Annotated in this window: 120 protein-coding genes and 2 tRNA genes (2 of these 122 running past the window's edge); 65 read left to right on the top strand and 57 right to left on the bottom strand. The window is 42.4% G+C overall.

All coding sequences use genetic code 11. The features are described from left to right. Positions 1-457, top strand: the 3' portion of a protein-coding gene (locus SKC35_RS11265) for a hypothetical protein (RefSeq protein ID WP_377979454.1). Its footprint begins 26 nt before the window's first position; the window shows 457 of its 483 coding nt (coding positions 27-483); its start codon lies off the left edge, out of view; the stop codon is at positions 455-457. 68 nt (positions 458-525) lie between these two features. Further along, positions 526-1212, top strand: coding sequence for a phosphoribosylformylglycinamidine synthase I (gene purQ, locus SKC35_RS11260; protein ID WP_377979453.1), 687 nt, complete (start codon positions 526-528; stop codon positions 1210-1212). 72 nt (positions 1213-1284) lie between these two features. On the opposite strand, the gene lolA1 is transcribed toward purQ, so the two are convergent. The 3 genes from lolA1 to SKC35_RS11245 all read right to left on the bottom strand — a co-directional run bounded on the left by lolA1 (position 1285) and on the right by SKC35_RS11245 (position 5432). Next, positions 1285-1887 carry an outer membrane lipoprotein periplasmic chaperone LolA1 gene (gene lolA1, locus SKC35_RS11255; protein ID WP_377979452.1) on the bottom strand — a complete coding sequence of 201 codons (603 nt, stop codon included), beginning with the start codon at positions 1885-1887 and terminating at the stop codon, positions 1285-1287. Position 1888: 1 nt separating this feature from the next. Next, positions 1889-4342, bottom strand: coding sequence for an FtsK/SpoIIIE family DNA translocase (locus SKC35_RS11250; protein ID WP_377979451.1), 2454 nt, complete (start codon positions 4340-4342; stop codon positions 1889-1891). A 61-nt stretch (positions 4343-4403) separates the two neighbouring features. Further along, positions 4404-5432, bottom strand: coding sequence for a quinone-dependent dihydroorotate dehydrogenase (locus SKC35_RS11245; RefSeq protein ID WP_377979450.1), 1029 nt, complete (start codon positions 5430-5432; stop codon positions 4404-4406). Positions 5433-5548: 116 nt separating this feature from the next. Between SKC35_RS11245 and SKC35_RS11240 the strand changes: the two genes are divergently transcribed. From SKC35_RS11240 to SKC35_RS11230, 3 genes are read left to right on the top strand one after another with little or no spacing between them, the layout of a single operon-like run. Then, on the top strand, positions 5549-6511 hold the full coding sequence (locus SKC35_RS11240) for an alpha-E domain-containing protein (RefSeq protein WP_377979449.1): 963 nt from the start codon (positions 5549-5551) through the stop codon (positions 6509-6511). Positions 6512-6568: 57 nt separating this feature from the next. Continuing rightward, complete coding sequence (locus SKC35_RS11235) at positions 6569-7294, top strand: proteasome-type protease (RefSeq protein WP_377979448.1); 726 nt, start codon at positions 6569-6571, stop codon at positions 7292-7294. Beyond that, positions 7291-8145: a transglutaminase family protein gene (locus tag SKC35_RS11230; protein WP_377979447.1), complete on the top strand. Its 855-nt coding sequence runs from the start codon at positions 7291-7293 to the stop codon at positions 8143-8145. The genes SKC35_RS11235 and SKC35_RS11230 overlap by 4 nt, the downstream gene beginning before the upstream one ends. On the opposite strand, the gene SKC35_RS11225 is transcribed toward SKC35_RS11230, so the two are convergent. After that, complete coding sequence (locus SKC35_RS11225) at positions 8142-8873, bottom strand: MlaE family ABC transporter permease (RefSeq protein ID WP_130895279.1); 732 nt, start codon at positions 8871-8873, stop codon at positions 8142-8144. The genes SKC35_RS11230 and SKC35_RS11225 overlap by 4 nt on opposite strands. 38 nt (positions 8874-8911) lie before the next feature. Here SKC35_RS11225 and SKC35_RS11220 point away from each other — a divergent pair, with 38 nt between their 5' ends. Genes SKC35_RS11220 through SKC35_RS11205 form a run of 4 tightly spaced genes read left to right on the top strand, consistent with a single transcriptional unit; the run spans position 8912 to position 11669 of the window. Beyond that, positions 8912-9613 (top strand): SDR family oxidoreductase, encoded by a 702-nt coding sequence (locus SKC35_RS11220; RefSeq protein WP_377979446.1) that lies wholly within the window; start codon positions 8912-8914, stop codon positions 9611-9613. After that, positions 9610-10041 carry a tRNA (adenosine(37)-N6)-threonylcarbamoyltransferase complex ATPase subunit type 1 TsaE gene (gene tsaE, locus SKC35_RS11215; RefSeq protein ID WP_377979445.1) on the top strand — a complete coding sequence of 144 codons (432 nt, stop codon included), beginning with the start codon at positions 9610-9612 and terminating at the stop codon, positions 10039-10041. The genes SKC35_RS11220 and tsaE overlap by 4 nt, the downstream gene beginning before the upstream one ends. Further along, the gene (locus SKC35_RS11210; RefSeq protein ID WP_377979444.1) at positions 10026-11246 is read left to right on the top strand and encodes an alanine dehydrogenase; all 1221 of its coding nucleotides are present in this window, start codon (positions 10026-10028) and stop codon (positions 11244-11246) included. Before tsaE ends, SKC35_RS11210 begins: the two co-directional genes overlap by 16 nt. A gap of 3 nt (positions 11247-11249) precedes the next feature. Next, the gene (locus SKC35_RS11205; RefSeq protein ID WP_130923050.1) at positions 11250-11669 is read left to right on the top strand and encodes a hypothetical protein; all 420 of its coding nucleotides are present in this window, start codon (positions 11250-11252) and stop codon (positions 11667-11669) included. A 58-nt stretch (positions 11670-11727) separates the two neighbouring features. On the opposite strand, the gene xerD is transcribed toward SKC35_RS11205, so the two are convergent. Further along, positions 11728-12636 carry a site-specific tyrosine recombinase XerD gene (gene xerD / locus SKC35_RS11200; protein WP_377979443.1) on the bottom strand — a complete coding sequence of 303 codons (909 nt, stop codon included), beginning with the start codon at positions 12634-12636 and terminating at the stop codon, positions 11728-11730. Between the two features lie 73 nt (positions 12637-12709). Here xerD and aroQ point away from each other — a divergent pair, with 73 nt between their 5' ends. From aroQ to mog, 8 genes are read left to right on the top strand one after another with little or no spacing between them, the layout of a single operon-like run. Further along, entirely contained in the window at positions 12710-13135 is a 426-nt protein-coding gene (aroQ, locus tag SKC35_RS11195; RefSeq protein ID WP_223131468.1) for a type II 3-dehydroquinate dehydratase, read from the top strand. A gap of 3 nt (positions 13136-13138) precedes the next feature. Next, positions 13139-14185, top strand: a complete 1047-nt coding sequence (locus SKC35_RS11190) for an aminotransferase class V-fold PLP-dependent enzyme (RefSeq protein ID WP_377979442.1) — start codon at positions 13139-13141, stop codon at positions 14183-14185. After that, the gene (locus SKC35_RS11185; RefSeq protein ID WP_223131466.1) at positions 14175-14744 is read left to right on the top strand and encodes a MarC family protein; all 570 of its coding nucleotides are present in this window, start codon (positions 14175-14177) and stop codon (positions 14742-14744) included. Before SKC35_RS11190 ends, SKC35_RS11185 begins: the two co-directional genes overlap by 11 nt. Then, positions 14745-15368, top strand: coding sequence for a ribonuclease H1 domain-containing protein (locus tag SKC35_RS11180; protein WP_130895269.1), 624 nt, complete (start codon positions 14745-14747; stop codon positions 15366-15368). Continuing rightward, on the top strand, positions 15355-16077 hold the full coding sequence (locus tag SKC35_RS11175) for a tRNA1(Val) (adenine(37)-N6)-methyltransferase (RefSeq protein WP_377979441.1): 723 nt from the start codon (positions 15355-15357) through the stop codon (positions 16075-16077). Before SKC35_RS11180 ends, SKC35_RS11175 begins: the two co-directional genes overlap by 14 nt. 18 nt (positions 16078-16095) lie before the next feature. Beyond that, the gene (locus tag SKC35_RS11170; RefSeq protein WP_377979440.1) at positions 16096-17049 is read left to right on the top strand and encodes a glycosyltransferase family 2 protein; all 954 of its coding nucleotides are present in this window, start codon (positions 16096-16098) and stop codon (positions 17047-17049) included. A 2-nt stretch (positions 17050-17051) separates the two neighbouring features. Further along, positions 17052-17843: a tRNA threonylcarbamoyladenosine dehydratase gene (locus tag SKC35_RS11165; RefSeq protein ID WP_377979439.1), complete on the top strand. Its 792-nt coding sequence runs from the start codon at positions 17052-17054 to the stop codon at positions 17841-17843. After that, the gene (gene mog / locus SKC35_RS11160) at positions 17821-18336 is read left to right on the top strand and encodes a molybdopterin adenylyltransferase (RefSeq protein ID WP_223131461.1); all 516 of its coding nucleotides are present in this window, start codon (positions 17821-17823) and stop codon (positions 18334-18336) included. The genes SKC35_RS11165 and mog overlap by 23 nt, the downstream gene beginning before the upstream one ends. A 65-nt stretch (positions 18337-18401) precedes the next feature. Here the strand turns inward: mog and SKC35_RS11155 are convergent, their stop codons facing one another. Both SKC35_RS11155 and folP read right to left on the bottom strand, forming a co-directional pair. Then, a complete protein-coding gene (locus tag SKC35_RS11155; RefSeq protein ID WP_377979438.1) occupies positions 18402-19217 on the bottom strand; it encodes an aminotransferase class IV in 816 nt (271 codons plus the stop codon). Then, the gene (folP, locus tag SKC35_RS11150; RefSeq protein ID WP_377979437.1) at positions 19195-19989 is read right to left on the bottom strand and encodes a dihydropteroate synthase; all 795 of its coding nucleotides are present in this window, start codon (positions 19987-19989) and stop codon (positions 19195-19197) included. The genes SKC35_RS11155 and folP overlap by 23 nt, the downstream gene beginning before the upstream one ends. 150 nt (positions 19990-20139) lie before the next feature. Here folP and SKC35_RS11145 point away from each other — a divergent pair, with 150 nt between their 5' ends. From SKC35_RS11145 to SKC35_RS11135, 3 genes are read left to right on the top strand one after another with little or no spacing between them, the layout of a single operon-like run. Then, positions 20140-20724 (top strand): DUF1599 domain-containing protein, encoded by a 585-nt coding sequence (locus SKC35_RS11145; RefSeq protein WP_377979436.1) that lies wholly within the window; start codon positions 20140-20142, stop codon positions 20722-20724. Continuing rightward, a complete protein-coding gene (locus SKC35_RS11140; protein WP_377979435.1) occupies positions 20724-21806 on the top strand; it encodes a BT_3928 family protein in 1083 nt (360 codons plus the stop codon). The genes SKC35_RS11145 and SKC35_RS11140 overlap by 1 nt, the downstream gene beginning before the upstream one ends. A 7-nt stretch (positions 21807-21813) precedes the next feature. Further along, positions 21814-22332 carry a shikimate kinase gene (locus SKC35_RS11135; protein ID WP_377979434.1) on the top strand — a complete coding sequence of 173 codons (519 nt, stop codon included), beginning with the start codon at positions 21814-21816 and terminating at the stop codon, positions 22330-22332. Here SKC35_RS11135 and SKC35_RS11130 read toward each other — a convergent pair. Next, positions 22329-23882 carry a hypothetical protein gene (locus tag SKC35_RS11130; RefSeq protein WP_377979433.1) on the bottom strand — a complete coding sequence of 518 codons (1554 nt, stop codon included), beginning with the start codon at positions 23880-23882 and terminating at the stop codon, positions 22329-22331. The two genes, SKC35_RS11135 and SKC35_RS11130, sit on opposite strands and share 4 nt — an antisense overlap. 9 nt (positions 23883-23891) lie before the next feature. After that, entirely contained in the window at positions 23892-24806 is a 915-nt protein-coding gene (locus tag SKC35_RS11125; protein ID WP_377979432.1) for a hypothetical protein, read from the bottom strand. A gap of 118 nt (positions 24807-24924) precedes the next feature. On the opposite strand from SKC35_RS11125, the gene proS reads away from it, so the two are divergent. Then, the gene (proS, locus tag SKC35_RS11120; RefSeq protein WP_377979431.1) at positions 24925-26397 is read left to right on the top strand and encodes a proline--tRNA ligase; all 1473 of its coding nucleotides are present in this window, start codon (positions 24925-24927) and stop codon (positions 26395-26397) included. On the opposite strand, the gene SKC35_RS11115 is transcribed toward proS, so the two are convergent. Continuing rightward, complete coding sequence (locus tag SKC35_RS11115; protein WP_377979430.1) at positions 26394-27536, bottom strand: cysteine desulfurase family protein; 1143 nt, start codon at positions 27534-27536, stop codon at positions 26394-26396. The genes proS and SKC35_RS11115 overlap by 4 nt on opposite strands. Beyond that, the gene (gene glmM, locus SKC35_RS11110) at positions 27537-28925 is read right to left on the bottom strand and encodes a phosphoglucosamine mutase (protein WP_377979429.1); all 1389 of its coding nucleotides are present in this window, start codon (positions 28923-28925) and stop codon (positions 27537-27539) included. 87 nt (positions 28926-29012) lie between these two features. On the opposite strand from glmM, the gene SKC35_RS11105 reads away from it, so the two are divergent. From SKC35_RS11105 to SKC35_RS11095, 3 genes are read left to right on the top strand one after another with little or no spacing between them, the layout of a single operon-like run. Further along, complete coding sequence (locus SKC35_RS11105; protein WP_377979428.1) at positions 29013-29963, top strand: bifunctional heptose 7-phosphate kinase/heptose 1-phosphate adenyltransferase; 951 nt, start codon at positions 29013-29015, stop codon at positions 29961-29963. After that, complete coding sequence (locus SKC35_RS11100; protein ID WP_377979427.1) at positions 29944-31206, top strand: AGE family epimerase/isomerase; 1263 nt, start codon at positions 29944-29946, stop codon at positions 31204-31206. The genes SKC35_RS11105 and SKC35_RS11100 overlap by 20 nt, the downstream gene beginning before the upstream one ends. Further along, positions 31203-32126 (top strand): sugar phosphate isomerase/epimerase family protein, encoded by a 924-nt coding sequence (locus SKC35_RS11095; protein WP_377979426.1) that lies wholly within the window; start codon positions 31203-31205, stop codon positions 32124-32126. The genes SKC35_RS11100 and SKC35_RS11095 overlap by 4 nt, the downstream gene beginning before the upstream one ends. A 46-nt stretch (positions 32127-32172) precedes the next feature. On the opposite strand, the gene SKC35_RS11090 is transcribed toward SKC35_RS11095, so the two are convergent. The 4 genes from SKC35_RS11090 to SKC35_RS11075 form a co-directional block, all read right to left on the bottom strand. Continuing rightward, positions 32173-32243 (bottom strand) — tRNA-Gln (locus SKC35_RS11090). Between the two features lie 128 nt (positions 32244-32371). Beyond that, positions 32372-33253: an ACP S-malonyltransferase gene (gene fabD / locus SKC35_RS11085; RefSeq protein ID WP_377979425.1), complete on the bottom strand. Its 882-nt coding sequence runs from the start codon at positions 33251-33253 to the stop codon at positions 32372-32374. A gap of 46 nt (positions 33254-33299) precedes the next feature. Then, positions 33300-33635, bottom strand: a complete 336-nt coding sequence (locus SKC35_RS11080) for a DCC1-like thiol-disulfide oxidoreductase family protein (RefSeq protein ID WP_377979424.1) — start codon at positions 33633-33635, stop codon at positions 33300-33302. 1 nt (position 33636) lies between these two features. Next, a complete protein-coding gene (locus tag SKC35_RS11075) occupies positions 33637-36450 on the bottom strand; it encodes a T9SS type B sorting domain-containing protein (protein ID WP_377979423.1) in 2814 nt (937 codons plus the stop codon). A gap of 171 nt (positions 36451-36621) precedes the next feature. Here SKC35_RS11075 and SKC35_RS11070 point away from each other — a divergent pair, with 171 nt between their 5' ends. From SKC35_RS11070 to SKC35_RS11020, 11 genes are all read left to right on the top strand, one after another. Next, positions 36622-37287: a succinate dehydrogenase cytochrome b subunit gene (locus tag SKC35_RS11070; protein WP_377979422.1), complete on the top strand. Its 666-nt coding sequence runs from the start codon at positions 36622-36624 to the stop codon at positions 37285-37287. Between the two features lie 21 nt (positions 37288-37308). After that, the gene (locus tag SKC35_RS11065; protein ID WP_377979421.1) at positions 37309-39288 is read left to right on the top strand and encodes a fumarate reductase/succinate dehydrogenase flavoprotein subunit; all 1980 of its coding nucleotides are present in this window, start codon (positions 37309-37311) and stop codon (positions 39286-39288) included. A 9-nt stretch (positions 39289-39297) separates the two neighbouring features. Beyond that, positions 39298-40056, top strand: a complete 759-nt coding sequence (locus tag SKC35_RS11060) for a succinate dehydrogenase/fumarate reductase iron-sulfur subunit (protein WP_377979420.1) — start codon at positions 39298-39300, stop codon at positions 40054-40056. Between the two features lie 48 nt (positions 40057-40104). Then, complete coding sequence (locus SKC35_RS11055) at positions 40105-40689, top strand: thymidine kinase (RefSeq protein ID WP_236633161.1); 585 nt, start codon at positions 40105-40107, stop codon at positions 40687-40689. Next, positions 40676-41140 carry a YkgJ family cysteine cluster protein gene (locus SKC35_RS11050; protein WP_130923029.1) on the top strand — a complete coding sequence of 155 codons (465 nt, stop codon included), beginning with the start codon at positions 40676-40678 and terminating at the stop codon, positions 41138-41140. The genes SKC35_RS11055 and SKC35_RS11050 overlap by 14 nt, the downstream gene beginning before the upstream one ends. A 63-nt stretch (positions 41141-41203) precedes the next feature. Then, entirely contained in the window at positions 41204-42121 is a 918-nt protein-coding gene (locus SKC35_RS11045; protein WP_377979419.1) for an ROK family protein, read from the top strand. A 102-nt stretch (positions 42122-42223) separates the two neighbouring features. Continuing rightward, positions 42224-42460, top strand: a complete 237-nt coding sequence (locus SKC35_RS11040; RefSeq protein ID WP_130895240.1) for an acyl carrier protein — start codon at positions 42224-42226, stop codon at positions 42458-42460. A 118-nt stretch (positions 42461-42578) separates the two neighbouring features. Further along, a complete protein-coding gene (gene fabF, locus SKC35_RS11035; protein ID WP_377979418.1) occupies positions 42579-43826 on the top strand; it encodes a beta-ketoacyl-ACP synthase II in 1248 nt (415 codons plus the stop codon). 7 nt (positions 43827-43833) lie between these two features. Next, positions 43834-44577 carry a ribonuclease III gene (gene rnc, locus SKC35_RS11030; protein ID WP_377979417.1) on the top strand — a complete coding sequence of 248 codons (744 nt, stop codon included), beginning with the start codon at positions 43834-43836 and terminating at the stop codon, positions 44575-44577. Positions 44578-44584: 7 nt separating this feature from the next. Beyond that, positions 44585-45388: a hypothetical protein gene (locus tag SKC35_RS11025; RefSeq protein WP_377979416.1), complete on the top strand. Its 804-nt coding sequence runs from the start codon at positions 44585-44587 to the stop codon at positions 45386-45388. Between the two features lie 71 nt (positions 45389-45459). After that, on the top strand, positions 45460-47358 hold the full coding sequence (locus SKC35_RS11020; RefSeq protein WP_377979415.1) for a ComEA family DNA-binding protein: 1899 nt from the start codon (positions 45460-45462) through the stop codon (positions 47356-47358). Here SKC35_RS11020 and kdsA read toward each other — a convergent pair. Genes kdsA through SKC35_RS11005 form a run of 3 tightly spaced genes read right to left on the bottom strand, consistent with a single transcriptional unit; the run spans position 47355 to position 49900 of the window. Further along, entirely contained in the window at positions 47355-48164 is an 810-nt protein-coding gene (kdsA, locus tag SKC35_RS11015) for a 3-deoxy-8-phosphooctulonate synthase (RefSeq protein WP_223131434.1), read from the bottom strand. The genes SKC35_RS11020 and kdsA overlap by 4 nt on opposite strands. 1 nt (position 48165) lies before the next feature. Further along, positions 48166-49170: a UDP-N-acetylmuramate dehydrogenase gene (gene murB / locus SKC35_RS11010; protein ID WP_377979414.1), complete on the bottom strand. Its 1005-nt coding sequence runs from the start codon at positions 49168-49170 to the stop codon at positions 48166-48168. Between the two features lies 1 nt (position 49171). Continuing rightward, complete coding sequence (locus tag SKC35_RS11005) at positions 49172-49900, bottom strand: ABC transporter ATP-binding protein (protein WP_377979413.1); 729 nt, start codon at positions 49898-49900, stop codon at positions 49172-49174. A gap of 63 nt (positions 49901-49963) precedes the next feature. Here SKC35_RS11005 and SKC35_RS11000 point away from each other — a divergent pair, with 63 nt between their 5' ends. Beyond that, positions 49964-50866, top strand: coding sequence for a prohibitin family protein (locus SKC35_RS11000; RefSeq protein WP_377979412.1), 903 nt, complete (start codon positions 49964-49966; stop codon positions 50864-50866). Positions 50867-50884: 18 nt separating this feature from the next. On the opposite strand, the gene SKC35_RS10995 is transcribed toward SKC35_RS11000, so the two are convergent. Beyond that, positions 50885-52096 (bottom strand): bifunctional 3,4-dihydroxy-2-butanone-4-phosphate synthase/GTP cyclohydrolase II, encoded by a 1212-nt coding sequence (locus SKC35_RS10995; protein ID WP_377979411.1) that lies wholly within the window; start codon positions 52094-52096, stop codon positions 50885-50887. Positions 52097-52147: 51 nt separating this feature from the next. On the opposite strand from SKC35_RS10995, the gene SKC35_RS10990 reads away from it, so the two are divergent. After that, positions 52148-52855 (top strand): ABC transporter ATP-binding protein, encoded by a 708-nt coding sequence (locus SKC35_RS10990; protein WP_377979410.1) that lies wholly within the window; start codon positions 52148-52150, stop codon positions 52853-52855. On the opposite strand, the gene SKC35_RS10985 is transcribed toward SKC35_RS10990, so the two are convergent. The 3 genes from SKC35_RS10985 to SKC35_RS10975 are packed head-to-tail and all read right to left on the bottom strand — an operon-like array spanning position 52836 to position 55758. Then, positions 52836-53615 carry an amidohydrolase gene (locus tag SKC35_RS10985; RefSeq protein ID WP_377979409.1) on the bottom strand — a complete coding sequence of 260 codons (780 nt, stop codon included), beginning with the start codon at positions 53613-53615 and terminating at the stop codon, positions 52836-52838. The two genes, SKC35_RS10990 and SKC35_RS10985, sit on opposite strands and share 20 nt — an antisense overlap. Before the next feature lie 12 nt (positions 53616-53627). Further along, positions 53628-54998 carry a DUF4270 family protein gene (locus SKC35_RS10980; protein ID WP_377979408.1) on the bottom strand — a complete coding sequence of 457 codons (1371 nt, stop codon included), beginning with the start codon at positions 54996-54998 and terminating at the stop codon, positions 53628-53630. Further along, positions 54949-55758, bottom strand: a complete 810-nt coding sequence (locus SKC35_RS10975) for a glycogen/starch synthase (RefSeq protein WP_377979407.1) — start codon at positions 55756-55758, stop codon at positions 54949-54951. Before SKC35_RS10975 ends, SKC35_RS10980 begins: the two co-directional genes overlap by 50 nt. Positions 55759-55882: 124 nt before the next feature. Between SKC35_RS10975 and SKC35_RS10970 the strand changes: the two genes are divergently transcribed. The 3 genes from SKC35_RS10970 to SKC35_RS10960 are packed head-to-tail and all read left to right on the top strand — an operon-like array spanning position 55883 to position 58020. Beyond that, positions 55883-56866, top strand: a complete 984-nt coding sequence (locus SKC35_RS10970) for a lysylphosphatidylglycerol synthase transmembrane domain-containing protein (RefSeq protein ID WP_377979406.1) — start codon at positions 55883-55885, stop codon at positions 56864-56866. Further along, entirely contained in the window at positions 56850-57335 is a 486-nt protein-coding gene (locus SKC35_RS10965) for an adenylyltransferase/cytidyltransferase family protein (protein ID WP_377979405.1), read from the top strand. Before SKC35_RS10970 ends, SKC35_RS10965 begins: the two co-directional genes overlap by 17 nt. A 4-nt stretch (positions 57336-57339) precedes the next feature. After that, positions 57340-58020 (top strand): zinc metallopeptidase, encoded by a 681-nt coding sequence (locus SKC35_RS10960; RefSeq protein WP_377979404.1) that lies wholly within the window; start codon positions 57340-57342, stop codon positions 58018-58020. 128 nt (positions 58021-58148) lie between these two features. On the opposite strand, the gene SKC35_RS10955 is transcribed toward SKC35_RS10960, so the two are convergent. After that, positions 58149-59870: an amino acid permease gene (locus tag SKC35_RS10955; RefSeq protein ID WP_377979403.1), complete on the bottom strand. Its 1722-nt coding sequence runs from the start codon at positions 59868-59870 to the stop codon at positions 58149-58151. 85 nt (positions 59871-59955) lie between these two features. On the opposite strand from SKC35_RS10955, the gene SKC35_RS10950 reads away from it, so the two are divergent. Next, a complete protein-coding gene (locus tag SKC35_RS10950; protein ID WP_377979402.1) occupies positions 59956-60948 on the top strand; it encodes a glycosyltransferase family 2 protein in 993 nt (330 codons plus the stop codon). Here SKC35_RS10950 and SKC35_RS10945 read toward each other — a convergent pair. Continuing rightward, positions 60945-61166: a PspC domain-containing protein gene (locus tag SKC35_RS10945; protein ID WP_223131421.1), complete on the bottom strand. Its 222-nt coding sequence runs from the start codon at positions 61164-61166 to the stop codon at positions 60945-60947. The two genes, SKC35_RS10950 and SKC35_RS10945, sit on opposite strands and share 4 nt — an antisense overlap. 211 nt (positions 61167-61377) lie before the next feature. Here SKC35_RS10945 and SKC35_RS10940 point away from each other — a divergent pair, with 211 nt between their 5' ends. After that, on the top strand, positions 61378-61572 hold the full coding sequence (locus tag SKC35_RS10940) for a cold-shock protein (protein WP_130895221.1): 195 nt from the start codon (positions 61378-61380) through the stop codon (positions 61570-61572). A gap of 152 nt (positions 61573-61724) precedes the next feature. Here the strand turns inward: SKC35_RS10940 and lysS are convergent, their stop codons facing one another. After that, positions 61725-63440 (bottom strand): lysine--tRNA ligase, encoded by a 1716-nt coding sequence (lysS, locus tag SKC35_RS10935; protein WP_377979401.1) that lies wholly within the window; start codon positions 63438-63440, stop codon positions 61725-61727. A gap of 145 nt (positions 63441-63585) precedes the next feature. Between lysS and SKC35_RS10930 the strand changes: the two genes are divergently transcribed. Further along, the gene (locus tag SKC35_RS10930; protein WP_377979400.1) at positions 63586-65064 is read left to right on the top strand and encodes a Do family serine endopeptidase; all 1479 of its coding nucleotides are present in this window, start codon (positions 63586-63588) and stop codon (positions 65062-65064) included. A 218-nt stretch (positions 65065-65282) separates the two neighbouring features. Here the strand turns inward: SKC35_RS10930 and SKC35_RS10925 are convergent, their stop codons facing one another. Continuing rightward, complete coding sequence (locus tag SKC35_RS10925; protein ID WP_130923015.1) at positions 65283-66266, bottom strand: pyruvate dehydrogenase complex E1 component subunit beta; 984 nt, start codon at positions 66264-66266, stop codon at positions 65283-65285. A gap of 111 nt (positions 66267-66377) precedes the next feature. Between SKC35_RS10925 and aroB the strand changes: the two genes are divergently transcribed. Beyond that, positions 66378-67406, top strand: a complete 1029-nt coding sequence (gene aroB, locus SKC35_RS10920) for a 3-dehydroquinate synthase (protein ID WP_377979399.1) — start codon at positions 66378-66380, stop codon at positions 67404-67406. Positions 67407-67417: 11 nt separating this feature from the next. Here the strand turns inward: aroB and gatC are convergent, their stop codons facing one another. The 4 genes from gatC to SKC35_RS10900 are packed head-to-tail and all read right to left on the bottom strand — an operon-like array spanning position 67418 to position 69763. Next, on the bottom strand, positions 67418-67705 hold the full coding sequence (gene gatC, locus SKC35_RS10915; protein WP_377979398.1) for an Asp-tRNA(Asn)/Glu-tRNA(Gln) amidotransferase subunit GatC: 288 nt from the start codon (positions 67703-67705) through the stop codon (positions 67418-67420). Then, positions 67695-67877, bottom strand: a complete 183-nt coding sequence (locus SKC35_RS10910) for a hypothetical protein (protein ID WP_223131415.1) — start codon at positions 67875-67877, stop codon at positions 67695-67697. Before SKC35_RS10910 ends, gatC begins: the two co-directional genes overlap by 11 nt. A 6-nt stretch (positions 67878-67883) precedes the next feature. Then, positions 67884-69386, bottom strand: a complete 1503-nt coding sequence (gltX, locus tag SKC35_RS10905; protein ID WP_377979397.1) for a glutamate--tRNA ligase — start codon at positions 69384-69386, stop codon at positions 67884-67886. Between the two features lie 5 nt (positions 69387-69391). Continuing rightward, the gene (locus SKC35_RS10900) at positions 69392-69763 is read right to left on the bottom strand and encodes a Rid family detoxifying hydrolase (protein ID WP_377979396.1); all 372 of its coding nucleotides are present in this window, start codon (positions 69761-69763) and stop codon (positions 69392-69394) included. 60 nt (positions 69764-69823) lie between these two features. On the opposite strand from SKC35_RS10900, the gene SKC35_RS10895 reads away from it, so the two are divergent. Next, positions 69824-70705 (top strand): DMT family transporter, encoded by an 882-nt coding sequence (locus SKC35_RS10895; RefSeq protein WP_377979395.1) that lies wholly within the window; start codon positions 69824-69826, stop codon positions 70703-70705. 207 nt (positions 70706-70912) lie between these two features. Here SKC35_RS10895 and SKC35_RS10890 read toward each other — a convergent pair whose 3' ends face one another. Continuing rightward, the gene (locus SKC35_RS10890) at positions 70913-72007 is read right to left on the bottom strand and encodes a chorismate mutase (protein ID WP_377979394.1); all 1095 of its coding nucleotides are present in this window, start codon (positions 72005-72007) and stop codon (positions 70913-70915) included. Positions 72008-72200: 193 nt separating this feature from the next. Between SKC35_RS10890 and SKC35_RS10885 the strand changes: the two genes are divergently transcribed. The 3 genes from SKC35_RS10885 to SKC35_RS10875 are packed head-to-tail and all read left to right on the top strand — an operon-like array spanning position 72201 to position 74622. Beyond that, positions 72201-73313, top strand: a complete 1113-nt coding sequence (locus SKC35_RS10885; protein ID WP_377979393.1) for a proline dehydrogenase family protein — start codon at positions 72201-72203, stop codon at positions 73311-73313. Further along, the gene (locus SKC35_RS10880; protein WP_377979392.1) at positions 73310-73888 is read left to right on the top strand and encodes a lipoprotein signal peptidase; all 579 of its coding nucleotides are present in this window, start codon (positions 73310-73312) and stop codon (positions 73886-73888) included. The genes SKC35_RS10885 and SKC35_RS10880 overlap by 4 nt, the downstream gene beginning before the upstream one ends. A gap of 2 nt (positions 73889-73890) precedes the next feature. Continuing rightward, positions 73891-74622 carry a sulfite exporter TauE/SafE family protein gene (locus tag SKC35_RS10875; RefSeq protein WP_377979391.1) on the top strand — a complete coding sequence of 244 codons (732 nt, stop codon included), beginning with the start codon at positions 73891-73893 and terminating at the stop codon, positions 74620-74622. A gap of 49 nt (positions 74623-74671) precedes the next feature. Here SKC35_RS10875 and SKC35_RS10870 read toward each other — a convergent pair whose 3' ends face one another. The 8 genes from SKC35_RS10870 to SKC35_RS10835 form a co-directional block, all read right to left on the bottom strand. Continuing rightward, positions 74672-75280, bottom strand: coding sequence for an OmpH/Skp family outer membrane protein (locus SKC35_RS10870; RefSeq protein ID WP_377979390.1), 609 nt, complete (start codon positions 75278-75280; stop codon positions 74672-74674). Positions 75281-75326: 46 nt separating this feature from the next. Then, positions 75327-75908: an OmpH/Skp family outer membrane protein gene (locus SKC35_RS10865; RefSeq protein WP_377979389.1), complete on the bottom strand. Its 582-nt coding sequence runs from the start codon at positions 75906-75908 to the stop codon at positions 75327-75329. Between the two features lie 5 nt (positions 75909-75913). Then, positions 75914-78556 carry an outer membrane protein assembly factor BamA gene (gene bamA / locus SKC35_RS10860; protein WP_377979388.1) on the bottom strand — a complete coding sequence of 881 codons (2643 nt, stop codon included), beginning with the start codon at positions 78554-78556 and terminating at the stop codon, positions 75914-75916. Positions 78557-78572: 16 nt separating this feature from the next. Continuing rightward, the gene (locus tag SKC35_RS10855; RefSeq protein ID WP_377979387.1) at positions 78573-79313 is read right to left on the bottom strand and encodes an isoprenyl transferase; all 741 of its coding nucleotides are present in this window, start codon (positions 79311-79313) and stop codon (positions 78573-78575) included. A 70-nt stretch (positions 79314-79383) separates the two neighbouring features. Further along, the gene (locus tag SKC35_RS10850) at positions 79384-80076 is read right to left on the bottom strand and encodes a DUF6089 family protein (protein WP_377979386.1); all 693 of its coding nucleotides are present in this window, start codon (positions 80074-80076) and stop codon (positions 79384-79386) included. Positions 80077-80102: 26 nt separating this feature from the next. After that, on the bottom strand, positions 80103-81641 hold the full coding sequence (locus tag SKC35_RS10845; protein ID WP_377979385.1) for a DUF1501 domain-containing protein: 1539 nt from the start codon (positions 81639-81641) through the stop codon (positions 80103-80105). A 2-nt stretch (positions 81642-81643) separates the two neighbouring features. Beyond that, complete coding sequence (locus SKC35_RS10840; RefSeq protein ID WP_377979384.1) at positions 81644-83014, bottom strand: DUF1800 domain-containing protein; 1371 nt, start codon at positions 83012-83014, stop codon at positions 81644-81646. A 2-nt stretch (positions 83015-83016) separates the two neighbouring features. Continuing rightward, positions 83017-83490, bottom strand: a complete 474-nt coding sequence (locus tag SKC35_RS10835; protein WP_377979383.1) for a hypothetical protein — start codon at positions 83488-83490, stop codon at positions 83017-83019. Between the two features lie 152 nt (positions 83491-83642). Between SKC35_RS10835 and secA the strand changes: the two genes are divergently transcribed. Next, a complete protein-coding gene (gene secA / locus SKC35_RS10830; protein ID WP_377979382.1) occupies positions 83643-86996 on the top strand; it encodes a preprotein translocase subunit SecA in 3354 nt (1117 codons plus the stop codon). A gap of 167 nt (positions 86997-87163) precedes the next feature. Here the strand turns inward: secA and proB are convergent, their stop codons facing one another. Continuing rightward, a complete protein-coding gene (proB, locus tag SKC35_RS10825) occupies positions 87164-88192 on the bottom strand; it encodes a glutamate 5-kinase (RefSeq protein WP_377979381.1) in 1029 nt (342 codons plus the stop codon). A gap of 13 nt (positions 88193-88205) precedes the next feature. Next, positions 88206-88814: a leucyl/phenylalanyl-tRNA--protein transferase gene (gene aat, locus SKC35_RS10820; RefSeq protein WP_377979380.1), complete on the bottom strand. Its 609-nt coding sequence runs from the start codon at positions 88812-88814 to the stop codon at positions 88206-88208. Between the two features lie 223 nt (positions 88815-89037). On the opposite strand from aat, the gene SKC35_RS10815 reads away from it, so the two are divergent. From SKC35_RS10815 to SKC35_RS10775, 9 genes are all read left to right on the top strand, one after another. Then, entirely contained in the window at positions 89038-89700 is a 663-nt protein-coding gene (locus SKC35_RS10815; protein ID WP_377979379.1) for a GNAT family N-acetyltransferase, read from the top strand. A 7-nt stretch (positions 89701-89707) separates the two neighbouring features. Continuing rightward, on the top strand, positions 89708-90901 hold the full coding sequence (gene argG, locus SKC35_RS10810) for an argininosuccinate synthase (protein WP_377979378.1): 1194 nt from the start codon (positions 89708-89710) through the stop codon (positions 90899-90901). A gap of 1 nt (position 90902) precedes the next feature. Beyond that, entirely contained in the window at positions 90903-91844 is a 942-nt protein-coding gene (gene argC, locus SKC35_RS10805) for an N-acetyl-gamma-glutamyl-phosphate reductase (RefSeq protein WP_377979377.1), read from the top strand. Between the two features lie 110 nt (positions 91845-91954). After that, complete coding sequence (locus tag SKC35_RS10800) at positions 91955-93079, top strand: aspartate aminotransferase family protein (RefSeq protein WP_377979376.1); 1125 nt, start codon at positions 91955-91957, stop codon at positions 93077-93079. Positions 93080-93175: 96 nt separating this feature from the next. After that, positions 93176-95293 carry a peptidylprolyl isomerase gene (locus SKC35_RS10795; protein WP_377979375.1) on the top strand — a complete coding sequence of 706 codons (2118 nt, stop codon included), beginning with the start codon at positions 93176-93178 and terminating at the stop codon, positions 95291-95293. Positions 95294-95355: 62 nt separating this feature from the next. Further along, positions 95356-97014 carry a gliding motility-associated ABC transporter substrate-binding protein GldG gene (gene gldG / locus SKC35_RS10790; RefSeq protein ID WP_377979374.1) on the top strand — a complete coding sequence of 553 codons (1659 nt, stop codon included), beginning with the start codon at positions 95356-95358 and terminating at the stop codon, positions 97012-97014. A 107-nt stretch (positions 97015-97121) separates the two neighbouring features. Next, positions 97122-98246 (top strand): DNA polymerase III subunit beta, encoded by a 1125-nt coding sequence (dnaN, locus tag SKC35_RS10785; protein ID WP_269007132.1) that lies wholly within the window; start codon positions 97122-97124, stop codon positions 98244-98246. Positions 98247-98425: 179 nt separating this feature from the next. Further along, a complete protein-coding gene (locus SKC35_RS10780; protein WP_130895189.1) occupies positions 98426-98839 on the top strand; it encodes a thioredoxin family protein in 414 nt (137 codons plus the stop codon). Positions 98840-98886: 47 nt separating this feature from the next. Next, positions 98887-99189, top strand: a complete 303-nt coding sequence (locus tag SKC35_RS10775) for a nucleotidyltransferase family protein (protein ID WP_377979373.1) — start codon at positions 98887-98889, stop codon at positions 99187-99189. On the opposite strand, the gene SKC35_RS10770 is transcribed toward SKC35_RS10775, so the two are convergent. After that, positions 99186-99998 (bottom strand): TerC family protein, encoded by an 813-nt coding sequence (locus SKC35_RS10770; RefSeq protein ID WP_130922995.1) that lies wholly within the window; start codon positions 99996-99998, stop codon positions 99186-99188. The two genes, SKC35_RS10775 and SKC35_RS10770, sit on opposite strands and share 4 nt — an antisense overlap. A 148-nt stretch (positions 99999-100146) precedes the next feature. Between SKC35_RS10770 and SKC35_RS10765 the strand changes: the two genes are divergently transcribed. Next, positions 100147-100221 (top strand) — tRNA-Val (locus SKC35_RS10765). A 109-nt stretch (positions 100222-100330) separates the two neighbouring features. On the opposite strand, the gene SKC35_RS10760 is transcribed toward SKC35_RS10765, so the two are convergent. After that, positions 100331-101068 (bottom strand): hypothetical protein, encoded by a 738-nt coding sequence (locus SKC35_RS10760; protein ID WP_377979372.1) that lies wholly within the window; start codon positions 101066-101068, stop codon positions 100331-100333. A gap of 105 nt (positions 101069-101173) precedes the next feature. Here SKC35_RS10760 and SKC35_RS10755 point away from each other — a divergent pair, with 105 nt between their 5' ends. Beyond that, a complete protein-coding gene (locus SKC35_RS10755; protein ID WP_223131388.1) occupies positions 101174-101938 on the top strand; it encodes a hypothetical protein in 765 nt (254 codons plus the stop codon). A 92-nt stretch (positions 101939-102030) separates the two neighbouring features. Here SKC35_RS10755 and SKC35_RS10750 read toward each other — a convergent pair whose 3' ends face one another. From SKC35_RS10750 to SKC35_RS10740, 3 genes are all read right to left on the bottom strand, one after another. Next, positions 102031-102378: a hypothetical protein gene (locus tag SKC35_RS10750; protein ID WP_377979371.1), complete on the bottom strand. Its 348-nt coding sequence runs from the start codon at positions 102376-102378 to the stop codon at positions 102031-102033. Positions 102379-102457: 79 nt separating this feature from the next. Further along, entirely contained in the window at positions 102458-102655 is a 198-nt protein-coding gene (locus SKC35_RS10745; RefSeq protein WP_377979370.1) for a hypothetical protein, read from the bottom strand. Beyond that, entirely contained in the window at positions 102645-102887 is a 243-nt protein-coding gene (locus tag SKC35_RS10740; protein ID WP_269007135.1) for a hypothetical protein, read from the bottom strand. Before SKC35_RS10740 ends, SKC35_RS10745 begins: the two co-directional genes overlap by 11 nt. A gap of 58 nt (positions 102888-102945) precedes the next feature. Here SKC35_RS10740 and SKC35_RS10735 point away from each other — a divergent pair, with 58 nt between their 5' ends. Continuing rightward, positions 102946-103416, top strand: a complete 471-nt coding sequence (locus tag SKC35_RS10735) for a DUF2237 family protein (RefSeq protein ID WP_377979369.1) — start codon at positions 102946-102948, stop codon at positions 103414-103416. A gap of 70 nt (positions 103417-103486) precedes the next feature. Here the strand turns inward: SKC35_RS10735 and SKC35_RS10730 are convergent, their stop codons facing one another. The 4 genes from SKC35_RS10730 to SKC35_RS10715 form a co-directional block, all read right to left on the bottom strand. Beyond that, positions 103487-103690, bottom strand: a complete 204-nt coding sequence (locus SKC35_RS10730) for a hypothetical protein (protein WP_377979368.1) — start codon at positions 103688-103690, stop codon at positions 103487-103489. Positions 103691-103799: 109 nt separating this feature from the next. Continuing rightward, positions 103800-104780 (bottom strand): nucleotidyl transferase AbiEii/AbiGii toxin family protein, encoded by a 981-nt coding sequence (locus SKC35_RS10725; protein ID WP_377979367.1) that lies wholly within the window; start codon positions 104778-104780, stop codon positions 103800-103802. Continuing rightward, positions 104777-105502 carry a DUF6088 family protein gene (locus SKC35_RS10720; RefSeq protein WP_377979366.1) on the bottom strand — a complete coding sequence of 242 codons (726 nt, stop codon included), beginning with the start codon at positions 105500-105502 and terminating at the stop codon, positions 104777-104779. Before SKC35_RS10720 ends, SKC35_RS10725 begins: the two co-directional genes overlap by 4 nt. A 143-nt stretch (positions 105503-105645) precedes the next feature. Then, entirely contained in the window at positions 105646-105852 is a 207-nt protein-coding gene (locus tag SKC35_RS10715; protein ID WP_377979365.1) for a hypothetical protein, read from the bottom strand. Between the two features lie 489 nt (positions 105853-106341). Between SKC35_RS10715 and SKC35_RS10710 the strand changes: the two genes are divergently transcribed. Both SKC35_RS10710 and SKC35_RS10705 read left to right on the top strand, forming a co-directional pair. Beyond that, complete coding sequence (locus tag SKC35_RS10710; protein ID WP_377979364.1) at positions 106342-107007, top strand: HNH endonuclease; 666 nt, start codon at positions 106342-106344, stop codon at positions 107005-107007. Positions 107008-107205: 198 nt separating this feature from the next. Beyond that, positions 107206-108012 (top strand): hypothetical protein, encoded by an 807-nt coding sequence (locus tag SKC35_RS10705; RefSeq protein WP_377979363.1) that lies wholly within the window; start codon positions 107206-107208, stop codon positions 108010-108012. Positions 108013-108167: 155 nt separating this feature from the next. Here SKC35_RS10705 and SKC35_RS10700 read toward each other — a convergent pair whose 3' ends face one another. From SKC35_RS10700 to SKC35_RS10685, 4 genes are all read right to left on the bottom strand, one after another. Beyond that, positions 108168-109424 carry an HNH endonuclease gene (locus SKC35_RS10700; RefSeq protein ID WP_377979362.1) on the bottom strand — a complete coding sequence of 419 codons (1257 nt, stop codon included), beginning with the start codon at positions 109422-109424 and terminating at the stop codon, positions 108168-108170. A 3-nt stretch (positions 109425-109427) separates the two neighbouring features. After that, positions 109428-110483 (bottom strand): DNA cytosine methyltransferase, encoded by a 1056-nt coding sequence (locus tag SKC35_RS10695; RefSeq protein WP_377979361.1) that lies wholly within the window; start codon positions 110481-110483, stop codon positions 109428-109430. Then, positions 110480-111520: a DNA cytosine methyltransferase gene (locus tag SKC35_RS10690; RefSeq protein WP_377979360.1), complete on the bottom strand. Its 1041-nt coding sequence runs from the start codon at positions 111518-111520 to the stop codon at positions 110480-110482. The genes SKC35_RS10695 and SKC35_RS10690 overlap by 4 nt, the downstream gene beginning before the upstream one ends. Positions 111521-111860: 340 nt before the next feature. After that, positions 111861-112589, bottom strand: coding sequence for a helix-turn-helix transcriptional regulator (locus SKC35_RS10685; protein WP_377979359.1), 729 nt, complete (start codon positions 112587-112589; stop codon positions 111861-111863). A 161-nt stretch (positions 112590-112750) separates the two neighbouring features. Here SKC35_RS10685 and SKC35_RS10680 point away from each other — a divergent pair, with 161 nt between their 5' ends. Next, complete coding sequence (locus tag SKC35_RS10680) at positions 112751-113815, top strand: tetratricopeptide repeat protein (RefSeq protein WP_377979358.1); 1065 nt, start codon at positions 112751-112753, stop codon at positions 113813-113815. A gap of 52 nt (positions 113816-113867) precedes the next feature. After that, positions 113868-114032, top strand: coding sequence for a hypothetical protein (locus tag SKC35_RS10675; RefSeq protein ID WP_377979357.1), 165 nt, complete (start codon positions 113868-113870; stop codon positions 114030-114032). A 198-nt stretch (positions 114033-114230) separates the two neighbouring features. Here SKC35_RS10675 and SKC35_RS10670 read toward each other — a convergent pair whose 3' ends face one another. The 3 genes from SKC35_RS10670 to SKC35_RS10660 all read right to left on the bottom strand — a co-directional run. Further along, positions 114231-114566 carry a type II toxin-antitoxin system PemK/MazF family toxin gene (locus tag SKC35_RS10670; protein WP_377979356.1) on the bottom strand — a complete coding sequence of 112 codons (336 nt, stop codon included), beginning with the start codon at positions 114564-114566 and terminating at the stop codon, positions 114231-114233. Then, entirely contained in the window at positions 114556-114786 is a 231-nt protein-coding gene (locus SKC35_RS10665; RefSeq protein WP_377979355.1) for a hypothetical protein, read from the bottom strand. Before SKC35_RS10665 ends, SKC35_RS10670 begins: the two co-directional genes overlap by 11 nt. A gap of 280 nt (positions 114787-115066) precedes the next feature. Then, positions 115067-115343 carry the 3' portion of a Fic family protein gene (locus SKC35_RS10660; RefSeq protein WP_377979354.1) on the bottom strand. Its footprint extends 608 nt past the window's final position, so only the last 277 of its 885 coding nucleotides appear in the window; its start codon lies beyond the right edge, outside the window; it ends in the stop codon at positions 115067-115069.

The following is a 115343-nucleotide window of genomic DNA, read 5'->3' as shown; positions in this document are numbered from 1 at the left end:
GCTTTTTGTCGTACTTCAACTGAGTGCGCAAGAAACCAAGCCTTTGTATTCCATCTCTATTTTATCGCCTTCCATCGGCTTAGAAAAGAGCATACAAGAAAATAACTCGATTAAATTATCTATAGGAAACTCCATCGGATATGGCAGCACAAATGGTTTACAGTCAAAATTGTTTATGATGAGAGGAGAATACCGGCACTATTATAACCTAGAAAAACGGAGAGACGAAGGACGTCTCTCCACAAATTATTCTGGAAACTACATCGGATTATTTGCGGAGCCTTCTTTTGTTTTTAAGAAAGGGGAAGAGGCAACCAATATGTACGCTGGAGGTGTTTGGGGTATTCAACGAAACTACAACAGCCATTTCCATCTTGACCTTTCGTTAAATGCGGGGATTGGGCAAAATGGTTTTGAAACCAAAGCAGGATTAAGACTCGGATTTTGGCTAAAATAAATGCCCCGAAGGGTCTGCATTTTTCATTCAAAAACCGTATTTTTGCACAAAATAATAGCAAAGAAGATATGAAATTTGGCGTAGTAGTATTCCCAGGATCCAATTGTGACGACGATACCGTCGGAGTCATTCAAAGTTTAGGCTATGAAGCTGTTAAACTTTGGCACAAAGAGACTGATCTACAAAACTGTGATTTCATCATCGTACCAGGTGGTTTCTCTTACGGAGATTACTTGCGTTCTGGTGCTATTGCACGTTTCTCCCCTATTATGGAGCACGTTATCGAGCACGCAAAAAATGGCGGTTATTTAATGGGAATTTGCAATGGTTTCCAAGTATTGGTTGAGGCGCATTTATTGCCTGGTGTATTATTAAGAAACAATTCTCAGAAATTCATTTCTAAGAATATCTTTTTAAAAGCAGCTACGAACAATTCTTTGTTAACACAAGAATTAGATACGAATAAAGCCTACAAAATACCTATCGCGCACGCAGAGGGACGTTACTTTACAGATGAGAAGACGTTGGCCTCTTTGAAAGCAAATGACCAAATCTTGTTCTACTACTGCGACGAGAATGGCGAAGTAACTGAAGAGTCAAACCCGAATGGTAGTCTTTTAAACATCGCAGGTATCTGTAACGAAGGAAGAAATGTATTTGGAATGATGCCTCACCCGGAAAGAGCTGCAGATCCAGATTTGAATAATACAGACGGATTAGAGATTATGAAGCAATTGATATTGCAGACTGTTTAATCTTATTCATGACACATAAAAAAGGCCTTTCTTTCGAGAGGCCTTTTTTTTATGTGCTATATGGTAAATAGATTAACGCAAATCGTTCACTTCTACGCCTGGAAAGGCTTTCTTGTCAAAGCTGAAGAATTTATCGTCAGCGTTTGCTTTCGGGTTTAACTTAGCCACTTTGAAGTGTTGCTTCTTTCCCGCCTTGTTTACGATTGTCCACTCACTCACAGTAAGATCTACATTTGAGATTTTAAGGGCGATACTCTTCACTTGGGTGCCTTTTGCTACAGGAGCTAACTCAACCGTCGAAACGCCAGCTGATTCGCCTTTTAAAGAGATCTTATAGGCCTTCTTATCGAAGGAATAAATTTTAGCCGGATTCAAGTCTCCTTCCGAAGGATCAAAGCTAGAGATGTTTACCTCATTGATTTCTTTGATGTAGGTAGCTACTTCTTTCCCATTATTAAAGATCTCCTGACCTGCAGTCTTTAAACGAAACTTTGTCCCCTTCACAGTGATGGATCCAGACATCGTGGCTGCTCCTTCCGTTTGGTAAGTAAAGTTTGCGGAGAATGAGCCCATCGCCTTGTATTTCTTCTGCATTCCATCAATCAGGCTTACCGCCTTATTCGACTGAGCAAATACGCTTAAACTCAAGCATAGTAATAATAGTCCTTTTTTCATCTTATAAATTTTTCAAAATCTCTTCTAATTCAGTCTCTGATTTCACGAGTACTTCTCTGGCTTTGGAACCACCGAATGAACCTACGATTCCTGCAGCTTCTAACTGATCAATTAAACGGCCTGCACGGTTATAGCCTAATTTCAACTTGCGTTGTATTAGCGATGTACTTCCCTGCTGGTGCATCACGACTAAGCGAGCTGCTTCATCGAAGAATGAATCACGGTCACTTGGATCGAAATCCCCGCGATCTTGACCACCCATTTCCTCTGAATCAGGTTCAGGCAACAAATAGGCTGATGTGTAACCTTGTTGGTTTCCAATGAAATCACAGATGTCTTCTACTTCTGGGGTGTCTACGAAGGCACATTGCAAACGAATCACTTCTGAGCCCATCGACAATAACATATCTCCCATACCTACTAACTGATCAGCGCCACCGGCGTCGAGAATGGTGCGGGAGTCAATTTTGGACATTACCTTAAACGATAGACGCGCTGGAAAGTTCGCCTTAATCGTACCGGTGATGACGTTCACCGAAGGACGTTGTGTCGCCACAACCAAGTGAATACCGATGGCACGCGCTAATTGAGCAAGACGCGCAATCGGATGTTCTACCTCTTTCCCTGCCGTTAACATTAAATCGGCTAACTCATCAATCACTAAGACGATGTATGGCATAAAGTCGTGCTCGTTTGGATTCAAGCGACGGTTGATGAACTTCTGGTTGTATTCCTTAATGTTACGGCATCCAGCGTCTTTCAACTTATCATAACGTAAGTCCATCTCCTTACAAAGTGAGTTCAACGTACTTACTACCTTCTTCGTGTCGGTAATAATCGCCTCTGCTGAATCAGGAAGACAAGCTAAGAAGTGGCGCTCTAACTTATTAAAAAGTGACAATTCTACTTTCTTCGGATCGACCAAAACAAACTTCAAAGTCGCTGGGTGCTTCTTGTAAATCAAAGAGGTCAAGAGCATATTTAACCCTACCGACTTACCTTGACCCGTTGCTCCGGCCATTAAGAGGTGAGGCATTTTGGCCAAATCTGCCACAAAAATCTCATTCGAAATCGTCTTACCTAACGTGATAGGTAGATCGAAGGTGGATTTTTGGAACTTCTCAGAGCCGATAACCGCACGAACTGGAACCATCTCACGGTTCTTGTTAGCTACCTCGATACCGATGGTGTCTTTACCCGGCATTTGGCCGATGATACGAACACCCATCGCGGCTAATGAAAGGGACAAATCATCTTCAAGAGAAGTGATTTTACTTACACGAACCCCTGCTTTAGGAACAATCTCATACAAAGTAACAGTGGGTCCGATCGTTGCCTCAATCTTCTGAATCCCGATTCCGTAATTCAATAAAGTCTCGACAATCTTCTCCTTGTTCGCCTTTAACTCATCCATCGTTACTTGCGATGTCTGGTTCTTTTGATCGTATTCTTTTAATAAATCAATGGTAGGGAATTGGTATTTAGGCAAATCAGCGGTAGGATCATATAGGCCAAACTGCTCTACTAGATCATTCGCCTTGATCTCTCTCGAAACCGGTGTAGGCTCTTCCTCGATCACCTCATCAGCCACATCCGCCACTTTATAAGTAAAGTCTAGATCATCTTCTTTCTTTTCCTCCGCAACTATTGGCTCAGGAATGACTTCCTCCGGCACTTCGACAGGCGCTTCCATTTCTGGAACAACCTCTTCCACTACTGGCGGAACAATCGGTCTAAATTCTTGTAGATCATCATTATCCACGTGAACGGAAGGACCATCTTCATCAATAAATAGACTTTCCTCTTCTTCTTCATCCTCTTCTTCAGCGGCCAAAGGAGCCGCAACAACTGCCTTTTTCGGATTCAGTTGATAGAATAATACCAAAAAGATAAATCCACCAAAACCAATCACAAAAATGGACAAGTAACCTAATAACTGATAAAGCTTCTCGTTCACAAAATACCCAACTCCACCTCCGATAGAATGTGGCAAATCAAGAGAGAAAACGAAAAATCCGGCTAGTAAACTAAACCAAAGTATGTAGAATAAAACCTGCCAAGAAAGGCGCTCCAAAGAATAAATCTCTTTTTTGAAACCCACTTTTAATGCCGACAAATAGAATAAAGGGATCAATAACAAGGTCGACCACCCAAAAGTCTTGAATAGAAAGAAGTGTGCGATTTTAGCACCTAAAAGTCCTGCGAAGTTTTTAATGGGAATATCAGAACCCTTGATGGTGTCCACCACGCCGCGCTCTACCTCACTTTGGTCAGAAACACCTACGAAAAAACTCGAACCAAACGATACCAATAAAAGGGTACCAATCAGAAACAAAAAGGCGGCTATAATTAATTGAATGCGGTATAGAACGGCACCGTCCATTTTTCTTTTGGGCTTATCTTGCTCAAAATTAAGTTGTAAGGTACTTGTGGTGTTACTAATCTTTTTTGCCATTATGGGAACCAAGGTTATAATCTATAAATTTCGCTTTTTTGATCCGATTTACAAAATCAAATTACAGTCCTGCCGCGAGTATTTCTTGGTTAATTTCTTTAATCAATCCAGGACCTTCGTAGATGAAGCCAGAATAGATTTGAACTAAGGAGGCTCCTGCTTTCAATTTCTCGATAGCATCGGCGCCAGAATGAATTCCTCCTACCCCAATGATTGGGAATTGGCCGTTTGATTTTTGGTATAAATAAGCCACTACCTCGGTGGATCTTTTGGTCAAAGGCTTTCCACTTAATCCTCCCATTTCCCCTTTATGAGCAGATTGCAAACCTTCTCGAGATAAGGTTGTATTTGTCGCAATGACACCGGCTAAGTGGGTTTCTAACACTATTTCAATCACGTCATCTAATTGATCATTGCTCAAATCTGGAGCAATTTTTAACAATATCGGTTTCTGTACCGGTTTCAAGGCATTCAAATCTTGTAAGGTCTGCAACAATTGCTTCAGGGGCTCTTTCTCTTGAAGTGCTCGCAGATTAGGGGTGTTCGGCGAACTAACGTTCACTACAAAATAATCCACTACATCATATAAAGCTTCGAATCCTTGGCGGTAATCGTCGTCGGCTAATTCATTCGGTGTTACTTTGTTCTTTCCCAAATTTCCACCCACTATTACCTTCGAACGACGTTTTTCCAAGCGCGTTTTCATCGCGGCCAAGCCTTCATTATTAAAACCCATTCGGTTAATTATCGCTTCATCTTCAATTAAACGAAATAAACGAGGCTTGGGATTACCATCTTGAGGTTTAGGCGTAACCGTACCCACCTCAATAAATCCAAATCCCAATTCAGCGAATTCATCAATCAGCATTGCGTTTTTATCAAATCCGGCAGCTAAACCTACGGGGTTAGGAAAATGTAGTCCGAAAACCGTGCGTTCTAATCTTTTATCCTCCACCTGAAACAAGGCTTTAAAGAGAGATGACATACCCGGAATTCGCAAAGTCAACCGAATTAAATCTGCGGCTAGGTAATGAGCACGTTCTGGATTAAACAGAAAGAAAAGGGGTTTTATGAAAATTTGATAAAACATGTGGATTTTTTGGACGAATTAATAGACAAAAATACAAAAAAGGACGGGCTCATGCCGCACTCTGAAAAAAAATCCTAATTTTAAGATATCAAGCATTTTAGAAAAATTTATAGCCTATGTTAAGTCGTGTAGCCAATTCCATCTATTGGATGAACCGGTACATCGAGAGAGCTGACAATTATGCCCGCTTCATCTCGGTGAATTTCAACCTTGCCCTAGATTTACCCCCGAATGTCCCCGAACAATGGGAGCCATTAATCGTGGCCACGGCAGATCATTACAATTTCTTCGAGCATTATCCAGAGGCAAATCGTGAGAACGTTTTATATTTTATGACCTTCGATGTCAATAATCCGAACTCGATTCTTTCTTGTTTATATTCCGCACGTGAAAATGCCCGTACTATTCGCGAAAGTATTTCGAAGGAGATGTGGGAGTATGTGAACCAAATCTATTGGAAAGTAAAGGACCGCGTAGAAGGAAGTAAAAGCTGGGAATTAGCCCGATACCAAGGTTTTTTAGAGGAAATCAAATCCGGAAGTCAGTTGTTTTATGGCATTGTCGATTCGACGATTACCCGTGGAGAAGGCTGGCATTTTGGACAACTAGGCAAATTATTAGAACGGGCAGATAAAACAACACGTTTTTTAGACGTAAAGTATTTTACGCTTTTACCTAATGTGGATGCTGTGGGTTCGCCATTAGATCTGTTATTATGGTCTTCGGTTTTGAAATCCGTTTCGGCCTACAATATGTTCCGTCAACAATACAAAGTGGTGAATCCCACGAATATTGTAGAGTTTTTGATCTTGGACAAAGGATTCCCGCGCTCTGTGGTGCATTGCCTAACCGAAGCCGAACAATCGCTTTATGCCATTTCAGGTACGTCATTTGATCATGGCTATTCGAATTTAGCGGAGAAAAAACTCTCTAAGATTCTTTCAGAAGTACAATTCACGGAGATCGAAGATATACTTACTACAGGATTGCATCAGTTTTTGGATGATTTCCAAACCTCAAACAACGACATTGGACAAACGATACACAACACTTATTTTGATTTAAAGCCGGTCAATTAAGCCGGCTATTTGTTAAAATTAGTGTAATATTGCGCTCCCATTTGCCACCATCATCATATGACATATTGTTTAGGAATTACTGTTAAAGAAGGATTAATTGCGATTGCTGACACGCGAATTACCGCGGGTAACGAAGTATATTCGAATAAGAAAATATCTATTCACGAGATAAAAGACCATTCGCTCTTCATTATGACAGCAGGTTTGCGTTCTGTACGTGATAAAGCGGTAACCTATTTTAATCAAGCAATTGAGGATGAAGAAGAAAGCTACGATTACATGTTTCAGGCGGCTACATCTTTTGGCCAAAAACTAAAACAAGTAGCGGCTGAAGATCGGGAGACTCTCGAAAAAGAAGGCTACGCTTTCAATTTACATGCAATTGTAGGTGGGCAAATGCCTAAAGACAATGAACACAAGTTGTTTTTGATCTTCCCAGAAGGCAATTGGATCGAAATAAATGACGGATTAAAATACCAGATTATAGGTAATTCTAATTACGGAAAACCTTTATTGAACCGCAATTTAACCCATGAAACCTCGCTAAAAGAGGCCTTAAAGATGGGTTTCTTATCTTTTGACGCCACCCAAGTCAGTGCGAACGATGTCGATTATCCAATCGATGTGGTCGTTTACGAAAAAGGAAGTTTCAAGGCGAAAGAAGTCCGTTTATACAAGAAAGACATGCAAGCAATTTCTGATGATTGGAATGAAGCCTTGCGAAAATCGCTAGCAGGAATTGATGAGGGATGGATGAAAGAGTTAATTTCACCTTCGAAATGATCGCTCGCATCCAGCATAAACTACGGTATGATTACAGTGAGTCGGTCACTTTGGATCCTCATGTCCTCTATTTACACCCACGAAAAAGTGCGCTTTTAACGGTTCAAGATTTTCAATTAGACATTCAACCTAGTCCCGTTCAAGTCTCTAAAAACTTAGATCCAGAGGGTAATATTCAAAATATCCTTTTCTTCAAGGAGCCTACAAATTTTCTAGAAATAGAAATGAAAGCCACAGTGGAAACAACTGAATTTAATCCATTTGATTTCGTTTACTTCCCTTTTGAAAGTAAAACATTACCTATTACCTATTCAAATTCATACCAAAAGACCTTAAGCCCCTATTTAGGATTGGAGGGTGTTACGCCGAACGTAGAACAAATGGCGCGCCAAATTGCATCCGGAGTTCGGTACAGCACATCAGCCTATCTTTCTGCGTTAAACGAGTTCATATTTACCAATTTTGCCTATGAAATTCGCGAAGAGGGAAACCCGAATACGCCGGAATTCACGATGATTAATCGCAAGGGATCTTGTCGTGATTATGCCGTCTTGTTTTCTGCTTTGTGCCGTGCCATGGGTTTAGCAACGCGATTTGTCTCCGGATATTACATAGGAGTTGCGCCTGTAGATGTACCGAATCAAACACATCATTTACATGCATGGGTGGAGGTTTATTTGCCTGGTGGTGGCTGGAGAGGCTATGATCCTACGCAACATGAGGTCGTTTCTGGAAATCACATTCCACTAGCTGCGTCTTGTTTACCAGAAGAAATCACACCTGTTTACGGATCTTACAGAGGTTCTGCGAGTTCCTTATTAACTACCAACGTATTTATCGAAAGAATTTAGCCCACTAACAATTGGGCCAAAAGATAATCCGCAATCAAAATCGCAATACACGAATTGGTTACTGCGGCGGTACTCGCCGTTCCTACTTCATAGGCTCCACCTTTCGTATAGAATCCTTTAAAGGCGGAGATGGTGACAATCAAAAAGGAGAAAACCACTGATTTCGTCAAAGCAAAAATCATATAGTTGCCTTTGAACTGGAATTGCAAACCGTGAATGTATTCTTGCGGAGAGATCGCTCCCGTTAACCATCCGGCTAAATAGCCACCGTAGATGGCTAAAAAACAGGCTAATGTCACCAACATAGGGAAAGTGATCATCGCAGCGATGATTTTAGGTAAAACTAAATAGGAACGGGAATTAATTCCCATCACTTCAAGCGCATCAATTTGTTCCGTGATGCGCATCGTTCCTAATTGACCCGCGATATTGGAACCGATTTTACCGGCTAAAACAACACAGGTAATGGTAGGCCCCATCTCTAAAATGGTTGAATCGCGAACAATTAAGCTGATAATGTATTGCGGAACGAAAGGGTTATCCATATTCGCTGCCGTTTGAACACAAGTTACAGCACCTAAGAAGGTAGACACAATCGCCACAATCAAGACTGAATTGATACCGATGTCCACACATTCTTGAAATGTCAAGGCGAGATAAACCCGAAATTTTTCTGGATTTGTAAAAAGCTTACCCAGGAAGATTAAATATTTACCTAATTTTGACATCTGATTGGTATATTACACATCGATATTTATCAAAGATAATGAACAAAACGGCAATAATTAGTGGGGGTAGCCAGGGAATTGGCAAAGCGTTGGTAAAAAAATTCCTTTCGGAAGGATTTACCGTCTTTACGTGTTCGCGAACAGGCGAGAAATTGAAAGCGCTTTCGGCCGAATTCAATTCGCCTTTATTACATACGTTTGTCGCGGATTTAAGCGACAAAAAGCAATGCCAGGACTTTGCTGGATGGGTTTTGGGCCAAACCAAAACCATTGATGTACTAATCAATAACGCCGGATTTTTTATGCCGGGTCAAATCCAGAACGAAGAAGATGGCGTTTTAGAGCGTCAAATCGAGGCTAATTTATACAGTGCGTATCATTTGACACGTGCCTTTTTACCTACTTTACAGGCCCAAAAATCAGGCCACATTTTCACCATCTGCTCTACGGCTTCTATCACGGCTTACACTGCCGGTGGATCTTATTGTATCAGTAAGTTTGCCTTGTTAGGTTTCACTAAAGTATTACGCGAAGAAACGAAACTGCAAGGCATCAAAGTAACGGCCATTTTACCTGGGGCTACTTTAACGCCAGCTTGGGATGGAGTAGAATTGCCAGAGTCGCGCTTTATACCCGCAGACGATGTGGCATCGACGATTTATTCGGCATATACGATGAATCCATCGACTGTTTTAGAAGAAATACTCATCAGACCACAATTAGGGGACATCGAACTATGAGACCCTGGGATAAATACAGCATCACGGAACTGCCTGAAATAGCCGCTAGCCTCCTTCGCGAGACAAAAGACTACCCCAATGTGTGGTTGTTTCGAGGAGAAATGGGGGCAGGAAAAACGACTTTAATTAAGGAAATTTGCCAGCAATTAGGGGTGGCACAATCTGTCCAAAGCCCCACCTTTTCATTAGTAAATGAATATGTGGATGGCAAAGGAAATCCCGTGTATCATTTTGATTTATACCGATTGAAGAACGCTCAAGAGGCTTTTGATATTGGATTAGAAGAATATTTAGACTCTGGACACTTGTGTTTAGTGGAGTGGCCGGAGCAGGCGGAGGAGTTTTGGACCTTTGAACATTTGGAACTAAACGTCTCCCACGTCGATGACGCGCACCGTAAATTAGAAGTTGTATGGCGAAGATATTAGAGCACAATCCTTTTCAAGATTTACTTTCTAAGCAAGGCATCGCGCCTTTAGAAGCGATGGCGTGGACCAAGCAGAATGCCCAAAGCATCCGCATCAGTCTACCTAAGGAATCCGATCCGAACGAAAACCGCATTTCTTTAAGCCCACAAGCCGTTGCTTTATTAACCAATAATGGCCACGAAATTGTGATCGAAAAAGGCGCGGGTGAACGTGCCGGTTTCAGTGATTCTGACTATTTACTAGCCGGAGCGAGTGTGAGTGAGGATGTGGCGATGATTTGGCAAAGTACGTTGACTTTAAAGATCACCCCTCCTACCATCTCGGAAATCGCGCGCATGAAAGAAGGTCAAGCCTTTATTTCGAGTGCCTCTTACCAGCATTTATCCTCCGAGTTAATCGATGCGATGAATGCAAAAAAACTTTTGGCCATCGGCCTCGAATTCGTCGAAGACAATGGCGGCGGCTTTCCTTTCATTAAAATAATGGCTGAAATCGCTGGCCAATTGATCTTACCAATTGCCACTGATTTGATTCAAAAGAAAAAAGGATTGCTGTTAGGACATGTAACAGGCGTCCCACCATGCAATTTAGTACTTTTAGGGTCCGGACAGGTAGTGGAGCAAGTGGCGCGAGCGGCAGCGAGCGCAGGCATTCAGTTCCAAGTATTCGATAAAGATATTTATAAGTTGCAACGTCTAAAAGCGGCGCTTGGTTTCCCCATTGTCACGCAGGTGATTGATTCAGAAAACCTAGCCAAAGCTTTGCAGGAAGCCCAAATCATCGTAGGTGCCTTGCGTTCAGACAGCGGAATTACTCCTTGCATCGTGACAGAAGAAATGGTGAGCAAGCTGAAACCTGGAACGTTGATTCTGGATGTTTGTATTGACCAAGGCGGCTGTTTTGAGACTTCAGAGCCTTGTACGATTCAAAAACCCACCTTCGAAAAATACGGCATCACTCATTTCTGTGTTCCTAACATCCCATCCCTTGTGGCTCACACCGCTAGTTTAGCGATGAGCAACCTCATGACGTCTTTCATCTTGAAGGCGGGGAAGACCGGGGGTGTGGAAGAAATGCTTTGGCAAGGAAAATCCTTCATGAAAGGCGTATTCTGCTACCGCGGATTCGTAACACAACCAAGCACCGGAAAATTGTTCCACAAACCGGTCAAAGACATCCAATTATTATTACTAAGTAAGAGTTAAATCATGATCGAAGATTACACAGCCCTTTCAAACGCGCCTAATTCACCGGACTTAAACGGAAAATATTTAGGCCTCATCTCCTCTGATTTCATCAAAGTAGCCGATGCACTGAAAGAGGCGTCTTACCAAATCAAAAAACGAGGATTCTCCGATTTCCCCATCTTTGTGACCTCCCAACGTCCCATCGAAATCGGCCAAAAACTGATCGGCGTAGGTGAATTGCACGAAAATAAGTGGAATTACCATGCTTCGATGATGGAAGAATTTGTGCAGCGCAAACTAATCGCAGAAGAGAATATGGAACTATTCGTCCAAAATTTCAAAGACATCGAAGAATTCGCTTGTCTTTTTGTGGTGGATGGGCAGTTTACGAATTTTGTGTTTATCCCATTTCCGGAGGAAGGGTCGGAGATTAGAGAGTAAAGATTATAGATAATAGAGTAGAGAGTATAGATACGGTTATTTATCTCTACTCTATACTCTAAAATCTCTTATCTAATTTGGAAAAAGGATGAAAATCCTGCACCATCTGAGTTAAATACGCCCGATCTAAGTGCGTATAAATCTCAGTCGTTAAGATCGATTCGTGTCCTAACATTTCCTGAACGGCGCGTAGGTCTGCTCCGCCCTCAATCAAATGGGTTGCAAATGAATGTCGAAAGGTATGAGGGCTGATTACTTTCGTGATGCCTGCTTTCGCGGCAAGGTCTTTACAAATCAAAAAAACCATCACACGACTTAAGCCGGAACCACGGCGATTTAGGAAAACGAAGTGAGTGGCGTCTTTTTTAACTGGCACGGCAGGTCTAACTGATTCTAAATAGAGATTTAAATACTTGAATGCATCACGTCCTGCTGGGACTAGGCGTTCTTTGTCGCCCTTTCCGCGCACTTTGATGAAGCCTTGATCTTCGTAGATATCTTCTCTTTTCAGCCCAATCAGTTCCGAAACACGTAATCCTGCACCATATAAAAATTCGAGCATCGCGCGGTTTCGTACCCCTTCCGGACTGGAGAGATCTGCCTGTTCTAGAATGGCCGTGATCTCGTCGAAAGAAAGGGTGTCGGGTAATTTGCGTCCCATTTGGGGATTTTTCACGTGAACGGTGGGGTCCGCTTTTATGGTTCCATCGAAAACGAGATATTGAAAAAACGCACGGATACCCGATAAGGTACGCGATTGGGTACTTGCTTCGATGCCTAAGGAGTGTAGGTCTTTTAAAAAGGCCAAAATATGGGATTCATCAACCTCGCTGATCGCAATCGGAGAAACGGCAAGATAGGTTTCCAGTTTTCGGATATCCCGCAAATAGGCTTCGTGGGAGTGCTTGGATAAGCCCCGCTCTATTTTTAAGTAATCACCAAAAGACTGGATTTCTGTCTCCCACATATACATTTTATGCTATGAATCCCGTAAATTTAAAGTAATTACGTATTTTTACACCGCATGTCCCCTTATTAATATGGTAAGAAAGAAAATATTGATCCTGAATGGTCCTAATTTGAATTTATTAGGCACACGTGAACCAGAAATATATGGTGCACAGACGTTCGAACAGTTTTTGGAAATCTTACAAGATAAATTCGGCGATCAATTAGACATCTCTTATTTTCAATCCAATGAAGAAGGGGCGTTAATTAATAAATTGCACGAAGTAGGCTTTAGCTACGATGGCATTTTATTCAATGCAGGTGGATATACGCATACTTCGGTGGCCTTAGGCGATGCGGTAGCAGCCATCAAAACACCTGTTATTGAGATTCACATTTCAAATGTACATGCACGGGAAGATTTCCGTCACCACAGCTATTTGAGCCCTAAGGCAAAAGGAATCATCGTAGGTTTTGGCCTTCGAGGTTACGAATTAGGCCTTTATTCCTTCATTTAAAAGATGTTATCTTTCTACCCTGGCCCCTCTAAGGTTCATCCAGAGGCCCTTGAATACATCCAAGAGGCTTTTGAGCAGGGTATTGTCAGCATCAATCATAGAAGTGAGCGTTTCGAAAAGCTACTCGAAGCTACATTTGAAGTGCTTCATCAGAAATGGAATATCCCTTCAAATTATACGATCTATTTCGTTTCATCCGCCACAGAAGCCTGGGAAATCGTCATTCAGTCGCTCGTAAGAGAAAAGTCTACCCACTTATATAATGGAGCTTTTGGCAAAAAATGGGCCCATTATGCTTCTTCGGTAGCGGAATCTATTGAATTTTCCCTAGACCAAAGCCTCGCCGAAATTAGCCTTCAGATAGGCCCTATTCAAGGAGACACGCTTTGTTTAGTTCAAAGTGAAACGTCAAATGGAACCGGCCAGCATATCCGCAGAGCTGATTTTCAGTTAAAAGAAGACACCTTAATTGCCGTAGACGCAACCTCTTCGATGGGCGGCATTGAATTACCATGGAATGAGGCTGATGTTTGGTTAGCATCGGTACAGAAATGTATCGGAATTCCAGCGGGAATGGGTCTACTTATTTGTTCACCCAAGGCATTAGCTAGGGCAAAAGAACTTAATCGGGCGACTCATTATAACGATGTCTTGTTTTTAGAAGAAAACAGACGGATGTTTCAAACGCAAATGACACCTAATGTGTTAGGCATTTACCTGGTTTACCGATTGACTCAGCAACTTCCTTCGTTATCAGAAGTACATCTTGCGACTTTGGCTAAAATGAAAGTGTGGACGGATTTTTGGGATAATCAACCTGATTTCAGCTATTTAATTGAAAACCCTGAGTTGCGTTTGCCTACGGTTTTGGCCTTAACTGGAAATCCTGAAAAGATTAAACAATTGCATAAAATATGTCTTGAAAAAGGCATGGAACTAGGAAAAGGTTATGGCAAATGGAAGGAAACCAGTTTCCGGATCGCAAACTTCCCTAGTCATACCTTTGAAGATATTGAAACACTCATCCAAACCATAAAAAATGAACTTTAACTCAAAAGAGATCCTCTCGGCCTCCTTGATCCTATTTTCCGTCATCGATATTTTGGGGTCCATCCCTATCATTATCGAATTGCGTAAGAAGAACGGTGATATTCACCCGGGCCAAGCGACATTAGCGTCTGGGATTATAATGGTGGGATTCTTTTATGCGGGTAAATTCATTCTGCACTTATTGGGCGTAGATACCAATTCCTTTGCGATGGCGGGGGCCTTGATTATCTTCTTGATTGGTATGGAAATGACCCTAGGGCGCAACATTTTCAAAAGTGAAGAAATAGAAACTAATACGCATTCCATTGTTCCTTTGGCCTTCCCTATCATCGCTGGAGCGGGAACAATGACGACTTTAATTTCCTTGAAGTCACAGTTCGAAGAGGAAAACATCATTATCAGTATCTTCATAAACCTTGTATTCATTTACATTGTCTTGCGTTCTAGTGTCTGGATTGAGAAGAAATTAGGAAACGCAGGGACGCAGATTTTACGCAAGATTTTCGGGGTAATTTTGATTGCGATCGCGATTAAAATCTTTAAATCACGTTTGATGTAGATGGCCAAAAAACAAAAATACTATGTGATTTGGGCGGGTCACCAGAAAGGGATCTTTGATTCCTGGGCAGAGACTGAAAAGAACATCAAAGGCTATGCGGGTGCGCAATACAAGTCTTTTGAATCGAAAGCCGAAGCTGAGAGCGCGGCTAAAAAGAATTATTGGGCCAGCGTATCTCCTGCTTCTAAGACGAAAACGCCTCGTTTAAACGCGGCTAAAATTGTCGTTCCAAGTATTTCGGTGGATGCTGCCTGCGCAGGCAATCCAGGTAAATTGGAATACCAAGGCGTAAATACAGAAACGAAAGAAGTGTTATTTGCGCGCGGTCCCTTTCCTGAAGGCACCGTTAACTTAGGTGAGTTTTTGGCCATTGTTCACGGTCTGGCCTATTTAAAGAAATTAGATTGTCCCTATCCTTTGTATTCAGATTCGAGAACGGCTATTGCTTGGGTAAGAAACAGAGCGATCAAAACGAATCTTGAGCGCAATGCACGAACGGAAGAATTATTCCAGATGGTCGATAATGCCATCGCGTGGTTAAAAAGTAACCATTACACGACTAAAGTTCTGAAATGGGAAACCGAGGACTGGGGTGAAAATCCGGCGGATTATGGCCGAAAATAGATCCACTTTTGAGTTCAAACAATTTTCACTAAATCACGGCAATCCGGGATTGAAGATTAGTACGGAGGCTTGCCTTTTTGGCTCTTGGTCTTCTCTGAAGGCACGCGGTAAATGCTTGGATATTGGAACCGGTTGTGGCCTACTAGCTTCAATGATAACTCAAGCTCAACCCTCCTCTACTGTAATAGCGCTCGAAATTCATCCTGAGGTGGCAAAGGTTGCCTCCGAAAATTTCAATAGCAGTCCTTTTAAAGAACGCCTGCAAGCCATCGAAGCGAACATTTTAACATTTAAATCAGAAGAAAAATTCGACTTCATCTGCTCTAATCCACCCTTTTTCACGAATCACCTCGCAGCTTCCGATGAAGCAAAACACATGGCGATTCATGCGGATCATTTGAGCCCGGGGGATTTAGCCGATTCAATAGATCGTTTGCTTTCAGATGAAGGAGAATTTGCGGTGCTGTATCCGGCTGATGTTTTGGCCCTATTCGAACAATCAATACAGGCAAATGGGTTGTTCATCCATGAAAAAGTAACCATCCATTCAAACCCGTCTAGTCCCGTATTACGCATAATGGCCTGCGGATCTAGGAAAAAAAGTCCCATTCAGCACAAGAGAATAAATATCAAAAACGACCTAGGCGACTATAGCCCGGAATTCATCGAATTATTAAGACCCTATTATATCATCTTTCCTTCGCAATAATTTTGTATTTTTGCTCGTATGTTACAGCTATCCATCGTAGTACCTCTTTATAACGAAGCCGAATCGCTTCCAGAACTATGTTCTTGGATCGATCGAGTGATGAAAGAAAATGCATTTTCTTACGAAATGATCTTCGTAAACGATGGCAGCAACGACCATTCCTGGGAGGTTTTAAAGCAATTATCAACGCAGTACAGCACGATTATAGCCATCTCTTTCGCGCGTAATTATGGCAAATCGGCAGCTCTTCACGAAGGATTCAGCAAGGCTTCTGGCCAAGTGGTGATCACGATGGACGCCGATTTACAGGATTCCCCAGATGAAATCCCAGAATTATATCGCTTAATTACGGAAGAAAACTACGATCTAATTTCAGGCTGGAAACAGAAGCGCTTTGATCCTATTTCGAAGACGATTCCAACCAAATTATACAATGCAGCAACCCGCAAATTGTCAGGCGTTCATTTACATGATTTCAATTGCGGCTTGAAAGCCTATAAAATTGAAGTAGTGAAAACGTTACGTTTGTACGGTGAAATGCACCGCTACATTCCGGTTCAAGCGAAATGGAACGGATTTACGAAGATTGGCGAGAAAGTAGTTCAACACCAGGCGCGCAAGTATGGAGTGACTAAATTTGGTTTAGAGCGCTTCCTATATGGTTTCTTGGATCTGTTATCGATTTCATTTGTGCAGATTTTTGGCAAACGTCCGATGCACTTATTTGGAAGCCTAGGAATCTTGTCCTTTTTAACGGGTTCTGGTTTGACTATCTATTTAATGGGTGTTAAAATTTATAACATTGCTTATAATTTGAAGTACCGCAATGTTACAGACAATCCGCTGTTCTTTTTAGCGCTAGTGGCCATTATACTGGGCGTACAGCTTTTTTTAGCCGGATTTATCGGTGAGTTATTGATTACGAACTCGGATAAGACGACGAATTATCAAATCAAGGAAGAAATATCCTAATTATGCCAAACAATGATCTAAGCTGGCTAAGCCGCTCTGAACTCTTGATCGGACCGGAAGGGATCGATAAATTACAAAATTCACACGTTTTAGTAGTCGGATTAGGGGGCGTAGGCTCCTTTGCCGCAGAATTCATCGCGCGTTCAGGCGTAGGTCGAATGACGATTGTCGATGGAGACGTCGTGGATCCAACGAATCGCAACAGACAATTACCCGCTTTAGCGACGAACCATGGGGTTTCCAAAGCCCAAATTATGGCCGAACGCTTACAAGCCATCAACCCCGCACTCGAATTAACAGCGATCGAACAATTTCTGAGTCCTGAAGAGGCGAAGAACTTGCTTGAGACAAATAAATTCGATTACGTCATGGACTGCATCGACTCTGTAACGCCTAAAGTCACTTTACTAAAAACGGCTTACGATCTAGGGTTTAAGATTGCTAGCTCAATGGGCGCCGGAGGTAAAATGGATCCTACCAAAATCAGAACAGCTGATTTATTTGATACTCGTGAGTGTTATTTAGCCTCTTTAGTTCGTAAGCGCATTCGCAAGATGGGAGTAGGCAAAGGGATTAAAACCGTTTTCTCTTTAGAAAAAGTCAAAGACGAATCACTTATCCTAACGGACGGAAGCAACTTCAAAAAGTCAGCCTACGGAACGATTTCTTATTTACCGGCTGCCTTTGGAGGCGTTGTCGCATCCATCGTTATTCGAGATCTATTAGACGAGCCGATCCCAATGGAGAAGAAACTTAAATTACCCAAAAAGAATGATCAAAATAGGCGTAATTAATGTGTCCGACCGGGCAAGTGCGGGTATCTACGAAGATATTCCTGGTAAGGCCGTAGTCGAATTATTAAAAGAATACTTGGAATCTGATTTCGAGGTAGTCTACGCGGTCGTTCCCGACGAACAAGATCAACTCGAAGCGAAGATGATCGAAATGTCAGAGGAAGTTTGTCTTCTTGTGACAACCGGCGGAACTGGACCCGCCTTGCGCGATGTCACCCCAGAAGCGACAGAGGCCGTTTGTCAAAAGATGATGCCAGGTTTCGGCGAACTAATGCGCTCCGTGAGTTTGCAATATGTTCCCACCGCCATTCTAAGCCGTCAAACAGCGGGCATTCGCAATCAAACGTTAATTCTAAATTTACCAGGAAAACCGAAAGCCATCAGACAATGCCTAGAGGCTGTTTTCCCAGCCATTCCTTATTGCATCGATCTAATTGGTGGACCATTTTTAGTGTGTAGGGAGGAGAATATGAAGGCTTTTAGGCCAAAATAGAGTATAGATTATAGAGTAGAGATAAGAGATAAAAATCTATGCTCTCTACTCTATAATCTCTACTCTTATTCTTCATTAGCTAGCAACATCCCATACAGCCTCTCCGTCACTTTCCCCCTCTTCCCATCTCCTATCTGTTTCCCATCTATGGAGAAAATAGGCAAGACACGCTTCGTACTTCCGGTGGTGAAGACTTCATCAGCGTTCATAAAATCTGCTAAAGTACATTCACCCACGCGAACTTCGAACTCAGAAGACGCCAAAGCCATCACCTTTTTACGGGTAATACCTTCCAAAATATGTTCTGCAGGTGTATGAATCACGCCCGCTTTGACATAAAATAAATTAGAACGCGAGGATTCAGAAACGCCAAATTCAGGAGTATAATAGATTAAATCATCGCCTCCAGCCGCACGAACCGATGGCATTTCGCGTAAAGCGAAAGCATAATTCAACGATTTAATATCCGCCATTTCGCGCTTGTATTCGCGACTCATTAAACGCATTCCAGCGGTAGGCTCTGCGAAAGAAAAAACACCTGGAAAAATATACAATTCGGACTCCCCTACCGGATCGAATCCATTTAAACTAAATCCAGCCGTTAAAACCAACTTAACTCCTAGGCAAGGATCGACGGAAAGCGACGCAATCTCATTAATTAACGCAGCCAGCGACTCTTTAGAATAGCTATGCGACAAACCCATTTTCGAAGCTGAGCTCAAAAAACGATCTAAGTGATCCGACATAAAGATGGGCTTCCCATCCATAATACGGAAGAAATCGAAGATGCCAAAGCCACGCAAGAAACCGACATCCTTAACGGACACAGTCACTTTTTCAGGATCTTGCCATTGGCCTTTATAATAAATGGGATATGCCATTTTGTTGTAGTTTTTGGACTAAATGTATGGTTTCTTTGGCCTCTTTTACGTCGTGGACGCGCAAGATAGAGGCTCCTTGCAATAAAGCAATGGTGTGTAAAACAGTGGTTCCATTCAATGCCTCATCCGCAGAAATACCTAATTCTTTCCAAATCATTGTCTTGCGTGACAAGCCTGCTAAGATGGGGGCACCTAGTAATTTAAAAGAGCGTAAATGCGCTAATAATTGATAATTATGATCCAACGATTTAGAGAATCCAAAACCGGGATCCACAATCAAATCCTTGAAACCACGCGAACGTAGCTCCTGGACTTTTGGCAATAAATCGTGTAATACTTCTGCCACCACATTCTGATAGTCTGGCACTTCGTGCACTTGCTCGAAACGCCCTACGCTATGACTGAGAATATAGGGAACTTGATTTTCAACGATGTAATCATACACCCCTTCGTCCATTTGACCAGCACCAATGTCATTAAACAGATGCGCACCAGCCGCTAAAGCCGCTTTTGCTACCGCCACTCGGTAGGTGTCGATAGAAATAATAACAGTAGGAAAGGCCGACGCAATCGCAGAAATTATGGAACAAACCCGATCTATTTCTTCCTCTGGACTCACCGGTGCTGCTCCAGGGCGAGTCGAATGCCCTCCAATATCCAAAATCAAGGCACCGGCAGCGATCATCTCAGAAGCCTGTTTCAAGGCTAAATCGACCGAAGTTACGCGACTACCCTCGTAAAAGGAATCAGGGGTAATGTTTAAAATTCCCATGATTTGGGGCTTCGAAAAATCAAGCAATTGCCCATTTAAACGGATTGTTTGACTTGTGGAAAAAAGAGCGTCCAAATCGAGTGAATTTTAGGATAATTTAAATAATTTTGTAGGCTATAAAAACGTGAGCATCGTCTAAAAACTGTATCTATGAATAGGGACTCAACGCCTTCCCAAACCGAAATCGAATATCGCCAAGTAATTTCATACTGCAAAGCCTTGTTTGATAAAAAAAACAAAGATTACGGTACTTCATGGAGAATTTTACGACTACCTAGCTTAACTGACCAAATCTTCATCAAAGCCCAACGCATTCGCAGTATCCAAGAAAAAGGTGCGCAAAAAATCGAGGATGGCATCGAAGGAGAATTCATTGGAATCATCAACTATTGCATCATCGCTTTAATTCAAAAATCGCTGGAAGGTTCTGATCAAATGGAATTCGCGCCAGAGGAATTAGGCCGCATTTACGATGATCAAGTGGAGATAACGTTGGAATTATTGCGCAACAAAAATCACGATTACGGTGAGGCTTGGCGCGATATGCGCATCAGCAGCATGACAGATTTAATTCTGATGAAAATCTTCCGTACGAAGCAAATCGAAAACAATGATGGTAAAACATTGGTTTCAGAGGGTGTAGAAGCAAATTACCAAGATATGCTTAATTACGCCGTGTTCTGCCTGATTACATTGAAAGGCGAACAACAACAACAGCAGCAACAACAGCAATAATGACCAAAATCGCGAAGATTTTATTGGTGGGGATTTTCATCTTCTCAGGTCTCATTAAATTGAACGACCCGATAGGAACCCAACTAAAGCTAGAAGAATACTTCGAGGTATTCTCGGTAGACTTCGCTTTTATGGAGGTTTTTTGGAAGTTTTGGATTCCCTATGCACTGATCCTATCCATCCTATTAAGTAGCTTAGAAATCGTTTTAGCGATAGCACTTGCCCTAAATTACCGCATCAAACAGACCTTGTACGCCTTTGTAGGCATCCTAGCTTTTTTCGGTTTTTTGACTTTCTATTCGGCCTATTTCAACAAGGTAACAGACTGTGGATGTTTTGGCGAAACGATTAAATTAACTCCCTGGACGTCATTTGGAAAAGATATATTCTTACTCGTTCTGACGGTCATTTTATTGATTGCGAAGAAACCGACAGATAGAAAAACGGGTAAGTGGGTAATAGCAACAGCCATCGCTAGTATTGCACTAGGCACATTCTGTTATTTCCACCTACCTATCAGCGATGGATTACCTTATGCGGTGGGCGATCATATTCCCACGAATATGAAAGAACGGGAGCCATTAAAATTCTCCTATGTGTACAAAATCCAAGGTGTTGAGACAACTCTAACCGAAATGCCTACAGACACGACAGCCCAATTCATCTCGATGAAGGCGACGAATGAAAAAGAGGCTAGACCACTAATTACTGATTATCAATTGTGGGCGGAGGGAGATACGACTAATTATACGCAAGAAAGCTTTAAAGGGGCGAAATTGATGGTCATTATCCCGAACATTCACCACATGAATGAAGGGGCTTTACCGCAAATTGAACAGCTAACGAAAGGTTTGAAAAACATCACCGTTTGGTTAGTTTCGGCCTCACCAGATGCAGAGGTAAACGCCTTACGTCATAAATACCAGTTAGCGATCCCAGCGCTATCCGCTGATACGAAAATACTTAAAACAATCGTTCGCTCTAGCCCGGGTTTGTGGCTATTGAAGGATGGAACGGTGAAAGGGAAATGGTCTTCCTACGCCTTACCTTCTGCGGATGAAATTCAACAAAGCCTAGAATAAAACCAGAATGAAGAATATCTATTTAGTAGGAATGCCCTCCTCGGGTAAAAGTACCTTGGGAAAAGAATTAGCAAAGAATATTGGTTACTCCTTTATGGACATGGATAAGTTAATTGAGACCCGTGAACAGAAGACTGTGTCTGAGATTTTTTCGAATTTTGGTGAGGCGCATTTCCGCGAAATAGAAAAAAAGACCCTTCGTGGTTTTCAACCTGATCAATCGATGGTGATTGCAACGGGTGGCGGAGTACCTTGCTTTAATGACAATATGGACTTCATCAAGCAAAATGGCGTTAGCGTTTTCCTAAACGTGGATGTAAATGATTTAGCCAAGCGATTATACAAAGCACAAGGCAATAATCGTCCTTTGTTAGATAAGACCCAAAGCGAAGAAGTAGTCATCGCCTCCATCAAAAAAACCTTTGAGGAGCGCTTACCTTTTTATCAGCAAGCTGATGTTCAAGTAGACGGGGAAATCACCGTCAGCCAATTACTTTGGCTATTAGATCAATACTTACCCGTTTAAAAGTAGATTCCACCTCCAAGCATCAATTGCGTGGACGTTAGATCTACCGTAGCCGAACTATAATCCGCTACATTCTTTAGCGTATATGGTGTATACGCATCCTTTTGCGTACGCTGAATAGCCGTTAAATCTAGGTAGAAGTTCGATTTACGGTAGCCGATTCCTCCAGAAAATTGAAAGGCATTGCGATCGATTGTGTCATAGCTTTGGGCATATCCACTTCCAAACATCGCCGCCCCACCTCTAATACTTAGGGAAGGAGAAACACGAATTTCAGATCCCACTTTAATATTTAGCGCCCCTTCAAAATTGCGAGAGATTTGACCATTGTATTTCGTCTGAAATGCTTGATTAGCAGAACCGCCTAATTCAGCAGAATAGACTTTCATTCCTCCATAACCTACATATTCTAAATCCGCCGTCAAGAACCCTTTCTTCGAAAAGAAAAACGCAAATCCACCAGACACTTTCATCGGACTTAATAACTGATATGTGAATTCATTCGTCGTTAAGCGCATCGGATTCACTTTCGTAATGGTTATTGGATTACCAGTAGAACCGATGGCCGGAATGCCTATGACATTAGGGAATAAACGCGCGTCGTAGGTTTCGTTCATCTGATCGTAATAGGTCGGACTTCTGAAGGCTAAGGACAAACGTAACGATGGATTCACTTTATAAATACCTCCCAGACTAAGGGCAATGCCTGAACCTGAAGTCAATAATGTCTCTGCATATTGAAAGCCTGCCACATATTTAGCCCCTACAAATTCGTCTTCCCAAGTAGTGGAAGAACTGGCACTAATTTTGGAAAAATGCAAACCCGCTCCTAAGTAGAACTTATCACGATATGACGCGCCATAGGCAAAATCCCAGGATGTTAAAGCGCCAGAATTAGTGGCTGAACCATATTGATTTGTAGGCAACAAAGGCTGAAAACGTTCGAATGGCGCTCCCCCGGAAACGGAATTGGGGTTGATTAAATAGGTTTGATAGGCCAAAGCCTCAGCAGAAGAAGCCGTCCCGGAATAGGCGTCATATTCGTCATCTAAACTAGCGCCAGTTGCACCTTTATCATTCGCTTTTTCAATAAAATTATCTAAAAGAGAACTGCGGTTATTCGTACCTGAAATATGTATAGGTTGAATAAATATGGCTTGACGCGAATAGCCAAAACCCAATGATCCGTGCCAATCCCCTCCACTTAGGTTATTACTAGAAATGACCATCCCTAGCGTAGGCATTTGAATTTGATTTTCGGAGGCCTCATTGGAAGTACTTAAATAGGTCGACTTGGTTTGAACCCCAGTATAGGCCAAACTCATATTTACCTCTGAACGCGTATACAAACCTAGACCCGCTGGATTCCCAGTAATGGCACTTAAGTCAGCCCCTAAAGCACTAGAAGCGCCACCTAAAGCCTGCATACGAGCTGTACCCGTTGAATACGAAGTGGAGAATTGCTTCGCTAAACTAGGATACGTATAGATTTGGGCCATAGCCGCGTTCAGCGTGCAAATGCTGAAAAATAAGAAAAGAGCTTTTTTCATGATCGTAAATTAACGAGGACCGCGACTAGAACCACCTCCGCCACCACCGGAACTAGAACCTCCACCGGAGCTTGGGCTACTATAAGACGGGGTAGGTGCTGAGTAGTTACGTTGGGCTCCTCCATCCACGGGTGCAGAACGGTATTCATAATTTGAATTACGTCGTGGTGCCACATAAGGCTGAGAACTAGATCCTGTTCCGTAAGTCTGCTGTGTATTTACACGTGGCAAATTATTGCCTTGCGTGTTATAAGAATTATTACCCCCTCGAGGAGAATTGGTGTAATTTCCACCAGAATTTCGATTGTTCGAACGATCATCCCGAGGGCCAAAATTTCTCTTTTCTCGCGTGTCATTTGTCATGTATTGTCCACTGTATCCCGTGTAATTACCTCCAGGCCCATAATAATTATACCCACTGAAGTATGGATTATACCCAAATGGACTGTAAAAAGGACTGTAGTAAGCGTAAGGATTATAATACGAATAAGGATTGAAATACGAGAAGCCAAAACCCAAACTAAAGGTAGTGTAAGGATTCACAAAATACGAATAAGAAGGACTCCAATACGAGAATGGGGTATATCGATAGCCATAACCCATGTAAGGGCTATTGTACAATCCATTGTTAAACCCTTGTTGGTAAGCTGATTCGTATAAATTGGGATTGACCGAAGTCGTCGATTGTTGAGCTAATCCCTCCTCTTCCTCAATCACCTCCACATCAGACTCCTCTAAATCTTGAAAATCAAGGTATTTCTTCTCTTTAGCGGCTTTAGTCGCCTGCGCTTTGGCAATCTGAACAGAACGATTCGCCTCATCGTATAAATCATCTGATGCATACGAGTTATTCGTCACATTCACGCAGCTGGAAAGGATTCCAAATCCTACAAGCAATACATAAGCAAAGGATTGATTTTTCATGGTTTTTAGCGGATGATGTCAATTAAAAGGCTAACAAAACGTATCTTTGTATCGTTCCATTTTGCAAACGTAAAGTAAACGAAAAAACGAACACTACATTACGATTTTAACAATAATTATGAGTAAATCCCTACCAAGCCGCGCGGACAATTATTCTGAGTGGTACAACGAATTAGTGAAGAGAGCAGATTTAGCCGAAAATTCAGCGGTGAGAGGCTGTATGATCATTAAACCTTATGGCTATTCCATCTGGGAAAAGATGCAGCGCGCATTGGATGATATGTTCAAAGAAACAGGCCATACAAACGCCTATTTCCCCCTTTTCATCCCTAAATCTTTCCTTTCGAAGGAAGCTTCACACGTGGAGGGTTTTGCCAAAGAATGTGCAGTCGTTACGCACTACCGACTAAAGAATGATCCGAATGGCGGCGGAGTGATCGTCGATCCAGACGCGAAATTAGAAGAAGAATTAATTGTGCGACCTACCTCGGAAACGGTGATTTGGTCCTCTTATAAAAACTGGATTCAATCTTACCGCGATTTGCCTTTATTGATTAATCAATGGGCGAACGTGGTGCGCTGGGAAATGCGTACGCGTTTATTCTTGCGTACGGCGGAGTTCTTGTGGCAAGAAGGCCACACCGCACACGCAACGAAGCAAGAGGCAATCGAAGAAACAGAGCAGATGTTAGAGGTGTATGCGGAATTCGCAGAGACTTTTATGGCGATGCCGGTTTTGAAAGGAATTAAAACGGCGAATGAGCGTTTTGCTGGAGCGGATGAAACCTATTGCATCGAAGCGATGATGCAAGATGGAAAGGCGTTGCAAGCGGGAACGTCGCACTTTTTAGGCCAAAACTTTGCTAAAGCTTTCGATGTAAAATTCGTTAATAAGGAAAATCAATTGGATTATGTGTGGGGTACCTCCTGGGGTGTTTCGACGCGTTTGATGGGTGCCTTGATTATGGCGCACTCGGATGATCAAGGTTTAGTCTTGCCTCCTAAATTAGCTCCGATTCAAGTCGTGATTGTACCGATTTACAAAGGCGAAGAGCAATTAGAAAATATCAAAGCGCGCATCAATCCATTAGTGAAGGCGCTAAAATCCCGCGGTGTATCCGTGAAGTTTGACTTCGCTGAGAATCAAAGCCCAGGCTTTAAATTCGCTGAATACGAGTTAAAAGGAGTTCCGGTACGTTTAGCAATCGGTAACCGCGATATGGAAAACGGGACGATTGAATTAGCGCGTCGCGATACGAGAGAGAAGACAAGCATGCCGTTCGAGGGAATCGAAGACGTGATCGTGGACACTTTGGAAGACATCCAAAAGAGTATCTACCAAAAAGCCCTTGACTTCAGAGCAGCCAATACGTTCGAAGTGAATAGCTGGGACGAGTTTACCGCGAAAATCGAAGAGGGCGGATTCCTTTCTGCGCACTGGGATGGTTCGTCTGAGACAGAAGAGAAAATCAAAGAATTAACGAAAGCGACAATTCGCTGTATCCCACTTGATGCAAAAGAAGAAGCTGGAAAATGCGTCCTAACAGGAGCACCTTCCAGCCGCAGAGTTATCTTTGCTCGCGCCTACTAGGACACGATATTTTTCAATACTTCTAATACCCGATCGATCTCCGTTCGGGTATTATTTTTGCTAAAGGAGAAACGAACAGCGGCACCCGTCGCTGTCGGGTTCAAGGCCGATAACACGTGTGAACCTACCGAAGTACCGCTCGAACAAGCGCTACCGCCTGAAGCTGAAATCTTTTCGATATCTAATTGAAACAACAGCATGTCGCCGTCCGCCACCGATGGAAAACGCACGTTCAATACCGTATATAAGCTATTTTCTACATCCCCAGAAGCTCCGTTGAAGGAAATGCCTGGGAATTGTTTTTGTAATCCTTCGATGAAATACGCTTTCAAGCCTTTGATATAGGTTGCGTGCTCGTCCATGGCAGAATAGGCCATTTCTAGGGCTTTGGCAATACCAATCATCCCATACACATTCTCTGTGCCTCCGCGCTGGTTACGCTCTTGCGCTCCACCGTGCATCAGCGGACTGAACTTCGTTCCGGCTTTTGCGTATAAGAAACCGACACCCTTAGGACCATGGAATTTATGCGCGGCACCCACCATAAAATGTACTTTCAAGACAGAAGCATCATGTTTGTAGTGGCCCATGGTTTGGACCGTATCGGAATGAAATAAGGCTCCATATTGCTCGCACAGGTCGCCCACCGCGTTTAAATCCAATAAATTACCAATCTCATTGTTCCCGTGCATCAAACTCACAATCGCCTTATCTGATGAAGCCAATAATTCTTCCAAATGCGCTAAATCAATCGCTCCATCTGAATTCACCCGAACTAATTTCAATTCCGCTAAACCCAGTTTCGCCCATGCCTCCGCCGTATGCAATACCGCGTGGTGCTCTAATGGGGACGTGATGATCACCTTGCATCCTCCGTGCAAAACAGCCGATTGCAAGACCGTATTATCCGCTTCCGTTCCACCAGAGGTAAAGAAAATCTCCGATGGCGATGCCCCTAATAAAGTGGCGATCGTTTTACGCGCCTTTTCTACGGCCACTTTCGCTTGACGACCGTGGGAGTGAATCGACGAGGGATTCGCAGTAAAATTCTCGAAATAAGGCTGCATTTCAGCCCAAACCGCTGGATCCACCGGAGTGGTCGCCGCGTTGTCTAGGTAAATAGGTGTTTTATCTGTCATTTAAAGTTGCGCGATTTCTTCAATCACGCGTATAATTTGTTGAGCGAGTGTATCTGCCTCAGCCTCCGAAGATGCCTCCGCGTAAATCCGAATGATCGGCTCCGTATTCGACTTGCGTAAATGAACCCAGCGATCTGGAAAGTCAATTTTCACGCCATCGATCGTGTTTACCTTTTCATTCTTGTATTTTTCTGCCACCGTTGCGAGGATTAAATCAACGTTCAGGTCAGCGGATAATTCAATTTTGTTTTTGGAAATCACATAAGCCGGATAGCTCGCGCGTAATTCTGATGCTTTGATGCCTTTGTTTGCCAAATGCGTCAAGAACAAACCGATTCCCACCAGGGAATCACGTCCGTAATGCGACTCAGGAAAGATCACGCCTCCATTTCCTTCGCCTCCGATGATCGCGTTCACCGCTTTCATCTGAGTCACCACATTCACCTCTCCTACCGCTGCCGCGTAGTATTCGCCACCTGCTTTGCGGGTTACATCCGCTAAAGCACGCGTAGAAGAAAGATTAGAAACGGTATTGCCTGGCTTCACAGAAAGCACATATTCAGCTACTGCCACAAGTGTATATTCTTCACCAAAAGGTGTCCCATCATCCGAAATAAAGCAAAGGCGATCCACATCTGGATCTACCACGATTCCTAAATCGTAATTTCCTCCTTTCATTTTCGAGATCATCTCCGTTAAATTCTCTGGAAGTGGCTCAGGGTTGTGGCCAAAATGGCCAGTAGCCTCGCCAAAAATCACGTCCACATGCTGAATACCCAAAGCTTTCAACAACATAGGCACTACGATTCCACCGGTCGAATTCACCGCATCGACTAATACACGGAAGTTCGCTTTTTCAATCACAGATTTGTTCACCCAGCTCAAGCCTAACACGTGATCCACGTGCTGCTGTAAAAAGCTATCATCTTGCGTTAATTGACCCAATTTCATCACGTCCGCAAAATCAAAATCCTGATTTTCGGCGATCGTCAACAAGTCTTTTCCATCCTGATCTGAGATAAACTCTCCGCGATCATTCAATAATTTCAAGGCATTCCATTGCGCCGGATTGTGGCTTGCGGTAATGATAATTCCACCTGCCGCTTTCGTCCAGGGCACCGCTAATTCAACAGTTGGGGTCGTAGATAGACCGATATCTAAAACATCCCAGCCTAAACCGATTAAGGTATTGGCTACTAAGGAACTGACCATTTCTCCGGAGATACGTGCATCACGACCTAACACGATCGAGTTCGATGGATGTCCTTTTTTCTTTAACCAGGTGCCATAAGCCGCTGCGAAAGTAACGACGTCGAGTGGACTTAAACCTTCGCCCGGTTTTCCACCGATGGTACCACGTATGCCTGAGATTGATTTGATTAGTGCCAAAACAAAAATGAATTAGAATGAATAGATGATCAAAATTAAAGAAAATATCCCTATTTTTCGATGAAAATTTAGCTAAACCTATCCTACATGAATTCCGAAAGATTAGAGACCATTTTGGCTCGAATCCAACAACTGCGTATGGCAGTGATGGGGGATTTTGCGTTGGACTTCTATTTTGACCTTCAAACCTCTACAGGAGAATTTTCTCTTGAAACCACGAAAGAAGTGCATTTGGCTTCCGAGCCGCGGGCTTATTTAGGAGGCGCGGGTAATGTGGCGAAGAATCTAGCTGTTTTAGGTGCACGCGTTTCGGCCTTTGGGGTACGCGGGAATGACCTCTTCGGAAGAGAGATGGAGCATCAAATGGCGGCTCTAGGCATCGATGCTAAAAACATCATAGAAACGAATATCGATACCCCTACCTATTCGAAACCGCTGCAAAAAGAGGAAGAATTGAATCGAATCGATTTTGGAACAAGGTCTTCGAATTTTCAAGCACAGACAGGAGAACTCCTACAAGCCTTAGCTGCTGAAACGTTCGACTGGATCATCTTCAATGAACAATTTAGTATTCCTCTTTTGCAAGCGCAGCACATCGAGTCGCTAACTAATCCACAAGCTATAGCAGATCTTCGCAGCTTAGGTAGCTTTGCTAGAAACCTCCCTCTAAAAGTAAATGAGGCTGAGTTCATCAAAATTAACCAAAAGCCAGCCACCCCGGAAAATATCCGTAGCTGGGCTAACACGAGAAACAAACCAGTATTAGTCACCTTAGGCGAAAAAGGAATGGTATATGCCAGTACAAGTGAATTTCATCACCAACCTGCTTTCCCAGTGAAAGGCCCCATCGATACGGTGGGTGCGGGAGATATGGTAGTAGCAGGTTTTTCGGCGGCGAGAGCGGCGGGAGCCTCGGTGGAGGAAGCTTGTGAATTCGCCTCTTTGGCCGTACATATCAGTATTCATCAACTAGGTGAAACGGGCTCCGCGAGTCCGGACGCCATTAGACAATTACACGATGGACATACAATCGCTTAGAGCAGAAATCAAGGACTATACCGAGGGCGCTTTGTTGCCCTTTTGGATTCAACGCACGGTCGATATGAAACTGGGTGGGTACATAACCCACTTCAATGAGTTTGGGGACGATGCGGGGGATGATGAGAAGTCGTTGATTGCGATGACGCGATCCGTATTTACGTACTCGCAGGCCTATCGCCACGGTTTTGGAGGAGAGGTTATGAAAGAGATGGCTACACATGGAGTTCGGTTTTTATTGGACAAAATGTGGGATACAGAACACGGCGGTTTCTATTGGATGGTCAACCGCGCTGGTGAGGCGACAAACGAGCAAAAGATCGGCTATGGCCACAGTTTTGCGATTTATTCTCTAAGCGAATATACCCTGGCGACAGGGGATCCGATAGGATTAGAATATGCGGAGAAGGTGTTTGATTTACTCCAAAAATATGCCGTTGATACCCATCACGGCGGTTACTGGGAATTCTTTGCAGCAGATTGGTCGCTGATGGGACCAGGCGCGCCGGGCGGGGACCGCAAGACCTTAGATGTACACATGCATTTGATGGAAGCGTTTACGACTTTATATGAGGCAAGTGGAAAAGAGATACACCGCAGAAAGCTAAAGGAGTCAATTGATATTTTGATTTATAAAATAATGGACCCGAAGACGGGGACAGGTATTCCTCAGTTTTGGGCGGACTGGAGCGTAGCGCCACAGATTAAATTCGATATCGTGTGGGGATGGGATCGTTTTCAGGAGGGAGGCCAAAAAGCCTCAGCCGTCGACAATACCTCCTACGGCCACAACTCGGAATTTGGCTGGCTTTTATTACACGCGCTTAAGGTGGGTAAGATTGATGCCGCACCTTATTTGGATACCATCAAAAAGGCTTTCTACCATTCGATGGAAAATGGCATCGACTGGGAGTATGGCGGTGTATACGTGGAAGGATCGCACAGTGGCGGACCTACGGATGTAGAAAAAGAATTTTGGCAACAAGCCGAAATGCTCATTGGAATGCTAGACGCTTATCTAGTAACGAAAGATCCGCAATTCTTGAAAACCTACGAACAAGTGCATCGCTTCGTTTTTGATAAGATGATTAACCGAAATACCGGTGAATGGTGGCCGTTGATGACCCGTGAGGGGGAACCGATTTGGCGACACATGGCCCACAACTGGAAGATAAATTACCATAATGTTCGCTCGATGATTCTCTCCTATGAGAAGCTAGGCGAAATAAACCTAAACCTATGACAAACATTAGTCGCCGCGATTTATTAATTGCGTCTGGAACTGCCGCGGGAGCTGCATTACTGCCATCATCTGCCTCCGCCGCACCGGTTGCAAAAGCTCATAAATTCGAGTTCTCGCTGAATATGAGTACGATTATGGGCCAAAAGTTAGGACTCATCAAAGAACTCGAAGTCGCCTCCGCGGCCGGCTTTCAGCATTGTGAAATTTGGGTACCTACGCTTGAGGCCTATTTGAAATCAGGCGGAACCCTTTTAGAAGCGAAGAAGCGCATCGATGACCTAGGAATTAAGATTCAAAACGCCATCGGCTTTGCTCAGTGGATTGTAGACGATGAGGCGACACGCAAACAAGGTTTGGAACAAATGAAACGTGAGATGGATATGCTCGCGCAATTAGGCTGCTTCCGCACCGCCGCTCCACCGATGGGCGCCACGAAAGAAGCTGGCCTCGACCTACGCCGCGCGGCCGAACGCTACCGCGCCATCCTCGACTTAGGAGTCAGCACCGGCGTGACACCACAACTGGAAATGTGGGGACACTCAAAAAATCTGAACCGCGTCGCTGACGTCCTTTTCGTAGCTGCCGAAGCCGGCCAACCCAACGCCAAACTTCTATTAGACGTATTCCATATCTACAAAGGCGAATCCTCCATCGACTGCCTCCACCTAGTAGGAGAAAACTCGATCGAAGTCTTCCACGTCAACGACTACGTCACTTCCATCAAACCCACCTCCATTACGGACGGCGACCGCATTTATGCGGGGGATGGCGAAGCACCCATTAAAGAAATCATTAAGCGCTTAAAGCCATCCGAAAAACCGGTTATTCTATCGTTAGAATTATTTAATAAGGAACTTTGGGCACAAGATCCTCTGAAAGTGGCTAAGACTGGACTGGAGAAGATGAAGAAGATGATCTAGAAATAAAAAAAAGAGCTCGTCTTGCGATGAGCTCTTTTAATTTATGTTGACCTACCAGGATTCGAACCTAGAAAACCAGAACCAAAAACTGGTGTGTTACCATTACACCATAGGTCAATACCATAATGTGATGCAAAAGTAAGGGCTTGGACCCAAATTATCAAATGTTACCGAAAAAATAATTGAATTATTTCGGTCATTTTTTGCTACAGCGCTCACAATCAGCGCATCAAATTCGATTATTCTTATGCTAATTCTATAGAAGAAACGACAGCCTCCGCGTGAATCTTACGAACAAGGCCTTGCAATACTTTACCTGGCCCACATTCGATGAATTCGGTTGCACCCGCGGCTACCATCGCTTCAACTGACTGCGTCCAACGAACGGCACCTGTCAACTGTGAGATTAAGTTTGCTTTGATTTCGGCTGGATCTTGAGATGGTTTAGCGTTTACGTTTTGGAAGATAGGGCAAATCGGTTTTACGATTTCGGTTGCCTCGATCGCTGCGGCTAACTCTACTCGAGCTGGTTCCATATAAGGCGAATGGAATGCTCCACCCACTGGCAAAGGTAATACGCGCTTCGCTCCCGCTTCTTTCAATTGAATACCCACTGCTTCGATTCCTTCTACTGATCCAGAAATCACGACTTGGCCTGGGCAGTTAAAGTTCGCTGCTACTACGGATGGACCGTAAGCCTGACAAATTTCTTCAATCGTTGCATCAGGCAAGCCCAAAACGGCAGCCATGGTGCTTGGCTCGATTTCGCAGGCCTTTTGCATCGCAAGAGCTCGTTGGTATACTAATCGTAATCCATCTTGCCAGCTTAAACCACCGGCAGAAACAAGGGCAGAAAACTCGCCTAAGGAGTGACCTGCTACCATCGAGGGAGCGAAGTCTTTGCCTAATTTGGCAATCAAAATAGAATGTAAATAAATCGCAGGCTGCGTCACTTTCGTTTGCTTCAATTCCTCTTCTGTTCCCTCGAACATCACCGACGATAACGAGAAACCTAAGATGGCATCCGCCTCATCGATAATCTGCTTTGCCAAAGGAAAATTCGTATACAGATCCTTTGCCATACCTGGAAACTGAGAACCTTGACCTGGGAAAATATATGCTTTCATTTGAATGATTTTTGATTAATTGTTTCACAAAGATAGGCCAAAAGCCCTAAATGGCACAATCGTCCACCGATTTACCCCAAAATAATCGATTCTGTGCCACCCAATCATAGCCTTTATCCAATAGGCTAGCGGGCAATAAAAAAACCAAACGAAGAGGTTGAAAATACCAATGGGCATTGACTAAAATACGCGATAGGGCATCCGATTTCACATAAACGTTATGACCAACTACCCATTTAATACTATCGATGTCAGGAAGTGTAAATTCCGTAAAGGAAGTCTCGGGAATAATGGGCAATTCGCCAGCCACCATCCTTTTTAGCAGCTTCGAAGAGAAGCGGCAAAAGCGGCAATTACCATCGATTAATACGATTCCGTCCATTTTAGCGAACTAGTTCTACCCAGCCTTTCAGACTCTTGTTTTGTGCAGATTTGTCAAAAAGATCGAAAACCACATCGCAAGTATAGAAATAAGACGAGGCTGCCATCTGAACTCCGTTTGCATCCGTTCCATTCCAACCAAACCCAGCCAAAGGACCGGAATATTGGTAAATCAGCTGACCATTACGATCTACAATCTTCGCGTTCACATTCGAAACAAAACGTGGACAGCGCATCGGCTTAAATGAATCATTCAGGCCGTCACCGTTTGGACTAAATAAATTAGGTAAGTCAAACGAGGAACAGTTTTCTACACAAATCTTCGTGCTAGGCCCACTCTCCTTCCCTAAGGCACTCACCGCCGTCACATAATAACAACCGCGGTAGGAGTTTTGAAGAATGTGTGAGAAGTTCAACGTAGAAGAAGTGGCCAATAAAGTATAGGCAGACGAAGGGTCTTTGGCATAATAAATCTTATAACTCACAATATCCGGATCGCAAACACCAGAAACCGTAGGCGTCCAAGTGAGTTGATTCGTAAAGCTACTGAAAGAACAATCCGCCTTCGTATCTAGGGATGCGCAATCCACCGTATACAACTGCAACGCAGGAGGGCATGGGAAAATGTCTGTCTGTGGAATGCCGCAAATGATTTGCGACTTATTGATTAACTCCATCGCAGGTAAGCCTGGGCCATAGGACCCCAAAGTCTCCACATAATAGCAATACGATGAATCCGTCTTCATGGTTATAGAAAAAGTCCCATCTGCGGCATAGGTATCTGCCCCCAAATCTACGTATTTAAAGGTCGCAGCCGTCGTTACGGGCACATCTGCAATACGGTTAAAGAGCCCAGAACCACGTGGCGTCTCGCGGTAAACGCGGTGCACTTTGTTTTCATTGGACCAAGGTACTGTAGCCGACCAAGCTAATTTCACGGAAGCAATGGCCACTTGCGTACTTAAACGCACATTGGAGGCTGGTGTAGGTGACTCTAACAAGGTACGTACCCCATTCAAGGTATAATAGAAATCCGTCCGATAACGGTAAGTAACGGCTGAGGTATTAATTCCCGTGTCTGTGTAGGTTGTATCATTCACCGCAGTAAGAATCGATGCTGAAATAGGCGAACCAATCGCACCAAAAGCACCTGTACCAGCCGCACGCATTAATTGATAGCTGTAAGGCCCTGGGTATTGCAGCGTATCTAATTTCACCGGACGCGTCCAGCGCACTAAGTTCTCCCCTGCCGTGGTACTCGTTTTAAGCACAGATACATTGGTCATAATAGGCGAAGCGCTGGCAATCAAATAACAAGCCGAATTCGACATCGGACTGAAATCGTCTACTCCTTTCGAATTCGTAAAGGCCACCACTAGCACATAAGAGTAATTCGTATTTTTTACGATGGCATTATCCGTGTAAGTTATTGCCGTAATGGGCAAGCGAGCTAGTTCGTTGTAACCAGCTGCCGTCATTCCCGTAGCACAATTCGCATTAACAATCGCATCGCAGGCACCTTGCTTTCGATACAAAATCAACGTAGCATTAGGTAGAGAACAGTTGTATGTAGACCATTTAAGCGCGATGGCAGTTCCCACTCCTGCTGTAGCCGTCACATTTTTCACTGCTGGCGCTATCACGCGTATGTTCCAAATTTTACTATCCACTAAATTACTCGCCCCAGCACTCGTCACAGGCGGAAAGTCCTCAGCCTTGAAAAAGACATCATAACCTTCTTTCCGAATGTGGACACAATCTGTTTGCCAATTGAATGTACCTACAGCCGTAAGAGACGTTTGGCGGGCAGCGGCTGTAAAGGTCGCATTAGGAGGTTTCACCGCATAAGATGTATCTATCGCATACACATTTCCACTACTCGTAATGGATATCGGATCCACCCGTCCCGTTTTGGAGACCTGATCAATGGCCGTAATGGTTTGGTTAATGCGTGTTCCAGCCTGAACGCAGACATCAGCAGGCACCGTTAAGAGAGGCCCTTTGTTATCTAAATCCTTTACTTCGATCTGCATATCTCGGACTGTCTCGGAAATTTTCACACCGTTTCTCCATTCTTCAATAATGAATGCACAGTTATACAAACCCACTTCTTGGGGTGATTTCCAAATCAAATCCCCGGTTTTAGCATTAATCGTAAAAGAGGATGGAGTTGCCGAAACTTCGTTCGGCTGCTTAAAATTAGGGGCTAATAAACCTCTTCCTACAGGATCACAGCTGAGTTCTGCTCCTGTTCTCGATACGGATAATCGGTAGGCCAAAGAATCACCTTCCGCGTCCACCGCATTCGAATTATGAATAAAGGGCTGACCGACTACAGCAGTCAAATCGACTGCGGGATTTAATAATATAGGAGTTGAATTTAAGCCTAGGCCCGCATTAATGGAAAATATCGTTTCTACATAAAAAGCCACGTCGACAGAGCGCGTAATGTTCAAGACGCCATCATTTCGGTTAGGAACGGCCACTGAAACTTTGTAAAATAAAGAAGCAGCGGGATACGTGTATTGTATTTTGTAGACGTTTTTCATCGTCCCATTTCCCAAATTGATGGGGTAACCTGCAGATCGTTTAGCGGACAAAATGGAAGAACCATCGCCAAAACAAAAGTTCACCGTGTTTTGCTCCACATTCGCCCGATTGTTTTCGGTGTAAGTGGTTAGGGTAAATTCGAAGGTTAATGTTTTATCTGAAATACGCTTAACCGTGATCTCTCCCCCCTTTAAGTGGGTCGCTTGTGCTGCAAAACTTAGTAAGCACAAAAACAGGAAATAAAGGCTTATTCTTTTGATGAACATAAAACATTTTTGATTAGCTGTAAGTTAAGAAGGCAATTCGTTTTTTTCAAAAAAAATGGATTTTTTACGTTTTAAATTTGATAGAGCGGCAATTCGATTGTAGTTTTGGTAGCTAAAAAAAATCGAACCTGTTCGTTTATTTTTATTTCCTTTTAACAAATACATTTATTTATGGCTTGGTTAGCAAAATCACTTAATTCATCTCTCGGGAAAAAGCTCCTGATGGCCATTACGGGCCTCTTTTTAATTAGCTTCCTGTTAGTTCACTGCAGTTTGAACGCCCTAATCTTCCTAAATGATGGTGGAGTGGCCTTTAATGAAGGTGCAGAGTTTATGGGAACGAATCCGATCATCCGCACGATGGAGATTGTGTTGTTCGCGGGCTTATTATTACACATTTATGACGGACTTCGTCTTTGGTTAGAAAACAAATCAAAACGCCCAGTCGCTTACGCGAAGGTGGATGGCGCTGCGAACAGCAAGTGGTATTCTCGTTCCATGGGTCTTTTAGGAACTTTATTATTATTGTTCTTAATCCTTCACTTGAAGCATTTTTGGTACTTCTCTCGTTTAACAGAGGGCTTAGAGGACCATACGTTATATGCAGAGATGCAAGCGGTATTTATGAACCCTGTTGTGGTTGTAGTCTATGTTTTAGGATGTATTTCGTTAGGATACCACCTATTACATGGTTTCTCTAGTGCATTCCAGTCTATCGGTTGGAATCACCCTAAGTATACGCCTACGATCAAAACGATCGGAGCGATCTTCTCTATCGTTATCCCAGCTGCTTTTGCTGCGATGCCGATTGCCTTTTATTTCCATTTGATTCAATAATATTTCAGCGATTCGATTGATATGACAAAATTAGATGCCAAAATTCCAGAAGGCGCTTTAGCCGACAAATGGACCAAATATCGTTCCAGCGTTTCCCTTGTAAACCCTGCGAACAAACGTAGCTTAGAAATCATCGTGGTAGGTTCAGGCCTTGCCGGTGCGTCTGCCGCTGCATCGTTAGCTGAATTAGGATATAAAGTAAAAGTATTCTGTTTCCAAGATTCTCCACGTCGTGCGCACTCGATTGCCGCACAAGGAGGTATCAACGCAGCGAAGAACTACCAAAACGACGGTGACTCCGTTTACCGTTTATTCTACGATACCATCAAAGGTGGTGACTACCGTGCGCGTGAAGCGAACGTTCACCGTCTTTCTGAAGTATCTGGAAGCATTATCGACCAATGCGTAGCGCAAGGGGTTCCTTTCGCTCGTGAATACGGTGGATTGCTTTCTAACCGTTCATTCGGTGGAACGCAAGTACAACGTACTTTCTATGCGGCAGGTCAAACAGGTCAGCAATTATTATTAGGTGCTTATTCTGCTTTGCAACGTCAGGTGGGAATGGGTAACGTGAAAATGTATACTCGCCATGAAATGCTAGACGTCGTTACGATCGACGGTAAGGCTCGTGGTATTATCGCTCGTGATTCAGTAACAGGAGCTTTAGAACGTCACTTTGGACACGCGGTTTTATTGTGTACAGGTGGATACGGAAACGTATTCTATTTGTCTACTAACGCGATGGGATCGAACGTAACAGCGGCTTGGAAAGCGCACAAAAAAGGGGCTTTCTTCGCTAACCCTTGTTATACACAGATTCACCCGACGTGTATCCCGGTTTCAGGCGATCACCAGTCGAAATTAACGTTAATGTCTGAGTCCCTTCGTAATGATGGTCGTATTTGGGTTCCTAAGAAACAAAACGATAATCGTAAGGCGAACGAGATTCCTGAAGACGAAAGAGATTACTACTTAGAGCGTCGTTACCCTGCGTTCGGTAACTTAGTACCACGTGATATTGCATCGCGTGCAGCTAAGGAGCGTTGCGATGCAGGTTATGGTGTAGGAACGTCTAAAATGGCGGTTTACTTAGACTATGCAGCGGCGATTATCCGTTACGGAAAAGGAGAAGCTAATAAAAACAACATGCACAATCCATCGGATGAAGAGATTCAAGCGATGGGTAAGGCAGTCGTAAAAGAGAAATACGGTAACTTGTTTGATATGTACAAGCAAATTACGGGTGAAGATCCTTACGAAGTGCCTATGCGTATTTATCCAGCGGTTCACTACACGATGGGTGGACTTTGGGTAGATTATAACTTAATGACTACTGTTCCTGGTTTATACGCTTTAGGAGAAGCTAACTTCTCTGATCACGGCGCGAACCGTTTAGGAGCTTCAGCCTTGATGCAAGGTTTAGCGGATGGTTATTTCGTGATTCCTTACACAATTGGTGCTTACCTAGCATCAGAGATTCGTACGCCAGCGATGTCAACGGATTCTGAAGACTTCGTAGCAGCAGAGAAAGCGGTACGCGATCGTTTAGAGACTTTGATGAACATCAAAGGAAACAAGCCAGTGGATTACTTCCACAAGCGTTTAGGTAAGATTATGTGGGATGAGTGTGGTATGGCTCGTAGCGCGGAAGGTTTAAAAGCTTCTATCAAGGAAATTCAAGCCTTACAGAAAGAATTCTGGTCAGATGTGAAGATTCCAGGTGAGATTGATAACCTAAACCCTGAATTAGAGAAAGCGGGCCGTGTGGCTGACTTCCTTGAATTAGGCGAGTTAATGTGTATTGATGCCTTGGATCGCAACGAGAGTTGTGGTGGTCACTTCCGTACAGAATACCAAACAGAAGACGGGGAAGCCCTTCGTGATGACGAAAAGTATGCTTATGTAGCGGCTTGGGAATACGAAAAACAATCGACTTTCAAACTTCACAAAGAAGAATTGAAATACGAAAACATCAAAATTGCTCAAAGATCTTATAAATAATTCGATACAATGGAAGGACATTTAAACCTGACACTCAAAATTTGGAGACAAAAAAATGCAAGCGTAGCTGGTAAGTTTGAAACTTATCAGGTGAGCGGCATCTCCACAGATATGTCATTTTTGGAAATGATTGACGTGTTAAACAACCGTTTGATCGAAGAAGGAGATGATCCGGTAGCGTTTGACCACGATTGCCGTGAAGGTATTTGCGGTATGTGCTCGATGTACATTAACGGTCGTCCTCATGGGCCAAACCGTGGCGTTACGACTTGCCAATTACACATGCGTTCGTTCCAAGATGGCGAAACTATTACAGTAGAACCTTGGAGAGCGAGTGCATTCCCTGTGATTAAGGACTTAGTAGTGAACCGCTCTTCTTTTGACCGTATTATTGCGGCAGGAGGTTTCGTTTCAGTGAATACAGGTAATGCGAAGGATGCGAACAACATCCCGATTAACAAAGACGATGCGGATGAAGCTTTCGCAGCAGCGGCTTGTATCGGTTGTGGTGCTTGTGTAGCGGCTTGTAAGAATGCTTCAGCGATGTTGTTTACGTCTGCCAAAGTTTCTCAGTTAGCCCTACTTCCTCAAGGACAAATCGAAGCAGCGACTCGTGCGCAAGCGATGGTTGCTCAGATGGACGAAGAAGGATTCGGTGCTTGTTCAAACACTGGTGCATGCGAGGCTGAATGCCCTAAAGGTATCTCGATTGAGAACATCGCGCGTATGAACCGCGAATATTTCTCAGCGACATTCTCGTCTAAATAATTTTCAATTTATAGCCCCTGGATGCAATTTCAGGGGCTTTTTACGCCCTTGTTTTTAGAACCTACCCATTCCAAATCTGCTGAACGCAATCCACCTGCTGGATGGATTGAAGTGATATGCGGTTCCATGTTCTCTGGTAAAACGGAGGAACTGATTCGCCGCCTAAAACGCGCAAAAATCGCCCAAATGCGGGTCGAAATCTTCAAACCGATGGCAGATACCCGCTACCACGACGAAGATATCGTTTCCCATAATCAAAATTCCATCCGTTCCACACCAGTCAACAACTCGGGAGAAATCCTTTTGCTAGCTGGAGATTGCGATGTGATCGGTTTAGATGAAGTACAATTCTTTGATGATCACATCGTAGAGGTATGTAATTCTCTAGCGAATCAAGGCAAGCGAATTATCGTCGCTGGATTGGATATGGACTTTAAAGGGCAACCTTTTGGACCTATGCCCGGACTTATGGCCATCGCCGAGTTCGTCACGAAGGTGCACGCAGTTTGCGTAAACTGTGGAGCGGCCGCTCATTATTCCTACCGCAAGGTGGAGCAACAACAAACCGTCTTATTAGGCGAAACCGAGTCTTACGAGGCGCGCTGCCGTTCTTGCTTCCATGGCCAAAACTAAAGACCCCTCTTTCCGAAAACTCATCCAACGTTTAGTGGCTCGTAAGCCTAAGAACTTGGATCAGCAATTTTTTCAAGCTCACACCGAGGTTTTCAAGAAAACCGATTGCCTGACCTGTGGCAATTGTTGTCGAACGACTAGTCCGATGTGGAATGACACGGATATACAGCGCGTATCACATTTATTTAAAATGAAGACGTCAGCTTTCTTGGATGCTTATTTAGTACAAGATTCTGACGGCGATTGGGTATATCCAAAAGCACCTTGCCCCTTTTTAGATCTAGAGGACAACAAATGTGGCATCTACGATCACCGCCCCAAAGCCTGCCGCGAATACCCCCATACCGACAGAAAGAACATCATGGGGATTTTGGGATTAACCTCAAAAAATGCGCTCATCTGCCCGGCTGTGACACAAATCCTCGAAAAAATCGAGCAAATTTACCCTTGAGCCACTTTTGATTTGAAATTCACGTCAAAATTCGACAATTTCGTAATTCAATAAATCAAACTTATGGCAGCAGCAGAATACTTAGGAATCGATGTAGGTGGAACCGGCGTTAAAATGGGAATCGTCCACGCAGACACAGGTCAAATCAACAATTTTCAAAGTTACGATACTGCTACCTGGAGAGAATCTCATCACTTTTTAGAGCGTTTGGCGGATGCGATTGCCTTGCAATTGTACCAACACAAGAATGTCAAGAAAGTGGGAATCGGTCTTCCCGGCATTTTGACCAAAGACCGCCGTACCTTAATTGAAATCACGGCTATTCCGGAAATCGATGGTTCTCCTATGATTGAAATGCTAGAGAAGCGCTTCCCTGAGCACGCTTTCTTTATGGAAAACGATGCGAATGCAGCGGCTTTAGGCGAATTCTACTTCTCTCCTGAGAAAACAAATATGCCCGAAGACTTCGTTTTCATTACCTTGGGAACAGGTGTAGGTGGAGCGGCAGTCATTGACCGCAAAATCTTCTTAGGTGGCGATGGCAATGCGATGGAACCGGGTCACGTGCCCTCTCGTGATGGAAAAGTATTAGAGCGCAATGTGGGTAAGAAAGAATTATTACAAATGGCTACCGCTATGCGTGCAGCATATACCGGAAAAACCTCTCTTCCTGCCGATGGCACTATATCTACGACTGCTTTAGTGGTAGGTGCTGAAGAAGGTGATGAATTAGCATTAGCGATTTGGAACGAAGTAGGAACAATGTTAGGTGATATGCTCGTTTCATTAATTCGCATCCTAGATATCAAAAATATCTTCATAGGTGGCGGATTATCAGCCTCTTACGACTTTATTTTACCTAGTATGGAGAAGCAGTTAAATTACTGGTTAACGCCAGCTTATTTGGAAAAATTAACCATTAAAAAAGCCTTATTAGGCAACGACGCAGGTCTTTTAGGGGCTGCATCGCTTTGTTTTTAGAGGAAACAGCCTAGAACAGGCTAATTAGAATTGAATTTGTTTGATAAATTCAACTTTAATTCTAATCTTTGCAACGTTTTTGAACCCCAAAATAATATTAAAATGTCAGATATTGCAGAAAAAGTAAAAAGCATCATCGTTGAAAAATTAGGTGTAGAAGCATCAGAAGTTACTCCTGAGGCATCTTTCACAAACGATTTGGGAGCTGACTCTCTAGATACAGTTGAGTTAATCATGGAATTCGAAAAAGAATTCTCTGTTTCTATTCCAGATGATCAAGCGGAGAACATCCAAACAGTAGGCCAAGCTATTACTTATTTGGAAGAGAACGCAAAGTAATCGAAGCAACCATAAAAATTATGTCAATTAGTTAACAGTAATCAGGTGGATTTTTCCATGGGATTTCTCGGACTGATTGACATTTTTTATTTTAAGCAGATTCATAAATAACAAGAATATGGAGTTAAAACGAGTAGTTGTCACGGGCTTAGGCGCCCTAACCCCCATCGGGAACACAGTGAGTGAATATTGGGATGGATTGAAGAACGGCGTAAGCGGTTGTGGCCCCATCACGAAATTCGATGCGGAAAAATTCAGAACTCGTTTTGCTTGCGAATTAAAGAACTTCAAGGTAGAAGATTTTATCAATGCCAAAGAAGCGCGTAAAATGGATCCATTCACGCAATACGCTGTGGTGGCGGCTGATGAAGCCATCGCTGATGCGAATTTTGACATGGAGACCTTGAATAAAAATAAAGTAGGCGTTATCTGGGGATCAGGTATCGGTGGCTTGAAGACTTTTGAAGACGAAATGATCTATTTCGGACAAGGAGACGGAACCCCGAAAATCAATCCATTCTTTATCCCTAAGATGATTGCAGATTCATCATCAGGCCAAATTTCTATCCGCAACGGATTCCGTGGTCCTAACTACGTTACCGTTTCAGCTTGTTCTTCTGCGAACAACGCGATCATTGATGCGTTCAACTATATCCGCACAGGCCGTATTAACGTGTGTGTAACGGGCGGTTCTGAGGCTCCAGTGACGATTGCATCGGTAGGTGGTTTCACCGCAATGCACGCCATGTCCACTCGCAATGACGATCCAGCTACAGCTTCACGTCCTTATGACGTAGATCGCGATGGTTTCGTGGTAGGAGAAGGAGCGGGTGCCTTGATTTTAGAAGAATACGAGCACGCTAAAGCGCGTGGTGCTAAAATATACGCTGAATTAATCGGTGGAGGTTTCTCATCTGATGCACACCACATTACTGCACCACACCCAGAAGGTTATGGCGCTTTATTGTCAATGATCGATGCCTTAGAAGATGCGAACATCAAGCCAGAAGAAGTTGATTACGTGAATACACACGGAACATCCACTCCGATCGGTGATCCACAAGAGATTAAAGCAATCGTGGATTGTTTTGGTGAGCACGCTTATAAATTAGCGATCTCTTCGACAAAGTCGATGACAGGTCACTTATTAGGCGGCGCAGGAGCAGTAGAAGCGGTAGCGTCTGTATTAGCGATTCAACACCAATTTGTCCCTCCTACGATTAACGTATTTAACCGCGATCCAGAAATCGATCAACGCATCGACTTGACGGAAAACGTAGGTAAATCACATAAAATCGATGTAGCATTGAGCAACGGATTTGGTTTCGGTGGTCACAATGCAACGGTTATTTTCAGAAAAATCTAAGACAAATATGGCCGTAAAATCTCTCCTAAACTGGTTAGATCCGATTCGACTAGACGAACGAGAGAAATTCTTAAAGAAATCGGTTACACATCTTATTGGGGCTAGTCCAAATAATTTAACGTTATATAGACTAGCCTTTTTACACTCCTCTGCTTCGAAAGAGAGTGTAGCAGAAAACTACAAAGAGTCAAATGAACGCCTAGAATTCTTAGGTGATTCTGTACTAGGGATGATTACGGCGACGTATTTGTTCCAAAAATTCCCTTTCAAAGACGAAGGCTTCTTAACGGAGATACGTTCTCGTATGGTCAGCCGGGAGTCCTTGAACGTAATTGGCCGCAAATTAGGCTTAGAGGAAGTAATTGAGTACGAAACACAGCGCAAAAACGCGATGTCCCGCACTTCGATGTACGGAGATGCTTTGGAGGCTTTTGTGGGAGCGATTTATTTAGACAAAGGCTTTGCCTTCACCCAAAACTTCATCATTAAAAAGATTCTCACGCAATACTTTGACCTAGATGCCGTTGTACAAAACAACCCAAACTTCAAGTCAATGCTGATTGAATGGGCCCAAAAAGAAGGCAAAAAGGTTTCTTTTGAGCTTGATCAAGAAGGGGAACACCATAACCGCGAATTTACGGCTTTGGTCATCCTAGACGGCGAAAAAATAGCAGAGGGCAAAGGCTATTCGAAGAAGAAAGCAGAACAAACAGCCGCGAGAATGGCTTGCGAACAACTAGACATAAAATAAATCACCTATGGCACCTAATATATTCTTGCAATACTGGAATGATTCACCCGAATCAATCACATTTCAAGAGGTATTAGCCTGGGAAGTTCCCACTCCGATTATTGAAGTCATTCAAGTGGAACTGCTAGCTCAGCTAAATTCAGCACGAGCGCAAGAAAACTTCCCTAATTTCCCCTGGTCTAGCCCTCGCTTTCAAGAAAAGTGGGAAGGCATTGCTCAAACCTTATTGTACCAAGTTGCATTGCCTGAATTCATTTGGGGCTCCTGGATTGAAAGTCTGGCAGTTCCTGTAGAGGAGGTGCCACAACCTAGTTTTGCCGATTTATTGAATGCGTATGAGGCGCCGGATGCGCCTGTTTTCGAGGCACCAGTTGCGCCTTATCCTGCTGCGGAAACGTCCGCTTCACTTGATTATCCCGCAGCAGAAACGCCAGCAGAACCTTTCGATTTATTAAACACCGAAGTCTATTTCGAAGCACCTGAAAGCCTTGAGGATTCTTCGGAAGAGGAATTCACCCGACTAAAGGATTTATTAAGTGGTTCAACGGATTCATTGAAGTCCAAAGTCGAATCGCAAATGACTCAACGCATCGCGGATACGATCAGCCTGCATCAACGCATTCAATTCATTCAGAAAATATTCCTAGGAGATGTCGCGCAACTAGAATCATTGATTCAATTCATCGATGAAGAGGCGGAAGCTGAAACCTGGTCTCAAGCCCTTTTGGAACGCTATGAGGCGTATCGAGTAGCAGAGAATGAAGCTATTTGGCAAGAACTACACCAACTCATCGAACGGAAGTTCAACTAACTGATTTTCATTATCAGTTTTAACCCGCATTTAACCTAGAACACCCGGTAATTTCAAGGAAAAATAATCCCTTGAAAACAATCTTGTTCTTTCTAACCTCTTTCGCCTGTTTTGCCCAAATCCCCACACAGGAGGAAGAGGAAAAGCAATCCAGTTTTGATTATTATATTACCAATCCGCTAAATATCAATTTAGTATCTGAAACGGAACTACAATCCTCCCTCCTATTTAGCGCGGAACAAATCGCTTTATTTATAGCCTTTCGCAAACAAATAGGGACCTTCCAATCCATATTAGAGTTACAAAGCATTCCGAATTGGGACCTTGACTTCCTACGCAGGATTCAGGACTTTTTAGTATGCCATCCGCCTAATCCCCGCTGGTGGAAACCCCATTCCTCTACCCATCAGATCTTATTTAAAACAGATTGGACCGCTGAGACAAAAAAAGGTTTTACAGATCCAGACCTCCGAAGCAAGACCCGTTATGTAGGTGACAGAACGAATCAAACACTACGCTACCGGGGGCAATTAAATGCGAACCTTCGGATGGGATTCCTGTTGCAAAAAGATGCGGGAGAAAAAGACCTCAGCGACTTCAGTAGTGGTTTTATAGAGTTTAAATCCAAAGGGATTTTGGAGAAAATCATCCTAGGCGACTTCATCAATCAATGGGGCCAGGGACTTGTTCAGTCAGGAGGCTTCTCCTTAGGTAAGAGTTTTGAAAGCATAAAAGCTACCCAAAAATTCAATCTAGGCGGACTAGCCTACAGTTCCAGCATGGAATATGGCTATTACCGCGGCATCAACACAACCCTAAAACTAAGCGAATTTCTACGAATCCAAACCTTCGCCTCTTACCGAAACTTGGATGCCACCACGGGAACGGACTCTACCGGGAGCAATTACTTACGCACAAGAGTTGAAGATGGCTTCCATCGGACTGCCTCAGAGATTAGCCATAAAGAGGCCCTTCAAGAGAAAACAGCGGGTGCGAACCTAGTCTACTCTCCACTTAGTGTGCCGCTCGTCATTCAGCTCAATGGTGTTTTCTCCGAATGGTCACTAGCTAAACCTATTGGAATTGGCTATAAACAACCCGAGTGGTCCGGAAACAAATTACAGAACTATTCGATTAGCTTTCAATATCCCTTTAGAAACATCCGAATGGTAGGAGAATTTGCCACTTCAGGAAATAGACAATATTCCCTCATTCAATCCGCCGCCACTTCTCTTTCTAAAAAAGTAGACGTATCCTATTTATTTCGGAACTATGGGGCAGGCTATTTTAGTCCTAAATCGAATGGGCTTTCTGAAAACTCAGAAAATCTCAACGAAATAGGCCTATTCCTAGGCCTAGGTTACCAAATCAACAAGCGAATGAAGCTTAGCTCGTATGCCGACTATTTTCTCTTCCCAGGGCCTAAATACCAAGTTGTAGCCTCTAATACCTATGGCTGGGAATTCCTTAGCCGCTTGCAATGGGAAAAAAGACATAGTGCCCGCGGATTTATCCAAGGCAAATGGACTCGAAAAGAGGAGAAAGACCTGATTCAAATCAGCCTAGATGGACATTATATCGCCATCAAATCATGGGACTTTCACGTACGAGCGATGGCCTCGAAATTAGGCTCAGAGATCGGCTATTTACTGCTGCAGGATATGAAATGGGATCACGGCAAATGGAACGTACAAGGACGTTTTGCCTATATGAATACGCCCAGCTATGACACGCGAAATTATGCCTATGAACCAGGTGTTCCCTATTCCTTTCTTTTGCCAGCCTATGCGGGTAAAGCCATCAAGACAACCGTGGTGATGGCCTATCAATGGAACCGAGAAATAGCCATAGCCGCTAAATATGCAAGGATTCAATACCAAGATCGAACGGAAGTAGGATCCGGCTTAGATGCGATTGAAGGGAATACCAAAACCGATATCACCCTCCAAATCAGCTATAAAATGCACTAAACAATCGCTTCGCGAACGCGCAATAGTTTCTCCAAAAGCCCTTCTAATTGATCTAATGGAAGCATATTCGCGCCATCTGATTTCGCTACCGAAGGATTCGGGTGGGTTTCGATGAAGATTCCATCAGCACCTACAGCGATGGCTGCTTTAGCTATGGTTTCAATCAAAGCAGGTTGTCCACCTGTTACACCCGTCGTTTGGTTAGGCCGCTGTAAAGAGTGCGTGCAATCCATGATAACGGGGACATTCATCGCAGACATCTCTGGAAGATTACGGTAATCCACCACTAGATCACCATAACCAAACGAGTTCCCACGATCCGTCAAGTAAACAACCGCCTCTGGATTCTCGTGTAATACTTTCTCTACGGCAAAACGCATGGAAGCACCTGACATGAACTGACCTTTTTTGATATTCACGGCTTTGCCTGTTTGGGCAGCAGCTGCTAATAAATCAGTTTGACGGCAAAGGAAAGCGGGAATTTGCAAAACATCGACATAAGCCGCCGCCATCGCTGCTTCTGCACTTTCGTGAATATCTGTCACCGTTGGAAGGGAATAGTGTTTACCTACTGCTTGTAGAATCTCCAATGCTTTTATATCACCAATACCGGTAAAAGAATCGATTTTAGTCCGATTAGCTTTGCGATACGAACCTTTGAAAATATAGGGAATGCCCATCGACTTGGTGATTCCATCGATTTTTTCCGCAATCTCAAAAGCTAAATCGTTGCTTTCAATCGCACAAGATCCTGCCATCAAAAAGAAGGGGCCTTTGCCTAAATTATCTAAAGTCGGTAATGTCATGTTATAAAATATTTACTTCGGTCTCTAAAGCGACCCCGAAGGTGTCTTTAATTGATTGCTTAATTTCTTCTGATAGGGCCAAAATCTCCCCACCAGTCGCCTCTCCGTAATTCACTAATACTAACGCTTGTTTGGCGTGTACCCCAGCATATCCGCGTCTGAAACCTTTCCAACCCGCTTTTTCGATGAACCATCCCGCCGGAAATTTGACATCCGTGCTACCCTCTACAGGATAATTCGGAATGCCAGGAAATTCTACCATCAGTCGCGAAGCCTCAGAGGCAGAAACAGTTGGATTCTTAAAAAAGCTACCGGAGTTACCGATTTCTTTGGGATCAGGCAATTTACTTTTGCGAATTTCAATAACAGCGTCAGCTACCTCGCGGATAGAAGGCTGCGTAATTCCTTTAGCCGCTAAAACGTCCTGAATCACTCCATATGACGTTTTAACCGATGGCTTCTTAGACAATTTAAAGGTAACGGAACTAATCAGGTATTGACCTTTCCCTGCGCGCTTAAAGAAGCTCTCGCGGTAGCCAAAAGCACAAGCTTTGGCATCAAACACTTCCAATTCCAAAGTTTGAAGATTCAAGGCCTCTAATGACTCAAATGTATCTTTAATTTCCGCGCCGTAAGCACCGATATTTTGCATAGGAGCCGCCCCTACCGTACCTGGAATCAGGGACAAATTCTCTAATCCAGACCAGCCTTGATTCACAGCATATTGAACAAATTCATCCCAAACCACACCCGCGCCACCTTTCAACCACACAAAGTCAGCATTTTCCTTTAATACGAAAATACCGGGAATAGAAATTTTAACGACAAGCGCCTCTTGGGCTTTGGTCAACAACACATTACTACCTCCACCCAGAAAAAGATGGGGCAAATGGGCATATTCCCCTGATTTACGTAGGGAAATGTATTGATCAATCGAACTAATCTCTACGAATTGACGAGCTTCCGCCTCAATCCCAAACGTATTATATTCACGTAGAGAAAACATATTAAAACAATTTAGTAGACAAAAACTCCTCTAATGCAGGCACGCCTGAATGGTGAAACGTCTCCGAATTCCCCTCCCAAATTTTCTTACCTTCCTTCAAGAAGATAATCGATTCCCCCATCCGCATCACCGAATTCATATCATGCGATATGACAACTGTGGTCATGTTGTATTCCTGAGTGATTTCCTGGATCAAATAATCAATTTTCACTGCCGTTAATGGATCCAAACCGGAGTTTGGCTCATCGCAAAACAAATACTTCGGATTCATCACAATGGCACGCGCAATACCTACCCGCTTTTTCATCCCGCCAGAAATCTCTGAAGGCATTAAAAGCGCTGCATTCTCTAATCCAACGCGTTGCAAGCAAAGCATAGCTTGGGCGTTCTTTTCTTCGAGTGTTTGAGAAGTAAGGGTGTCCAAAGGAAAACGAACGTTTTCTAGAACCGATTTGGAATCAAAAAGGGCACCACCTTGAAATAAAACGCCCATTTCGCGGCGAATTTCCTTTACCACATCCTGATGCGCCGTTAAAAAATCACGACCATCATACAATACTTTTCCCTTTTCAGGCACTAAAATCCCGATCATGCATTTCAGAAGTACCGATTTACCTGTACCACTACCACCGATCACCATATTCGTCTTTCCAGGTTGGAAATTCGCACTAATGTCATCGAGCACCACACGACCGTTAAAAGATTTTGATAAACCCTTGATTTCAATCATATTCAAAATTAGGGATTATTGAATACTTTATGATAAATTTGATGACATTTAAATCAAAAAACTATGTTTTTCATCTTCCTAGGGATTTTGTTGTTTATCGCCGGAAACGCGATCTCAAACCCCAATTTAGTATTCTCGAAATACAGCAAAACGTTAAAAGTCGTAGGAGCTGTTTTCGCTATCCTTGGCTTAACTAGTTCTGCCGTTGTTCAGGTTGATGCGGGCGAAGTAGGTGTCCAAAGTGTCTTCGGAAAAGTGCAATCTTCCACTTTAAACAGTGGCCTTAACTTCGTTAACCCCTTAGCTAAAGTGGTCGTTTTTGATGCTAAAACACAAAACTACACCATGTCTAGCGTACACGACGAGGGCGACAAAGCCGGAGACGATGCCATTCGCGTATTAACAGCAGATGGACTTGAAGTGGTGGTTGACCTGACCGTTCTTTTCCGCATTATTCCATCGGAAGCACCTCGCGTTTTAGCGGAGATTGGGGAGGATTACAAAGACAAGGTGGTTCGCCCGATTACACGTACGATGATTCGCGATAATGCGGTTTATTATGATGCAGTTGCCCTTTACTCTTTAAAACGTAACGAATTCCAGCAACGCATCTACACAGACATTGAGAAGAACTTCAAGAAAAGAGGTTTGGTATTAGAGCAATTGTTGATTCGCAACATCAACCTTCCTACCTCAGTTAAAACGACCATTGAGTCGAAAATCAATGCGGAACAAGATGCCCAAAAAATGCAGTTCGTGTTACAAAAAGAGAAGCAAGAAGCGGAGAGAAAACGCGTAGAAGCACAGGGTATCGCTGATTACCAAAAGATTTTATCGACGGGTCTAAGCGACAAGCAATTGCAATATGAGTCGATTATTGCCCAAAAAGAATTAGCCAAATCCCCTAATGCTAAAGTGATCATCATGGGTGGCAAAAGTGCCCCGATCATCCTGGGGAATCAATAATTAAAGGGGTGCGTGATTCTAGCGAATCGCGTGCCCCATTTTATCTCTTTTCGTTTCTAAGTATTTCTTGTTGTGGGGATTAGCAGGAATTTCAATTCCGATCGAATCAACGATTTCTAATCCATAGCCCATTAGGCCAGCTCTTTTCTTCGGGTTATTCGAGATCAAGCGAATCTTGTGAATACCTAAATCGCGTAAGATTTGGGCACCTACGCCGTAATCACGTTCGTCCATTGCAAAGCCTAATTCCAAATTCGCTTCCACCGTATCCCGGCCTTGCTCTTGCAATTTATACGCTTTCAACTTATTGATTAGACCGATTCCGCGGCCTTCCTGGAACATATATAAAATCACTCCTTTCCCTTCTTTCTCCACCATTTCCATTGCGGCATGCAATTGTTCTCCACAATCACAGCGACAGGATCCAAAAATATCTCCTGTCACACAAGAGCTGTGAACACGAACCATTACCGGCTCGTCTTTCTCCCAACTTCCCTTGATCAAGGCTAAATGAGTATCTCCTGTATTGATCTGCTTAAAGGCAACTAATTCGAAAGAACCCCATTCAGTAGGCATATTCACACCGATTTCTCTTTTGATGAGGGACTCTTTCGCTAAACGGTATTCGATCAAATCCTTAATCGTCACTAATTTCAAATCAAACTTATCAGCAATGACCCGTAAGTCAGGCAAACGCGCCATACTGCCATCTTCGTTCAAGATTTCGATTAATACTCCAGAAGGTTTAAAGCCCGCTAGACGAGCGAAATCCATAGAAGCTTCCGTATGTCCAGTGCGACGCAAAACGCCTTCTGAACGCGATTTTAAAGGAAAAATATGACCGGGTCTTCCTAAGTCGGTTGGCTGAGTAGTGGGATCCACTAGTGCTTGTATGGTTTTGGCGCGATCTTGCGCTGAAATACCCGTAGTGCAACCATTGCCTAGTAAATCGACTGAAACGGTGAACGGCGTCTCGTGTGAGGTCGTATTCTGATTCACCATCATTTCTAAACCCAATGCCTGGCAACGCTCATCTGTCAAAGAAACACACATTAAACCGCGCGCCTCTTTAATCATAAAATTGACGATTTCAGGTGTGATCGCTTCTGAAGCACAAATCATATCGCCCTCGTTCTCGCGATCTTCATCGTCAGCGACTATAATTATTTTCCCTTGGCGAATATCTTCCAAGGCATCTTCGATACGATCTAAGCGAATTTTATCTAGCATTTTGTAGGCATTTGAATCAGAAACACAAAGTTACACGAAATAATTCCCTTTTTGACTACCTTTGTCAATATGTTCATCGAGGCCAAAAATCTTTCTAAAAACTACGGAAAACAATCCGCTGTTCAGGATCTAAACTTCCGTTTAGAGCAGGGCCAAATCGTGGGCTTTCTAGGACCCAATGGAGCAGGAAAATCGACGACTTTGAAAATGTTATTGGGACTTATTTCTCCCTCCGAAGGCTCTGTACTGATAGATGGTAAAAATCCGCAAGACCAAGCCATTGAACTTAAAAAACAGATCGGTTATCTAGCCGAAAACAATCCGCTCTACCCTGAGATGTATGTTCGGGAGTTTTTGGCCTTCATCGGAAACATCCATCAACTCCAAAATTTAGACAAGCGAGTTCAAGAAGTCATCGAGTGGGTGGGCCTTCAAACGGAGGCACACAAGAAAATACAGGAACTCTCTAAAGGGTATCAACAGCGTGTGGGAATTGCACTAGCCATTATTCACGATCCGAAAATTTTGATTTTGGATGAACCCACGAGTGGCCTTGACCCTAACCAACGGGATGAAATCAGGGACTTGATCAAAAGCCTTCAAAAAGATCGCATCATTTTATTCTCTAGCCACATACTATCCGAAGTGGAAGCCATATGTGACCGCGTCTTGCTGATACACCAAGGGAAACTGGCTAGCGATAGCCCAATGAATGAAATAAAAGATCTAGAGAAGTTCTTTAAAGAGAAGACAAGTTGAACGAATCTGCATCTAAGTGTGCAGGAAATTTAGCTCTAAATTCGGCTAATTCAGTTGCCGATAATTCACTTGTCAAGATTTGATCCTCCGCTTGCAAATCCAATTGTAATCCGCCTTTAAAATCCACAAGCAAGGAATCTCCCGCATAGGACAAGTTATTCGCATCAGTCCCTACGCGATTCACTCCCACTACATAGGCTATATTTTCAATTGCACGCGCCTGCAATAAGGTTCTCCAAGCATTAGCGCGCGGTGCAGGCCAATTCGCTACATAAATGGCCGCATCGTAAGCCATCCCTACATTGCGCGACCAGACAGGGAAACGAAGATCGTAACAAATAAACAAGGCTACGTTCCAACCCTTGTAGGAAACAATTACCTGCTCGTCACCTGATTGATAAAACTCGTGTTCTAAGCCCATTCGGAACAAATGACGCTTGTCATAAGAGGTGAAAGACCCATCAGGGTGAACGGCATAAAGCCGATTAAAGAAAGCGTTTTGTTGTTTTACTTTGAGGGAACCTACGACTAAAGCCCCCAAGCGATTGGCTTGAATCTGCATCCACTGAAGAGCAGAACCTCTACCTATTTCTGCGCCAGTAGGAGACATAGAAAAACCTGTGGCAAACATTTCAGGCAATACGATTACGTCCGTTAGGCCCGCTAATACCGCGAGTTTTTCCTCTAATTGAGCACAATTAGCTGAAGGATCTTCCCAAACTAAATCGGTTTGAACTAAGCTTACCCGTAGATTCGCCATATTTGCCGGAGTTTATTTGGCAATATAAGAATAATAGATTTTCAAACGAGCTTTCAATGCTTGCAATGGCACAAAACGTGTACTTTCGTTTATGATTCTCGTATTTCCAGCCGAATTCGAAGTCAACGCCGGGGTAATTAACCAGCCTGTATTCGCCTGCTTACCTACTAATAGCGACTGAATCGCTGTTGTTACATTGAAGGTATAGGTTTTAGAACCTGGCTCAATCGCAGCCGTTAAAACCGTAGAACCACCCTCAGAAAGCAAATACTTCAAACCATAGCTGTTGCGCAATGTACGATTCGTGGAGTTCGTCTCTACGATGGATAACTGACCTATGGTTTGTTGTAAATCGATATTGTCTGCCGCAGTCAAGACTAACTCAGCCTTATTTACCGCTACATTGCGATTACCTTTTAAGTTCAATAGATACGGAAATTCCACCTTTGTTGCAACACCTGTTCCCGCCTGAATATAGGTCAAACCACTTGTAGCGACAGAAGAAACACTATTTCCTGGATTTTGGAGAGCAGCTAAAGCCCCTGATTTAGTGGATTTTATTTGGTTAAAACGTGCCAATAATTCAGGATAAAGAGAATTCGATAAGCTGAAATAATAATCCATGTAATACTTAGTCGTATCTCCTGGATTATGGAAGTGCAAGGTCATACGAGAATAACCCGGGTTAAAACCAATCATAGCACCTGCTGTAGAGGCAGTTGATTTAAACAACATACCCGGGAAATAATCTCTAAATCCCTTACTACCCGCGGCTACTGTCGCGTCAGCATATTTACTCAATAATTCACGACCGAAGGTATCAGACATGCGGAAACGAAGCGTATCGAATCGAATCGAATCGCCATTCATCGCTTTTGTACGAATAGGACGCGGAGCAAAAGTATGTCTACCTAAAAGCGTCGCATCGTTGCGGACAGACGAATTAGCAAAATAATCGGTTCCCCTGTTTAAACTATCCAACAAACGATACACACTCATGGTTTGTGTTTTCGTCGTATCCCCTTGGTAATTCGCATAAGCTAAACGAAGGGTTAAGGAGTCGTAAACGGACGTACTCTTCGCAAACAACGTATCAATGTTAGACACCTGAGTGAAAAAAGCAGATTCCGCCAAACCTAACACAGGGTGGTTAAAATTACCCAATAAAAGGCTATTAGGCGAACCTGTGTAGATTGAGTCAATCAGAACGGTCGACGATTTTATCGTGATCGTATCTGAATAATTCAAACCCACTTCCACACTAAACAAATCGTCGCCAATTTCTTTAGGTGTATCACAGGATGCAAGGAATAAGGAAAGAATTCCTACCCATTTAATTGCCGGACATTTCCAAGTACGTTTTTTCGAAGAAATCGAGGTCATTATCGGCAATGTTTTGAGAGGTTTTATGTTGATATTCATCAATAATCGATTGAATACGGCTATTATCCGCATTTTCTAAAGAAACTATTTTGTCTGCATACTCCGCACCTATCTTAATAAATGCTTCGTAATTTCCTCCGGCTAAGCTACCTAAATGAGCTTCGTCCAAATCTCCGATCTTCACTTTTTCGATCAAATCGTCTGATTCAAACGTGAAATCGAAGGCAGAATTGTGTGGAGAGAAAATAGTTTTCGAATCCTTGTAAATCGGGTGATTTTGGTAATGTGTCGAAATATACAAAGGCACTAAACTAGACATCCAGTCATTACAGTGAATGACATCTGGAGCCCAACCTAACTTCACAACCGTCTCTAACGCTCCTTTGCAGAAGAAAATAGCACGCTCGTGATTGTCTGGGTAAAATGCGCCTTCCTTATCAGTTAACACATATTTACGTTGGTAATAATCTTCGTTATCGATGAAGTATACTTGTAATTTCGCAGCCGGAATGCTCGCTACTTTAATGGTCAAAGGCTTTTCTTCCTCACCCATTGGAATGGTAATACCTGAAAGACGAACCACTTCGTGCAATCGGTTTTTACGCTCATTGATCGAACCGAATCTTGGCACTAAAATTCGAATTTCCATCCCTCTCTCCTGCATTGCTGTAGGAAGAGCGCGTACGAAATCAGCAATTTTAGACGTGTTTTGAAAAGGATCTACCTCACTTGAAACGTAAAGAATACGTAATTTGGCCATTCTAAATTGATTACTAGGGGCAAATTACCCCAAAAAACATTACAAAAATACAAAAAAATAATCGGATTATCACCATCATTATACAATGAAAGGTCTTTAATTTGCCATCTGATTAAAGAACCAAATGCTAAAATCAATCCTAAAATACCTTATATCAAGTTTATTGGCAGCAGGCCTATTGTATTGGGCTTTTTCCAAAAGCCAATTGCATTGGAATGACATCCTAACTGCTTTCCAGCAAGCCGACTACAATTGGGTGGCCGTTTCCGTCGTCATTGCGATCCTGTCGCATCTCTTGCGTGCGCTACGTTGGGAGCAACTTTTGGGGGCGATGAACTATGAGCCAGGAACCGTACGCACCTTTTCGGCGGTATTAATCGGTTATTTCGCAAGTTTTCTGGTACCTCGCTTAGGCGAAATTTCACGCTGTGGATCATTGAAAAAGACGGCAGATATTCCCATTGAGGAATCTTTTGGCACGGTTATCACTGAACGAATCGTGGATTTAATAAGCCTAATTGTGCTCGTAGGCATCACCTTTGTGTTCGAATGGGAACCCTTGCAAAAGAGTCTTTTCCCTACCTTGCATCTACCTTCAGGTACATTAATCATTACGGCATCTATTTTGGGCTTAATCGGCTTAGGCGTTTTATGGAAGTTTAAAGATTTTCTCCAAAGCCTAGGCGCCGAATCGAAAGTGGGCAAAATGATCCTCGGATGGGTAGCAGGAATCGGAAGCATTCGCCACTTAGCTCAACCAGGCAAATTCATCGGCTATAGTGTAGGTATTTGGTTGTGCTATTATTTGAGTACTTATACACTATTTTTAGCCTTTCCTATCAGTGAACACTTAGGCATGAGCGCAGCGCTCACCGTTTTAGTGATGGGCACTTTTGGGATGGCCACACCTACCCAAGGAGGCATCGGAGCTTACCACAGCTTAGTGGCCTCAGCCTTTGTATTCTATTCACTGACCTATAAAGACGGCTTTATGTTAGCCACCTTTTTCCACGGAACTCAAATGATCACCCTGTTGTTATTGGGTGGATTTAGTTTTATTTTAACCTTATTTTTACCCAAAATTAGCTCACGTGTCGAACAGAACTGAACATAAAATTGTCACTTTGGCCCAGGGAATCGAACTCCGTAAGCAATGGAAAGCGAACGGAGATAAAGTCGTTTTCACGAACGGATGTTTCGATATTTTGCATTTAGGCCATGTGGATTATTTAGAGAAATCCAGCGAATTTGGCACTAAAATGATCGTTGCCGTTAACTCAGATGCTTCGGTTCGCACCCTAGAGAAAGGAGTCGAAAGACCGGTGAATGCGGAGTATGCTCGGGCACGCCTGATCGCTGCGTTGGGTTTTGTTTCGATGGTCATCATTTTTGGGGAACCCACGCCTTTAGAACTCATTCAATCCCTTAGCCCAGACGTTCTCGTAAAGGGTGACGATTACACGATTGAGACGATTGTGGGGGCCAAAGAAGTAATAGCAGCCGGCGGATCAGTAAAAACGATCGCGCTTGTGCCAGATTATTCTACTACTAAAATCATTCAAAAACTTAAACAATAAAACCATGTATTTCATTGCCATCCTTTTCGGAGTCGCAGGTATGCTTATCTCTTGGCGACTAAAATCCAAATTCAAAACCTATTCACAAACCCCCATCCTGAGCAACCTATCTGGCCACGAAATTGCTGAGCGTATGCTAGCAGATCATGGCATCACGGATGTTCGGGTTATTTCAGTGGAAGGACAACTAACCGACCATTATAATCCTGCTGACAAAACAGTCAACTTAAGTGCAGATGTATATCACGGCCGTAACGCAGCAGCCGCTGCTGTTTCAGCGCACGAATGTGGCCACGCGGTTCAACACGCTAGAGCTTACGCCTTCTTGCAATTCCGCAGCGCCATGGTTCCCATGCTGAGCATTGCAAATGGCTTTATGCCCATCCTATTAATGATCGGAATGATGGTTTTGTATTCGACCGGGAATAGCACACTGCTAGCTGTTGGAGTGGCCTTATTTGCCATGGCTACCTTGTTTAGCTTTGTCACGCTACCGGTAGAATTTGATGCTTCCAATAGAGCGTTGAATTGGATCAAAGAAAAAGGAATCGTAACGCCTACAGAATACGCAATGTCAAAAGATGCACTTTGGTGGGCTGCTATGACCTATGTTGTGGCCGCGCTCGGTATGTTAGCGCAGTTGCTGTATTATTTGAATTTGTTGGGTGGGAGAAGAAATGATTAGAGTAGAGATTATAGAGTAGAGAGTAGAGATATGGTAACAAAAAAGGGAGCAAATGCTCCCTTTTTTGTTAAAGTCTGGAGGAAAAGGGTCCGAAGTAAAACCATCCATGCTCTATACTCTCTACTCTATTATCTATTATCTACGTTCAATTTCGAACGTCTATAACTATACCCAAAATAAATCACCACCCCCGCCAAGCACCAGTACATAAAACGTTCCCAGTTCGTGGAGCCCATTTGAGTCATCAGATACAAGTTGACTAATAAACCTAACACAGGGATTAAAGACAACTTCTTCGTCACGCTGAAGAAGGCCATCACAGACCAGATGATGAAAAACCCGAACATAATAAAGTGATCCGCCTTTGCTTCACCAGTATACAATCCTTGTAACCATTCTCCCAGATTAACTCCGGAATACGAAATAAGCCCAAGCGCTAAAATCAGTGATAAACCTACATAATAACTTGAGTTTATGTAAGGAATCTTGAATTTAGATTTCTTTTGATTCTCTGGATCAAGATCTAACACTAAAACACCACCACAAACTAATACGAATGCGAACAGCGTTCCGATACTACTTAAATTGATCACCTCTTCTAGGTTTGCAAACAAGGCAGGCACACCTACTAAAACGCCCGTCATAATCGTGGAGAACGATGGGGTACGGTATTTGGGGTGAATACGTGAGAAGGCTTTTGGCAATAAACCATCACGGGACATCGTCATCCAAATACGTGGCTGACCTAATTGATAGACTAGTAGTGCCGAAGTCAAGGCAATTACGGCACTTGCGGCTACAATGCCAGCTACTCCGTTTAAGCCTACTTGCATGAACATATAGGCCAAAGGATCCTCAATCCCCGCTAAATTTTCAGATGGCACGATACCCGTTAAAACCAAGGTAACTAAAACGTAAAGAACCGTACAGATGATCAAGGCATACATCATCGCTTTGGGAATATCCCGCTGCGGATTCTTGCACTCTTCTGCGGTGGTAGAAATGGAGTCAAACCCGATATAGGCAAAACAAACGGCCGCCACACTTTTCAGCACGCCAGAAATTCCATTCGGTGCAAATGGCGTCCAGTTCTCTACCTGTACATAAAAAGCACCCACTCCTACTACGATCATAATGACCAATAGCTTCAAAATCACCAGAATATTGTTCGTGTTTTTTGACTCCTTAATTCCAATATAGACCAAATAGGTAATCGCTACCGTGATCAAAAGTGCCGGAATATTAGCCACAAAATGCCAGCCGAAAATGGTGGGAGCCGATTGGTAGGCGGTAAAACCTTCGCGCAGGTTAACAGATAAAGCTTCAAATTTCTCACCACTAGCTAGTGCGGAGGTGGTTTCGGTGAAGGCTCTTTTGGCAGATAGATAATCCATCGTCATAAACTCTGGCACGTGAACACCTAATCCTTCTAGCAAATCCACAAAGTATTTTGACCACGAAATGGCCACAGCGACGTTCGAAATGGCATATTCTAAAAGCAAATTCCAACCCAAAATCCAGGCAACAATCTCACCCAAACTCGTATAAGCATACGTATAAGCACTACCAGAAATAGGAACGGTAGCTGCAAAACGGGCATAACAGAAGGCCGTAAACATACAGGCCATTGCCGTAAACACGAACAACATCGATACCGCTGGACCGCCATTCGCAGAAGCCTGACCGATCGCTGAGAAGATACTTGCACCGATGATTGCCGCCACACCCATAAAGGTCAAATCGCGCACTCCCAGATTTCGATCCATCGAGTTCCCCTCAATGCTTTCAATTTCTAATTGATCTGAAATAATTTTATCGATGGATTTCTTACGAAAAAAACTTGACCACATACGGTATTGGATTGTTAATGAAGTGACAAAAATACATCTTTCTGAAAGAAATTCTAATTTGATTGATTTCGATTACCTTTGCACTATGTCTGTCGCCGTCGTTATTTTAAATTACAATGGTCGGAAATTCTTATCCGACTTTTTGCCTATCGTCCTTGAGAATACCCAGGATGCGGCGATTTATGTAGCAGACAATGGCTCATCAGACGATTCTTTGGCCTTATTAGCCTCTAATTTCCCCAGCGTTTCCGTCCTTTCTTGGGCTGAAAATCTCGGCTATGCGGGCGGCTATAATTTTGCATTGGGCCAAATAAAAGCGGACTATTTCGTGCTGATGAATTCTGATATTGCGCCACGCAAGAATTGGTTACAACCTTTAGTGGCCTATTTCGAAGCCAATCCTTTAGTTGCCGCGGCACAGCCATTTCTTCTAGACTATCAAAAGCCGGAGTATTTTGAATACGCAGGAGCCGCGGGTGGATTTTGGGATTCCTATGGTTACCCTTTCTGCCGTGGGCGCCTATTCGATACGCTTGAGAAAAACGAAGGACAATACAAAACATCCAGCGTAAACTGGGCCTCTGGTGCTTGTTTGATGGTTCGCGCAGAAATTTTCCACAAAGTGGGTGGGCTAGATGCCTATTTATTTGCCCATATGGAAGAGATAGACCTTTGCTGGCGCATGCAAAGAGCAGGATATGCTATCGCAGCCGTGGCTGAAAGTGAAGTATTACACGTAGGTGGCGGGACCTTAAACAAAGAAAATCCTTTCAAAACGTATCTGAATTTCCGCAACAACTTAATTTTACTCTATAAAAATCTGGAGCCTTCTAAACGCTTCTCGACTATTTTCGTACGAATGATTTTGGATGGAATCGCGGGTATGAAATTTCTGACAGAAGGAAAGCTAGGCTCCTTTTTAGCCATATTAAAGGCCCATTATGGCTTTTATCGCTATTTATTCTTCGAAACCAAATCGTCCTCTGTTCAGAAAAACTGGATCAACAGTTATACCGGAAACATTCTAGTAGACTATTTCCTTCGAGGCAAAAAGAAATTCAATCAAATCAAATTTTAGATATCCCAGACACTTGGGTTATTTCTTTGACGTAAATAGCGACGGATATTCATCCAAAAAGCTAATATCAAATAAATAATCACCGGGGATCCCATCGTGATAAACGAGGTGTAGATAAAGTACAATCGAATGCTACTCGTGGAAATATTTAACTTCTCTCCTAAGCGAGTACACACGCCAAATGCCTGATTCTCAACAAAAAATTTAAGCTTTTCCATAGGTTACTGATTGAACAAACAAATTTAGTCAATTTTAAATGCAAATGCCGACAAATAAAAATAGTTATATATTTTATTGTAATAATATAAATATAATTTAAAATAATCGAATTATTATTTTAAAAGTCTTGCATACAATTGTTTTTTTTCTACATTTGAGAGCTTGAAAGACTTTCGTCTGGATGGCATTAATATTTTTAACATTTTTTTTATGCAAACTGGTAAAGTAAAATTTTTCAACGAGACGAAAGGTTTCGGATTCATCGTTGACGATCAAACAGGTGAAGACATTTTCGTACACGTAACTGGCCTTTCAGGTGTTACTATCCGCGAAAATGATTCAGTATCTTATGAAGTTACTGATGGAAAGCGTGGCGCAAACGCAATCAACGTAAAGAAAATCTAATTTTTCTTTAGTTTTTTTGATTAGAGAAAATCTTTATTTACAATATATATTTAGGCTTGACCTACAAAAATTGCAACATTGATCTCTAGTTAAAGAGAAATAAAAAAAGCCTTCTTAACGGAAGGCTTTTTTTATGCATATAAGTGAAGCGATTATCCTTGAATCCAAGCCGTCACTTCGTCCTTCGTCGGCATCGCCGCATCAATCTTCAATTTCTTACGCATTCCACCTAAGTCATTAAATACTTTGTTCGGGTTTGCAGCATCCAAGGCTTCTAATGTTAAGATTCCCATCTTTTGTAAGGCAGGGATCCATACTTCAGAAATACCTCTTTCAGCAAATGCAGATTCAGAATCAACTTCCTTGATAACCTCTGCCCGCATTTGAGGGAAGAACAATACTTCTTGAATGGAGGATTGATTCGTCATCAACATCGTTAAGCGGTCAATACCAATACCAATACCAGAGGTTGGAGGCATCGCATATTCAAGTGAACGAATGAAATCGTGATCCATCGCCATCGCCTCGTCGTCTCCGCGCTCCGCCAAGGCTAATTGATCTTCGAAACGTTCTTTTTGATCGATTGGATCATTTAATTCAGAGTAAGCATTCGCAATTTCTTTTCCATTCACGAATAACTCGAAACGCTCTACTAAACCTTCTTTCGAACGGTGCTTCTTAGTTAGAGGTGACATCTCTACCGGATAATCGGTGATAAAGGTAGGCTGAATCAAATTCGCTTCTACTTTCTCACCGAATAACTCGTCGATTAATTTCCCTTTGCCCATCCCTTTATCTACTTCCATTCCGAACTCCACACACTTCGCGCGCAATTCATCTTCTGACAAGGCATCTACATCTACTCCAGAATACTGTAAAATAGCACCCGAGATAGTTAAACGAGGATAAGGCCCTGCAAATTCGATTTCGTTCTCCCCTACCGCGATTTTAGTTTTTCCGTGTAAACGAGAGGCAACCGTTTCGAAGATTAACTCCGTCAGGTTCATCATCCAGTTATAATCCTTGTAGGCAACATAGAATTCCAATGAGGTAAATTCTGGATTGTGCGTGCGGTCCATTCCTTCATTACGGAACATTTTACCGAACTCATAAACGCCATCAAATCCACCTACGATTAGGCGCTTCAGATATAATTCATTTGCGATACGCAAATAAAGAGGCATATCTAAGGTATTGTGGTGGGTCTTGAACGGACGAGCCGAAGCTCCGCCGTGTACCGCTTGCAATACCGGTGTTTCCACCTCTAACCAACCACGTTCGTCAAACATCGCACGCATCGTCGAGATGATCTTCGCACGCTTGATGAAGATGTCTTTTACGGATGGGTTAACGATTAAATCAACGTAACGCTGTCTGTAACGCATTTCTGGATCAGAAAAGGCGTCGTAGGTTTGGCCATCTGCTTCTTTAACGACAGGAAGTGGCTTTAGGGCTTTGGAGAGAATCGTAAACTCACGTACGTGAACGGAAATTTCTCCCATCTGCGTCGTGAAAACATATCCTTTTACACCGATGATGTCACCGATGTCTAGTAACTTTTTAAATACCGTATTGTACAAGGTTTTATCCTCGCCCGGACAAAGATCGTCGCGGCGGAAGTACAACTGAATACGGCCATTCGCGTCCTGAAGTTCGGCAAAAGAGGCATTTCCCATGATACGGAAGCCCATTAAGCGACCTGCTAATACCACGTCTTGGTAGTTGCCAGACTCCGGTTTAAATTCTGCCAAAATCTGATCAGAATAAACATTCACCGGGTATTCCTGTGCAGGATAAGGATCAATTCCCATCGCCAATAATTCTTGGCGCTTTTGTCTCCTCAATAATTCTTGCTCACTTAAAATCATTTGAACGTGTTTTTACGAATGAACCACAAAATTAGCCATTTCCTTTGGGATTTAAAACTCTTAAAACTTGTTAATGAGGTTGTGCGAGGCGAATTTTCATTTAAATTCGCAGCAGTAATTTTTAATTTAAATCGAAAAAATAAAAATGAATAATCAGCTTAAGTCGTATGCAATCATTGCATTAATGTCCAGTGGAGTCACCTTAGGTGCCTATTCTCTTTTTAATTTAGGAAACTCATCCGGATTCTCGGATGCACCCTCCGCTTTCACTACTTCCGTATCTAATCCAAATTTACCCGGCAATCCTGGGGAATTCACCTATGCTGCCGAGAAAACTACTCCAGCGGTAGTTCATATTAAGACGAAAATGGAAGTTCGCCAAAGACAACAGTCTTCGAGCCTTTTCGATGATTTCTTCGGATTTGGAGATCCATTCGGAGGTGGCGGTGGCCGTAGACAACAGCAACAACCACAAGAAGCGTCTGGTTCAGGTGTAATCATCTCAGCAGACGGCTATATTGTTACTAATAATCACGTAGTGGCTGAAGCATCTGAAGTAACCGTTATCTTAAATGATAAGCGTGAATACAAGGCCAAAGTCATTTCAACGGATCCATCCTCGGATTTAGCGGTCATTCAAATCAAGGAAACGAATTTACCTTTCTTGACTTTTGGCGATTCAGACGCCCTTCGCGTGGGCGAATGGGTATTAGCCGTGGGAAATCCCTTTAATTTAGAGTCAACGGTTACAGCAGGTATTGTTTCTGCCAAAGGTCGCCAGAACATCATCGACCGCGATTCTCCAGATGTTAATCCATTAGAGTCCTTCATCCAAACGGATGCGGCGGTTAACCCAGGAAACTCAGGGGGAGCTTTGGTGAACTTAAAAGGAGAATTAATCGGTATCAACACCGCGATTTACTCTCGTACAGGTCAATTTGCAGGTTATTCTTTCGCCGTTCCTGTGAGCATCGTAAAGAAAGTGTCAGGTGACTTAATCAAATATGGTAACGTTCAACGCGGTTTCTTAGGAGTTCAAATTTCGGAAGTGAATGCCAAATTAGCGGACGAAAAAGACCTTAAAACAAGTGCTGGCGTGTACGTGGGTGGTTTCTCTGAAAACTCAGCTGCGAAAGATGCAGGTATCAAAATCAACGACGTGATCGTGAAGATCGACGGAGTAGAGACTAAATCATCAGCTAAATTGATGGAAATCGTTAGCCGCAAGCGTCCAGGCGAGGCTATTCAGGTAACGGTTAACCGCGATGGTGCTACGAAAGAATTCAAGGTAACCTTGAAGAACAAAGACGGCAACACCGAAATCGTGAAAGGCGATAATTCTTCTGAATCAGCGAAATCAGAATTCTTAGGCGCTAAGTTTGCGAGCTTGACTCCTGCTGAGATGAAGAAATTCGGCGTAAGCTCAGGTGTAAAGATCGCCGAGGTATTACCGGATGGCCGTCTTGAAATGTACGGACTTGCGAAAGGTTCTGTGATCACTAAGATCAACGATAAGGTAATCAATTCTCCTAAAGAAGCGGTTGAGGCTTTAGAATCTAGAAAAGGCCGCATCAAGCTAGAGGGTGTGGATGTGGATGGATCGAGGTTTATTTATGTGTTGTAGATTATAGATTATAGAGTAGAGAGTATAGATTAAAGCACAAAGAATAAAGCATAGAGGTGGAATCGCCGGTGGCGATACGTTTGTGAAGAATTTTTCACGAATTCATCAGCGAAGCGGATACCGACTTTATTCTTTGTGCTTTATTCTTTCATAAGTAGCGACAACAAAAAAGCCGGAGCTTCTCGCGAAACTCCGGCTTTTTTTATGCTCTAAGAAAATTACTTCTTATAGGTTACTGTCTTCACCGCTTGGATCGTACGCTCAATGCTTGGTAGAATTTCTTCGATCAAGGTAGGTGCGTACGGAAGTGGTAAGTCACGTGAATTCACACGAACCACTGGTGCATCTAAGTAATCAAATGCCCAACGTTGTAAGTGGTAAGCGATCTCCGATGAGATAGCCGATAATGGATTCGCTTCTTCTACTACGACGCAACGATTCGTTTTCTTCACTGATTCTACCACGGTGATATAATCAATCGGACGAACAGAACGTAAGTCGATTACTTCGCAAGAGATTCCTTGCTTCTCTAATTCCTCCACCGCTGGCATCACCACACGAGAAAGCATTTTACCAAAAGTTACGATCGTTACCGCTGAACCCGGTTTTACGATATTCGCTTTGCCGATTGGGATTAAGTATTCGCCTTCTGGTACTAAACCTTTGTCACCATACATCACTTCCGATTCCATGAAGATCACTGGATCGTTATCACGAATTGCTGATTTCATTAAACCTTTCGCATCTGCCGGATTCGAAGGAACGACTACTTTTAAGCCTGGAGTGTTAGCAAACCAGTTCTCGAAGTTAGACGAGTGCTGAGAAGATAATTGGCCAGCATTTCCCGTAGGTCCACGGAAAACAATAGGACAAGAAAATTGCCCACCGGACATAGACATCAATTTAGCAGCAGAGTTAATGATTTGGTCAATCGCTACTAAAGAGAAGTTAAAGGTCATAAATTCAACGATGGGACGAAGGCCATTCGCAGAAGCACCTACGGCAATACCACCAAAACCTAATTCAGCAATCGGCGTATCAATAACGCGTTCTGGACCGAATTCGTCTAACATTCCTTGCGAAACTTTGTAGGCACCGTTGTATTCCGCTACTTCCTCACCCATTAAAAAAACAGATGCATCACGACGCATTTCCTCTGACATCGCCTCACGTAAGGCTTCTCTAAACTGAATTTCTCTCATAAAAAAATGTAAATCTTGTGGGATTAACAAGCGGGTACAAAATTAGGCAAAAAATAGTCCATTTTCACAAAATCATGGTAATTTTGAGGAATCCATTGAAGAAAAAATCCTATGTCAGTAGAAATCGCAGCTATTTCAAATTCTTTGCCGGCTTTTTTAAGCCAAAATACCTATTTGCAAATTGCGGTTCTCGTAGACGAACACACTTCGAAGCATTGCCTTCCTCTCATTCAAGCGTATTTACCCAAGGGCTTTATCAAGATTCAGATTAAGTCTGGAGAGAATAACAAGCATTTAGCTACCTGCGAAAAAGTATGGGAAGCGATGACAAAGGCGAATATGGATCGCCACGGCCTATTGATTAATTTAGGTGGTGGGGTAATTGGAGATTTGGGAGGATTCTGTGCTTCTACTTATAAGCGAGGAATCGACTTTATTCAGATCCCTACGACCTTATTAGCTCAAGTAGATGCAAGTGTGGGTGGAAAATTAGGCGTTGATTTTCAGGGATTGAAGAACCACATTGGGGTATTTAATTTACCAAAAACGGTATTGATTGACCCAACTTTCATACAGACATTACCTGCTGCTCAAAAGCTTTCAGGTTATGCCGAAATAATCAAGCATTGCCTGATTCGTGATGCGGAGAAATGGGAGCAAATTAGCCACACCGATTTCTCGGAGGTAGATTTTGCTAGCCTAATTCAGCATTCTGTTGAAATCAAGAAAGCGGTGGTTGCAGAGGATCCTACTGAGAAAGGATTGCGCAAGATCTTAAACTGGGGACACACCTTAGGCCACGCGGTAGAGACATTCTTATTAGATCAAGGAAAGCGGAAGATTTTGCACGGCGAAGCCATCGCTGTAGGAATGATCATGGAGGCATTTTTAGCCTATCAACGCGGATTAATTAGCGCGGAAGAATTAGGTGATATCGAAGTATACTTGTTCGAGACCTACGGAAAGGTGACGCTGAAGGCATCTGAAATTCCAGCCATTATCGCCTTAACGCTACAGGATAAAAAGAACAAAGGCGGTGAAGTTCGCTTCTCGCTATTAACGGGTATTGGAGATTGCGGCTATGATATACCGGTGAGTAAATCGGAAATGAAAAAGGCGATTGAGTACTATATTGGCTAATTATTCGATTATTACTCGATTACTTGCGGCACCTTGAAATAGGTATCATTGGTGTCAGGACCTAAGGCAAGGGCTTTGGCACGATCTAAAGTCACTTTACCCTCATCCTCGCGGAAATGATTTAAAGCAGATGTCATGTGGACCAAAGGCTCCACAGACGACGTATCCACCGAATTAAGGGCTTCCATCCAGACTAACACCTTGTTAATCGAATCTTGCATCTCCCCTAGCTTGGATTCAGGCATCTCTAATCGAGCCAAATGCGCGACTTTCTTCACATCTTCTTGACTAACCTTCATTTTCTTTCGGTTTTAATTTTTTATCCTCGGGCATGTGCTTGTCCAAAAAGGCGTTTAAACGATCACGATCCAAAGTGGACGTGATAGTCCCTAATGAATCAATATTCATTTCAAATCCCGCTAATTCTGGATGAACGGTGGGTAATTCCTTCTTTTTGTCCTTTTTGGCCATGTTCTTTTATAATGCAGGGAATTCTGCCAAAGCCGTAGACAATCGCTCGATCACCTCCGCTTTACCCCATAATTGCATCGAAATCATTAAATCTGAACCTGCTCCGTTTCCACTCAAGGCCACGCGCAAAATCTGCATCACTTTACCCATCTTAATTCCATTCGCCTCTAATACCTCGTGAATTGCGTGTTTGATGCCTTCTGGCTCCCACGAATCTACACCAGGTAAAGCCTGAGCGATAAATTGCAAACCAGACGCCGCATCAGCATTCCATTTGGAAGCTAAAACAGCTTCATCATAAATCGCTGGACGCGCTTGAAACTCCGCCACTTTCACCGCTAATTCTTGTGGGAACGTAATGCGATCCAAGAACAAAGTTACAAAGGCAAGACCCTGATCAGCTGGTAAGTTAGGCAGATAATCTGCCGCTAAGGCTGCTGGATCCTGTTGCTTAATATATTGCTCATTAAACCATTGGGCTTTTTTTACATCGAACTTCGCACCCGCTTTGTTAATACGTTCTAAAGAGAAGGCATCTGCTAGTTCTGTTAAGCTGAACATCTCTTGCTCAGTCCCTGGATTCCAGCCTAAGAAAGCCAAGAAATTCAAGGTGGCTTCTTTTAGATAACCTTCTTGCTTAAATCCTTTAGAAACCGCACCTGTAGCCGGATCCGTCCATTCCATAGGGAATACGGGGAAACCACCTAAATCCGCGTCTCTTTTGGACAACTTACCATTCCCCTCAGGTTTTAATAAAAGAGGCAAATGGGCAAACTGAGGCGCTTTCCAACCGAAAGCTTGGTACAATAAAATGTGCAATGGTGCTGATGGCAACCATTCTTCACCCCGAATCACGTGGGTAATTTCCATGATGTGATCATCCACCACGTTCGCCAAATGGTAGGTAGGCATCCCGTCCGACTTCATCAAGACTTTGTCATCGATGCTGGACGTGTGCACGTGTACCCAATCGCGAATGCTGTCTTGGAAACGCACCTCCCCTTTCGCTGGAACTTTCAAGCGAATGACGTAAGGTGTTCCGGAAGCGATCAATTCATCCACCTCAGCCGGAGCCAACGCAATCGAATTTTTCAACTTCACACGGGTTAATGAATTGTATTGAAAGGCAGAACCTTGGCTCTCGAAGCTAGCACGCATCGCGTCTAATTCTTCCGAGGTGTCAAAGGCGTAATAGGCTTTGCCATCTGCTAATAATTGATCCGCATAGGCCTTGTAGAGGTCTTTGCGTTCGCTTTGGCGATAAGGTTCATGTGGTCCACCCACGCCTACACCCTCGTCTGGGCTGATGCCTAACCAAGCTAAGCTCTCTAAAATATAGTTTTCCGCACCCGGCACAAAACGCGCCTGGTCGGTATCTTCGATACGTAACAAGAATTTACCCCCCATTTTGCGGGCAAACAGGTAATTATATAAAGCGGTTCTTACCCCTCCGATGTGGAGTGGTCCCGTAGGACTGGGCGCAAAGCGAACACGTACTGAATCAGACATAGTTATTATTTATAGGCAATACACGAAATCTCCACACGCACATCCTTAGGCAAGCGTGCCACCTCTACCGTCTCTCTAGCGGGAGGATTTTGAACGAAATAACGGCCGTAGACTTCATTGATTTGGCCAAAATGACCCATATCCTTCACAAAAATGGAACACTTCACCACCTGTTCGAACGTATAGCCAGCCGCTGTCAAAATATGTTGCAAATTCAACATCACTTGATTGGTCTCTTCTTCAATCGATCCACCCGCCTCGAAAACGGACAAGGCAATCTGACCAGACACGTAAAGCGTGTTGTTCACCTCAACTGCCTGGGAATAAGGTCCAATGGGAGCAGGTGCTTCAGGAGATAAAATTATTTTTTTTGTCATACCTTTGAAATGAAATGCAAGTTACCAAAATTTGAGCTAATCCTCGAAATTTATATCTAGATGTTGAAACGAATTTACTCCAATAAAGGAGTCTTTTTCATGTTACTCTCCTCGCTTTGCTTCGCGATCATGTCCGCGATTGCAAAAGAAATGAGCCACACGTTCAGCTCCATTCAACTCGTCTTTTTCCGAAGCGCCGTAGGATTACCTTTCTTATTAACTAGCCTATACCGAAAACCGGCCGTTCAAGCAGGTGGCAAACTCTATTTCATTATCCTACGTGGACTTTTAGGCGCCTTTACCTTGTATTGCCTCTTCTATACGTTGGAACACCTGGGTTTATCCTTAACGAACACTTATGGACAGGCATTCCCGCTCTTCATCGCGGTTTTTAGCTTCTTTTTATTGCCAAATGAGGGACTTTCCAGCAAACAAGTATTATTTCTACTGATCGGCTTCTTTGGTATCTTGTTGATTTTTCAACCTGGAAGCGGCGGATCGCTTTGGCATCATAGTACCGGAATCATCTATGCGATGGGCACAGCCTTAGGTTATTTAGCCATTAAAGAGGCTCAAAAATACTACGATTCCCGTTGGGTCGTCGTTTCCTTTATGGGAGCTGGATTAATCGCTTCTACCCTTTCCCTTTTAACGGGAACACTAGGTGGTTTTGAAAATAGCTTCGTGACGGGTGTTTGGGTGCAGCCCTCTCTAGCGGAATGGATCTGGGCCTTAGTGATGGGTCTTTTAGCTTTAGGCGTTCAATACTTTACCACGCAGGCGCTATTAAACGAGAAAGCAAGTGTAGTAGGCGTAGTGGGAAATAGCGCCGTTATCTTTTCAATTGCGATTGAGGTGGTGCTAGGCCACGGATTACCAGATTTGCTGACATTTCTGGGGATGGGGCTGATTGTGTGGGCGGGGTGGAAGATTAGTCGCTAGTCTTTAGTCCGGAGGGATTGAGTCCGGAGGGATTGAGTCCGGAGGGACATTTCATGATTGCATCCGATTCGCGGATTCAATCTTTATGCTTTATTCTTTGTGCTTTATACTTTAAATAAATTATGCATTAAACAAAAAATGGGACCTTTTAAGGGCCCCATTTTTAATAAAATCTTCCGGACTCATTTCCTCCGGACTTCGGACTAATTAAGCTGTCGCATTATTCATCACTTCCGTTTGCTTACGGATAGACTCTAAGTGAACTAATTTGAATAGCTCTTCTACGAATTCTGGATATAAAGCTAAACCTTTCGCTTGGTTTGCACGGTCGTTATGTAATTGCTTCCAACGATCTAATTGCAATACCGCTACGTTGTTATCACGCTTGTATTCCCCTAATTTCTCTACTACTGACATACGAGCAGCCAGCACTTCTAATAATTCACGGTCGATGTTGTCGATTTTCTCACGAAGACCTGCTAATTCATCAGAGAAGTCTGCGCCGTAGCTCGCGTTGCGAACTTCTAGGTCACGTAACATTTCGCCTAATTTCTCCGGAGTTACTTGTTGTGAAGCATCTGACCAAGCTGCATCTGGATCGCGGTGAGTTTCGATGATCATACCATCGTAGTTCAAATCCAAAATACGTTGAGACAATTCCATCAATAACGCACGCTTACCAGCCATGTGAGATGGGTCACCGATCAAAGGCATTTGAGGGAACAAACGCTTTAATTCTACTGCCATCGCCCACATAGGAGAGTTACGGTACTTTGTTTCTTGTGCATTCGAGAATCCACGGTGGATAGCACCTAATTTCTTGATACCTGATCCTTGAAGACGCTCAAAAGCACCTACCCAAAGAGCTAAATCAGGATTCACTGGATTCTTTACTAATACAGGAACGTCTACTCCTTTCAAAGCATCCGCTAAATCTTGTACGTTAAACGGGTTAACCGTTGTACGAGCACCGATCCATAAAACATCAACGCCATATTTCAAGGCTAATTCAATGTGCTCTGGAGTAGCTACTTCAATCGCTAAAGGTAATCCTGTTTCTTTCTTTGCTTCTACTAACCATTTCAAAGCTGGTTCTCCCATCCCTTCAAAACTGCCTGGACGTGTACGAGGTTTCCAAACACCCGCTCTCATGATGTGAGCATAACCCTCCGCTTTGATACGGCGAGCGGTTTCTAATACTTGCTCTTCTGTCTCAGCAGAACAGGGACCCGCGATGATCAAGGGCTTGCCGTTCGTCTGAATCCAGTCCTGCATCGGTACAATGTCTAAATTGGCATTCATAATAATCTGACGGTTAACGAGGACTTCCGTCCCCTATTGATTTGTTTATTTATTTCTTAAGCAATCGATAATAATTAACTTATATTTGCAACAATTTTTCGCACAAATGACAAAAAAATCATCAACATACTCCTCAACAAGTTTATCTTTTGAGGATACTCAAATCGCCTTTGCATCGAAAGACAATTTTCAGTTGAAAAAGTCCTATTGGATTTTTGCTGCAATGAACCAAAATTGGCTCGTAAATTTAGGCACTTTTTTCATCAAATTATTCCTTTTCCTGCATTTTCCGGTTAAAAAAGTCATAAAAAGCACCATTTTCGCTCAATTTTGTGGCGGAGAAACCATAGATGGCTGTGAATCAACGATTCAAGAACTCGAAAAAGCGAAAATCGGGACTATTTTGGATTACTCGGTAGAAGGGGAAGAAAGCGAAAAATCATTCCAAAAAACCAAGGAGGAAATCCTAAAAACCATCCGTAAATCGGCCGAAAATCCGGCCATTCCCTTTGCTGTTTTCAAGGTGACGGGGATCTTTAAGGCAGAGCTTTTGGAAAAAGCACAAACCGAAGCAGAATTAACAGAAGAAGAGCAGGAATTATTCGATCATAGCAAGGACCTTTTGATGGAGATTTGCGATCTAGCACACACATTAAAGGTTCGCCTTTTCATCGATGCAGAAGAAAGCTGGATCCAGACCACGATCGACCAATTGACCTATGAGATGATGGCAAAATACAACCAAGAGACAGCCATCATCTACAATACGTTCCAAATGTACCGCCACGACATGCTAGCGAACCTAAAAGACGCAATTGCAGCAGCGGAGGAAAAGAATTATTTCCTAGGAGTGAAATTAGTGCGCGGGGCTTATTTAGAAAAAGAACGCCAAAAGGCCCACGAGGATGAGTATTCTGAGCCATTACATGTTTGCAAAGAAGATACAGACCGCGATTATGATTTAGGCGTTGAATTTTGCCTAAAACACGTAGAACACGTACATTTCTGCATGGGTACCCACAACGAGGCGAGCTGTTTACGTCTTTGTGATGCCATGAATGCCTTACAAATACCGAGCAATCACCCGAACATCTATTTTGCGCAATTATTAGGCATGTCAGATAACATCTCTTATAATTTAGCTGCCTCAGGCTATAACGTGGCCAAATACGTTCCTTACGGCCCCGTAGATGCCGTAATGCCGTATCTATTCCGCCGAGCAGAAGAGAATAGTTCCATCGCAGGACAGACTTCCCGCGAATTTGCCCTTTTACAAAAAGAAGTAAACCGCCGAAACAACCAATGAAAAATTACCGCTATTTCTTGTTAAGCATTTTGATTATTGCCCTAGATCAGGGGATTAAAATAGCGGTTCACACGTGGATGGAACCCGGTTATTTTGGCCAAATTCCTCTGATTGGAGACTTCTTCAAATTACACTATACCTTGAATCCGGGGATGGCCTTTGGTATTCAGATTGGTTCTATTTGGGGCAAACTCATGTTAACTAGTTTCCGCATCGTGGCGATGTTCGGGATTGGTTATTACTTGCATTCTTTAACTGTTAAAAACAGTCCTACTGGCTTGCTGGTCTCTGTGGCTTTGATTTTAGGAGGCGCCATTGGAAATTTGATTGACTCCGTATTTTACGGGGTTTGGTTTAATAATGCACCAGCAGGCGCGCCGATGAGCTGGTTCCATGGTCAAGTGATTGATATGTTCTTTGCGGATTTTTATGAGGGCACTTTACCATCTTGGATTCCTCTTTGGGGTGGGTCGTATTATTCCACGCCTATCTTTAATTTCGCTGATGCCGCCATCTTTTGTGGGGTAATGGCTATCTTGTTTTTCCAAAACAAGTTTCTCCTAAAAGACGAATAAACATGAACCAAGGCTTTTATCTCTTCTTTTTATTAGCCTTGTTAGCGGAGATCATAGGCACGATCAGCGGATTCGGTTCCTCCATCCTATTCGTTCCTTTGGCATCCATTTTCATTGATTTCAAATTAGTCTTAGGCATCACAGCCGTTTTCCATGTTTTCAGCAATCTCTCGAAGATTTTTTTATTCCAAAAAGGGATAGATAAAACCATCGCCCTGAAACTAGGCATCCCTGCCGTACTCTTTGTCATTCTAGGGGCTTATTTAACTTCTATTATTCCCTTAAAAGAGATCGAATTATGCATGAACCTCATCATCCTTGGTTTAACCGTATTCTTGATCTCAGGCGCAGGAAAAAAGATCAAACAGAGCAATTTTAATCTGTACACAGGAGGTGTGATTTCAGGCTTTTTAGCTGGCTTAATCGGAACAGGTGGTGCGATTAGAGGAATTACTTTGGCGGCTTTTGGCCTAGAAAAAGACATCTTCATCGCCACGTCTGCTTTGATTGATTTAGGGGTAGATTCTAGCCGTGCGGTGGTGTATATCCTACAAGGTTATTTTACACAAGAACACCTTATACTGATTCCTTTTCTGATTGTTATCGCCATCTTAGGATCTTACCTAGGCAAAAGGATACTTGCCTACATTCCAGAAAAATACTTTCATTACATTGTGCTGGGGGTGATCGGAACAATTTCCATCTTGCAAACCATCCAGTATTTCAGGGCATAAAGAAGCCCAATCGTTTTCGATCGGGCTTCTTGAATAAAGGCTGTCAGAATTACTTCTTAGGAGCAGCTGGTTTCGCAGCTGGTGCTGCTACTGGAGCCGCCGCCGCTGGAGCTGGCGCACCTGCTGGACGTGGAGTAATACCCATTTTCTTCAATACTAAGTCAGAGATATCTGCCTCCGCTGGGAAGTGCAATAACACAGGGTTAGCACCTGTACCTGGCTCGTAGTTGTTGAATACAAATGTATAGGCGTTCTCATTCGCTACTGCGTGCATGTTTTCTTCAATCTTCTTCACCACTGGTTGTAACAACTGAGCTTGCTTCTTTTGGATCGAAGTTTGTGCATTTTGCTGAAATTCCTGAATCGAAGTTTGCAAGTTTTGTAATTCTTTCTCTTTGTCTTGCTTGATGATATCAGACGTGTTCGCTGGTAACTTCTCGTATACCGCTGCTTTATCTTGGAAATCTTTGATTTTCGCTTGAATCAATGTTTGGTATTGCTTCTCTGTGTTTTTCAAATCTTCCTCTACTTGCTTAGCCTCTGGCATTTGGCTATAAATTTTCTCTTGGTAGATGAATCCGATTTTTACTTGAGCCGTAGCAGGCAAAGCAGCTAATCCGAAAAGTAGGCCTGCGGCCAAAATAAACTTGTTTTTCATGTGTATTAATAATTTGTTTGTGTTCTCTGTATTATTTAGGGTAAAATTAATTCTTTTTAGGACTTTTCTGCTCTTGCGCCTCTTCTTTCTTTGTTTTTTCTACCAAATTAGGATCTAACTCTAAACCTAATTCCTCTAAAACATAGTCAGAGTAGTCGTGGACAGGATTCGTATACAATAAAACCAATCCGTCGTTTGCCTTATCAAAGATGAAGTCTAAGCGTTTCGCTCTAACTACTTTTTCAATCGCTTTCGATATTTGATCTAAAATCGATTTATAGGCCGTTTGCTTTAGTTTAAATAACTCACCCTCCGCACCAAAAACCTGATTCTCAAAAGCCTTCGCTTCCTTACCTTTAGCTTGTATGGCTGATAATCTTTGCTGCTTTAAATCCTCCGTTAACAGGAGTTCCTCTAGCTTAAATTCCTTTTCAAGCTTCTCTAGCTCTTGCTTTTTCTTTTCAACCTCCGCTAACCAGGTCTTGGTGTTCTGGTCGATTTGCTGCTGCGCTTTGGCATACTCCGGCATCTTAGATGTAATGAACTCCGTGTCGACATAACCGAATTTTTGTGCAAAGCTCGAGCTCGCAAACAGCAAAATACCCAGAATTGTCAGCAGCAAACGCATGGGGATTATCTAAGTTGTTGTCCGATAGAGAAGGTAAAGGCTTGACGACCAAAATCTGTATCTCCCGGACGTGGCTTATCAAAGCCCATTCCGTAGTCAATTCCGATCATCCCGAATGCCGGCATAAAAATACGTGCACCAAATCCAGCCGCCTTGTATAAATTAAACGGACTGTATTCGCTTAACGAAGCGAAGTTATTCCCGCCTTCCGCAAATCCTAACAAGAAGATCGTTGCCGATGGATTTAAGGATACTGGATAACGTACTTCCATGACAAACTTGTTATAGGCAACTCCCCCATTACCATACGAACCCGATGGCCCAATAACGCGGTCTTTATACCCTCTTAAACCTACGATATCGCGGTTAAAGGAGAAACCTTGCACCATACCCGAACCACCTAAGTCAAAGCGCTCAAAACGAGTCGTCTCTTTTCCGCCATATGAACCCAAGAAACCTAAGTGAGCACGCGTATGCAAGATGAATTTACCCACTAATGGACTAAACCAGCTCGCATCCATCATCCACTTATGGTACTCAATCAACAGATTATCCTTGTTCCCTCCTAACAAGGAATAAGGAGGAGTCAATGAACCTGTCAATGAGAAACTCGATCCCGAACGAGGGAACGTAGGATTATCAATACTGTTACGAGAAAAGTTCGTCATAAAGGTCACAGACGTTGAGATACCCTGTGGATAAGCCCACGTGTAATAACGATCCACATCGTACTTCGCAAAGGAGATAGAATGGCTTAATGAGAAATAATCATCTGGCCATTTCAAACGCTTTCCTAAACTTAAGGTTAAACTTGTCACGTTAAAGTGAGCACTTTTTAAGGAATCAGGCACAGAATAACCACCGTAGCTACCATAGCCACTGCCATAACCTCCACCATAGCCGCCGTAACCACCATAGCCACTTCCATAACTACTTCCATAACCGCTACCATATCCTCCCATACTCGCGGATTGAAATTGGTAAGGATATGAAATACTACTATTCAATGAAATGGAGAACGAATTAGGCTTTTTACCACCTAACCAAGGTTCTGTAAAGGTTAAACTATAATTCTGGTAAGCCGCTCCGTTTGCTTGGAATTTGACGGCTAACTTTTGGCCATCACCTGCAGGCAATGGATGATAGGACTTAGGATTAAAGATATTCTTCGCCGAGAAGTTATTGAACACAACCCCCAAAGTACCAACAAAACCTATATAGCCTCCCCAGCCTCCAGAAAGTTCAATCTGATCAGATGGTTTTTCTTCTACATTGTACTCGATATCTACCGTTCCATCTGGGCGTGGAACTGGATTAGGGCTGATTTTCTCTGGATTAAAGTAACCGATGGTCGAAAGCTCACGGACCGTTCGAATAATCGCAGACTTATTAAATTTCTGACCTGGTAAGGTACGAATCTCCCGCATCACTACGTGATCAGATGTCTTTGTATTACCATTCAAGGTTACCTTGTTAATCGTGGCTTGCTTTCCCTCAGAAATACGAATGGTCAAATCGATGGAATCCCCTTCAATTGCCGTTTCAACTGGCTCTGCGCGGTAGTATAAATACCCATTATCCATGTAAACGGAACTTAAATCCTCCCCCGGATTCGAGTTCATTTTCTTGTCTAATTCTTCTGTATTGTATACATCACCTTTCTTTACCCCTAATACGTCGTGTAAAACGGAATCAGGATAGATGTAGTTACCTTCAAAACGAATGCTTCTGTAATAGTATTTACGACCTTGCTCAATGTTTAAAACTAGGTTAATGGACTCCTTGTTGAAGTTACCAATGGAATCAGACTTCAATTGGAAATCACGGTAACCTAATTTATTCATCGCCGCTAGTAACTTTTCTTTGTCTTCATCCCATTTCTTAGGAACGAATTTAGACGGCTTGAAGATACGGCCAAAGCGAATCTGCTTTGTATTCTTAATCTTACGTAAAATCAACGAACGTTGACTTTCATCGATACCGTTAATGATGATTTTATGCACTTTCACTTTCTCGCCCTTATCGACCGTCACTTGCAAAATCGCATTGTTACCGCGCATCGAATCCGTCTTGATGGTCGACTTCGTTTTTGCGTTTAAGCGTCCTTTTTCTTGGTAATATTTACGAATTGTCAATTCTAAGTTTTTACGAAGCGTCTCGGTGATGATTTTCCCTTTATAGGTCTTCATCTTCTCATTCAGCGCCTCTTGCTCCCCTTTTCTGATTCCCGTGTATTTGATAGAGAATAAACGAGGGCGTTCTTTTAACTCAATCGTTAGCCAAATCTTTCCTTCTTCCGCTTTCGTCGCATAGATCTGCACTTCGTCCAAGATCCCTTGATTCATAATCTTGCGAATCGCTGCACCAATCGCTTCTCCTGGCACCTTGATTTTATCTCCTACCTGAAGGCCTGAGATGTTAATCATCGAAGTTCCATCGTAAAACTGAGAACCCGTTACTTGAATATCCGCAATGGTATATTCCTTCGGATCTGCATACGAGAAATTCGTTTCAGGAAGTGCTGAACTGAGGGAACGAGCGCCACCCAAAATTTGGGCAGAGGCAGAATACGCTCCTAGGATAAAAATGAGTAGGCCCAAAAAGAGGCTACGGTTATTCTTTAATCGGATGGCAATTGATTTTTTCATACGGGGGCCTCAGCCCTTAATTTAATTGTTCACTTATCTTTCCAAAACGTCTCTCACGCATTTGAAAGTCTATAATCGCTTCATTTAGATGTTCTTTTCTAAAATCAGGCCAAAACAAATCTTCAAAAATATACAACTCTGCATAGGCTAATTGCCACAGCATAAAATTACTAATCCGGTGGTCTCCTCCCGTTCTAATCATTAAATCAGGATCAGGCATTCCCGCCGTAGACAGGTATTTATTTATCGTATCAGCATTAATGGATGCTGCGTTTAATTCGCCACTTTTTACTTTCTCCGCTATTTGCTGCGTTGCTTGCACGATATCCCATTTACCAGAATAGGAAAGTGCTAAATTCAAGGTCAAACCCTTGTTGTTTGCTGTTTTCTCCATCGCCTTTTCTAATTCAGCACGAGAAGAAGCAGGTAATTTACTTAAATCCCCGATTGCCTTAAGGCGAATATCCTTCTGGATCATTCCGGGCAATTCATCCTTAATTGCACTCACTAACAGCGTCATTAACGCCGTTACTTCTGCTTTAGGACGATTCCAATTCTCGGTAGAAAAGGCATATAAAGTCAAAAACTGTACGCCTAATTCTCCACAGCCCTCGATCGTCTCCCGCACTGCTTTCAAGGCAGATCTATGTCCAAAAACACGATCCATGATCCCTTGTTGCTTTGCCCAGCGTCCATTACCATCCATAATAACGGCGATGTGAACTGGAACATTACGTAGATCAATTAACTCTTTCAATTTCTAAAGGATTTGTATTCAATAAGGGGCAAATGTAGTCATATTGACCACCCTATCCAATTAAAACTTGTTAATAGGTAGGACAAAAAACCGACTGAATCGTGTAGGTAACGGTGAAGGAAGAATTCAAAAACTGATCCCCTTTCGTTAAATTAAACGATGCTTCTCCATCGGACAAAGGACGATCCAGCGCATCTGTAAAAGTCTTTCTCGCACCTAAATCGAATTGAATTCCCCAGCTAGGTGATAATTGGTATTTCACCCCTACCCCGAAAGGTAAGGCATAATTCATTTTCGTATTGGTCTTGAAACCTACCCCATCTTGGGAACCGGCTACTTTGGCAAAAACCGAAGAAACACCCGCATATAAATACGGAGTCCAGTTGTTTACACGTCTAACCGAGTTTTGGTAATTCAAGAAATTATATTCCACTAAAGCGTCTAATCCAAAAATAGACGTGGCAAAATTCGTCACTGGAAGGGCCACTGTCACCGGAGAAACGCGATTTCCTGTGCCACCTTTCAAATCCGTAAACACGGCTTGAAGTCGATAAGCAAAAGTAGGACTGTTTTGATAACGCACTTGCAGATTTAAAGCGGGACGCGTCATGGCCATCTCCTTGTCATTAGGTAAAGTATGCCAGTTAGCCCACGTTCCGTGATAGAGGGATCCTCCTAAACCAGCACCGTATGACCAGCGTTGCGCGCTTGCGGACAAGCTAAACAACGATAATAAAAGCAATAAATAGAGGTTCTTTTTCATCAATCTACAAAGATAAGCATCTGATTCTAATTTACTATGATTAATCGTTTGGTAATTCTTGCACCCGTAGAGGCAGCCAAGCTGACTAAATACGTGCCCGCCGGGAATTGCGTTACATCTACTGGATAGGTATAGGTTCCGCTCGGCACTTCGCCGGCATAAATCGATCCTACTTTTTGACCTTGCATATCGAACAAGGCTAGTTCCACGCGCATCGCTTCGAAGACCGCAAATTGAATACGAACTTGTTCGGAGGCTGGATTAGGCGCTGGATCGAGCAGGGTGACTTTAACTCCGGCCTCCGCAATGAGCGGCGAATTCAAGAAGATGGGTAAGCGATCAAACGACTTTTTGAAAATACCGGCAGTGCTCGTGGTGGACAAGCCTAAATGATCAGACAATACGGTTGAATAGACTTGGCGGTAGTCAAAATTAGGTTTTAAATCGCCGTTGGAATCTAGGTTCGCCAGATTCGGATTATCGCCTATTAGGCCTCCGCGCACGGTATTTCCAATCACAAATAGCGGTGCCGCTGTTCCATGGTCGGTTCCGGTAGTGCCGTTTTGATTTACCCGACGCCCAAATTCCGAGAAGGTCATCAGCGTCACCTTGTCTGCCTTGTTTTGGGTTTTTAGATCTTTTTGAAAGGCCGCTACCGCATCAGATATTTGTTTCCACAGATTCGCATGCTGATTTAACTGATTCGCGTGTGTATCAAATCCACCGATCGTGCATAAATACACCGGAGTTTCAAGTCCTCCTGTGATGAGTTTTGCAACGATTCCGAGTTGTTTTGCTAGATTGGTCGCTGGATAAGTCATGGAGTTCGCTCCCTTTAATGCGCTATCTCGGATGACGGTCGAATACTGAATTGAGGCACTAGAAATCTGTTTCAAAAAGGCTAATTCATCCCCAGCTAAGGTCGCTGGCGGGATTTCATCATCCGCTAAAGTTCCGGAAACAAGCTGATAGAAAAGGGCTGGATCTTCGAAAACCGTACCGAATCGACCGATGTCGGATTGAAATAGTAGGGATTCTACGGAACCTAATTGGATGGCCATGGGGTGAGCAGGCATCGAAATGGGGTATGCAGGGTATTTTTCAGCCAAATAACGTGCCGCCCAGCCTTCCTCCCAGACTACATTCGCATCCGATCCGGTATTCCAGATGTCGGTGGCGCGGAAGTGGGAACGGTTCGGATTTGCGTAGCCTACGCTTTGGACTATTGCCACATTTCCTTGATCATACAAGGATTTTATTCCCGTCATCGAAGGATGCAAATACATCCCATTTTTAAGGGCAAGCGCGTCGACTTTTTTGATCGCGATGTCTGGTCTTTTCGCAAAGTACGTATCGTTTTCCGCTGGAATCACCGTATTTAATCCGTCATTCCCCCCAGACAATTGAATGATCACTAACGCATTTCCTGCAGGCACAGAGGCCGCTAAACCAGCAGGCAATGCGGCGTAGGCCTGCCCGGGAATACCCGAAATGCCTAATCCGACCCCTCCCGAAAGAAGCGCCATCCGCCGTAAAAACTCAGACCTAGTTAGTTCCTTCTTCATTTTTAGCAGAGTTGAAATTCAGGTAGGCGCATGACCGCTTTGAAAAATTGCTGCAAATTCACATTAGCTCCTGGAGTGTAGGTAGACCAGTTTTTAACGATGGTTCCACCTAATAAGGTTTCCAGTAAAAATGCTTTCTTTTTTACTGTAGGCGGAAAAGCTAAAAATAAGAGGCAGACATCGTCAACGAATTCCACCGCCTTTTCTGAATTGTTGAATGTTTGGGCAAAAAGAACCGGAACCAATTTTCCGGTCACCGCCACGCCATTATAGCGCTTTCCTGTGATTAAAGAATCCGTAAATCCTCCCCGGTAGGAATAAGTGGTGGAGGAGATCCATTCCCGCTGACCTGGCCAGCCTGCTACGTTTGGCGGTTGGAAAAGCTGCATTTGAAGGACTTTGGCCATCTCATACATATTGATATAATCTGGCGCAGGCAATTCTAAAAGCTTCGCGGCACCTACCATTAATTCCGTAGGGTTCTTGATTTTACTTCCGATATAGGCAGGAGTATAAAATTCATTCGAGGTGAATAAGAATTTTAACAGGGGCTTTATTTCGTAATTATTCGAACGAAGAACAGCGGCCATTTGTAGGACAAAAGTTTCGTTCGGTTTGTAGTAAACAAATTCCTGATAGAGTTTTCGGCAGAGGAATTCCGCCGTGGCTTTTTGGTCAAAAATATGATCAACTAACGAGTTAATATCGAATTTCGCGGTTTTTCCCAAAATCATCACCGACGATTCAGTGTACCATCTTGAGGCGACAAACGTAGCGCTCAAACCACTAACTTGCCATCCGGACAATACTTTCGCGGCTTGTTTAATGTCTGTTTCTGAATAATTCCCAATGCCCATGGTGAATAACTCGAGGAGCTCCCTCGCATAGTTTTCATTAGGTGCTGACCCTCGGGAGTTGTGGCCATCTAAATAGATGAGCATCGCTGGATCAATCGAAATCTCTTTTACTAGCTGTTTGAAATTACCAAAGGCATATTTTCTAAACAGGGCATTTTGTGCGTACATGTTTTGGGGATATACGACTTTATCGCGCTCATTAGCAAAGTGATTGTGCAAGAAGAGCACCATTTTCTCCTGCATATTCAGGCCCTCCTTGTACATCAATTTGAACCACCAATAATTGAATTCTCGGTACCAAGTACCTGTCTCACCGGAAGTCGTTTGTGACGCTGCTGGTGTGGTATTCACCCATGTATTAGGAGCGGCTGGTGCTGGGTTATCTTTTAATAGGGCTAAATCCACTAAGTCGGCGAATGAACCATAGCCCTGAGCAACAGATAAGTCATTCTTAGAATACCCGAAGAGCGTTCTCCCTAACAAATGACTCACATGGGTTACATTCCAAACTGCCATATTTACTTGATAAATTTAATTCGCAAAGTGGTGTCCGGCTTTGAAAAACGTTGCACGCGGACATCCAATGAATTCGCGGCTTTGCTTACGCGCTGAGGAACGGCGATTTGATCAAAGAAAACTGGATCCGCGTCGACTAGATCCACGATCTGTTTTTTACCCTTCTCCCCTTTGATCACTAGGTAATAATGGATTTCACTCTTGTATTTTGCGTCGGTGTATTTCTTGCGGATGGATCCATTCCAGGTCATCTCCGTGATTTCGTCTGCTTCGTTAAAAACTTTTTCAGCCCAAATGTTAGGCAAGAAAATCTGTGCCGCGAAGGCCATTCCCGTCATAGCGATCAGAATAGAGCCAAAGTTTTTGCCAAAGAAGTCGTCCTTATTCGCCGATGCGCCGCCACCCATTCCTCCGAAAAGGGGCATTTTTAATTTTTTACGGGGAGCTCTGCGCGGTGGAACTGGAACGTCTGACATTTTGTTGAGGAGATTAATTTACAAATCAACTAATTTTGATTGGATTCTAACATTTTTTCGGATTAATTTATCGATTATAGTTAGGATAAAAATTCAAATTGGTAAATTGCCTTTTCATTTTTCCAAACGCCTAACAAGCACAGAATATTATAATGATTTCATTCATCAGTAAATCGGTAACGAAAATTTTTGGCACGAAATCAGAGCGCGACATTAAAGCGTTGATGCCTATCGTTGAGAATATAAAAAACGAGTACGCTAAGTTAGCCAGCTTGTCCGATGACGAATTACGCGGTAAAACAGCGGAATTCAAATCGCGCATCGCCGCTTTCTTATCCGATATAGATAATCAAATTACTTCCCTACATACCTCTGCAGAAGAAACAGAAGATGTAGATGCGAAAGACCGTTTTTTCCAAGAAATCGATGCCCTTCAACTAGAGCGTAATTCACGCTTAGAGGTCGTATTGATGGAAATCTTGCCAGAAGCCTTCGCGGTGGTGAAAGAAACGGCACGTCGTTTCACAGAGAACAAGCAATTAGTTGTTTCTGCAACGGTAGAAGATAAATTCATCGCCTCTAAGAAGAAAAATGTGGTGATTGAGGGCGAGAAAGCAATTTGGAAAAATCAATGGTTAGCCGCCGGAAATGAAATTACCTGGGATATGGTGCACTACGATGTGCAGCTAATCGGGGGTATCGTATTACACCAAGGAAAGATTTCTGAAATGGGTACGGGGGAAGGAAAAACACTCGTTTCTACCCTTCCTACGTATTTAAATGCCTTAGCGGGACGCGGGGTTCACTTAGTAACGGTGAATGATTACTTAGCGAAACGTGACTCCGAATGGAACGCGCCATTGTTCGAATTCCACGGCTTAAAAGTGGATTGCATCGATAAGCACGAACCAAATACAGAAGAGCGTCGTGTCGCTTACATGGCGGACATTACGTATGGTACGAATAATGAATTTGGCTTTGATTACTTGCGCGACAACATGGCGCGTAGTTTAGAGGATCAAGTCCAAAGACCACACCATTTCGCGATGGTCGATGAGGTCGATTCCGTGTTAATCGATGACGCGAGAACGCCATTGATTATCTCTGGGCCGATTCCAAGAGGTGACGAACAAGAATTTGAAACGTTCCAGCCGCGTATTTTTAAATTAGTAGAAGCGCAGAAGCAGATCGTTCAGAACTTCTTAGTGGAAGCGAAGAAATTGATTGCCGCTGGTGATAAGAAAGAGGGTGGTTTGGCCCTATACCGTGCCTACAAAGGTTTACCTAAGTCGAAGCCATTGATCAAGTTCCTTTCCGAAAACGGAATGAAGCAATTGATGAACGAGACGGAAAGTACGTTCCTAGCAGACAACCAAAAGTTGATGCCAGAGGCAGTAGCGCCGTTATTGTTCACGATCGAGGAGAAGAACAACCAGGTGGAGATGACCGAGAAAGGATTGGAATTTATGAGTGGCAACACCGAGAATCCGAACTTCTTCGTACTTCCGGATTTGTCTATCGATTTAAACAAGATAGAGCAAAACAAGGAATTATCTGACGCTGACCGTTTAGGCGCGAAGGAGCAATTAATCCAAGAATACAACGAGAAAGCATCCCGTATTCACACGGTGAGCCAGTTATTGAAGGCCTATACCCTATTCGAGAAGGATACAGAATACATCTTAGTAGATGGCAAGGTGAAGATCGTGGATGAGCAGACGGGTCGTGTGATGGAAGGCCGCCGTTATTCGGATGGCTTGCACCAGGCGATTGAGGCGAAGGAAGGTGTGAATGTAGAAGATGCATCCCAAACCTATGCCACGGTTACCCTCCAAAACTATTTCCGTATGTACCACAAATTAGGCGGTATGACGGGAACGGCGGAGACGGAAGCGGGCGAGTTTTGGACGATCTATAAACTAGATGTCGTTTCGATTCCTACGAATCGTGTCATTCAACGTAAGGATCACGAGGATAAAGTGTACCGCACGGTGCGCGAGAAGTACAACGCGGTGGCGGAAGAGATTCAAGAATTAGTAGCCAGCGGACGTCCTGTCCTAGTAGGTACGACTTCGGTAGAGAACTCGGAATTATTGAGCCGTTTGTTAACGATTCGTAAGATTCAACACAATGTATTGAATGCCAAACAACATGCTCGCGAGGCAGAAATCGTCGCAGAAGCGGGTCAGTCAGGCAAGGTAACGATCGCTACGAACATGGCGGGTCGTGGTACCGATATTAAATTAAGTGTAGAATCTAAAGCGGCGGGTGGTCTTGCGATCATCGGTACCGAGCGCCACGAATCACGTCGCGTCGATCGCCAGTTGCGTGGTCGTGCGGGTCGTCAAGGGGATGTGGGTTCGTCACAGTTCTTTGTTTCCTTAGAGGATAACTTGATGCGTCTTTTCGGTTCAGACCGTATCGCGAAAGTGATGGATCGTCTGGGAATGGAAGAAGGCGAAGTGATTCAACACTCGATGATTACCTCGTCGATTGAAAGAGCACAGAAGAAGGTGGAAGAGAATAACTTTGGCATTCGTAAACGTCTATTAGAATATGATGACGTGATGAATTACCAACGTAATGCCATCTACAAACGTCGTCAAAACGCCCTTTTAGGCGAGCGACTATCATTGGATATCGTCAACATCTTGTTCGACGTGTGCCGCGACATCGCGACGCAGTTTACAAGCTACGATGATTTCGAATTGAAAACGATCGAGTTATTAGGAATGGAGCCTCCATTCGATGCTTTGGCATTCAATAAATTGAATAATGACCAAAGAACGGAACAATTATTCCTAGCCGCAGAGCAACATTATAAGTCGAAAAACGAGGTCATCGCCTCCCAGGTCATTCAGGTGGCTCAAGAAGCGAAACAACACGGTTATTCTGGCATTCAAGTGCCGATTAGCAATGGCCAAATGACCACAGGTATCGTCGTAGATGCAGATAAAACGATTTCAACACAAGGTAAAGAGGTGGTCAAAGAGATGGAGAAATTCATCACCTTATCACTGATCGACCAAGAGTGGAAAGAGCATTTACGCGAGATGGATGACTTGAAACAATCAGTTCAAAATGCGGTATTCGAACAAAAAGATCCTTTATTGATCTATAAATTCGAATCCGTGAACTTGTTCCAACGTTTCGTAGCCCGCGTGAACATGGATACCATCAGCTTTGTGATCAAAGCCGAAATTCCAGCAGTTCAACAAACGAATCAATCGACTGCCAAAGCACCGAAAGAGAAAGCACCTAAATTGCAAATGAGCAAAGACGATGCGATTTCTTCTCTATTGGGTGGCCTAGCCGGCGCACAAGAGGAATACCACGATCCTTCCACTCCTTCAGTAGAACGCGCGGCACCTCGCCAAGCCATCAAAATCGCAGATCGTAACCAACGCGTGACGGTTCAATACGCTGACGGAAGCATCAAAGAAGATGTGAAGTACAAGACGGTGGAGCAGGATGTGGAAAGTGGGAGAGCGGTGGTGATCGCTTAAATAGAGTAGAGATTATAGAGTAGAGAGTATAGATAAAAAGGCGCTGATGGCGCCTTTTTTGATTTAATTCAGAAAGAGAATAGTTTTGATTTGACCGGCATAAAGTATGGCGTAGACCACTTTGGCCGGTCAAATCAAAACTATATGGCGCAGACCATTTTCGAATATTAAATCAAAACTATATCGTCAGCATTCGCTACCTCCACCCCACTCTTCGCCTCCTCCAGCTCCGCCTTCGAACATCTAGCCCTAGCAATGGCAAATGGAGTTTTAGTGGAGTCTAGTAATTCGATGACCTCGCCTTTCATGAAATCACCTAAGATTTCAGTGATGCCTACGGATAGAAGGCTTTTGCGAGAAGTGATGGCTTTGACGGCGCCTTTGTCGAGGACGACTTTGCCGGTGATGAGGCTGCCGGCGGCGAGCCATTTTTGGCGGGCGGTTAAGCTGGCTTTGCCTGCTTCGAAGACCGTGCCTATTTTTTCATGTAGGGCGTCTACGATTCCGCCTGCGTTATCTAATCCAAAAATCACGACTTTGATACCTAAGCGCATGGCAAGGCGGGTGAACGTTAGTTTCGAGATCATGCCGCCTAAACCGGTAGATGAGGTATCGGAGGAAACGACGGATAAAGTGGAGGCGTCGATCTTAGGGACGTGGCGGATGATTTCGCCGTTTGCGTCTAAGAGGCCGCCTACGGAAGTAGATATTAAGAGTTTTTCTGCGCCAAAACCGGTCGCGATTAAAGTCGCGAGTTCGTCGTTGTCAGAGAATTTAAGTTCGGTGTTTGAGACAACGTCATTTTCGTTTGCGATGGGAATGACATTGCTTTTCCAAAGTTCCGTGTAGGTTTCCTTTAATTGCAGGAAAGATTCGCGGTTCGAAAAGTGGTGGCGTTCGCAAAGCGATTGGGCGATGGCGATGCCATATTTTGAGAAATACTGGTTGTATTTTGCAATGAGGATCGGATTTCCGATCGCTGCTGCGGCTTTTCGTTCTGAAAGCGTGCCTTTGTAATTCGTCAAAAAGGCTTTCCCAGCGGCCACGGCTCCGGAGGAAACTAGGACGATGTGGTAGTCTTTTGCGAGGCTAGAAACCTGGGCTGCGATCTTTTCCAACGTCTGCTCATTCACCTCCCCGTTCTTGTGGGTGATAGATGACGAACCGAATTTGATGACAAGAATGGGCCTAGACATGCCGCAATTTACGTTAAATTGTGGGTTTCTGAAAGTCGCAGGTGCTTTTTAGCGCTTTGGCGAGTCTTTTTATGTAAGCTGAACGGGGAATATTGATGGCGCCGTAACGCAATACGTTATCGTTCATGAATTGTGAATCCAATAACTGGTAGTTTTGTTCGCGCAGGATTTGGATCAAATAATGAAAGGCGACTTTAGAGGAATTAGAGACAAAGGAGAACATCGATTCGCCAAAAAATACCGCCCCTAAAGAAACGCCATACAGACCTCCCACTAGTTTATCTTCTTGCCAGGCCTCCACTGAATGGGCTAATCCCATGCGGTGTAATTCCGTGTAGGCTGCGATCAATTCTTCGGAAATCCAGGTTTCATCTTCCGTAGGACGGGGCAAGGCACAATTGCGCATGACTTGCTCGAAACAGGTGTCTACGCGGATCTCGAAGCGTTTTTGGTTGATGATGGGCTTCAGCGATTTGGCAGGCTTATAACTCTGAATGGGAATGATCGCTCTAGGGTCTGGGCTATACCAAAAAATCTCTCCCGTCTCTTCCGCCATCGGAAACATACCTGATGCGTAAGCATAGACAAGGGTTTCGGCGGTGAGTGGCGTGGAGGCTTCCATGAAATAATTACTTGATTATTGGGATTTAAACGAAGATTTCACGAAATTCGACCCTTAAATGCGGTTGTCACGTGACAAAGCTTTGGCAAAACTAAAGAATGACGTTTACTAATTCAAATTATTACTCCACCTCTCCTCTTCGACGAAGGAGACGATTCATCTTCCGGGTCTGATACCCTAAAGGTGTTTGTATAATTTGTTTCATTCTTTTTTACGTTCTTAAATGAATAAATATACCGTTCAAGTGGCTAGCGAACAACATTTCGCCCTAGCCGAATCCATCTGCCACGAGATGGCTGAATCAGCCAAAGCCCGCGGAACCGGAATTGCCAAGCGTACCCCAGAATACCTTCAAGAAAAAATGTCAGAAGGCAAAGCGATCATCGCAACCGATGACGTGGACGGCTCTTTTGTGGGTTTCTGTTACATTGAAACCTGGCAACACGGCAAGTTTGTCGCGAACTCCGGTTTGATCGTCAAGCCTAGCTACCGCCAGTATGGGGTGGCCAAAGCCGTGAAGATGAAAGCCTTCGAATTATCGCGCAGCCGCTATCCAGATGCTAAAATCATTGGTATCACCACGTCCCTAGCAGTGATGAAAATCAACTCGGACTTAGGTTATGAACCTACGACTTTTGCGGAATTACCGGTAGACGATAATTTTTGGAAAGGTTGTGAGTCTTGTGTGAATTTTGACATTCTGACGAGAACGGAGCGCAAGATCTGTTTATGTACGGGAATGATTTATGATCCAGAGAATCCGGATAAGAAAACAACAGAAGAGAAAGACGAGAAATGGCTATTCTTGAAGAATATCGCCGATTTCACGCGTCTAAAGAAGTTTAAAGAAAAATTATTACAGCCTTTCACAAAGAAGGCAAAATAGAAATAATATGAGCAAGCCTAAAGTAATTCTAGCGTTTAGTGGTGGTTTAGACACCTCCTTTTGTGTGAAATATTTAACGGAAGAACGCGGCATGGAAGTGCACTCGGCCTTAGTGGACACGGGTGGTTTCTCTCCGGCGGAGTTAAAAACGATCGAGGAGAAAGCCTTTTCGTTGGGTGTGACTTCGCACGTGACCTTAGATGTGGTGGAGGAATACTACCAGGATTGTTTGAAGTATTTAGTGTACGGAAACGTCTTAAAAAACAACACGTATCCCCTTTCAGTCTCTGCTGAGCGCGTTTTTCAAGCTACGGCAGTCGCTAAGTATGCTGCCAAATTAGGAGCCAAAGCCATCGCGCACGGAAGTACAGGTGCGGGTAACGACCAAGTTCGCTTCGATGTTGTGTTCAGAATCCTAGCACCGGAGTGCGAGGTGATCACGCCTATCCGCGACTTGCAATTATCGAGAGAAGCAGAAATCGAATTCTTAAAATCGAAAGGAGTGGTGCAAGAATGGCACAAGTCGACTTATTCGATCAATAAAGGCCTTTGGGGCACATCCGTGGGTGGAAAAGAGACCTTGACTTCAGACGGTTATTTACCAGAAGAGGCTTGGCCTACGCAATTAACCAAGACTGCTCCTGAGAAAATCAGCTTGCAATTCGAAGCGGGTCAATTAGTCGGTTTAGATGGAAAGAAATTCCCATCGACTGTCGCTGCGATTCGGGAGTTAACGGAAAGAGCGGGTGCTTTCGCGATCGGTCGTGACATCCACGTGGGTGATACGATCATCGGGATTAAGGGACGTGTGGGCTTTGAGGCTCCTGCGCCTTTGATCATCATTAAAGCACACCATTTATTAGAGAAACACGTATTGACGAAGCACCAATTGTATTGGAAACAAAACATCGGTGATATGTACGGAACGCTATTGCACGAAGGTCAATTCCTAGAGCCGGTGATGCGTAATTTCGAAACGTTCTTAGCGGATACGCAAGGAAATGTGACGGGAACGGTTTACGTGACCTTATCTCCTTATCAATTTATGGTGACGGGAATGGAATCGAAATATGATTTGATGTCGTCTGTTTTTGGGGCGTACGGAGAAATGAACAAAGCGTGGACAGGTGACGATGTGAGAGGATTCTCGAAAATCGCGTCAAACCAAACGATGATCCACCGGAAAGTGAACGAACAATAAGATGGCAAAGATCGGAATCGTAGGGGCCGCAGGCTACACTGGAGGCGAATTACTAAGAATCTTAGTGAATCACCCGGATGTGCATTTGACCTGTATTTTATCGAATTCACAGGCGGGAAAATTGATCTCGGATGTGCACACGGATTTATTGGGCTCTACGCATTTACGTTTTAGTAAAGACCTAACACCCGTAGACGTCCTCTTTTTATGTTCCGGGCACGGCGAATCGAAGAAATTCTTAGCCGCGAACGACATTCCTTGGCACACGAAAATCATCGATTTAAGCACGGACTTCCGCGATGAATCCGAAGGCTTTGTCTATGGTTTAGCCGAATTTCAAAAAGAAAAAATCAAGTCCGCTACCAAAATCGCGAACCCAGGTTGCTTCGCCACTTCCATCGAATTAGCCCTTTTGCCTCTAGCGGCAGCCGGTCTAATCACCGAAGACGTGCACGTTTCAGCCATCACCGGTTCGACTGGCGCGGGTCAATCGCTTTCGCCTACTAGCCATTTCTCGTGGAGAAATAACAATGTGAGTGTGTACAAGACATTTACGCACCAGCATTTGGCAGAAATTAAACAGACATTAGGAACGAAGAAAGCCATCCATTTTATCCCCTACCGCGGCAATTTCTCGCGCGGGATTATGGCAAATGTGTACACGCCTTACAGCGGGACGCAGGAGCAGGCCGAAAAACTATACGAAGATTTCTACGCGAATTCTCCCTTCGTTTTCCTTAGCCCAGCAGCGGTCGATGTGAAACAAGTGGTGAATACGAACAAGTGTTTTCTTCATTTACAGGTCCATGAGGGCCAAATCCTCATCAGCTCCGTGATCGACAACTTGATCAAAGGTGCCTCCGGCCAAGCGGTTCAGAATATGAACTTGATGCTGGGGTGGAGCGAGGATGCTGGATTAAAATTAAAAGCCATTGGGTTTTAGAGTAGAGATTATAGAGTATAGAGTAGAGATAAAACCATCTCCTCTCTCTACTCTGTAATCTAACGAAACCATCTCTTATCTCTACTCTATTATCTATCATCTAAATGTTTATGCAACTATTCAACGTATACCCCCTCTACGACATTGAGCTTGTAAAAGCCAAAGGAAGTACGGTGTGGGACAAAAATGGCCAGGAATACCTGGATTTATATGGTGGTCACGCGGTGATTTCCATTGGACACTCGCATCCAACTTACGTGAAGCGAATGACGGAGCAGCTAAACAACATTGGCTTTTACTCGAATTCGATCATCATTTCAGGACAGCAAGAGCTGGCGGAGAAGCTGGGTCGCGTGTCTGGATACGAAAATTATACTTTGTTTTTAACGAATTCAGGGGCGGAATCGAATGAGAACGCTTTGAAATTAGCGTCGTTTCATACGGGTCGTAAGAAGGTGGTAGCGTTTTCGAAGGCTTTCCACGGGAGAACGGCTGGAGCGGTGGCGGTGACGGATAATCCGAGCATTGTAGCGCCTATTAATGATACGTCGCACGTGAGTTTCTTGCCATTTAATGGTTTGGAGGGCTTGGAAGCAGGGATTACGGAGGAAACGGCGGCCGTGATCGTGGAAGGAATTCAAGGTGTGGGAGGTATTCAAGTGGCGAGCGATGCGTTTTTGCAGGCGTTGAGAAAGCGTTGTGATGAGACGGGAGCACAATTGATTTTGGATTCGGTGCAATGTGGCTATGGTCGTTCTGGGCAGTTTTTCTCGCACCAGTTTGCGGGGATTCATCCAGATATGATGACTACTGCTAAAGGTATGGGGAATGGATTCCCCATTGGTGGGGTGTTAATCGCGCCGCATATTCAGGCGAGTTATGGTTTGCTGGGGACTACTTTTGGTGGGAATCACTTAGCGTGCACGGCGGCGAATGTGGTGCTGGATGTGATTCAAGAAGAAAAGTTGATTGAGAATGCGTCGAAGATAGGTGACTATATTCAGAAAGAGCTGAAAGGCATCCCTGGGATTACGGAAGTAAGAGGTCGCGGTTTGATGATCGGGATTGAGGTAGAACAGCCTGTGGGGACCGTGAGAGATGCTTTATTGTTTAAAGAACATATCTTCTGCGGTTATTCAGGGAAGCATACCTTGCGTCTTTTGCCGAGCTTAGCGATCGATCAAAAAATTGCGGATCAATTTTTACAAAGTTTAAAAACGGTTTTAGCAAATTAACCCTTGCTTTTGAACTAGAAATGTGATTATTTTGCGTTTCTTTTGTTCAAAACACAAGAGAAAAATAGAGAGTAAAAACAATTATTTATCCTTATAATGGCATTAATTACAAAAATTAGAGAGAAATCAGGAATAGCGGCGGCGGCGATTGCTATCAGTTTAGTATTGTTCCTAGTAGGAAGTGATATTTTCCAAGGTAAATCCTCTTTGTTCGGGTCTAACTCGCAAGAAGTAGGTGAAATCGCTGGAGAAAGCATCCTGATCCAAGATTTCCAAAAGAAAGTAGAAGAAGCTACTCAGAATTACACAGCCCAAACGGGTAAAGGTCCATCTGAGCAAGAAGCGAGCATGATTCGTGATCAAGTTTGGAACCAATTAATCTTAGACATCGCTTACAAGAAAGAATTTGATGCCTTAGGAATCAAGGTTTCTGATGAAGAATTAATCGACATGGTGCAAGGAAATAACATCCACCCATCTGTTCGTCAGCAATTCACTAACCCACAAACGGGTCAATTCGACAAGACTTTCGTGGTTCAGTTCTTAAAGAACTTGAAAACATTGCCAGTAGAGCAACAACAAGCGTGGGATCGTTTTGAGAAGTCTATCTCTCAAGATCGTATCCGTGCAAAATACGAGAACTTAATGCGTATGTCTAACTACGTGACTCAAGCTGATGCGGCGAAAGAATACCAAGCGCAAACAGCGAAGTTCAATTCGAAATTCTTATTCGTTCCTTTCTTCTCTATCCCTGATTCAAGCATTAAGGTGCAAGATTCTCAATTAGAGGAGTATTTAGCGAAACACAAAGACGAGTTTAAAGGAACAAACACACGTTCTATCCAATACGCTACGTTCCCAGTGATTCCTACGAAACAAGATACAGTAGAGTTCTACAATCAAATCAAGAAGTTAGCGAAGGATTTAGCAGTAGCGCAAAATGATTCAGCGTTTGCAGTATTGAATTCAGATGTACGTACTCCGTATTTAGTTTCTTACTCAGAAATTCCGGAAGGTGTGAAAGAGCAATTAGCTACCTTCCAAGTAGGTGGTATCTATGGTCCTTTCAAAAATGGCTTAACGTATTCGATTTACAAATACGGTGGGTTGAAGAAAGATACCTTATTCACGATGCGTGCTAGCCACATCTTGATCGCACCTGCGAACAAGTCGGATTCAGCGAAGGCGCAAGCGAGAACACGTGCAGAAGGAATTTTGGCGCAAATTAAAGGAGGCGCGAGCTTCGAGACTTTGGCCCAAATGAACGGAATGGACGGCACCGCACAACAAGGTGGTGACTTAGGATACTTCAAAAACAACGGCGGAATGGCGAAGTCATTCGAGAAAGCGTTATTCGGTTTCAATGGTGCTGGTTTAATGCCAGGAATCGTAGAAACAGAATTCGGTTTCCATGTAGTGAAAGTAACAGACGCGAAAACAAACACGAGCTACAAGTTAGCAGCGATTAACAAAACGATTGCTCCTTCTCAAGCGACAATGGACAAAGTGTTCACGACGGCTGATGCGTTTGCGAATGCAAATGGCAACTTAGCTTCGTTCGAAGTGGCGTTGAAAAAAGATCGCAACTTGATTATGATGCGTGCTGAGCGTTTGACAGAAAATGCTTCTGCGGTGAATAACTTATCGAACGCACGTGAAATCGTACGTTGGGCATTTGATGACAATACAGCGGTAGGCGATGGTTCTAAGAAAGTATTTGAGCAAGATTCTCAATACATCGTTGCTTATGTGACGGGTAAGTCTGAGAAAGAGAATGTGAAAGTAGAAGACTTCCGCATCGAATTAACGGCTTTAGTTCGCAATCAATTGAAAGGAGAAATGATTGCTAAGAAATTAGAGAACAAGAAAGGTTCATTAGAGCAAATCGCACAAGCTTATGGCGCGGGTGCTTTAGTAGAAACGGTTCAAGATATTACGTTAGCTAGCGGAATGTTAAATACAGCGGGTCCTGATGCGATTGCTTTAGGTCGTATCGCAGGTTTGAAAAATGGTAAGCGTTCGAAAGTATTCGTAGGAGATAATGGGGTGTTTATCGCTGAGAAATTAGGCGGTGCTCCTGCTCCAGCTTTAGCGGATTACTCTAATTTCAAGAACCAAATCCAAATGATGAACACACAACGTTCTTCATTCTACATTAACGAAGCGATTAAAGAAAATGCGAACATTGTAGACAAGCGCTACAAGTTCTACTAGGATTTAGAAATTTCGATTAGAAAAGCATTCTGCAAGGGATGCTTTTCTTGTTTACCACCTATATGAAGACGCACTTAAAACGCTTTAGCGCATATTACCTCATCGGCATCGGAGTCCTTCTGATGGCGTTGAGCCCCTATGTGCGCGGACGTTTTGACCTGAGCGAGGACGGCAAGTACACGCTGAGTGAGTCGAGTGAGATCATCTTGAATAGCCTGGATGCGCCACTTTTAGTGCAAGTTTATTTAGGAGGGGATGATTTGCCGGGAGGATTTAAACGTCTCCAAAAAGAAACGTTGGACTTGCTCGCAGACATGCAGTCTAGCGCCAGTGCGAAGATGGAGGTGGAAGTGATCGATGTCTACGATGAATACCCTACGGAAGAGGCGCGTGCTTCTTTGACACAACAACTGGATTCCTTGGGCATTCCTCCTACGAATTTAGTTCACAAGGAGAATGGTAAGCAGGTGCAGCAATTGGTCTTTCCGGGTTTGGTTATTTCCAAAGGCGCCTTAAAAACCGGCGTGCTTTTGCTCAAAGGAAACAAGTTAGCGAGTCCAGAGGAGATCATTAATCAGTCTGTCGAAGGATTAGAATACGAGATCGTGCAGGGGATCCAAACCTTGTTGCCTCAGGAGCGCAAGAAGGTCGGTTTCTTTGTCGAATATTCGTCTACCCCAGCGATTGCCCAAATCGATCTGGTGAATAGCTTAAAACGCAAGTATGACCTATTCCCGGTGGACTTAGCGGCTTCTCCTACCTTGGACGGCTTGGATGCGATCTGCGTCTTGAATCCCACCCGTGAATTCAGCGAATCAGATGCCTATAAAATCGATCAGTTTATCGTCAAAGGCGGTAAGGCCTTGTTCCTGGTAGATGGCGTGAAAATCGATACGCTGGAGAATCAAGGCTTAGCAATTAGTCCCCGCAAAACGGGTTTAGAAAACATCCTGTTCCATTATGGTCTTCGCATCAATGCGAACCTGGTGAAGGACGCGCAGCTTTCTGGGATGATTCCTTTGAAGGTGGGCAATATGGGCAATAAGCCAAACATCCAGCTGATGCCTTGGCCGTCTTTCCCGCTATTGAATGGCAACCCTAAGAACTTGATCACGAAGAACCTGGATGCAGTCTACGGTCGTTTCGTTTCCACGATCGATACGATTTCAGGCGTTGCATTGCGCAAGACGCCTTTATTGCGCACCAGTCAGTATACGCAGGTGGCGAAAGCCCCTTCCCTGCTGTCGTTTAGTTCTGCGGGCAAGGATTTTGACCCAGCGGCTTATAATGCAGGGGTTCAGGCGGCCGCGTATCTAGTGGAGGGCAAATTCGAGTCTGCTTATACCAACTTAACGCAAGACACGAACTTCGTGGCTTCCAGCGATATAGAATCCGCGATTCTAGTCGTGGGCGATGGCGATGTGGCCTTGAATGGGGTGGATTATCCATCGCAGCAGGCGCTGCCGCTGGGTTTTGACCCGTTTATGAAGAATACCTTCGCGAACAAGGACTTTCTGTTGAACGCGTTTACGTATTTAATCGAGGAGAATTCGCCCCTGTTAGCGCGGTCTAAATCGATACAGCTTCGACCTTTAGATAAGGCCAAAATCCAAGCAGACGGCACCTTCTACCAAGTGATTAACATTGCGGTGCCGCTACTTTTTGCGACGTTGCTGAGTTTAGGAGTTGTGTTTTACCGAAAGCGGAAATACAATCGCTAAATACATATGCTAAAAGCTTTGGTAGAAAGCCTAAATTATTTTAACTTCAAGGTTTGAACGGCATCCTGTCGAAAACCCTTTTACACGTATCATAAAGCTAATATATAATGAAGTTTCTAGTCGCCTCTAATGTCCTTTTAAAGCAATTATCAGCCATCAATGGCGTCGTTGCTTCTAACCCGATCATTCCTATCTTAGAGAACATCTTAGTGGAATTAGAGGGAAATACCTTGATCTTAACGGCATCAGACTTACAAACAGTGATGACGACGCGTTTAGAAGTGGAAGGATTCGAAAACGGATCGATCGCTTTACCAGCGCGTTTATTGTTAGAGACTTTACGTAGCTTACCAGAGCAACCGGTGACGATTTCGGCGGATCAAGCGACTTTTGGCGCAGAGATCTCGACTCAAAACGGTCGTTTCAAATTATCAGGCGAAAACCCTATCGACTTCCCTCGTATCCCAGAAGTAGCGAAGAATCAAACGATTTCTTTGACCTCTATGGTCTTAGGAGAAGCGATCGCGAATACTTTATTAGCGGTTTCAAACGACGATATGCGTCCAGCGATGACCGGTGTTTTAATCCAAATGATGGGCGATCACACGAACTTCGTAGCCACTGACGGTCACCGTCTAGTGCGTTACCGTCGCAATGACATTCGTCCGGATGCTCAGAGTAGTTTGATTTTGCCAAAGAAGGCTTTGGCCCTCTTAAAATCCACTCTTCCTGCAGATGACACGAACGTAACGGTTGAATTCAGCGCATCAAATGCTTTCTTCAGCTTCCAAAGCTTCTCATTAATCTGCCGCATCATCGACGAGCGCTTCCCAGAATACGAGAACGCGATCCCGAAAGAAAACAACGAGATCTTAACGATCAACCGTTTAGAGTTCTTGAGCTCGGTCAAACGTATCTCGATCTACTCGAATAAAACAACCCACCAAATCCGCTTAAAGCTATCCGCTAACAAGCTTACGCTTTCAGCAGAGGACTTGGATTACTCAAACGAAGCGAACGAAGTATTGGCTTGCGACTATGCAGGAAAAGACATGGAGATCGGTTTTAATGCGAAATTAGTTTCTGAATTGTTAAGCAACTTATCAGCGAAATTCGTAGACATCAAATTAAGCGAGCCTAACAAAGCGGGATTGATTATTCCATCGGATCAAGATGAGAATGAGGATGTGCTTCTTTTAGTTATGCCGGTGATGTTGAACTCTTATAACTAAGAGTAGAGAGTATAGATTAAAGCATAAAGCACAAAGAATAAAGCATAGAGTTGGTTAAAAAATGTGCCTACGGCTCCATTTTTTAGACTATAGTAATAAATACTTCAGAACTCATCCCCGCAGGGGATTCCATCTTTATTCTTTATGCTTTGTGCTTTATTCTTTAAAACAAATAAGCTATGAAATACCTACTAATTGCCCTATTAGCCATCTCGTTAACCACAACTGCGCAAGACGAGCCAGCAGGTGTACGTTTCTTCGAAGGAACTTTCAGACAAGCAATGGCCAAAGCCAAGAAAGAGAACAAAGGCATCATGTTCGATGCGTATACGACTTGGTGTGGTCCTTGTAAGGTATTAAAGTCAAAGGTATTCCCTAACCCAGAATTAGGCGCTTACATCAACGAACACTTCGTGTCTATCGGTGTGGACATGGAAGCGGGTGAAGGCCCAGCCTTAGCGAATATGTATCCACTAGAAGGTTATCCTACTGTCTTCTTTTTAGATGCCTCTGGTAAAGTGAAGAAGAAGGTGTTAGGCCTGCCGCAGGGTGGCGCGAAAGAGCTGCTAGCGATAGCGAAAAGCATTAAATAGTTTGCTTCGGCATTGATTTACGTTAAGTTTACGTTCTAATTCGTATTATGAACACGCTTACAGCATACAAAAATGAAATCAATGCCCTTTGTGCGAACCACAAGGTAAAGAGCTTGTATGCTTTTGGCTCTGTTCTAACGCCTCAATTCAACTCTCATAGTGACATTGATCTACTCGTCGATTTTGATGATGTAGACGTCAATGAATACGCTGACAATTATTTTGATTTCAAGTTCTCCTTACAAGAGATATTCAATCGCCCCATCGATTTACTAGAGGCACAAGCCATCAAGAATCCTTATTTTAAACAAGTCGTTAATCAAACTAAGGAACTTGTTTATGGATTTTAAATAATCCCTTCTCTCTCCGCCTGGTTCTTCATATCGTTTATCTCCACCTTCTTCGTGCTGCGCTTGCGCATCTGAATGTTGATGAATTCTACGAATAGGGAGAATGCGATGGAGAAGTAGAGGTAGCCCTTAGGGATTTGGCCTATGGAGTTGCCTAGGATGGTTAGTTCAGAGTCGTGGCTCGCTTCTGCGATGAGCATGAAGCCGATCATGATTAAGAAGGATAGTCCCAAAACCTGTAATGACGGGTGATTGTTAACAAAGCGGCCTACAGGGCCCGAAAATCCCATCATGATGAGGGCAGATACGACTACGGCGATAATCATCACCGGCATGTTATTAGTTAGGCCTATGGCCGTTAAGATGGAGTCGATGGAGAAGACGAGGTTGATGAGGGCGATTTGGGTTACGACTTTGGCCACTGAATTAACGGCTTTCTTTGTGGTGGAGATTTCGTGCTCCTCGCCTTCTAGCTTTTGGAAGATTTCATTCGTAGCTTTATAGAGCAGGAACAAGCCACCCACAAAGAGGATGATCGCCTGACCAGACGGTGCGGCCTTCAGCCACGGATAGTCGATGTGCGTGAAGGGTTGCTGCAACGAAATCAAGACCGAGATCCCGAACAACAGGATAATGCGGAAAACCATTGCCAGCATAAGACCGATATTGCGCGCCTTGCCCTGCTCCTCTTTAGGTAAGCGGGAGGCCGTAATCGAAATAAAGATGATATTATCGATCCCTAATACGATCTCCAAAAACGTCAATGTCAATAAACTGACAATACTATCTACCGAAAGCAATGATTCCATAAAAATATTTTTCTGCCGCAAAGATGGTGTGTTTCAGGCAGATAATCAAAGAAAAGGGCCTCTGAGACAAAATTTATCAACTTTTTTCAAACCCAGACTTGCATATTTTAAAATAAAATAAGATATTTGCAAACCGATTCAACGAAATGGTCCTATAGCTCAGCTGGTTCAGAGCACCTGCCTTACAAGCAGGGGGTCCTAGGTTCGAATCCTAGTGGGACCACATAAACCACCTCATACGAGGTGGTTTTTTTTATTTTACGGCACGAGTAGCAAAGTGGGTAGCACGAGAGGGGATTTCAGTTGACAAATTGTTTTAAATTAAACAAAGTCTAATGCGTCTGAGATTTCAAATGACTCGGACGAAGATCAAAATAGTTAAAATCAACTCCAAAATCCACATTAACCCAAATACGATTGGGCACACTAGTTAAACCATATTTTTGAATCCAATTCTCTCCTTTATGATTCACTGAAATTGATTTAAAGCTAATAGGTTTATAGAACTCAGGTCCACTCAAAACGTCTTCTTGCAAATTCTTTCCAACTATCGTAGTCTTCGCTAAAGAAACTTGATTCCCTTTCTTATTTTCGGCTCGACCAGAAAAGTGCATTTCGCCTTTTTCTAAAATGATATCTCCTTCCACATCAACCCAATCACCCTTTTCTTCTAACCGAAGTCTAACATCACCAAATTGTACTCCAAAACCTTTTTGATCTAAACCTCTTATAATAGCTTGATTTTTCAACCCAATCGTTTCTGGAATTGAAATCTCATTTTCTAAAGGGACAATAAGATGTGCGACACCCAATTGACCGTATTCCTTCTTCCCGATATAATAGGTGTCTGTACTACACAAAAAAAGCATCAGGACTCCAGTACCATTTTGAATTCGAGGAATTTGATTAGGAGGTACTATTTCCCGAATCTTTGCTTCAGGAAGATTCCAAAGAAGTGTCAATCCGATGGTTTTATCTTCTGGTCGCATTTTCCAGCTTTCTCCATTTTTTATTGTCGCACAACTCATTTGTAGAAATAATAAGCTGATTAAACCTACGCTCATTTTCATATTCATTCTAATTTAAGTTTCTGAATCTAAAATTAATATAATTCCTCCAACTCATATATTTTTACTAATTTTCGAGCTATTCAACTTAATATTAACTTATTACCTATGGAAGTACATCATCATTCGCATCACCCTAAAAAGTGGAAGGAATATATATCAGAATTTTTGATGCTCTTTGCAGCAGTAACTTTAGGATTCTTTGCAGAGAATTTAAGAGAGCATCAAATTGAAAAACATAGAGAGATTCAGTTTTTGAAAAATATCCATTTAGATTTAGAAAGAGATATTAAAGAAATTGACAATGTCATATCATTCAATGTTCAAAAACAACAATATGGCGATGAATTGGCGAAATTATATGATACGGGAGTATCAAATGACTTACCAAAATTCTATTTTTTAGTAAAAACCTTAGCATTGAGAACCTTTTTTCAACATTCCAAAAATGGTTTAGAGCAATTAAAAAATGCTGGAGGATTACGCCTAGTAGAAGATGATGAAATTATCCAACAACTTCAAGTAATTGAAATTCGAGTGGCAAATACCGAAACACTACAAGAAAGTATGGACCTGAATTTAACTTACTTTCGGATGAAAACGAATTCCGTATTGGATGCAGTTACGGTTCAAGAAATGAATATGAATCAAAAATTAAAGAACACTAAAACCTTCAATTTTAGAAGATTTGAGGTACCTGACAGTGTTCGACCTCTTCATTTAAAATCAGTAGATGATATTAACGAATTGGTTAATTTAGGCATTGCCCCTGTGAACACAACCAAATACATAAATGCGCAATTAATCGAATTACGTAAGGAGTGTGTGCAATTAAACAAATTACTGATTCAAAAATATGGGAGTGAGTTTTAGCCCGAACTTTTACTTAATAAACCACCTCAAACGAGGTGGTTTATTTATTTTACGGCAAGAGTAGCAGAGTGGGTAGCACGAGAGAGGAATTTCTATTCGTAATAAGGCAGCACGTATTGGATAAACCAATAAGGCAAATGATCAGTTTTTATCTCTAAATCCCCTTTGTAGAACTCGGCAATCAGTTCGTACTCTTTACCTGAATTATCAAATAAATAAGCGCGGTAACAGAAAGGCAATACTTCATGAAGTAATTCAAGGCTTCTATAATAACGTTGAATTACTTTATCATTAGGTACGTCATGCTCACCTAATATAACTCGATTGGATATTCTGGAAATATTCACTTCTGGTTTATCGATACATACAAAGTAAAGGTATGGAGTATACCCACTTTCTTTCATTTCAATAATCTCAGAAATCTTGGATGAATGACTCATGACCGTTTCAAAGCTGAACGACTTATTTTGTTTCACTAAAAGGTGACGGATGAACGATGCTATGAATGAGCCTTCGTAACTATGTGGCCTGAGTTGCATTTAACCCAAGTAATTGTAAATCGATAAGTGATGATTGATTTAATCTTGATTCAATTTCGTCAGCATTTATAAAAATGCCCGCCTTTTCCTTAATTTCTTGTTGAAGTCCTCGGAATAAGCTACTCTTACCTGAACCGTTAGGGCCAGCAAAAACCCGAACTCTCTTTTTACTTGCCATGTAAAACCATCCCTTTCTTAAAGGAAATTTGAGCTGGATTTCTTTCTACAATATCAATCTGAATTTTAGAACCATCGGGTTGTTCTTCATAAACAACGCCTTTTTCAATGTAGGTTACCACTAAATCCATCGCCTTAGAACGACGAACTGCATTTCTTCCACTAAGTCTTCCCACTTTTACCAAGAGATTGGTTTGGCCTACATCCTTTCTAAATACCTTGTTACTTTTCATAAGACTAGCTTTATCAATACAAATCAAATATAATAATTATTTGTTCAAACTTCTGCATATGATTTCGACGAACGCTAATCCTTTAGCTTATTTTAGTTTAAAAAAAAACATAGCTTTATACGCACAAAAAATCTCCCCAATGACCCCACTGAATAATTCTCTCAATGTTTTCAACGAGCCCTTACTGATTTGTGGAACGAGTCCGATGACGGGGGCCTATCGAGATGGTTGCTGTAACACGGGTGTGAACGATATAGGGACACATACGGTTTGTGCTGTTGTGACCCATGAATTTTTGCAGTTTTCCAAAAGTAGAGGGAACGACTTAACCGTGGATTACCCCGCATCTGGTTTTAAAGGTCTAGTGGAGGGAGATAAATGGTGCCTTTGTGTATCGAGATGGATAGAGGCTTATCAAGCTAACGTGGCACCTCCCATCCTATTAAAGGCGACACATGTTAAGACTTTAGAGTACATCTCACTGGAGGAGCTGATGAAGTTTGAGTATAAGCCATTGACAAACGAGTGACAAATGGCTAGTGCCGATTGTTGATACAAGGCACAAGGTTTAGATTTAATAGAGTCAAAAAGTGGGCTTCCTATACAGAATCTTCCTTTAAAAAGCGCAATTGTAACACCTTAGCATGCAATTGCTGATCCTCTGTAGTTCTCTCTTTATTTTTTCTACGAGCTTCTGCCAGTTCTATATCAGCTAATTTTCTTTCCTCTGGAGTTAGACGATTTTCAGATACAACAGAGTCAGCTAACTCGGCTAAGGTGAATTTATTTTTAGCAGATTTCATACCTTATATTTCTTTAAAAGATTAATCAGAGTATTTGATTCTTAATAATTTTGCTTGTTTCTGTAACTATCCAGTTTATTGACAGCCAAAACTTAAGACAATGGTATTGTTACATAATTTTTATCGTCCAAGAAATTATTTTCAATCTTTCTTGAATCATTTTTAATGTTTCCAAAATAGCTTCTTCTTTAGGTAGTTCTCCAAATACCAGATTTTTAAAGTCTCCGCTATAGGTTGATTTCAACTCATCCCAAACCCTCTCCAAGTCTTTAAAAAGTAGTGCTTCACTCGGATGATGGACTAACCATTGATTGTTGTTTTTAAAACTTGCAACATCATCATTTGCTACTTTTAAAAGCATCTCATCGAAATAAGTTGTTTGAAAGAATTTTAAAAACTCATCTTGTTTAAGCAGCTGATGCAAATCATAGGTATGCCTTATCTTATTCTTTAGATCATCTAATGGGTTTTCTCCATAAGAAAAACGAACCAAACTCATTATTTTCTCACAAATGGTTCTTGTGGGTTCTAATGCCAATAAGTTGAAAGGAAGTAGTCCATTTTCGTTAGCAATTGAGGACTGATTATTATCTAGCATCATTTGACCAACAAATGAAATAATGCTTTTAGTAGTGTAGGGCTCATAATACCCCAGCCAAGTTGATTCCAAAATGATGACATCTCTTACTTGACCATAATCGCTTTTAAATTCTTTGTTATAGGAATGTGCTGTTTTTCTATTCATCCCCATTTTATGGGTAATACCCTCGATTGTTACTTCCGGTAATACGGCTTCTAAAACAGAGCTTACTTCTTTTAGTTTTGATTTTAACTTATTATCTGTTTCTCCTTCACGTCTCAATACGACCAAATCAATATCTTCCGAAAATCGTTCGATCATATGGTAGCATTTGGATAGTGCCGTCCCGCCTTTAAAAACGGTTTCTTTACCAATAGAATCGTTAAAAATGGTAAACAAAGCATAAGTAACCCAATAGTCTTTTTCTACATAATTGGCAGGGATTTCCATTTTGTCCGCAGTAAACTGAACCGCTTGCCTAAATAGGGTTTTGTTTTCGTGCAACTTCATACCATATTCCATTTATCAGTGGTGGATAACACTTTGGATGCTCCTGTTAATCTATACGTTGTAATGGGGTTCAAGGACTTGAAAAGCAGTTCTGTTGTATTGCCTTGTTGTAATTGATCTAACAATGAGCCTACTAAAGCCCTTGTGGCGGGTGGATAGTTTAATGCTAATCGAACGAGGGTATTGATTTCTTTGTCCGTTAAGTTTTTAATGATTGCCAAAAACCTTGCACAAGATGCCTCTACGGTTGCATCAGGTATTTTCTTGATATACCGAATAGCGTCCAACAATTGTAACAAAGGAATACTCTCTTTAGTAATCGTGTTTTTCTGTTTTAAAAAAGCGATTTTATAGCGCTCTCTTATAAAGTTAGGCCGAATCTGATTTTTACCGATTTGTATCGTATTGCTCACCTGTGTGGTTAAGCCCAGTTGGTTGTAGATGCCGTAACCCGTGAGATAACCAGTTATTTTTCCGTTTTCTTCCAATAGGTCTTTTACTACTTGAACCTGACTAGGTTGAAGATTGCCAAATGGGGTGGTTTCAGGTTTATAGTATTTTCCTTTAGCTAGTTTCGCAATTTTACCTGAAGCCACCATCCGATTCAGTGCTTTTATCACCGCTTCTTTTCGATTCACCTCTGTAATAAAATTAGCATAGGTGAATACATAGCCCTTAGGAAGCCTATCTATATTAAATGCTATGTATTCAGTTATTTTCATTCTATTTCTATTGTACAAATATACCTAATTTGTCCAGTTTATTAGCAAAAAAACTGGACATTTTTAGATTTGAATGAATGGTCAAATATTCCGTAGCAGGTAGACTTGGTAGATGACGACATATGCACTTAGGAATTTGATTCCTATTTAAACCAGTTCCAAAATTTCGAACTAAAGATACTCACAGAGGTCTTATTATACACTTTGTTATACAGGGCCTTCTTTGGGTTAGTTAACCAGCCATAACCTCTTGGGGCTTTCAGGCCTAGACTATTTTTAGCTATACGGGTCAAAGAAGTCCAAGCCGCAATACTTTTAGAGATCGATACTTTTCTAATGCCAAATTTCATACCATCTGTTTTTTTCTCAAATTACTTTGAATGATAGATTAACACGATTGATTGACCTTAGCTGGCGGAAAAATAGCTTGTCCCTAAGTGAAAAACTTGTTTAAAACTATATAAAGCAGTATTTTCAAATAAATCAATTCAAATTTTCACAACTTACAATTGAAGATGACTTGATCACAGCAAATTCAGGTTTCCCCAAACCCTAACTGTCGAATAAAGCATGAAAGTTATTACGTGGAATATAAGAAAAGCAAAAGAGGACAGTTTGGTTTGGCAGATTTTAGAATCACACGATGCTGACATTATACTTCTGCAAGAGGTCTTGAGAATTCCAAAGGGGGAAAGATCATCCATCAGTTAGACCACATGTATACCAGTTCAAGCTTGATAGAAAATCTAATTCATTGTAAAACGGAGGAGCATGACTTAATCTTCGGCAATAAACTAAGTGATCATTTACCTATCATTTCCACCTTTAATTAATTTTCCATGTGCAGAGGAAAGAACATATGTACTGAATTAGGAACTGATACCAATGCTTGGAGTAAGGAAAGTCCCTTGCCTAAGCCTGAGTGGATGAACAACGAAGTTGATCTATTTATTAGTGCGGTGGAGGCATTTATAGCCGGAAACAAAAACTTATGCTTAGAGGTAATCAGTCAAATACGATCTGATGAGATTACCGATTGGTATATAGAACATGGCCAAATGTCAGGAAGACATCGAAAACTTCAACTAAACATCACTCCTCCTGAAACCATCGATATAAGCCTTCGTGATCCTATTCGTTCGCCTGCTAAGATCCAGCAAAAAGTCTTTGAAAGAGATGCCTATCATTGCAGGTACTGTGGCGGGAAATTGATTTCGCAAGAATTTCTTAGGTCGTTCATTAAGAGCCTAAACTCTCCCCTATTTTCTAGAGGTGAAACTAATCTCAGCACGCATGGGATTATTCATATCACTTGGCCTGTGGCAGATCACGTGATTCCTTGGAATAAAGGAGGCCGAACTAGCTTAGACAACTTGGTATCCTCTTGTGCTCCCTGTAACTATGGGAAAGATGGTTACACGATTGAGCAATTAGGAATAACGGATCCTTTTGAAAGATCAGCGAAAAATAGTAGCTGGGATGGGTTTCATAATATACCTTATTAAGGTAAAATGGAGAAATTCTTATTTAATTCTATGTTGTTTGTAATTAGGGACACTTACAGTATCATTTTTATTTAATTGCACTGATTTCTTTCAGTTTAGGATATAAACATGACATTAAACTTTCTAAGTTTGTTATGTAAATCAATAATGAATTCAATTTTTAAAACTATGTCTTAAATATTAATAATTAATTCAAAAATGGCTGACATAAAATTTATAAGCAAAGAGACAATATACCCTGCATTGTGGGCCATTATTGTTGCAATATTGATGTTTTTTTGTGGGTTATATTGGAGAAAAATTTCAGGACCTGAAGAAGTAGTCGTAATCAATAGAAATAAAACCAATGACACAACGGTTACAGTGATTCAGTTTAAACCAGACCAAGAATATTTTAATCAACTTAATAACCTTACGAGTAAATCAATATTAAAAAAAATTGAAAAATCTCAAAACCGAGGTAAAAACTATAATGTTGATTCAATTACATTAAGTATAGCAAAAGAATATCAAATGAAATTTGATGCACTCAGAATAAACAATGCAAGAACTATTTCTCCTGCCTCAAATAACACATCATTTGCAACGCCATTAATAGAATTTAACAGCAATAATTCCAAAATCAAAAGACCAAGATTTTTAATGCCTAAATTGGTGGAAGGGTATGTTGAAGAAAAAATCAATTCATTTGCATCAATTTCAATAAGCTCATTAGAATTTAGCAAAAAGGAAAAAGTAACAGTTAAAATTGATTTATTGGATAAATCAACAATGAATAAGTTTTCTCCAATATTCATTGATTTAGTCGAGTCAATTGGCCCTAATCGTGTTAATCAAATTTGGAGCGAACAATATGAAATTAATACTAAATTAAACATAATTGAATTTTCAGCAGACTTCAAACCAGGGAAATATATTTTAACTACTGGATTTTATCTTTTAAATGGACTAAATACAAAATACCCAATCTTTTATTCGAAAAAATTTAATATTGAAATCAAATAACTTTACTCTAAATAAGTAGCATATTAATAATTCATTTAAATATACATAAACTAGACTTACAAATATAAAAAACCACCTCTTTAGGTGGTTTTTTATATTTCACTACCTGAGAATCAAAAGTGGACAATAAAAGAGAGTATTTAAGCCAAATGTACTTACAATTGTATTCTGTAGAACTTTAGTAAGTTTTCAATATCTATATTTAATTTATGTTTCTTTAACTCCTCTTTACGACCATCGAACAATAATTCAAGATCAGGTTTAACTTCTTGATCAAGCCCAAAATGAATTTTCCTATGGCATGTAGGACATAAAACAATCAAATTAGGAATTTGATCTAAACTTATAAGTCTGTCATGCTCTACGAAAAAATCACTTTCTTGAGCATGCATCGGTACCAAATGGTGAACTTCAGCATACTCTTTATTATCAAATCTAGATGTAAAAGTTGAATGTTTTTCACCTTTCAACATTCCTATCTCACAAGTATATTTTGTTCTCAAAAGAGCAGTATTCCTTAATTTTTTATCTGTTTTATACCTTCTTGAAATAGATTTAGCAGTTTCTTGTGATTGTTCTATCAATTTTATTTCTTGAACAACAGTCTCATCATAAAAACCAGTTTCATCATTTGCAGAGTTATATTCAACTTCATCTGTAAATGACTCATTGTCATAACCATGAACTAGACTCAAAAGCTCTTCAGAAAGATATAACCTACGATCTTCAAGTTTTCGACTTGTTCCATCTTTCTGAGAATAAATCACGAATTGTAATGAGTTTTTAACAGTATAAAAACCATTTGCTTGTAAAAAAGAAAATAAATATCTGTTTGCTTCGTGCACAGGAGCTGCTAAATCACCTAAATCATTAGAATCATAAAATTCTTCTAGCTCTTTAACCTTATCAGAAAAATTCAATGCCCTATTACTCTTTATTTTTTCTTTTAAAATCTCAACATCATTCAACAAATCGAAATGCTGAATTAAGGATATCACATCAATTAGGTCTAAATACAAGATGTTTTCATCTCTCATTAAACTTATCATTAAGTCAAAAAAATTGAAACTTGAATTTTCAAAATATTTAAATTTACTCGACAATAAGATATCCAAAAAACTATTAATTACGCCATTTTCATTTTTTAAACTATCAACGTATTTTTTAAAATTCGGATTGAATCTCAAGACGTTTTCCTCAAAATAAAGGAATCCGTAAAATTTTAAAGTTGCAAATTTTCTGTCTAATGAATTATAAAAAAAAGAATCCGGAAATTGTAATTTAAGCAATTCGGCTATTTCAGATTGACTTATTTTTAACCCTTCAAATTGTTGCAAATTCTCATAATAACTGATAATTGCATCTTGATTAAAAATAAAATCTCGTGGAATTGTCAATTTATTCTTATTCATCAATTATGATTTTTTTAAAGTTCCAAGAACTTTTTTTAATAATAATGGAGGTACGGATTCTCCTATCACATGTCTAATAAATCTATCATTTGCCCAATTAGGAATATCCCAATCTTGTGGTAACGAAGCAACAATTAATAATTCTAAAATTGTTAATACTCTGGCATCGGAATAAGTCCCATCAGGTTTCAATCTACCCGGATGTGCATTGCAATGTGAACTAATCTCTCCGGACTTGGTTGTTCTTGCATGGCATGGCAATTCCCAATCTAAACGTTTATATGTATTATGAAACCCTCTAACTTTCTCTCCATTAATTTTTCGAGGAAAATAAACTTCGTTTATCATAGCACTTTTACCGGTTGGTGTATGCTTAATAGCCAATATATCTCTTTCATTAATTTCTTTGGCAAAATGCCATTTAATCTTTGAACTTTCACCTGCCTCTAATGAGGGTAAATGACCTATTGCCTCTTTAAGTGTTATTTGCGCTTCTTTTTCAGGAGCAGGCCAAAAATAATCTTTCTTAAACAATTTTATAAAACATCTGGGCCTACTCTGAGGAACACCATAATCCTGAGCATTTATATCTAGAATTTCGACCAAATATTTTCCTTTATACTTTTTAGTTATTAAATCTTGAATTCGAAGAAATTCTCCTTCAAAAGGAAAATACATCGTTAGAAATTTTGAAACATTTTCAATTAAAATTGCATCGAAATCGAAATTATCAATAAAATAAAATACATCAAAAATTAGAAAATTTCTGCTATCCTCTAAAAACTGTTTTTGATTCTTATTTTTACCAACACTACTAACACCCTGGCATGGAGGAGTTGCTAAAAGTAGCTTAACATCATTATTAATAAATTTAGAAATTGCATCCTTTATTTCCTGCTTAGTAATGTCACCATTAACAATTTCACTGTGTGGATATAGGTGCTTATACAATTTTGCTCTATTATTTATAAGCTCTGCACCACAAACTACATCTATTCCAACTTCTTTAAGATATGTTTCTCCAACACCAGCACTTGAGAAAAGAGATATGGCCTTCATTTTATTTTTTCTACAATTTTATTCAATAACAATGGTGGAACAGATTCACCAATTATTTGCCTAATTAATATTTCTGAAGCCCAATTAGGGATATCCCAATCTTCTGGCAATGACGATAAAATTAACAACTCTAATATAGAGAGTACCCTTGCATCAGAGTACGTACCATCCTCTTGTTTTCTTCCTGGATGCACTTTTGAATTCGAAGAAATTGCATCACTCCTAATTGTAATTGTAGGTGCTGGTTTATCCCAGCTCATTCTTGCATAAGCATCATGATAACCATTTAGTTTATCACCATGTTTATCCTTTGGATAATAATCAATATTGTTAAATGCACTTTGACCAGATGGTGTATGCTTCATCCACAATATATGTTGTTCATTATGTTTTCTACCAAAATGCAATTTGTGTTTGGAACTTTGTCCTGATTCAATAGATGGCAAATGTTCAATAGCATTTCTTAAAGTAATAATATTAGTGGATTCAGTAGGCCATTCCCAAGTTAGACCTTTTTTATAAAGCTTAATAAAAGCTCTTTTCCTACTTTGGGGAACACCAAAATTCATCGCATTTAGAACTCTGTGATCAACTTCGTATTCATTTCCAAACTTCTTTTTTAACAATTCAATTATACCAAGAAATTCTCCTTCAAAAGCATAAAAAAGTTTCAAAAACCTTGGAACATTTTCAATAAGTACATAATCTGGCTTAAGCTTGTCTATGGCTTCAAATACTTTAAAAACAAGGAAATTTCTATCATCATTTGTCATTTGCTCATGACTCTTATTTTTACCGCTTAAACTAAAACCTTGACATGGTGGAGTAGCGATTAGCAACTCAACTTGTTTTTCGAGAGACTTATTTATAAACTCGTCAAAGTTTGCCTCTTTACAAATGTCGCCATATACCATATGAGATTTTGGGTGCAAATATTTATGAAAATCTGCACGCTTTTGTTCTAATTCATTTGCGACAACACATTCAAATCCATTTTGATGCAAATAAGCCTCGCCAACTCCGGCACTAGCAAACATTATAGCATATTTAATATTTTTGTTATCTTTCACCGAAATTTACCTTTATCAAACTTTATTTCTATGTCTAACTTTTACCTAATAAGAACAGCTCAGGGTAAATTAATTTATTAATGCCATATTGATAATTAAAAAAATAAAGGCCGTACAATTACTTAGATGTGTTCAAGTAAATTTACCGATAATACCTCCTGGTTCAAAATGATATTTGAATTTGTACAAGTTTTTGGCAGAAATTATCTCAGTGGGAAGTGTATGCATATCAATTCTAATAAAGAGATCAAGTTTAGTAATAACTAATTTTAAAGTTTTGACAAATTGACCAATTCTCTTTCTTAGTTTATTTAAAACCAACCACTTCCACCTCCCCCGGCATTCCCCTCAATATTCGCTCCACCGGCTCCATACTATTCACCTCTACTTCGAGGAGCCAGGAGCCATCTTTTTGGTCCGTCAAATAATCAACCGTTGCCGGATAATCATCTTTTAGGAACAGCATAGCGCGCATGCTTAATTTTAACTTGATAGGAAACTTCTCTCCTGAATCATTAAAGCCAAAAACATCGGGTGTAAGCAAGACGTGAGCTTCCTTAAATTTATAAGTTTCTGCTAGCATTTCAATGGATCCCATCCGCTCTAGCTTGAAATATTTATTCTGCGCATCCGCTGGTTCATAGGCACAGAGGTACGTATTGTTCGCCGTAAAACCGATGGGTTCTACTAAGCGATCAGCGATCGATTCACTACTCGCAGACTGGTATTTGTGAAGTATGACTTGCTTTTCATCCTTTATGGCCTCGTTTATTTGCGCTAAGAGTTTGGCCAAATGCCCATGCACAATGTTCGTAGCTAGGAAATTAGATTCTTCGAGGGAGGGTTGTAAGTAGAATTTATGGTGATCGTCTTTACGTACCTCGAACCCCAGCTCCGCTAACAAATCCATGTAGCGATAACAACTCCGCTCCGATATCTCTAACGAAGCAGCCAGCCTCTTAATGGATTTAGCCGGGAACGTCTTCAGCAATGTGATGAGCTTAAAAACCCGCAGGATTCGATTCTGATTGAACATAGAAACAGTCTTAAAAACTAAACTTACTATTTTAATTGATTCACTGGCAAGGGTTTGACTTTATTTGGCAGAGAAAAAATGTATTCTGCGGTTTTTTTACCGCTTAATAAATTTTATAGCGTTTGACCCTATTTGTCAGAGGGTTTGCTGAGATTGCCTTCATGAAAAAAATACTCTTGTTGTTGCTAGTGTCTTTGGGTGCGTTTGCCCAGACGGCTGAGTCATATCGTTTGAAAGCTGCTGCGCATTTTGAGAATGGCCGGTATAAGGAGGCGATTGCTGCTTTGACTTTGGCAATTAAACTAAACCCGAAGGACGTAAAGGCCTGGCGAAACCGCGCCATCACCTACGAAAAAACAGAAAAATTCGACCTGGCGGTGAAAGATTATTTAGAGGTTTTAAAATACGATCCATCCGGCGAAACCCTGGGAGCCATCGGTTTCGACTACCTCGTACTAGAAAAATACGAAGAGGCCAGAAAATACCTCCAACAAGCCATCACTCTACTCCCCACAAACATCAACTTCCGCTATAACCTAGCCCTCTCCCACCAATACGAACAGAACTATGCGCTCGCGATCGAGGCCTATGACGAGGCCTTAAAAATAGATCCCTACCATACGACCAGCCTCATCTCTAAAACCAGATGCCTCCTACGTTTAAAACAATTCGACAAAGCTTCCGTCCTGGTAGATAGTTTTTTTGTCGCGAAACGGTTCGACGTAGAAATGCTCCTATTCAGAGGTGACATCAAACTACACAACGGGGCCGTGGAAGCCGCACTCAACGACTTCAATAGAGCGATCGCCATCAATCCAGAAGACCTTACCCTCCTGATCAGAGCGGCTGACTGCCTAGCCGAACTTTCTCAGTTTGATGAAGAGGCCGCGGTGCGAAAACGAATCGTCACCGTTATGGAAAAACAAGGCGAAACAAAAGAATACCGGGCCATTAATTACGGCCTACTGGGCTTCGCTTTGTATAACGCGTTTCTGTGGGAAGAGGCGCTAGAGAACCTATCTAAGAGCATTTCATTAGACCCATCTGCTACGTTTTATTTCTACCGCACAGCGGTGAAAGCGAAACTAAAAGACTATGTAGGTGCGTGTGAAGACCTCAAAAAGGCCCAAGAGCTAAACCCTTCTGAAGCAGAAAACTACGAGGGCTACTTCGCGGATACGGCGGAGTTTGAGGAGTTTTATGAGAGTTGTATGGGTGGGGTGTAGGGGGTGGGTCTCGAAATAATTATTTACTGAAGCCCCAAAGACCTTGTGAATTATGGAAACGATTAAAAAGGAAAAACAGTTTGACACTGTTAAAATGATGAGGGAAATCAGAGACAAAATAAGTTCTGAAACTCAAAATATGACTTTTGAAGAGCTAAAGGCATATATCAATCAACAACTTGCAGATAATAAGTCTAAACTTATTGGACAGCAATAAAGGTAGGATGGTGCTTTTCAAGCACTCTTTCAACTCCCCAATTCATCTCTGTTTGAATTGTTCGGAATTTCTGAACAATTCAAAGTGGCTTTCTGCTGAAATTCGGAATTTCCGAATTTCTTTATTGACGCTTTCTCAATCAACTAACTTACCGTAAAATGTGGTCTTTTTTCGCAACTTTTCACGATAAGTTAATTACTACAAATCCAGCACAACCCGTAAATTATCCTTTAACTTCTCCCGCTGGACTTTAGTTAACTCACCAAGTTTGCTGATGAGTCTTTTGTTATCTATGGCACGAATTTGGTCCACTAATACATCACTTAATTTGTCTAGCTGATGTTCGTTCAAATGAACGCGCAAAATTTCAACTTCAGGAAGCACATTCGTAGAAATAGGACACACAATCGTCGAAAGGTGCGTGTCATTTAATAAATCCGTCTGAATGACCACGACAGGTCGCGTCTTTCCAGGTTCTGTCCCCCTACTAGGGTTTAAGTCTGCTAGCCAAATCTCGTATTGATTAATTTTCATCGATCAACTTTTCGAACTCATGAAGAATATCCATGGAATCTTGGCTTGTTAAGGAAGATTCTTTAGCCAGTTGCGTCTTCAACAGGCGTTTCTTATTTACCCGATTGTATATACTGACCGCTTCATTGATATACCTATTTCTAGCTACCTTCAGTGCGCCCGTGATTTCTTCAGCCTCGTCGAAGATTTCATCATCCAGTTTTAATGATAATGTTTTCATACGACTAAGGTATATATTAATAGTATATACTACAAGAATATGGTCATATTAATGGACTTATTATCGACAAATGGATAATCAGATAGAGATTTATACATCTCACGATGGGAACAGGGAAATAGAGGTACACTTTGTAGGTGATACTTTTGGGCTAAACTTAAATGAAATATCAAGCTTATTCGAAAAGGATAAATAAGTTATTTCTAGGCACCTAAAAAATCTATAGCGAAGGCGAGTTAGACCGAATCTCAACCGTTGCAAAAAATGCAACAGTTCAATATTAGTTTGACTCATACTCCTCCGCAATCATCCATTTCTCCCGCATACGGAAGGCGGGAATCGTTTGCCTTTTGGCCTTATTCGCAGCCACATTCAGTTTAATGGCATTTTTAGCAGCCCATTTAGAAAGGGGAATAATCTTTTTTGCGGTCAGAATGGTGATTCGTTTGTGCAAGTTTTCTAGTAAAAGCATCGCAAACAGTTTTGTAAAACCATCCGATTTCATCGTAGTTTGAAACTGGGCAAATAGCGGATAGTATTCCGTGTGCTTGCTTTTG

Source organism: Aquirufa originis (genome assembly GCF_042714495.1).
Lineage (GTDB): Bacteria > Bacteroidota > Bacteroidia > Cytophagales > Spirosomataceae > Aquirufa > Aquirufa originis.
The sequence above is the reverse complement of the archived record's forward strand: the minus strand, read 5'-3'. Positions and strand labels throughout refer to the sequence as shown.

Coding starts and splice junctions, on each gene's coding strand:
- purQ (WP_377979453.1), top strand. CDS start 526: ATGAAATTTGGCGTAGTAGTATTCCCAGGATCCAATTGTGACGACGAT.
- lolA1 (WP_377979452.1), bottom strand. CDS start 1,887: ATGAAAAAAGGACTATTATTACTATGCTTGAGTTTAAGCGTATTTGCT.
- SKC35_RS11250 (WP_377979451.1), bottom strand. CDS start 4,342: ATGGCAAAAAAGATTAGTAACACCACAAGTACCTTACAACTTAATTTT.
- SKC35_RS11245 (WP_377979450.1), bottom strand. CDS start 5,432: ATGTTTTATCAAATTTTCATAAAACCCCTTTTCTTTCTGTTTAATCCA.
- SKC35_RS11240 (WP_377979449.1), top strand. CDS start 5,549: ATGTTAAGTCGTGTAGCCAATTCCATCTATTGGATGAACCGGTACATC.
- SKC35_RS11235 (WP_377979448.1), top strand. CDS start 6,569: ATGACATATTGTTTAGGAATTACTGTTAAAGAAGGATTAATTGCGATT.
- SKC35_RS11230 (WP_377979447.1), top strand. CDS start 7,291: ATGATCGCTCGCATCCAGCATAAACTACGGTATGATTACAGTGAGTCG.
- SKC35_RS11225 (WP_130895279.1), bottom strand. CDS start 8,873: ATGTCAAAATTAGGTAAATATTTAATCTTCCTGGGTAAGCTTTTTACA.
- SKC35_RS11220 (WP_377979446.1), top strand. CDS start 8,912: ATGAACAAAACGGCAATAATTAGTGGGGGTAGCCAGGGAATTGGCAAA.
- tsaE (WP_377979445.1), top strand. CDS start 9,610: ATGAGACCCTGGGATAAATACAGCATCACGGAACTGCCTGAAATAGCC.
- SKC35_RS11210 (WP_377979444.1), top strand. CDS start 10,026: ATGGCGAAGATATTAGAGCACAATCCTTTTCAAGATTTACTTTCTAAG.
- SKC35_RS11205 (WP_130923050.1), top strand. CDS start 11,250: ATGATCGAAGATTACACAGCCCTTTCAAACGCGCCTAATTCACCGGAC.
- xerD (WP_377979443.1), bottom strand. CDS start 12,636: ATGTGGGAGACAGAAATCCAGTCTTTTGGTGATTACTTAAAAATAGAG.
- aroQ (WP_223131468.1), top strand. CDS start 12,710: ATGGTAAGAAAGAAAATATTGATCCTGAATGGTCCTAATTTGAATTTA.
- SKC35_RS11190 (WP_377979442.1), top strand. CDS start 13,139: ATGTTATCTTTCTACCCTGGCCCCTCTAAGGTTCATCCAGAGGCCCTT.
- SKC35_RS11185 (WP_223131466.1), top strand. CDS start 14,175: ATGAACTTTAACTCAAAAGAGATCCTCTCGGCCTCCTTGATCCTATTT.
- SKC35_RS11180 (WP_130895269.1), top strand. CDS start 14,745: ATGGCCAAAAAACAAAAATACTATGTGATTTGGGCGGGTCACCAGAAA.
- SKC35_RS11175 (WP_377979441.1), top strand. CDS start 15,355: ATGGCCGAAAATAGATCCACTTTTGAGTTCAAACAATTTTCACTAAAT.
- SKC35_RS11170 (WP_377979440.1), top strand. CDS start 16,096: ATGTTACAGCTATCCATCGTAGTACCTCTTTATAACGAAGCCGAATCG.
- SKC35_RS11165 (WP_377979439.1), top strand. CDS start 17,052: ATGCCAAACAATGATCTAAGCTGGCTAAGCCGCTCTGAACTCTTGATC.
- mog (WP_223131461.1), top strand. CDS start 17,821: ATGATCAAAATAGGCGTAATTAATGTGTCCGACCGGGCAAGTGCGGGT.
- SKC35_RS11155 (WP_377979438.1), bottom strand. CDS start 19,217: ATGGCATATCCCATTTATTATAAAGGCCAATGGCAAGATCCTGAAAAA.
- folP (WP_377979437.1), bottom strand. CDS start 19,989: ATGGGAATTTTAAACATTACCCCTGATTCCTTTTACGAGGGTAGTCGC.
- SKC35_RS11145 (WP_377979436.1), top strand. CDS start 20,140: ATGAATAGGGACTCAACGCCTTCCCAAACCGAAATCGAATATCGCCAA.
- SKC35_RS11140 (WP_377979435.1), top strand. CDS start 20,724: ATGACCAAAATCGCGAAGATTTTATTGGTGGGGATTTTCATCTTCTCA.
- SKC35_RS11135 (WP_377979434.1), top strand. CDS start 21,814: ATGAAGAATATCTATTTAGTAGGAATGCCCTCCTCGGGTAAAAGTACC.
- SKC35_RS11130 (WP_377979433.1), bottom strand. CDS start 23,882: ATGAAAAAAGCTCTTTTCTTATTTTTCAGCATTTGCACGCTGAACGCG.
- SKC35_RS11125 (WP_377979432.1), bottom strand. CDS start 24,806: ATGAAAAATCAATCCTTTGCTTATGTATTGCTTGTAGGATTTGGAATC.
- proS (WP_377979431.1), top strand. CDS start 24,925: ATGAGTAAATCCCTACCAAGCCGCGCGGACAATTATTCTGAGTGGTAC.
- SKC35_RS11115 (WP_377979430.1), bottom strand. CDS start 27,536: ATGACAGATAAAACACCTATTTACCTAGACAACGCGGCGACCACTCCG.
- SKC35_RS11105 (WP_377979428.1), top strand. CDS start 29,013: ATGAATTCCGAAAGATTAGAGACCATTTTGGCTCGAATCCAACAACTG.
- SKC35_RS11100 (WP_377979427.1), top strand. CDS start 29,944: ATGGACATACAATCGCTTAGAGCAGAAATCAAGGACTATACCGAGGGC.
- SKC35_RS11095 (WP_377979426.1), top strand. CDS start 31,203: ATGACAAACATTAGTCGCCGCGATTTATTAATTGCGTCTGGAACTGCC.
- fabD (WP_377979425.1), bottom strand. CDS start 33,253: ATGAAAGCATATATTTTCCCAGGTCAAGGTTCTCAGTTTCCAGGTATG.
- SKC35_RS11080 (WP_377979424.1), bottom strand. CDS start 33,635: ATGGACGGAATCGTATTAATCGATGGTAATTGCCGCTTTTGCCGCTTC.
- SKC35_RS11075 (WP_377979423.1), bottom strand. CDS start 36,450: ATGTTCATCAAAAGAATAAGCCTTTATTTCCTGTTTTTGTGCTTACTA.
- SKC35_RS11070 (WP_377979422.1), top strand. CDS start 36,622: ATGGCTTGGTTAGCAAAATCACTTAATTCATCTCTCGGGAAAAAGCTC.
- SKC35_RS11065 (WP_377979421.1), top strand. CDS start 37,309: ATGACAAAATTAGATGCCAAAATTCCAGAAGGCGCTTTAGCCGACAAA.
- SKC35_RS11060 (WP_377979420.1), top strand. CDS start 39,298: ATGGAAGGACATTTAAACCTGACACTCAAAATTTGGAGACAAAAAAAT.
- SKC35_RS11050 (WP_130923029.1), top strand. CDS start 40,676: ATGGCCAAAACTAAAGACCCCTCTTTCCGAAAACTCATCCAACGTTTA.
- SKC35_RS11045 (WP_377979419.1), top strand. CDS start 41,204: ATGGCAGCAGCAGAATACTTAGGAATCGATGTAGGTGGAACCGGCGTT.
- SKC35_RS11040 (WP_130895240.1), top strand. CDS start 42,224: ATGTCAGATATTGCAGAAAAAGTAAAAAGCATCATCGTTGAAAAATTA.
- fabF (WP_377979418.1), top strand. CDS start 42,579: ATGGAGTTAAAACGAGTAGTTGTCACGGGCTTAGGCGCCCTAACCCCC.
- rnc (WP_377979417.1), top strand. CDS start 43,834: ATGGCCGTAAAATCTCTCCTAAACTGGTTAGATCCGATTCGACTAGAC.
- SKC35_RS11025 (WP_377979416.1), top strand. CDS start 44,585: ATGGCACCTAATATATTCTTGCAATACTGGAATGATTCACCCGAATCA.
- kdsA (WP_223131434.1), bottom strand. CDS start 48,164: ATGACATTACCGACTTTAGATAATTTAGGCAAAGGCCCCTTCTTTTTG.
- murB (WP_377979414.1), bottom strand. CDS start 49,170: ATGTTTTCTCTACGTGAATATAATACGTTTGGGATTGAGGCGGAAGCT.
- SKC35_RS11005 (WP_377979413.1), bottom strand. CDS start 49,900: ATGATTGAAATCAAGGGTTTATCAAAATCTTTTAACGGTCGTGTGGTG.
- SKC35_RS11000 (WP_377979412.1), top strand. CDS start 49,964: ATGTTTTTCATCTTCCTAGGGATTTTGTTGTTTATCGCCGGAAACGCG.
- SKC35_RS10995 (WP_377979411.1), bottom strand. CDS start 52,096: ATGCTAGATAAAATTCGCTTAGATCGTATCGAAGATGCCTTGGAAGAT.
- SKC35_RS10985 (WP_377979409.1), bottom strand. CDS start 53,615: ATGGCGAATCTACGGGTAAGCTTAGTTCAAACCGATTTAGTTTGGGAA.
- SKC35_RS10980 (WP_377979408.1), bottom strand. CDS start 54,998: ATGACCTCGATTTCTTCGAAAAAACGTACTTGGAAATGTCCGGCAATT.
- SKC35_RS10975 (WP_377979407.1), bottom strand. CDS start 55,758: ATGGCCAAATTACGTATTCTTTACGTTTCAAGTGAGGTAGATCCTTTT.
- SKC35_RS10970 (WP_377979406.1), top strand. CDS start 55,883: ATGCTAAAATCAATCCTAAAATACCTTATATCAAGTTTATTGGCAGCA.
- SKC35_RS10960 (WP_377979404.1), top strand. CDS start 57,340: ATGTATTTCATTGCCATCCTTTTCGGAGTCGCAGGTATGCTTATCTCT.
- SKC35_RS10955 (WP_377979403.1), bottom strand. CDS start 59,870: ATGTGGTCAAGTTTTTTTCGTAAGAAATCCATCGATAAAATTATTTCA.
- SKC35_RS10950 (WP_377979402.1), top strand. CDS start 59,956: ATGTCTGTCGCCGTCGTTATTTTAAATTACAATGGTCGGAAATTCTTA.
- SKC35_RS10945 (WP_223131421.1), bottom strand. CDS start 61,166: ATGGAAAAGCTTAAATTTTTTGTTGAGAATCAGGCATTTGGCGTGTGT.
- SKC35_RS10940 (WP_130895221.1), top strand. CDS start 61,378: ATGCAAACTGGTAAAGTAAAATTTTTCAACGAGACGAAAGGTTTCGGA.
- lysS (WP_377979401.1), bottom strand. CDS start 63,440: ATGATTTTAAGTGAGCAAGAATTATTGAGGAGACAAAAGCGCCAAGAA.
- SKC35_RS10930 (WP_377979400.1), top strand. CDS start 63,586: ATGAATAATCAGCTTAAGTCGTATGCAATCATTGCATTAATGTCCAGT.
- SKC35_RS10925 (WP_130923015.1), bottom strand. CDS start 66,266: ATGAGAGAAATTCAGTTTAGAGAAGCCTTACGTGAGGCGATGTCAGAG.
- aroB (WP_377979399.1), top strand. CDS start 66,378: ATGTCAGTAGAAATCGCAGCTATTTCAAATTCTTTGCCGGCTTTTTTA.
- gatC (WP_377979398.1), bottom strand. CDS start 67,705: ATGAAGGTTAGTCAAGAAGATGTGAAGAAAGTCGCGCATTTGGCTCGA.
- SKC35_RS10910 (WP_223131415.1), bottom strand. CDS start 67,877: ATGGCCAAAAAGGACAAAAAGAAGGAATTACCCACCGTTCATCCAGAA.
- gltX (WP_377979397.1), bottom strand. CDS start 69,386: ATGTCTGATTCAGTACGTGTTCGCTTTGCGCCCAGTCCTACGGGACCA.
- SKC35_RS10900 (WP_377979396.1), bottom strand. CDS start 69,763: ATGACAAAAAAAATAATTTTATCTCCTGAAGCACCTGCTCCCATTGGA.
- SKC35_RS10895 (WP_377979395.1), top strand. CDS start 69,824: ATGTTGAAACGAATTTACTCCAATAAAGGAGTCTTTTTCATGTTACTC.
- SKC35_RS10890 (WP_377979394.1), bottom strand. CDS start 72,007: ATGAATGCCAATTTAGACATTGTACCGATGCAGGACTGGATTCAGACG.
- SKC35_RS10880 (WP_377979392.1), top strand. CDS start 73,310: ATGAAAAATTACCGCTATTTCTTGTTAAGCATTTTGATTATTGCCCTA.
- SKC35_RS10875 (WP_377979391.1), top strand. CDS start 73,891: ATGAACCAAGGCTTTTATCTCTTCTTTTTATTAGCCTTGTTAGCGGAG.
- SKC35_RS10870 (WP_377979390.1), bottom strand. CDS start 75,280: ATGAAAAACAAGTTTATTTTGGCCGCAGGCCTACTTTTCGGATTAGCT.
- SKC35_RS10865 (WP_377979389.1), bottom strand. CDS start 75,908: ATGCGTTTGCTGCTGACAATTCTGGGTATTTTGCTGTTTGCGAGCTCG.
- bamA (WP_377979388.1), bottom strand. CDS start 78,556: ATGAAAAAATCAATTGCCATCCGATTAAAGAATAACCGTAGCCTCTTT.
- SKC35_RS10850 (WP_377979386.1), bottom strand. CDS start 80,076: ATGAAAAAGAACCTCTATTTATTGCTTTTATTATCGTTGTTTAGCTTG.
- SKC35_RS10845 (WP_377979385.1), bottom strand. CDS start 81,641: ATGAAGAAGGAACTAACTAGGTCTGAGTTTTTACGGCGGATGGCGCTT.
- SKC35_RS10840 (WP_377979384.1), bottom strand. CDS start 83,014: ATGGCAGTTTGGAATGTAACCCATGTGAGTCATTTGTTAGGGAGAACG.
- SKC35_RS10835 (WP_377979383.1), bottom strand. CDS start 83,490: ATGTCAGACGTTCCAGTTCCACCGCGCAGAGCTCCCCGTAAAAAATTA.
- secA (WP_377979382.1), top strand. CDS start 83,643: ATGATTTCATTCATCAGTAAATCGGTAACGAAAATTTTTGGCACGAAA.
- proB (WP_377979381.1), bottom strand. CDS start 88,192: ATGTCTAGGCCCATTCTTGTCATCAAATTCGGTTCGTCATCTATCACC.
- aat (WP_377979380.1), bottom strand. CDS start 88,814: ATGGAAGCCTCCACGCCACTCACCGCCGAAACCCTTGTCTATGCTTAC.
- SKC35_RS10815 (WP_377979379.1), top strand. CDS start 89,038: ATGAATAAATATACCGTTCAAGTGGCTAGCGAACAACATTTCGCCCTA.
- argG (WP_377979378.1), top strand. CDS start 89,708: ATGAGCAAGCCTAAAGTAATTCTAGCGTTTAGTGGTGGTTTAGACACC.
- argC (WP_377979377.1), top strand. CDS start 90,903: ATGGCAAAGATCGGAATCGTAGGGGCCGCAGGCTACACTGGAGGCGAA.
- SKC35_RS10800 (WP_377979376.1), top strand. CDS start 91,955: ATGCAACTATTCAACGTATACCCCCTCTACGACATTGAGCTTGTAAAA.
- SKC35_RS10795 (WP_377979375.1), top strand. CDS start 93,176: ATGGCATTAATTACAAAAATTAGAGAGAAATCAGGAATAGCGGCGGCG.
- gldG (WP_377979374.1), top strand. CDS start 95,356: ATGAAGACGCACTTAAAACGCTTTAGCGCATATTACCTCATCGGCATC.
- dnaN (WP_269007132.1), top strand. CDS start 97,122: ATGAAGTTTCTAGTCGCCTCTAATGTCCTTTTAAAGCAATTATCAGCC.
- SKC35_RS10780 (WP_130895189.1), top strand. CDS start 98,426: ATGAAATACCTACTAATTGCCCTATTAGCCATCTCGTTAACCACAACT.
- SKC35_RS10775 (WP_377979373.1), top strand. CDS start 98,887: ATGAACACGCTTACAGCATACAAAAATGAAATCAATGCCCTTTGTGCG.
- SKC35_RS10770 (WP_130922995.1), bottom strand. CDS start 99,998: ATGGAATCATTGCTTTCGGTAGATAGTATTGTCAGTTTATTGACATTG.
- SKC35_RS10760 (WP_377979372.1), bottom strand. CDS start 101,068: ATGAAAATGAGCGTAGGTTTAATCAGCTTATTATTTCTACAAATGAGT.
- SKC35_RS10755 (WP_223131388.1), top strand. CDS start 101,174: ATGGAAGTACATCATCATTCGCATCACCCTAAAAAGTGGAAGGAATAT.
- SKC35_RS10750 (WP_377979371.1), bottom strand. CDS start 102,378: ATGAGTCATTCATCCAAGATTTCTGAGATTATTGAAATGAAAGAAAGT.
- SKC35_RS10745 (WP_377979370.1), bottom strand. CDS start 102,655: ATGGCAAGTAAAAAGAGAGTTCGGGTTTTTGCTGGCCCTAACGGTTCA.
- SKC35_RS10740 (WP_269007135.1), bottom strand. CDS start 102,887: ATGAAAAGTAACAAGGTATTTAGAAAGGATGTAGGCCAAACCAATCTC.
- SKC35_RS10735 (WP_377979369.1), top strand. CDS start 102,946: ATGATTTCGACGAACGCTAATCCTTTAGCTTATTTTAGTTTAAAAAAA.
- SKC35_RS10730 (WP_377979368.1), bottom strand. CDS start 103,690: ATGAAATCTGCTAAAAATAAATTCACCTTAGCCGAGTTAGCTGACTCT.
- SKC35_RS10725 (WP_377979367.1), bottom strand. CDS start 104,780: ATGAAGTTGCACGAAAACAAAACCCTATTTAGGCAAGCGGTTCAGTTT.
- SKC35_RS10720 (WP_377979366.1), bottom strand. CDS start 105,502: ATGAAAATAACTGAATACATAGCATTTAATATAGATAGGCTTCCTAAG.
- SKC35_RS10715 (WP_377979365.1), bottom strand. CDS start 105,852: ATGAAATTTGGCATTAGAAAAGTATCGATCTCTAAAAGTATTGCGGCT.
- SKC35_RS10710 (WP_377979364.1), top strand. CDS start 106,342: ATGTGCAGAGGAAAGAACATATGTACTGAATTAGGAACTGATACCAAT.
- SKC35_RS10705 (WP_377979363.1), top strand. CDS start 107,206: ATGGCTGACATAAAATTTATAAGCAAAGAGACAATATACCCTGCATTG.
- SKC35_RS10700 (WP_377979362.1), bottom strand. CDS start 109,424: ATGAATAAGAATAAATTGACAATTCCACGAGATTTTATTTTTAATCAA.
- SKC35_RS10695 (WP_377979361.1), bottom strand. CDS start 110,483: ATGAAGGCCATATCTCTTTTCTCAAGTGCTGGTGTTGGAGAAACATAT.
- SKC35_RS10690 (WP_377979360.1), bottom strand. CDS start 111,520: ATGTTTGCTAGTGCCGGAGTTGGCGAGGCTTATTTGCATCAAAATGGA.
- SKC35_RS10685 (WP_377979359.1), bottom strand. CDS start 112,589: ATGTTCAATCAGAATCGAATCCTGCGGGTTTTTAAGCTCATCACATTG.
- SKC35_RS10680 (WP_377979358.1), top strand. CDS start 112,751: ATGAAAAAAATACTCTTGTTGTTGCTAGTGTCTTTGGGTGCGTTTGCC.
- SKC35_RS10675 (WP_377979357.1), top strand. CDS start 113,868: ATGGAAACGATTAAAAAGGAAAAACAGTTTGACACTGTTAAAATGATG.
- SKC35_RS10670 (WP_377979356.1), bottom strand. CDS start 114,566: ATGAAAATTAATCAATACGAGATTTGGCTAGCAGACTTAAACCCTAGT.
- SKC35_RS10665 (WP_377979355.1), bottom strand. CDS start 114,786: ATGAAAACATTATCATTAAAACTGGATGATGAAATCTTCGACGAGGCT.